86 protein-coding genes, 5 pseudogenes and 1 riboswitch (1 of these 92 running past the window's edge) are annotated in these 85,991 nt (G+C 61.4%); of the genes and pseudogenes, 60 read left to right on the forward strand and 31 right to left on the reverse strand.

What is annotated here, in order from left to right:
- Together HJB91_RS04405 and HJB91_RS04410 are read left to right on the forward strand one after the other, a co-directional pair.
- Positions 1 to 1,412: the 3' portion of a mechanosensitive ion channel family protein gene (locus tag HJB91_RS04405; protein WP_221153511.1), read on the forward strand. Its footprint begins 1,111 nt before the window's first position; the window shows 1,412 of its 2,523 coding nt (coding positions 1,112–2,523); its start codon lies off the left edge, out of view; its stop codon occupies positions 1,410 to 1,412.
- Positions 1,413 to 1,524: 112 nt separating this feature from the next.
- Complete coding sequence (locus tag HJB91_RS04410) at positions 1,525 to 1,791, forward strand: hypothetical protein (RefSeq protein ID WP_210630942.1); 267 nt, start codon at positions 1,525 to 1,527, stop codon at positions 1,789 to 1,791.
- Between the two features lie 27 nt (positions 1,792 to 1,818).
- On the opposite strand, the gene arsC is transcribed toward HJB91_RS04410, so the two are convergent.
- Genes arsC through HJB91_RS04430 form a run of 4 tightly spaced genes read right to left on the reverse strand, consistent with a single transcriptional unit; the run spans position 1,819 to position 3,816 of the window.
- Positions 1,819 to 2,241, reverse strand: a complete 423-nt coding sequence (gene arsC, locus HJB91_RS04415) for an arsenate reductase (glutaredoxin) (protein ID WP_210630943.1) — start codon at positions 2,239 to 2,241, stop codon at positions 1,819 to 1,821.
- A complete protein-coding gene (locus HJB91_RS04420; RefSeq protein ID WP_210630944.1) occupies positions 2,238 to 2,933 on the reverse strand; it encodes an MIP/aquaporin family protein in 696 nt (231 codons plus the stop codon). The genes arsC and HJB91_RS04420 overlap by 4 nt, the downstream gene beginning before the upstream one ends.
- Positions 2,933 to 3,463 carry an arsenate reductase ArsC gene (locus HJB91_RS04425; RefSeq protein ID WP_210630945.1) on the reverse strand — a complete coding sequence of 177 codons (531 nt, stop codon included), beginning with the start codon at positions 3,461 to 3,463 and terminating at the stop codon, positions 2,933 to 2,935. Before HJB91_RS04425 ends, HJB91_RS04420 begins: the two co-directional genes overlap by 1 nt.
- The gene (locus HJB91_RS04430) at positions 3,460 to 3,816 is read right to left on the reverse strand and encodes a helix-turn-helix transcriptional regulator (protein ID WP_210630946.1); all 357 of its coding nucleotides are present in this window, start codon (positions 3,814 to 3,816) and stop codon (positions 3,460 to 3,462) included. The genes HJB91_RS04425 and HJB91_RS04430 overlap by 4 nt, the downstream gene beginning before the upstream one ends.
- Before the next feature lie 351 nt (positions 3,817 to 4,167).
- Between HJB91_RS04430 and HJB91_RS04435 the strand changes: the two genes are divergently transcribed.
- The 3 genes from HJB91_RS04435 (at position 4,168) to HJB91_RS04445 (ending at position 6,740) form a co-directional block, all read left to right on the forward strand.
- Positions 4,168 to 4,404, forward strand: coding sequence for a hypothetical protein (locus HJB91_RS04435; protein WP_210630947.1), 237 nt, complete (start codon positions 4,168 to 4,170; stop codon positions 4,402 to 4,404).
- A complete protein-coding gene (locus tag HJB91_RS04440; RefSeq protein ID WP_210630948.1) occupies positions 4,392 to 5,222 on the forward strand; it encodes a response regulator in 831 nt (276 codons plus the stop codon). Before HJB91_RS04435 ends, HJB91_RS04440 begins: the two co-directional genes overlap by 13 nt.
- Before the next feature lie 186 nt (positions 5,223 to 5,408).
- Positions 5,409 to 6,740, forward strand: a complete 1,332-nt coding sequence (locus tag HJB91_RS04445; RefSeq protein ID WP_221153512.1) for a diguanylate cyclase — start codon at positions 5,409 to 5,411, stop codon at positions 6,738 to 6,740.
- Positions 6,741 to 6,967: 227 nt separating this feature from the next.
- On the opposite strand, the gene HJB91_RS31225 is transcribed toward HJB91_RS04445, so the two are convergent.
- The 4 genes and pseudogenes from HJB91_RS31225 to HJB91_RS04465 form a co-directional block, all read right to left on the reverse strand.
- A complete protein-coding gene (locus HJB91_RS31225) occupies positions 6,968 to 7,987 on the reverse strand; it encodes a GlxA family transcriptional regulator (RefSeq protein ID WP_041678677.1) in 1,020 nt (339 codons plus the stop codon).
- A gap of 281 nt (positions 7,988 to 8,268) precedes the next feature.
- Complete coding sequence (locus HJB91_RS04455; protein ID WP_064803254.1) at positions 8,269 to 8,469, reverse strand: hypothetical protein; 201 nt, start codon at positions 8,467 to 8,469, stop codon at positions 8,269 to 8,271.
- A gap of 446 nt (positions 8,470 to 8,915) precedes the next feature.
- The gene (locus HJB91_RS31110) at positions 8,916 to 9,182 is read right to left on the reverse strand and encodes a hypothetical protein (RefSeq protein WP_311044434.1); all 267 of its coding nucleotides are present in this window, start codon (positions 9,180 to 9,182) and stop codon (positions 8,916 to 8,918) included.
- A 217-nt stretch (positions 9,183 to 9,399) separates the two neighbouring features.
- Positions 9,400 to 10,406 (reverse strand): annotated as a pseudogene (locus HJB91_RS04465) (alpha/beta hydrolase); the annotation flags it as partial.
- A 143-nt stretch (positions 10,407 to 10,549) separates the two neighbouring features.
- On the opposite strand from HJB91_RS04465, the gene HJB91_RS04470 reads away from it, so the two are divergent.
- The 7 genes and pseudogenes from HJB91_RS04470 to HJB91_RS04495 all read left to right on the forward strand — a co-directional run bounded on the left by HJB91_RS04470 (position 10,550) and on the right by HJB91_RS04495 (position 15,337).
- Entirely contained in the window at positions 10,550 to 11,236 is a 687-nt protein-coding gene (locus tag HJB91_RS04470) for a TetR/AcrR family transcriptional regulator (protein ID WP_221153514.1), read from the forward strand.
- Between the two features lie 115 nt (positions 11,237 to 11,351).
- Positions 11,352 to 11,797, forward strand: a pseudogene (locus HJB91_RS30580) (DUF1184 domain-containing protein).
- A 307-nt stretch (positions 11,798 to 12,104) separates the two neighbouring features.
- Positions 12,105 to 13,499, forward strand: a complete 1,395-nt coding sequence (locus HJB91_RS04475; RefSeq protein WP_210630952.1) for a selenium-binding family protein — start codon at positions 12,105 to 12,107, stop codon at positions 13,497 to 13,499.
- Positions 13,500 to 13,535: 36 nt separating this feature from the next.
- Positions 13,536 to 14,162 (forward strand): hypothetical protein, encoded by a 627-nt coding sequence (locus HJB91_RS04480; RefSeq protein WP_210630953.1) that lies wholly within the window; start codon positions 13,536 to 13,538, stop codon positions 14,160 to 14,162.
- Between the two features lie 458 nt (positions 14,163 to 14,620).
- On the forward strand, positions 14,621 to 14,854 hold the full coding sequence (locus tag HJB91_RS04485; RefSeq protein WP_210630954.1) for a DUF2171 domain-containing protein: 234 nt from the start codon (positions 14,621 to 14,623) through the stop codon (positions 14,852 to 14,854).
- 50 nt (positions 14,855 to 14,904) lie between these two features.
- Positions 14,905 to 15,066: a DUF2945 domain-containing protein gene (locus HJB91_RS04490; protein ID WP_405048788.1), complete on the forward strand. Its 162-nt coding sequence runs from the start codon at positions 14,905 to 14,907 to the stop codon at positions 15,064 to 15,066.
- A gap of 85 nt (positions 15,067 to 15,151) precedes the next feature.
- The gene (locus tag HJB91_RS04495) at positions 15,152 to 15,337 is read left to right on the forward strand and encodes a DUF3008 family protein (protein ID WP_210630956.1); all 186 of its coding nucleotides are present in this window, start codon (positions 15,152 to 15,154) and stop codon (positions 15,335 to 15,337) included.
- A gap of 23 nt (positions 15,338 to 15,360) precedes the next feature.
- Here HJB91_RS04495 and HJB91_RS04500 read toward each other — a convergent pair whose 3' ends face one another.
- Complete coding sequence (locus HJB91_RS04500; RefSeq protein WP_221145297.1) at positions 15,361 to 16,080, reverse strand: MgtC/SapB family protein; 720 nt, start codon at positions 16,078 to 16,080, stop codon at positions 15,361 to 15,363.
- A 242-nt stretch (positions 16,081 to 16,322) separates the two neighbouring features.
- On the opposite strand from HJB91_RS04500, the gene greA reads away from it, so the two are divergent.
- The gene (gene greA / locus HJB91_RS04505; RefSeq protein WP_221153515.1) at positions 16,323 to 16,805 is read left to right on the forward strand and encodes a transcription elongation factor GreA; all 483 of its coding nucleotides are present in this window, start codon (positions 16,323 to 16,325) and stop codon (positions 16,803 to 16,805) included.
- Between the two features lie 137 nt (positions 16,806 to 16,942).
- On the opposite strand, the gene HJB91_RS04510 is transcribed toward greA, so the two are convergent.
- Positions 16,943 to 17,836 (reverse strand): LysR family transcriptional regulator ArgP, encoded by an 894-nt coding sequence (locus HJB91_RS04510; protein ID WP_221145292.1) that lies wholly within the window; start codon positions 17,834 to 17,836, stop codon positions 16,943 to 16,945.
- A 100-nt stretch (positions 17,837 to 17,936) separates the two neighbouring features.
- On the opposite strand from HJB91_RS04510, the gene HJB91_RS04515 reads away from it, so the two are divergent.
- Positions 17,937 to 18,545: a LysE/ArgO family amino acid transporter gene (locus tag HJB91_RS04515; protein WP_221153516.1), complete on the forward strand. Its 609-nt coding sequence runs from the start codon at positions 17,937 to 17,939 to the stop codon at positions 18,543 to 18,545.
- A 100-nt stretch (positions 18,546 to 18,645) separates the two neighbouring features.
- Here HJB91_RS04515 and HJB91_RS04520 read toward each other — a convergent pair whose 3' ends face one another.
- Entirely contained in the window at positions 18,646 to 18,858 is a 213-nt protein-coding gene (locus HJB91_RS04520) for a hypothetical protein (protein WP_210630961.1), read from the reverse strand.
- A gap of 114 nt (positions 18,859 to 18,972) precedes the next feature.
- Between HJB91_RS04520 and HJB91_RS04525 the strand changes: the two genes are divergently transcribed.
- Both HJB91_RS04525 and HJB91_RS04530 read left to right on the forward strand, forming a co-directional pair.
- Positions 18,973 to 19,872, forward strand: a complete 900-nt coding sequence (locus HJB91_RS04525; RefSeq protein ID WP_210630962.1) for a LysR family transcriptional regulator — start codon at positions 18,973 to 18,975, stop codon at positions 19,870 to 19,872.
- Between the two features lie 99 nt (positions 19,873 to 19,971).
- Positions 19,972 to 20,127, forward strand: coding sequence for an entericidin A/B family lipoprotein (locus HJB91_RS04530; protein WP_011425752.1), 156 nt, complete (start codon positions 19,972 to 19,974; stop codon positions 20,125 to 20,127).
- A gap of 45 nt (positions 20,128 to 20,172) precedes the next feature.
- Here HJB91_RS04530 and HJB91_RS04535 read toward each other — a convergent pair whose 3' ends face one another.
- Both HJB91_RS04535 and HJB91_RS04540 read right to left on the reverse strand, forming a co-directional pair.
- Positions 20,173 to 20,520, reverse strand: coding sequence for a hypothetical protein (locus tag HJB91_RS04535; protein ID WP_210630963.1), 348 nt, complete (start codon positions 20,518 to 20,520; stop codon positions 20,173 to 20,175).
- Between the two features lie 32 nt (positions 20,521 to 20,552).
- Positions 20,553 to 21,551, reverse strand: a complete 999-nt coding sequence (locus HJB91_RS04540) for a glycine betaine ABC transporter substrate-binding protein (RefSeq protein WP_210630964.1) — start codon at positions 21,549 to 21,551, stop codon at positions 20,553 to 20,555.
- Positions 21,552 to 22,197: 646 nt separating this feature from the next.
- On the opposite strand from HJB91_RS04540, the gene HJB91_RS04545 reads away from it, so the two are divergent.
- Both HJB91_RS04545 and HJB91_RS04550 read left to right on the forward strand, forming a co-directional pair.
- Positions 22,198 to 23,652, forward strand: coding sequence for a cobyric acid synthase (locus HJB91_RS04545; protein ID WP_221153517.1), 1,455 nt, complete (start codon positions 22,198 to 22,200; stop codon positions 23,650 to 23,652).
- A 266-nt stretch (positions 23,653 to 23,918) separates the two neighbouring features.
- Positions 23,919 to 25,097: an adenylate/guanylate cyclase domain-containing protein gene (locus HJB91_RS04550; RefSeq protein WP_405048789.1), complete on the forward strand. Its 1,179-nt coding sequence runs from the start codon at positions 23,919 to 23,921 to the stop codon at positions 25,095 to 25,097.
- 6 nt (positions 25,098 to 25,103) lie between these two features.
- Here HJB91_RS04550 and HJB91_RS04555 read toward each other — a convergent pair whose 3' ends face one another.
- On the reverse strand, positions 25,104 to 26,894 hold the full coding sequence (locus HJB91_RS04555) for a chloride channel protein (RefSeq protein WP_221153518.1): 1,791 nt from the start codon (positions 26,892 to 26,894) through the stop codon (positions 25,104 to 25,106).
- Positions 26,895 to 27,120: 226 nt separating this feature from the next.
- A riboswitch (cobalamin riboswitch) is annotated at positions 27,121 to 27,518 on the forward strand.
- A gap of 331 nt (positions 27,519 to 27,849) precedes the next feature.
- Between HJB91_RS04555 and cobU the strand changes: the two genes are divergently transcribed.
- From cobU to cobO, 4 genes are read left to right on the forward strand one after another with little or no spacing between them, the layout of a single operon-like run.
- Positions 27,850 to 28,371 carry a bifunctional adenosylcobinamide kinase/adenosylcobinamide-phosphate guanylyltransferase gene (gene cobU, locus HJB91_RS04560; protein ID WP_221145282.1) on the forward strand — a complete coding sequence of 174 codons (522 nt, stop codon included), beginning with the start codon at positions 27,850 to 27,852 and terminating at the stop codon, positions 28,369 to 28,371.
- A gap of 6 nt (positions 28,372 to 28,377) precedes the next feature.
- Positions 28,378 to 29,433 (forward strand): cobalamin biosynthesis protein CobW, encoded by a 1,056-nt coding sequence (gene cobW / locus HJB91_RS04565; RefSeq protein WP_221153519.1) that lies wholly within the window; start codon positions 28,378 to 28,380, stop codon positions 29,431 to 29,433.
- Positions 29,434 to 29,436: 3 nt separating this feature from the next.
- Positions 29,437 to 33,597, forward strand: a complete 4,161-nt coding sequence (gene cobN / locus HJB91_RS04570; protein WP_221153520.1) for a cobaltochelatase subunit CobN — start codon at positions 29,437 to 29,439, stop codon at positions 33,595 to 33,597.
- On the forward strand, positions 33,597 to 34,232 hold the full coding sequence (gene cobO, locus HJB91_RS04575; RefSeq protein ID WP_210630970.1) for a cob(I)yrinic acid a,c-diamide adenosyltransferase: 636 nt from the start codon (positions 33,597 to 33,599) through the stop codon (positions 34,230 to 34,232). Before cobN ends, cobO begins: the two co-directional genes overlap by 1 nt.
- Positions 34,233 to 34,237: 5 nt before the next feature.
- Here cobO and HJB91_RS04580 read toward each other — a convergent pair whose 3' ends face one another.
- The 3 genes from HJB91_RS04580 to HJB91_RS04590 all read right to left on the reverse strand — a co-directional run bounded on the left by HJB91_RS04580 (position 34,238) and on the right by HJB91_RS04590 (position 36,282).
- Positions 34,238 to 35,032: a helix-turn-helix domain-containing protein gene (locus tag HJB91_RS04580; protein ID WP_210630971.1), complete on the reverse strand. Its 795-nt coding sequence runs from the start codon at positions 35,030 to 35,032 to the stop codon at positions 34,238 to 34,240.
- On the reverse strand, positions 35,032 to 35,397 hold the full coding sequence (locus tag HJB91_RS04585; protein WP_247241727.1) for a nuclear transport factor 2 family protein: 366 nt from the start codon (positions 35,395 to 35,397) through the stop codon (positions 35,032 to 35,034). Before HJB91_RS04585 ends, HJB91_RS04580 begins: the two co-directional genes overlap by 1 nt.
- Before the next feature lie 99 nt (positions 35,398 to 35,496).
- The gene (locus tag HJB91_RS04590) at positions 35,497 to 36,282 is read right to left on the reverse strand and encodes a TSUP family transporter (protein ID WP_221153522.1); all 786 of its coding nucleotides are present in this window, start codon (positions 36,280 to 36,282) and stop codon (positions 35,497 to 35,499) included.
- Positions 36,283 to 36,381: 99 nt separating this feature from the next.
- Here HJB91_RS04590 and HJB91_RS04595 point away from each other — a divergent pair, with 99 nt between their 5' ends.
- Both HJB91_RS04595 and HJB91_RS04600 read left to right on the forward strand, forming a co-directional pair.
- The gene (locus HJB91_RS04595) at positions 36,382 to 36,801 is read left to right on the forward strand and encodes a cobalamin biosynthesis protein (protein ID WP_210630974.1); all 420 of its coding nucleotides are present in this window, start codon (positions 36,382 to 36,384) and stop codon (positions 36,799 to 36,801) included.
- A 70-nt stretch (positions 36,802 to 36,871) separates the two neighbouring features.
- Complete coding sequence (locus HJB91_RS04600; RefSeq protein ID WP_221153523.1) at positions 36,872 to 37,822, forward strand: nucleoside hydrolase; 951 nt, start codon at positions 36,872 to 36,874, stop codon at positions 37,820 to 37,822.
- Between the two features lie 114 nt (positions 37,823 to 37,936).
- Here the strand turns inward: HJB91_RS04600 and HJB91_RS04605 are convergent, their stop codons facing one another.
- On the reverse strand, positions 37,937 to 38,380 hold the full coding sequence (locus tag HJB91_RS04605; RefSeq protein ID WP_221153524.1) for a DUF805 domain-containing protein: 444 nt from the start codon (positions 38,378 to 38,380) through the stop codon (positions 37,937 to 37,939).
- 286 nt (positions 38,381 to 38,666) lie between these two features.
- Here HJB91_RS04605 and cobA point away from each other — a divergent pair, with 286 nt between their 5' ends.
- The 6 genes from cobA to HJB91_RS04635 all read left to right on the forward strand — a co-directional run bounded on the left by cobA (position 38,667) and on the right by HJB91_RS04635 (position 43,662).
- The gene (gene cobA, locus HJB91_RS04610; RefSeq protein WP_221153525.1) at positions 38,667 to 39,506 is read left to right on the forward strand and encodes a uroporphyrinogen-III C-methyltransferase; all 840 of its coding nucleotides are present in this window, start codon (positions 38,667 to 38,669) and stop codon (positions 39,504 to 39,506) included.
- Positions 39,503 to 40,810, forward strand: coding sequence for a cobyrinate a,c-diamide synthase (locus tag HJB91_RS04615; protein WP_221153526.1), 1,308 nt, complete (start codon positions 39,503 to 39,505; stop codon positions 40,808 to 40,810). The genes cobA and HJB91_RS04615 overlap by 4 nt, the downstream gene beginning before the upstream one ends.
- Positions 40,807 to 41,814 carry a threonine-phosphate decarboxylase CobD gene (gene cobD, locus HJB91_RS04620; protein ID WP_221153527.1) on the forward strand — a complete coding sequence of 336 codons (1,008 nt, stop codon included), beginning with the start codon at positions 40,807 to 40,809 and terminating at the stop codon, positions 41,812 to 41,814. The genes HJB91_RS04615 and cobD overlap by 4 nt, the downstream gene beginning before the upstream one ends.
- Positions 41,811 to 42,791 (forward strand): adenosylcobinamide-phosphate synthase CbiB, encoded by a 981-nt coding sequence (cbiB, locus tag HJB91_RS04625; RefSeq protein WP_221153528.1) that lies wholly within the window; start codon positions 41,811 to 41,813, stop codon positions 42,789 to 42,791. Before cobD ends, cbiB begins: the two co-directional genes overlap by 4 nt.
- Before the next feature lie 92 nt (positions 42,792 to 42,883).
- Complete coding sequence (locus HJB91_RS04630; RefSeq protein ID WP_210630981.1) at positions 42,884 to 43,084, forward strand: hypothetical protein; 201 nt, start codon at positions 42,884 to 42,886, stop codon at positions 43,082 to 43,084.
- Positions 43,085 to 43,233: 149 nt separating this feature from the next.
- Positions 43,234 to 43,662: a L,D-transpeptidase gene (locus HJB91_RS04635; RefSeq protein WP_221153529.1), complete on the forward strand. Its 429-nt coding sequence runs from the start codon at positions 43,234 to 43,236 to the stop codon at positions 43,660 to 43,662.
- Between the two features lie 42 nt (positions 43,663 to 43,704).
- Here the strand turns inward: HJB91_RS04635 and HJB91_RS04640 are convergent, their stop codons facing one another.
- Positions 43,705 to 44,424: a Crp/Fnr family transcriptional regulator gene (locus HJB91_RS04640; RefSeq protein ID WP_221153530.1), complete on the reverse strand. Its 720-nt coding sequence runs from the start codon at positions 44,422 to 44,424 to the stop codon at positions 43,705 to 43,707.
- Positions 44,425 to 44,711: 287 nt separating this feature from the next.
- Between HJB91_RS04640 and HJB91_RS04645 the strand changes: the two genes are divergently transcribed.
- From HJB91_RS04645 to HJB91_RS04675, 7 genes are all read left to right on the forward strand, one after another.
- Positions 44,712 to 44,990, forward strand: coding sequence for an acyl carrier protein (locus HJB91_RS04645; RefSeq protein ID WP_003540486.1), 279 nt, complete (start codon positions 44,712 to 44,714; stop codon positions 44,988 to 44,990).
- A 117-nt stretch (positions 44,991 to 45,107) separates the two neighbouring features.
- Entirely contained in the window at positions 45,108 to 45,590 is a 483-nt protein-coding gene (locus HJB91_RS04650; RefSeq protein ID WP_210630984.1) for a 3-hydroxyacyl-ACP dehydratase FabZ family protein, read from the forward strand.
- Entirely contained in the window at positions 45,587 to 46,792 is a 1,206-nt protein-coding gene (locus HJB91_RS04655) for a beta-ketoacyl-ACP synthase (protein WP_221153531.1), read from the forward strand. The genes HJB91_RS04650 and HJB91_RS04655 overlap by 4 nt, the downstream gene beginning before the upstream one ends.
- A 10-nt stretch (positions 46,793 to 46,802) precedes the next feature.
- A complete protein-coding gene (locus HJB91_RS04660) occupies positions 46,803 to 48,089 on the forward strand; it encodes a beta-ketoacyl-ACP synthase (protein ID WP_221153532.1) in 1,287 nt (428 codons plus the stop codon).
- Between the two features lie 56 nt (positions 48,090 to 48,145).
- Entirely contained in the window at positions 48,146 to 49,174 is a 1,029-nt protein-coding gene (locus HJB91_RS04665; RefSeq protein WP_210630987.1) for a zinc-binding dehydrogenase, read from the forward strand.
- Positions 49,175 to 49,180: 6 nt separating this feature from the next.
- Positions 49,181 to 50,116 (forward strand): lipid A biosynthesis lauroyl acyltransferase, encoded by a 936-nt coding sequence (locus tag HJB91_RS04670; RefSeq protein ID WP_210630988.1) that lies wholly within the window; start codon positions 49,181 to 49,183, stop codon positions 50,114 to 50,116.
- Between the two features lie 180 nt (positions 50,117 to 50,296).
- On the forward strand, positions 50,297 to 50,989 hold the full coding sequence (locus HJB91_RS04675; protein ID WP_221153533.1) for a PAS domain-containing protein: 693 nt from the start codon (positions 50,297 to 50,299) through the stop codon (positions 50,987 to 50,989).
- Between the two features lie 108 nt (positions 50,990 to 51,097).
- On the opposite strand, the gene HJB91_RS04680 is transcribed toward HJB91_RS04675, so the two are convergent.
- The 3 genes from HJB91_RS04680 to HJB91_RS04690 all read right to left on the reverse strand — a co-directional run bounded on the left by HJB91_RS04680 (position 51,098) and on the right by HJB91_RS04690 (position 52,717).
- The gene (locus HJB91_RS04680; protein WP_210630990.1) at positions 51,098 to 51,457 is read right to left on the reverse strand and encodes a VOC family protein; all 360 of its coding nucleotides are present in this window, start codon (positions 51,455 to 51,457) and stop codon (positions 51,098 to 51,100) included.
- A complete protein-coding gene (locus HJB91_RS04685; RefSeq protein WP_221153534.1) occupies positions 51,458 to 51,856 on the reverse strand; it encodes an SRPBCC family protein in 399 nt (132 codons plus the stop codon). It lies immediately after the preceding gene.
- Positions 51,857 to 51,925: 69 nt separating this feature from the next.
- Positions 51,926 to 52,717: a helix-turn-helix domain-containing protein gene (locus tag HJB91_RS04690; protein ID WP_210630992.1), complete on the reverse strand. Its 792-nt coding sequence runs from the start codon at positions 52,715 to 52,717 to the stop codon at positions 51,926 to 51,928.
- A gap of 204 nt (positions 52,718 to 52,921) precedes the next feature.
- Here HJB91_RS04690 and gndA point away from each other — a divergent pair, with 204 nt between their 5' ends.
- The 4 genes and pseudogenes from gndA to HJB91_RS04710 all read left to right on the forward strand — a co-directional run bounded on the left by gndA (position 52,922) and on the right by HJB91_RS04710 (position 56,295).
- Entirely contained in the window at positions 52,922 to 54,373 is a 1,452-nt protein-coding gene (gene gndA, locus HJB91_RS04695; RefSeq protein WP_221153535.1) for an NADP-dependent phosphogluconate dehydrogenase, read from the forward strand.
- 181 nt (positions 54,374 to 54,554) lie between these two features.
- Entirely contained in the window at positions 54,555 to 55,049 is a 495-nt protein-coding gene (locus HJB91_RS04700) for a GNAT family N-acetyltransferase (protein WP_221145263.1), read from the forward strand.
- Between the two features lie 23 nt (positions 55,050 to 55,072).
- Positions 55,073 to 55,579: pseudogene (locus tag HJB91_RS04705) on the forward strand (GNAT family N-acetyltransferase).
- A gap of 98 nt (positions 55,580 to 55,677) precedes the next feature.
- On the forward strand, positions 55,678 to 56,295 hold the full coding sequence (locus HJB91_RS04710) for a trans-aconitate 2-methyltransferase (protein WP_221153536.1): 618 nt from the start codon (positions 55,678 to 55,680) through the stop codon (positions 56,293 to 56,295).
- Positions 56,296 to 56,306: 11 nt separating this feature from the next.
- On the opposite strand, the gene HJB91_RS04715 is transcribed toward HJB91_RS04710, so the two are convergent.
- The 3 genes and pseudogenes from HJB91_RS04715 to HJB91_RS04725 all read right to left on the reverse strand — a co-directional run bounded on the left by HJB91_RS04715 (position 56,307) and on the right by HJB91_RS04725 (position 59,603).
- Positions 56,307 to 57,383, reverse strand: a complete 1,077-nt coding sequence (locus HJB91_RS04715; RefSeq protein WP_210630996.1) for a D-alanine--D-alanine ligase family protein — start codon at positions 57,381 to 57,383, stop codon at positions 56,307 to 56,309.
- A gap of 33 nt (positions 57,384 to 57,416) precedes the next feature.
- A pseudogene (locus HJB91_RS04720) lies at positions 57,417 to 58,023 on the reverse strand (C39 family peptidase).
- A 536-nt stretch (positions 58,024 to 58,559) separates the two neighbouring features.
- Positions 58,560 to 59,603, reverse strand: a complete 1,044-nt coding sequence (locus tag HJB91_RS04725; RefSeq protein WP_210630998.1) for a LacI family transcriptional regulator — start codon at positions 59,601 to 59,603, stop codon at positions 58,560 to 58,562.
- Between the two features lie 454 nt (positions 59,604 to 60,057).
- Between HJB91_RS04725 and HJB91_RS04730 the strand changes: the two genes are divergently transcribed.
- From HJB91_RS04730 to HJB91_RS04785, 12 genes are all read left to right on the forward strand, one after another.
- Positions 60,058 to 61,290, forward strand: a complete 1,233-nt coding sequence (locus HJB91_RS04730) for an ABC transporter substrate-binding protein (protein WP_210630999.1) — start codon at positions 60,058 to 60,060, stop codon at positions 61,288 to 61,290.
- A 149-nt stretch (positions 61,291 to 61,439) separates the two neighbouring features.
- Positions 61,440 to 62,345 (forward strand): carbohydrate ABC transporter permease, encoded by a 906-nt coding sequence (locus HJB91_RS04735; RefSeq protein ID WP_097599962.1) that lies wholly within the window; start codon positions 61,440 to 61,442, stop codon positions 62,343 to 62,345.
- A complete protein-coding gene (locus HJB91_RS04740; RefSeq protein WP_221145257.1) occupies positions 62,338 to 63,282 on the forward strand; it encodes a carbohydrate ABC transporter permease in 945 nt (314 codons plus the stop codon). The genes HJB91_RS04735 and HJB91_RS04740 overlap by 8 nt, the downstream gene beginning before the upstream one ends.
- 4 nt (positions 63,283 to 63,286) lie before the next feature.
- Positions 63,287 to 64,393 carry an ABC transporter ATP-binding protein gene (locus HJB91_RS04745; protein ID WP_221153537.1) on the forward strand — a complete coding sequence of 369 codons (1,107 nt, stop codon included), beginning with the start codon at positions 63,287 to 63,289 and terminating at the stop codon, positions 64,391 to 64,393.
- A 326-nt stretch (positions 64,394 to 64,719) separates the two neighbouring features.
- Positions 64,720 to 67,179, forward strand: coding sequence for a glycosyl hydrolase 2 galactose-binding domain-containing protein (locus tag HJB91_RS04750; RefSeq protein WP_221153538.1), 2,460 nt, complete (start codon positions 64,720 to 64,722; stop codon positions 67,177 to 67,179).
- A gap of 39 nt (positions 67,180 to 67,218) precedes the next feature.
- Positions 67,219 to 67,980, forward strand: a complete 762-nt coding sequence (locus tag HJB91_RS04755; protein WP_210631003.1) for a sugar phosphate isomerase/epimerase — start codon at positions 67,219 to 67,221, stop codon at positions 67,978 to 67,980.
- An 8-nt stretch (positions 67,981 to 67,988) separates the two neighbouring features.
- Positions 67,989 to 69,122, forward strand: a complete 1,134-nt coding sequence (locus HJB91_RS04760) for a Gfo/Idh/MocA family protein (RefSeq protein ID WP_221153539.1) — start codon at positions 67,989 to 67,991, stop codon at positions 69,120 to 69,122.
- Positions 69,123 to 69,417: 295 nt separating this feature from the next.
- The gene (gene mgrA / locus HJB91_RS04765) at positions 69,418 to 70,449 is read left to right on the forward strand and encodes an L-glyceraldehyde 3-phosphate reductase (protein ID WP_221145251.1); all 1,032 of its coding nucleotides are present in this window, start codon (positions 69,418 to 69,420) and stop codon (positions 70,447 to 70,449) included.
- Positions 70,450 to 70,677: 228 nt separating this feature from the next.
- Positions 70,678 to 72,291, forward strand: a complete 1,614-nt coding sequence (locus HJB91_RS04770; protein WP_221153540.1) for a glycoside hydrolase family 43 protein — start codon at positions 70,678 to 70,680, stop codon at positions 72,289 to 72,291.
- Between the two features lie 706 nt (positions 72,292 to 72,997).
- Positions 72,998 to 73,924, forward strand: coding sequence for an ABC transporter ATP-binding protein (locus HJB91_RS04775; RefSeq protein WP_221153541.1), 927 nt, complete (start codon positions 72,998 to 73,000; stop codon positions 73,922 to 73,924).
- Positions 73,921 to 74,682, forward strand: a complete 762-nt coding sequence (locus HJB91_RS04780; protein ID WP_210631008.1) for an ABC transporter permease — start codon at positions 73,921 to 73,923, stop codon at positions 74,680 to 74,682. The genes HJB91_RS04775 and HJB91_RS04780 overlap by 4 nt, the downstream gene beginning before the upstream one ends.
- Before the next feature lie 117 nt (positions 74,683 to 74,799).
- Positions 74,800 to 75,528: an SDR family oxidoreductase gene (locus tag HJB91_RS04785; RefSeq protein WP_221153542.1), complete on the forward strand. Its 729-nt coding sequence runs from the start codon at positions 74,800 to 74,802 to the stop codon at positions 75,526 to 75,528.
- Here the strand turns inward: HJB91_RS04785 and HJB91_RS04790 are convergent.
- Positions 75,491 to 76,414 carry a LysR family transcriptional regulator gene (locus tag HJB91_RS04790; RefSeq protein WP_221153543.1) on the reverse strand — a complete coding sequence of 308 codons (924 nt, stop codon included), beginning with the start codon at positions 76,412 to 76,414 and terminating at the stop codon, positions 75,491 to 75,493. The genes HJB91_RS04785 and HJB91_RS04790 overlap by 38 nt on opposite strands.
- A 63-nt stretch (positions 76,415 to 76,477) precedes the next feature.
- Positions 76,478 to 76,657, reverse strand: a pseudogene (locus HJB91_RS04795) (hypothetical protein); the annotation flags it as partial.
- Between the two features lie 279 nt (positions 76,658 to 76,936).
- Between HJB91_RS04795 and HJB91_RS04800 the strand changes: the two are divergent.
- Positions 76,937 to 78,220 carry an MFS transporter gene (locus HJB91_RS04800; RefSeq protein WP_221153544.1) on the forward strand — a complete coding sequence of 428 codons (1,284 nt, stop codon included), beginning with the start codon at positions 76,937 to 76,939 and terminating at the stop codon, positions 78,218 to 78,220.
- A gap of 14 nt (positions 78,221 to 78,234) precedes the next feature.
- On the opposite strand, the gene HJB91_RS04805 is transcribed toward HJB91_RS04800, so the two are convergent.
- From HJB91_RS04805 to HJB91_RS04815, 3 genes are read right to left on the reverse strand one after another with little or no spacing between them, the layout of a single operon-like run.
- Positions 78,235 to 78,936, reverse strand: coding sequence for a TIGR02281 family clan AA aspartic protease (locus HJB91_RS04805; RefSeq protein WP_221153545.1), 702 nt, complete (start codon positions 78,934 to 78,936; stop codon positions 78,235 to 78,237).
- Entirely contained in the window at positions 78,933 to 79,151 is a 219-nt protein-coding gene (locus tag HJB91_RS04810; RefSeq protein WP_221145240.1) for a DUF1289 domain-containing protein, read from the reverse strand. Before HJB91_RS04810 ends, HJB91_RS04805 begins: the two co-directional genes overlap by 4 nt.
- Before the next feature lie 18 nt (positions 79,152 to 79,169).
- Positions 79,170 to 79,952 (reverse strand): adenosylcobinamide-GDP ribazoletransferase, encoded by a 783-nt coding sequence (locus HJB91_RS04815; RefSeq protein WP_221153546.1) that lies wholly within the window; start codon positions 79,950 to 79,952, stop codon positions 79,170 to 79,172.
- 138 nt (positions 79,953 to 80,090) lie between these two features.
- Between HJB91_RS04815 and cobT the strand changes: the two genes are divergently transcribed.
- Both cobT and HJB91_RS04825 read left to right on the forward strand, forming a co-directional pair.
- A complete protein-coding gene (gene cobT, locus HJB91_RS04820) occupies positions 80,091 to 81,107 on the forward strand; it encodes a nicotinate-nucleotide--dimethylbenzimidazole phosphoribosyltransferase (RefSeq protein ID WP_221153547.1) in 1,017 nt (338 codons plus the stop codon).
- Between the two features lie 114 nt (positions 81,108 to 81,221).
- Entirely contained in the window at positions 81,222 to 81,605 is a 384-nt protein-coding gene (locus tag HJB91_RS04825) for a diacylglycerol kinase (protein WP_221153548.1), read from the forward strand.
- 104 nt (positions 81,606 to 81,709) lie between these two features.
- Here the strand turns inward: HJB91_RS04825 and HJB91_RS04830 are convergent, their stop codons facing one another.
- Complete coding sequence (locus tag HJB91_RS04830) at positions 81,710 to 83,245, reverse strand: HAMP domain-containing sensor histidine kinase (protein WP_221153563.1); 1,536 nt, start codon at positions 83,243 to 83,245, stop codon at positions 81,710 to 81,712.
- 106 nt (positions 83,246 to 83,351) lie between these two features.
- On the opposite strand from HJB91_RS04830, the gene HJB91_RS04835 reads away from it, so the two are divergent.
- The 4 genes from HJB91_RS04835 to HJB91_RS04850 form a co-directional block, all read left to right on the forward strand.
- Positions 83,352 to 83,909, forward strand: coding sequence for a thermonuclease family protein (locus tag HJB91_RS04835; protein ID WP_221153549.1), 558 nt, complete (start codon positions 83,352 to 83,354; stop codon positions 83,907 to 83,909).
- 4 nt (positions 83,910 to 83,913) lie between these two features.
- Entirely contained in the window at positions 83,914 to 84,546 is a 633-nt protein-coding gene (locus tag HJB91_RS04840) for a uracil-DNA glycosylase family protein (protein WP_221153550.1), read from the forward strand.
- Positions 84,547 to 84,615: 69 nt separating this feature from the next.
- Entirely contained in the window at positions 84,616 to 85,104 is a 489-nt protein-coding gene (locus HJB91_RS04845; protein WP_004678404.1) for an Lrp/AsnC family transcriptional regulator, read from the forward strand.
- A 694-nt stretch (positions 85,105 to 85,798) separates the two neighbouring features.
- Positions 85,799 to 85,991 (forward strand): porin (locus HJB91_RS04850; protein WP_221095529.1); only part of this gene is annotated, 193 nt, incomplete at its 3' end.

Genomic DNA, 85,991 nt, shown 5'->3' on the forward strand with positions numbered 1-85,991 from the left:
TGACGGTCGTCAGAAGTCTGATCGCCGCGCTCATCATCGGCATCATCCTGATCGCGGTCTCCTTCGGCAAGCCGATGTTGGCGAGAAGCGGCGATCCCGACGCGCCTGGCAGACATTGGCCGCGCGGCATGGCGATCATCCTGCGCGTCGTCGGTGCCGCTTTGATCGTTACGGCACTTGCCGGCTACGTCGGACTTGCCCGCTTCGTCGCCACGCAGCTCATCATCACCGGCGCAGTCGTCGCAACCATGTATGTCGGCCTGCTCTCCGGCAAGGCGATCTCGCGGCAGGAAAGCTTCGGCGACACCTTCTTCGCGCGCTTCCTGGCGCGGCGCTTCAACCTCGGGCCGGTGGCGATAGACCAGGTCGGCCTGCTCGTCGGCCTTGCCATGTATGCGGTGGCGCTGCTCGTCGGCATTCCGCTGATCCTGCTGCTCTGGGGCTTCCATGTACAGGATCTGCAGCTTATCGCCTTCCGGCTGTTCACTGAGGTCAAGCTCGGCGGCATCAGCATCTCGCTGCTCGGAATCTGCACCGGCGTCCTGCTCTTTGCCGGCGTCTATCTGCTGACGCGCTGGCTGCAGCGCTGGCTCGACGGCAATGTCATGGCGCGAAGCCATGTCGATCTCGGCGTGCGAAATTCGGTCAAGACAGGCATCGGCTATCTCGGCGTCGGCATTGCCGCGATCATCGGCGTTTCCGCCGCCGGCATCGATCTGTCGAGCTTCGCGCTTGTCGCCTCGGCGCTTTCGGTCGGTATCGGTTTCGGCCTGCAGAACATCGTCTCCAACTTCGTCTCCGGCCTGATCCTGCTGGTCGAGCGGCCGTTCAAGGTCGGCGATCACGTCGTCTCCGGCACGGCCGAAGGTATCGTCAAGCGGATCTCGGTGCGGGCCACCGAGATCGAGACTTTCCGCAAGCAGGCGATCATCGTGCCGAATTCGGAACTGATCAACGGCCTCGTCGGCAATTGGACGCATCGCAACAAGATCGGCCGTTCGGAAATCCCGGTCTCCGTCAGCTACGACGCCGATCCGCAGATGGTGATGGATATTCTCTTGGAGTTGACCGCGAAGATTCCGCTCGTCATGCGCAATCCCGAGCCGCATGTCGAATTCCTGCGCTTCGGCCCCTATTCGCTTGATTTCGAGCTTCGCTTCTTCCTCGCCGACATGGGCGACGGCCTGACGGTGCGCAACAATCTCAGGATCGAGATCCTCAAGCGCTTCAAGGCGGAAGGCATAGAAATCCCGCTGCCACAGAGTGACCTTACCATCCATCGGGAGGCTGCCCCCGTCTTTCCCAATGCGGTTAAGGAGCATACTGGCGGCGATGAGAATTCCAAGGATAGACCGGTGGAGGAAGAAGAGCGGCCGGTACGCCAGCTGCGCGGGCGGGCAGCGGAGAGCTGAACAGCTTATTCAGCCATCATTCACAGGTCTATGTGCATGATCCCTTCCATCGGGATCGCTGCCGAGGGCAGCACCGATCTTTCGAGGGGAGGGCGCGTCAGCGCCGCCGCATATGATGGCAAGATTTGCCGCCGTTCTGCTTGTCCCGCTGCTTGCCGCGCCGGCGGTCAATGCGGCATCCATCACCAACACCGATCCAGCCGCCGTGGTGCTCATCATCACCGAGGGCGGCCAGCGCGTCGAAGTCGTGGTCGATGCCGGCGCTTCCGAAAGCCTCTGCTCCTCCGGCTGCTTCATGACGACACCCGACGGCGACCGGATCGGGCTCGATGGCGGCGAGACGATCGACATCATCAAAGGCTCGGCGGTCGTCAAATAGGGTTGCGGACCTGTCAGGCTGGACGGCTCAGATAATGCGCTTGCCCTCCGCATCCAGGACCTTCTCGCCGTCTTCCTTGGTGAAGGCACCCTTGTGCGTCTCCGGCAGGATTTCCAGGACCACCTCGGAAGGCCGCGACAGGCGTGTGCCAAGCGGTGTGATGACGAAGGGCCGGTTGATCAGGATCGGCTCCGCCAGCATGGCGTCGAGAAGCTGATCGTCGGTCAGATCAGGATTGTCGAGGCCGAGTTCGGCATAGAGCGTATCTTTGTCGCGAAGGGCCTGGCGCACGGTGAGGCCGGCATCGGCGATCATTCTTGCCAGTTCCTCACGCGATGGCGGGTTCCTCACATAGTCGATGATATCAGGTTCGATACCGGCGTTGCGGATGATCGCCAGCGTATTGCGCGACGTGCCGCACGCGGGATTGTGGTAGATGGTGACATTCATAGTTTTGCCTCTGACGATAGCGTTGACGAAGCGCCAGGCTGTAACAGCCAGGTGAACAGGAGAAGGGCTGCGACAGCACCGGATATTTCGGCGATCCAGAATCCGGGAAGATCGATTGGGCGGATGCCGGAGAAAGTGTCTGTCAGCGAGCGGGCCAAGGCGACGGCCGGATTGGCGAAGGAGGTCGAGGCGGTGAACCAATAGGCGGCGGTGATGTAGAGGCCGACCAGCCACGGCACCGCCTTCTGCTCGAACCTGATGCCGGCAAGGATGATGGCGACCAGACCGAAGGTCGCGACACCTTCGGAAAACCATTGCGCGTCGCCGGTGCGCACCTTGCTCGACAACTCGACGATCGGCAGGGCGAACATTAGATGAGCGATGACGGTTCCGACAATGCCGCCGACGATCTGCGCGGCGACATATCCAGAGAGATCGCGTTTCGCCAGCGTGCGCGACATGGCAAAGACGAGCGAGACGGCCGGATTGAAATGGGCGCCGGAGATGGGTCCGAGAACGGTGATCAGCACCACCAGCATGGCGCCGGTCGCCAGCGTGTTGCCGAGCAGGGCAAGTCCCGTATCCGCGGTCAGCGATGCCGCCATGATGGCGGATCCAACGACGGTTGCGACCAGCATGGCGGTGCCGAGGGCCTCTGCGACCAGCCGGCGCGGTAGATCGAACGACGCCATCAGCCGGCGCCCGCCGGTTTAGCGGTCGAGCCCTCCATCGCGCCGATCTGGCGCAGATGCTGCTCCAGCGCCAGCTTGTCGATCGACGACAAGGGCAGGCTGAGGAAGGCCATGATCCGGTTCTTGAGGAAGCGGGCGGCCTGCGCGAAGGCACGGCCCTTCTCGACCTCGCTGCCCTCGACGGCGGCCGGATCCTCGACGCCCCAGTGAGCGGTCATCGGATGGCCGATCCAGACAGGGCAGGCTTCACCGTGGGCGGTGTCGCAGACGGTGAAGATGAAATCCATCTCCGGTGCTTCAGGTTTGGCAAATTCGTCCCAGCTCTTCGAGCGAAAGCCGGCCGAGGGATAACCGAGTGCCGCAAGCTCCTTCAGCGCCAGAGGATTGACCTCGCCCCTCGGCTGGCTGCCGGCGGAATAGGCCTTGAATCGGCCCTTGCCCTCGGTCTTCAGAATGGATTCAGCCAAGATCGAGCGGGAAGAATTGGCGGTGCAGAGAAAGAGCACATTGTAAACGCGGTCTGTGGTCACTGCAGTTCCTCCTTGTTTGCAGGTGCGCAGCATGCGGCGACAGTGGCAGCGGGGGCGCAGATCTCTGCATTTGCGCTGCAGCAATCCTCCATTAGGAAGCGGATCAGGCCGCCGAGCGCTTCGTAATTGGCCGTGTAGATGATCGAGCGGGATTCGCGCTGTTGGCCAATAAGGCCGGCTCGTTCCAGCTCCTTCAAATGGAAGGAGATGTTGGACGGGGAAACCTCCGCCTTTACGGCGATGGCGCCTGCCGCCATTCCATCAGGACCCGATACGACAAGCATGCGAATGATGTGGAGGCGCGTTTCCTGTGAAAGCGCGCCAAATGCGGCGAGGGCTTGACGTTGATCCATATTTCAATAATCCTTGAATCATTGAAGCGATGATTAGCGCAAATGAATGCCATCGACAACAGTAGAATTCAGGAGACCGATATCGATCTCGGTATGCTGCTCAGCGTGCTTGCCGGCGCCAGGGACTCTTCCCTGTTTTTTACCATGACGGCCGGCCGGTGAAGCCGGGCTATCATATCACCGAGGTCAAGGCGGGCCAGTTTTCGGCCCTCGAATTGCTGCACAAGATCGAGGCGCGCTCGCTGGGTTTGCCGTCTGTGTCTGATTAATGCCTGCGTATCTAGGCGACAAACGCGGAGAGATCGGATGATCCGGACGTCCGCTACCAGGCGTCAACATGATAGAAGCAGCATGCGCTACGTTCATCCAGGCTGCAATGATCAAGCTCATGACACGAAGGCTGGTCCGCTATCCCGCTTTCTCGATCAGACTCTTAATCATATCCGCAAAGAAATCGCAGGCGCACCATTGCGCCGCGTGTTCATTTCGCAGCGGCAGATGCTGATTAATAATTATTCAAATCAATTGATGTATCGAATTGGCTCGGGGACAGAATTTACATCAAAGGTTTGCTTATGGCGTTTCTAGGTATTTCGGGGATGCAATATTCCGGGGAAATGTTTGCCGGTGCGCGGATTATTGTCGCGGAAGATTCCAACGTATTCACCTCCATGATCAGCAAGCGCCTGAAGGAGCTGTTCGACATCGATGTCGAGATCTGCCGCAGCTTCGAGGATCTGCAGTTTTCCTACGACAAGTCTTCCGACCCGATCACGCTGGCGATCTCGAACATCAACCTGCCCGGCGCCGAAAACGGCGAGGCGCTGGAATATCTGGTCGATCTCTCCATACCGACCATTGTGTTTACCGGCACCTTCCATGAAGGCATGCGCGACAAACTGATCGCCAAGGACATTGTCGACTATATCCTCAAAGACAATATTTTCGCCGTCGACCTTCTGGCGGAGTCGATCTGCCGGTTTCTGACCAATCATCGCCATCACGTGCTGATCGTCGACGACAGCGCGACGGCGCGCGCCCTGCTGTCGAGCCGGCTGAAGCGCTATAATTTCCGAGTGAGCACCGCCGAAAACGGCGCCAAGGCGCTGGAGATCCTGAAGGCCAGTCGCGATATCGGCCTGATGATCACCGACTACAATATGCCCGATATAGACGGCTTTGAACTGACGCGGCGCATCCGGGCTCATATCGGCTCGCACGAATTGCGCATCATCGGTGTTTCCTCGTCCTCGAACCGGCTGCTTTCGGCGCGGTTTCTGAAGGCCGGCGGCAATGATTTCATGCTGCGTCCCTTCATCGACGAGGAGTTCTACTGCCGCGTCAACCAGAATCTCGACACGCTGCTGCAGATTCAGTCCATGCGCAAGGAGCGGGCGGTTGCCTGACGGCCCTTCCAGGATCTGGATCGCGAGGAAGCCGGGGGCGATCGGCGCTGCCGGGCGCTGGATTTTTGCAATTATAGGTAACCAGGATATTTGTCCCCTTCACGCGGATGAGCCTCTCGGTTATCGTCCGCCGCGCCGGGGGAAGGGCCGAGTCGAGCCCATAAGGCGCAAGGGGGAATAGGGGCTGTGGCTTTTCAGGCGGATTTTCAGCGAGATGGCATCGGGCTGCGTTCCGGCGGGCTAAAGATGCTTCTGGTTGAAGATTCTCGAATGTTTTCCGCCGTGCTTTGCCATCGGTTCCAAACGGAACTTGGCCTTGCCGTCAAATCCTGCTCGTCGCTGAAGGCGCTTCGCAGGGAACTTGCCGAAGACGGTCACGGCTACACCATGGCGGTCGTCGATCTGAACCTGCCGGATTCGCCCTATGGCGAGGCGCTCGACTGCACGATCGAGCACGATATTCCAGCAATCGTCTTCACCGCCACGTTCGATCTCAATACGCGCAACAGGATCATGGAGCGCAATGTCATCGATTACGTGCTGAAGGACAATGAGTTCGCGCTCGACAATCTGGTCGCCACCGTCCGCCGTGCGATCTCCAACCGCAAGACGCGGGTGCTCGTCGTCGACGATGTCGTCTCGGTACGCCAGGTTCTCGTCGATCTCCTTAAGGCACAGCAATATCTGGTCGTCGAGGCAAGCTCGGGGCTCGAGGCGCTGGCGGCGCTCGAAGCCTATAGCGATATCGAACTCGTCGTCACCGATCATCACATGCCGGATATGAGCGGCTACGAGCTGACGCGGCGCATCCGCCATCGCTTCGGTTCGGACCGGTTGCGCGTCATCGGCGTCTCCTCCTCCAATGATCGCATGCTGTCCGCGAGTTTCCTCAAAGCCGGCGCCAGCGATTTCGTCTACCGGCCCTTCGTGGCCGAGGAGCTGCAATGCCGCATCGCAAACAATGCGGAAACACTGGCGCAGATGCGCCAGTTGAGGGCCGCTGCGGCCTGCGACTATCTGACCGGCCTCTATAACCGCCGCTATTTCTATGACAATGGCCCGAAGCTGGTGAACGAGTGCTTGCGGTTGAAAGTGCCGAGCTCGGTCGCCATCCTCGATATTGACCACTTCAAGCGGCTGAACGACACATACGGCCACGAGATCGGCGACAAGGTGCTGAAAGCAGTTGCAAACAGGCTGTTCACGATCTTCGACGGCAGCGACAACCTGTTGTCGCGCCTCGGCGGCGAGGAGTTCGCCATCCTCTTTCCGCAGATGGACTCGGCGGCCGCCACCAAGCTCTGCGACGAGATCCGCTCGGATATTTCGCGGCTGAAGGTAACGGCCGACGACGAGGAACTCGGCGTCACCATCTCGATCGGCATCGCCGAAATCGGCGGCTATGAAACCTTCGAGAATTATCTCAACGCCGCCGACCAGTTCCTCTATATGGCCAAGCATCGCGGCCGTAACCAGGTCTATTCCGACGCCAGGATGACGGAAGAGGTGGCGCAGTAGGACTGCTTCCGGTAATTAGCCTCTCGCCACCGTCCGGTTTGCGCCAATGGCAGCCCCTCACCCTAACCCTCTCCCCGGTTAAACGGGGCGAGGGGGCATGCCAAATGCAGCGTTGAGGCTGAGGAAGCCGGTGCGGCGTATCCCCTTCGCCCCGCAAGCGGGGAGAAGGGGCCGGCAGGCGGATGAGGGGCCGACACGGCCCTATCACTCGGCGACCTTCCGATGCCTCAAGCCGCAACAGCCTGTCTTGCCGTCGCCATGGTCATCTTGCGCTCGGCGCGTTCCTGCTGCGGTGAGCGGTGGTAGAGTTCGCGATAACACTTGGAGAAATGCGAGGCCGAGACGAAGCCGCAGGCGACGGCGACCTCGACGACGGGCATCGAGGACTGAACCAGCAGGTGGCGCGCGCGGTCAAGGCGAATTTCCAGATAGTAGCGGGCCGGCGAACGGCCCATCTCCTGGCGGAACAGCCGTTCGATCTGGCGTCGGGAGAGGCCGGCGCCATCGGCGATCTCGATCAGCGACAGCGGCTCGGCGAGATTGCCTTCCATCAGCTCGATGATCGACAGAACCTTGGCGTTCTGCACGCCAAGACGGGCGCGCAGCGGCAGGCGCTGGCGGTCGTGCGGGTTGCGCACGCGGTCGGTCAGGTGCTGCTCGCAGATGCGGTTGACGAGGCTTTCGCCGAAATCCTCGCCAATCAGGTTCAGCATCATGTCGAGCGAGGCGGTGCCGCCGGCGCAGGTATAGAGATTGCCGTCGACCTCGTAGAGGTCGGCATAGACCTCCGCCTGCGGAAAGGCTTCGGAAAAGCCTGGCAGGTTCTCCCAATGGATGGCGCAGCGTTTGCCGTTCAGGAGGCCGGCCTGAGCCAGCACATGCGCGCCCGTACAGAGGCTGCCGACGGCGACGCCGCGATTGTAGCATTCGCGCAGCCAGGCATTGACGGATTTATTGTTGAATTCCTCGATATCGATGCCGGAACAGACGAGCACCATGCCGGGACGGTTTTCGCCGCCCAGATGCCGGCGTTCCTCGGCGAGCGAGGAATTTGCCTCGATGCCGATGCCGCAGGAGGAATAGACCTTCTCTCCGTCGACCGAGGCGAGCCGCCAGGTATAGGCCTGATAGCCGAGCATGCGGTTGGCGATGCGCAAGGTGTCCACCGCTGCCGAAAAGGGCAGCATGGTGAATTGCGGTACCATAAAGAAGACCAGTGAGCGCTTCTTGATCTGCATCCTGTTCATAGCGAAATCCATGCTCGAGGGGCGATGACATATTCGTTGCGCGGAATGCGTCGCGCCGATGTCCTAAAAGCGACAGTGGCATGGAAAAATGCGGCCGGGAAGAGCAAATATGCGACATTGACCGGAATTTGACCGGTCAAATCGCCGATCGGGGCAGAAGACAGGCTACACGCGACTGATATTCGGGGCTGAAAACGGCTGGGAACGGCACAGCGGACAGGAAAAAGGCGGCGTTGCGCGAGGCAGACGCCGCCCTCATCTCAGGAGGAATGTCGCATTCATTACATGGTCCGGTGTTTGCTGTCGTCGGTGCTCGGCCAGCCGATATCCTTGCGGACGTCAAACGGCATGGCTTCGATTTCACGGGCGGTCCGCCAGCGCGTCCAGGCAAGCACGAGCTTGTGGGCGTAATGGCCCAGATCGAAGCGGCCTTCGCCGGAGGTGAGGGTCTTGCCACCACCCCGATAGGTGAGCGTGGTCATTATCCAGTTCCTTTCCTGGGTCAGGGACATGGTCGTCGATGGGAGGTTCGTCCATGTCCACGCTGTTAATATGGGCGTCGGGAACTCATCATTCAAACGAATAGAGCTTATGGATAGCATCAACGATATTGAATGATCTCGGCGCCTCCCGACAATGGACCTCGTGGCCTCTATTGTCGGTACCAAGCACTTTGAACCCTGCGAGCGGAAGTGGGCTCTGGATGCCGCTGGCGTCTCTCCGACAGACGGCAAGCTTTTTTCCCTTTGGAAATGGCAGTTGAGCAAGATCGTGCCGCGAAGGCCAATGCAGCGAGCTGAATTCTGTATGCGAGGGCGGAGTGATCAGTGCCGAGTGTCGAGATGGGGCAGCTCGTCGTCGAAATTCCCGTTGCTGCCGGCATCATAGGTGTTCACGCTTCGACCACCGCCTCGGGAACCGAACACCGTCAACTGCACCATGATGGCTCGTGCGCGTTCGACCGCAGCGTCATTGTCCGCGCCTGCAGCAACAGTCGGTGCTGTTCCAGATCGTTTCTTTCAAACGCTCCTGCACTGGCTTGGCCGCTTTCAGCAGACTGGGTAAAGCAGAAACGATGCTCGAAGAATCTCGCCGCCACGGCGTCCAGTACGGCAGCCTTAGTAGGGAAGACCTTGTACACGCTTGCCGGCGACTTTCCGATCAGTCGGGCAATATCGGTGACGTTCGTTTTCAATGGTCCGTATCGCCGGCACGCTGTGGTGGCGGTTTCGACAATGTGGGATCTCTCTTCTGCGCGTGACTCGATCGATGGATCAGGCGACTTTCCATTTGCGAGTCCTTTGGGCGTACGGCTTCGAATCCTATCGTCTCGAAGTGAAGCCCTGTCCGGCCGGTAAGTTGCCGGACAGGGGATTTCAGACGGATCCTCATCGCAGAATCCCGCTGAAGGCTCAGTACGAGATCTGCCCGTTGACGATCTTTCCATCATCGGAGGAAAGCTCCCGTTTCAGCGCATCGCGTGCCTCCGGACTGATGATGGCCACCGGAGCCGCAACGGCTACGCGCGCTGCCGAGCCGGCGAAGTTGGCCGCTGTCATCCCGATCTCATCGGCAACGCCTGCCTTTCCGCCCTCCAGGCTCTGCCCCGCCAGCCGCCGCCCGAGCATGCGCACGATCTCGGGACTGTCGGCGAAAGCGTTGTGGCCGAGCGGATCGCTGGTTGCGATGCCGCTCGTGTCGATCACGGAAACGCCGAGTTGGTCGAGAAGGGGTGCATAGGGTCTGAGATCGGTGCCGCCGACGCGGTTGACGCCACCCGACAGCCAGCCGGACACCTCCGGCGCCTTGTCGCGCGTCGATGTCAGGATCGCAAAGTGCGGCCTCTTCGGCCCCATTTCCGTGAACTGACGGCGAAACACGTCGATGTCGATGTCCGGGGATGCCAGGATGACATTCCTGACCTTGGACGGTATCGATTTCTCCCGCATGGCAACACCGCGCAGGGCCTCCGCTGCAAGCCAGCCTCCCATGGAGTGGGCCAGGATCGTCACGTCGTCGACGTCGGGACTTCTTGCAGCCTGAAGGATCAGATCCTCCAGGGCGCGGCGAGAATAATTTGCGCTCTCCCTGTCATAAAGGTAGTCGAAGACACGGCCTCTCGAGGGCCACGTGAAGAGGATTGGAGCCGCGTCGGTTCCGGAATCATGGACGATCTGCGCCAAGCGAAAGACCGCGTCGGCATAGGTGTTGTTGAAGCCATGGACGAAAATGAGCACCTGCCGCTTCGAGTTTCGATTCTTTCGGAACCAGTCACGCGCCTGTCGCTCCGATGGGACAGTGGAGACCCCGGTGACAGCGAACTCCTTTTCCGGGTTTTGGGGCAGGCGCGAGGGCCACTGCACCTCTCCGATCTTCCGATTGCGGTCGGGGGTATCGAAACGCAGACGCTGTTAAGCGTTTTCATCTGAATCTCCAATCTGGATGGGTTTCACGGGCGTTGCCCGATGTTGACAATGCCCACTTATTGTAGAGTGGACAATGTCAACATCGGGTCGATCACAAAATGTTGACATGGACAACATTGCAACCTAATGGATGAGTATGAGCAGGAACAACTCGACCGCAGATCAGCGCCCCTACCATCACGGGGATCTCCACAGGGCCATCGTAGATGCGGCCCTCGAAGTTCTAAGCGAATCCCAGAGCACGGAGTTCTCCCTCCGGGAGCTCGCCCGGCGGGCGGGCGTCAGCCATAATGCGCCCTATAAGCACTTCGCCGACAAGCGTGAGCTGCTGGCCGCCGTTTCGGCGGTAGGGTTCGAACTCCTGGCAGAGCGGATGGCCAAAGCCACCAGGGATCTTGGCAGTCCGCGGGAGCGACTGGCTGCCATGGCAGGCGCCTACGTCTGTGGCGGCGTTCATAATCCTGCGCTTTACAGATTGATGTTCGGCGGCTACCTGACGGGCCAGGATAGCGACCGTCCGGCGATAGAGAGGACCGCTGCCTACAGGATGAAAGCCCTGATCGTGGATGCGATGAGCGGCGGCGCCTTGGGGTGCGAGATTCCGCACACCGCCGAAAACGAAAGCAAACTCGACGGTGCCATCCTGGTGTTCTGGTCGCAGTTGCATGGCCTGACGCTCCTGTTGGTGGACCGTCTCGTGGGGCCAGCCGAAGCGCTACGCGAACTGACCGACAGTGTCTTGCAGGCGATGCTGAACGGATTGGCAAATTACATTCCGGCGATACCGCCAGGCGTGTGGGTAGGCCCTCCGCTCGCTGACTAGAGAGAATTCGCCACGCTCCCGACATGCCGACATCTGCCCGGCTTGCAGGATCGGCTGCTATAGCTTGGCATGGTGTCGTTATAGCCGTGCTAGCTTCCTTTAAGAGGACAAACTCTTGAGCGAATACCTATCTGCTCTGATGGGGCTCGCAGGCGTCGCGATCGGCAGCCTGACCTCCTTTGTTACCACTTGGACGACTCAGCGATCACAGGCCAGGGAAAAGCAGCGCGACGCCGAGATGGCCAAGCGCAAAAGGTTTTTTCCGATTTCATCGCTGAAGCCACACGGCTCTATGGTGACGCAATCAGCCACCAGAAGGACGACGTCTCCGATCTCGTCTTCTGTTACGCGTTAGTGGCCCAGATGCGGCTCTTTTCCACGCGCCCGGTTGTAGACGCGGCCGAGTTGGTGATGGAGAGGATTGTCGAGACTTATCTGGCTCCCAACCGCTCCCTCTCTGAGATCAAGGGTATGGCTAGATCAGGCGCATTGAACGTTCTACTCGAATTCGGCGAGGCGTGCCGGGTCGAGCTATCGGCAGATCGCCGCTCTGGTGGATAGTTTCGCCGATGAGATCAGCTTGCGAGCATTTCCTTGCGCGGATTGCTCGCAACAGTTCGAATCCCTGTCGCGCGCTCTCCCCACATACAGCGTATGAGGGAACGTCGTGACTGCGGCACGATCGATCGGTTCGGGCCTGAGCGCGCTCGCTACGATCGTCGTGTATATCCAATTTTGGCGGTAAGGCGCTTCAAGCGTTCAATCGAAGAAATAAGGCCGATAGGCCGTATTTCCGACGCGTTTTTGCCGCATCAACAGAGCCTGCATCAGGATCCACGCATGGGGAATACCAGCAGGGAGAATGGAGATGGCGACGTGGCGACCCGATCCTTCCTTCTATCCATCACCGCGCATGGCGGCCAAGGCTCCAAAGGAAACGCTCGCCTATGTTGCAGCGTTCGACCCAGAGCGAAGGCGACCGGATGCAATCGCCGTCGTCGACGTCGACCCGGCGTCTTCAAGCTATTCGCAGATTGTCGGACAGGTCGAGATGCCAAACCTTGGCGACGAGCTTCACCATTTCGGCTGGAATGCCTGCTCGTCCTGTCTTTGCCCCAATGCGCCGCATCCGCATGTCGAGCGGCGGTATCTGGTGGTGCCGGGCTTGCGGTCCTCGCGTCTGCACATCATCGACACCAAGCCGGATCCGCGCAATCCCAAGATCATTCGCGTGATCGAGCCTTCGGAGATTGCCGAGAAGGCGAACTATTCCCGGTTGCACACGACCCACTGCGGACCCGAGGGAATTTACATCAATGCGCTCGCCGATCGCGACGGCAAGGCGCCAGGCGGCATCTTCCTCTTGGATCACCAGAGTTTCGACGTGCTCGGGCAGTGGGAAATGGATCGTGGGCCGCAGAAGCTTGCCTATGATTTCTGGTGGCATCTCGGTCACGATACGATGATCACCAGCGAATGGGGCACGCCGGATACATTCGAGAACGGGCTGGTTCCCGAGGTGTTGCTCGGCTCGAAATATGGCCGCCGATTGCATTTCTGGGATCTGCACAAGCGCAAGCACCTGCAAGAGATCGATTTCGGCGAGGAGCACCAGCTCGTCTTCGAGCTGCGCCCGGCTCATGATCCGACCAAGGCCTATGGTTTTGTCGGCTGTGTCATCAGCCTCAAGGACCTCTCGGCCTCGATCTGGACATGGTATCGCGATGGAGACCGGTGGGCTGTGAGGAAAGTGATCGAGATTCCGGCGGAGCCGGCGGACCCGGATTTGCTACCTCCCGTACTCAAGGGGTTCAGCGCCGTGGCGCCGCTCGTTACTGACATCGACCTGTCGATGGACGACCGTTTTCTCTACGTCTCGTGTTGGGGCACCGGCGATATGATCCAGTATGACGTTTCCGATCCCTTCGCGCCGAAAGAAACGGGCCGAGTGCGGATCGGCGGGATCGTTTCGCGTACCTCCCATCCGAAGGCTGTAAACGGAGCGCTGAACGGTGGGCCACAGATGGTGGAGATCAGCCGCGACGGCAAGCGGATCTATTTCACCAATTCGCTCTATGGCGCCATCGATCCGCAATTCTACCCTGACGGCATCGACGGATGGATGGTCAAACTCGATGTCGGCGACGGTGGCGGCATCGCCTTCGACGAGAACTTTTTCGTCGACTGGCCGAAGGGCCACCGCCCGCATCAGGTCCGCCTCGAAGGCGGCGACTGCTCGTCCGATTCCTATTGTTATCCATAGGGAGGAGGAGGCGACAGTGCGGTCTTCTCAGGGCGAATGACGACCGTCTGGCCATGGCTTTCGATTGTCGGTCTCGGCGCCTTTCACGGCATTAATCCGGCGATGGGCTGGCTCTTTGCGGTCGCCCTGGGGCTTCACCGCCAGAGCCGCCGGATCGTCTGGTTGTCGCTTGCTCCAATTGCCGTGGGTCATGCCATCTCCGCCGCTCTCACACTGGTGGTGGTCGTCACATTCGGCGCGGTATTAGAGCCGCACCATTTCAGGCTCGTCGCGGCACTGCTCATTCTCAGCGTCGCTGCCTACGGCGTGCTTTACGGGCACCGCCCCCGGGTGAGGGTCGGCATGCGCGCCGGCATGGCAGGCCTTGGCCTCTGGTCCTTCCTGATGGCAACGAGCCACGGGGCGGGCTTGATGCTGGTTCCCGCGGTACTCAGCCTATGCGTGGCGGATCGAGCGGGAGATCTTGCAACCGCGAGTTCGCTGCCGATCGCGCTTGCCGCCGTTGCCGTACATGGCGCGGCAATGCTGGCCGTCGTCGCGGTGGTGGCGATCGCCGTCTTCGAATGGCTCGGCCTTGCGGCACTCCGCTCGGCATGGATCAACTTTGATCGCCTCTGGACCGTGGCGCTGAGCGCGACCGGCATCGTGCTTCTCGTCCAATGAACCTGTGCTGTGACCGCGGTCGTGGGCGGGGACGCGCCCAATCTTGCGCCTTCACGTCGCTGATGTAACCGCGGACATCGGTGGCCGGCTCGGTGTAGGCATCGCCGAGCGTCTATTCCATGTTTGGGACGTAGGATCTTGGCGTCGTCCTCCTGGGGTAAGGCCGAGAAGCAATTGTCGATCGTGTAATGAAGAGTGCCCCAGGTAGCCGCGGGAAAACGGTTAGCGCAGCGCTCAGCCTTGCCCCTCACTCCAATGAGCCAAACTGAGCTGACATGCCGAACCACAGCCAACTGGAATTTTCCCGGCGCGATCTGCTATCTCGCCGGTCGCCGCACTCGTTGTCACGGGGGATGAAGCATTCAACTGCACCTTCGGTATGCGGCGATATGGCTTGGAACCAACTCCGTTCCCCATCGTTGCGACAGGTAACTGCCAGTGACGCAAAGGAGGAAATGATGATTTCCGCAGACCAGATCCGTGAACATATGGAAGTTCTGACGGCTGACGGCACCCACGTCGGGACGGTGGATCATCTTGATGGTCCGACCCGCATCAAGTTGACGAAGTCCGACTCGGAGGACGGCAAACACCATCTGATCCCGATTGACTGGGTCGATCACGTCGATGCCCATGTCCACCTGTCGAAGAACGCCAGAGATGTCCGCAGCCAGTGGGCAACCATCAATTGAGGAGTGGCAGGCTGCGGCTCAGGTCGCAGCTTCCTCTCCAAGGAGCCGCCATGACGCGACAATTGCAGAAGGGCGACAAAGTGAGCTGGGATACCAGCCAGGGAAGCACCGAGGACAGAGTGACCAGTAAACAGACCAGCCAGACGAAGATCAAGTGCCATATGGTGAAGGCGTCGGCGGAAAGCCCGCGATATATCGTTCGAGAGCGATAAATCGGGGAAGTGCGCCGCTCACAAGTCTGAGGAACTCAGGAAACATTGATGTCGGCATGCCTCGTCTGGACGAGAGGAGATTGAAATGCCAGCCAAATCCAAGGCCCAGCAAAAGGCGGCGGGCGCCGCACTTTCAGCCAAACGCGGAGAGACGCCCAAGAAAGAACTCAAGGGTGCTTCGAAGCAGATGGAAAAAAGCATGAGCGAAAAACAGCTCGAGGAATTCGCATCGACCAAGACAAAGGGCAAACCCCAGCATGTTTCCAAATGATCGTGCGACAGCCTGCGAGTTCGTTACGTCGAAGTCGAATGCATGGAAAATCCTGCGACATGATAGGACTCTGAAACAGCATCGAAAATCGCGCGGGCGGAGGCGTCGCGGTTTTTGGACATCCATCGCAGTTCGAACGTGACGCCAGGGCGGCCCTCGCTGGTCTGTCCAAAAGAAACGAACAGCGCAACGCAACCTAGCGGTCCAAGCACCTCCGATAATTCCGGCAAGTCGGCTTCGGAGCTGTGAATGACGAGTGTTGCCTTCTGTTCGCAACGCAGCCACATATCCAGCTGCTTCATTGGCGACAAGACGATGAAGGCGACGGCGGTCGCCACCGTCCCGGTCAGGATCTGGCCACCGCCGAAGCAGAGACCGACGACGGTCATGAACCACATGGTAGCGGCCGTGGTGACGCCGGTCATCGTGTCGCCACGTCTCAGAATCGCGCCGCCGCCGATGAAGCCGACGCCCGTCAGCACGCCGAGGGGAAAGCGCAGGACGTCCATCTGCGTGAAATAACTAAAGGTTTTTCCGTAGGTCGATAGAAGGAGGTTTGCCTGGATCATCGCCAGGCAGGCGGCAAGAGCCACCAGGATAGTAGTCCTGAAGCCCGCCGGGTGACCGCCGCGCTCGCGATCGAGGCCAATCAGTCCGCCCGCGATCACCGTCAGTATGATCCGCAAGGCGATCTCCCACCAGCTTGGCGTCAGCGGCATCGCTTCCGTCAGGAATGAAGGCATGGTCTGATCCTGACTGTGTCGCCGCTCTTTCGCTGCTGGCCGGGCATTCGTTCCTCCTGCGCTACAGTGCATCCGGTTGAGATAAACGCGGTGTCGGCCCGGACGTTCCCGGGGCGCCTCTGGGCCGTAGACGTTTGCAACAGGGCAAGATTGGCGGTTTGTCGGCCATCGGTGTATGGTTCCGGAGTGGGACCATCCACACTAACCATAAGAGCGCGTAGCGTCTAAAATGGAGTCATTGATTGGCTGTTGCCTTCACCAAGGAAGAGAGTTTCGAAACCGCTTCGGAAACCCTGTTGCCGGACCGGGCAATTTCGCTGCATCCGAACCTCGTCACGCAAGCCGGGTTGAAGGCTCTCGAACTGCAGTTTCAACAGGCGCGCACGGCCTATGATGCGACGAGCGCCATCGAAGACGTAAACGAACGGCGGCGCCAAGCTGCCAATCCTTTGCGTGATCTCCGATACTTATCGGCCAGACTTCGCACGGCCCAACTCATGCCTGACCCAACGTCAGCCGACGTGGTTGCCTTCGGCAGTACGGTCACTTTCAGCCGCGACGACGGACGCGTGCAGACATATCGGCTCGTCGGCGAAGACGAAGCAGATCCCAAGGCCGGATCGATTTCCTACGTCTCTCCGGTGGCGCAGCTGCTGATGGGGAGGGCTGTCGGCGATGTGATGGAGACAAGCGGCCAGGAGCTGGAGATCATCGCCATCTCCTAGAGAAGCTCGTCAAAGCGAGCGGATCGGTACTAAGAATTTCGTCGAACCTCGGCAGCCGCACGGCCTACGTGTGATCGCTCCAATCGAAGAGTATCTCTGCCGCGGTGGAGCCTGAAGAAGAGGCATGCCTGACGGAATTAAAGACAGCGCTTCGCCACGGCGACGACTTCGCGCGTCAACTCCGCCAGGCGGTCGGCGGCGAGGCGGTTTATCTGCCAGTAGAGTGGGACGTCCAGCGGCGTGTCGGCAACAAGCTCGACCAGCCGTCCTGATGCGAAATGTTCGCGGGTGAGCTGGGTCGGATTCATTCCCCATCCCATGCCGGAAAGGGTGGCCTCGACGAAGCTTTGCGGCGAGGGCAGCCAATGTGTGGGGTAGTCCAGATCTTGGCCGAAAGTCTGCCTTACCCAGTTGCTTTGAAGCCTGTCCTTCTGGTTGAAGGTCAGGGCCGGAGCGTTGCGGATCGCCTCCGACGTCACGCCGTCCGGGAAGTGGCGGGCGACAAAATCGGGTGTCGCGGTGGCGTTGTAACGGAGAGTTCCAAGCGCGAAACGCCGGCATCCCCGGATCGGCTTCTCCAGGCTGGTGACGGCTGCGATCACCCGTCCTCGCTGCAGCCATTCGGCGGTGTGATCCTGGTCGTCGACGGCGACATTCAACAGATAGGACGAGGTTTTGGAGAAATTCGACATGGCCTCCACGAACCATGTGCCGAGGCTGTCGGCGTTGGTCGCGATCTGAAGCGTGACCCTTTGGCGTGGCTCGTCGGGATCGACAAGAGCCGGCAGCTGCCCGAAAAGCTCGGCCTCGAGCATGCCGACATTCTCGATGTGGCGACAGAGCCATTCACCCTTTTCGGTTGCGGTACAGGGGGTGCCTCTGGCGATCAGGATGACGCCGAGGCGTTCTTCGAGCTGCTTGACCCGCTGCGAGACCGCCGAAGGCGTCACGTTCAACAGGGTCGCCGCCCTTTCGAAGCTGCCGGTCTGGGCGACGGTTGCAACGGCGCGAAGAGCGGGATAGTCGAGCATGGATTAATTTCTCTTAATTGGGATAAGACAGATTAATTAGACTAAGCCAATTTCAGGCGATACCGCAACTTCATCGAAGCTGAGACGTGTTGCTGAAACGATGAATTTTTCGATTTATGTTACAGGCCTGATGATGGGGCTCAGCCTGATCGTGGCGATCGGCGCGCAGAACGCCTTCATCCTTCGCCAGGGCCTGCGCCATGAACATGTCTTCGCCGTCTGCCTCACCTGCGCCTTATCCGACGCGGCACTGATCATGCTCGGCGTCACCAGCCTCCAGCAGATCGTCGGCTTCGTGCCCTGGCTCGATCCGGTCATGCGGTACGGGGGAGCCGCGTTTCTGGCCTGGTACGGAGCCAAGAGCCTCTATTCCGCCTTACGGTCGTCCGCTGTGCTGACAGCGGCGGAAGCCGAAACGACAGGCTTTTGCCGTACGCTTGCGACCTGCCTCGCGCTGACCTGGCTCAATCCGCATGTCTACCTCGACACGGTGGTGCTGCTCGGTACGATATCGACGCGGTATCCGGGGCAGCAGGCTTCGTTTGCCGCAGGCGCCGTGACCGGCTCCTTCCTGTTTTTCTTTGCGCTCGGATATGGCGCAATGTGGCTGCGGCCAATCTTCTCCAGGCCAGCCTCCTGGCGGATGCTCGAGACGCTCGTCGCGGCGACGATGTGGATTATAGCTTTCAAGCTGATAGGTGGGATATGAGCCGATCGCCGTGAGGCCATCGGCCCGGGCCCGTGTTGCCGAGTTCGACGGCAATGTCGTCCGAAGACCTGAGTGTCCTGATCCCATCCAGAGATCGGCATTATGCACGCGATTCCACGATCCTCAGAACCCGCTTCGGTCGAGCGACCGAGTTGAGGGGCGGCAATTCCATTTCACGCTGGCAATCAGCCAGCAGGTGCGACGGAAATCGCTTCAACTCCCGCAGCGCATGTTCGTGGTTCGCATCCCTGCGCCGATGCGACTTGAATGCTGAAAGGGCTTGTAGGATATTCCAGGTGCTTGATTGCGCCATGTCGAGCCTCCTTTGCTGCGCTAGTTGGCGACACGCTGACTATGGGGAGCGATTGACATTCAATCAAACAAAATGATATGCGGTTAAAGATCAGAAAAATTGAAAGATGCGACGATGAGCCTTCCCTTTCGCCGTCCCATTCCTTTGCTTGACAACGATGTGCTGCGTACCTTCGTCGCCATCGCCGAGACGGGCAATTTTTCCACTGCCGCCGAAGCGGTGTTCCGCACGCCGTCAGCAGTGTCGATGCAGATCAAGAAGCTCGAGGAACAGCTCGGCGCGACCCTGTTTTTGCGCGACGCCCGCTCGGTGACGCTGACACGCCACGGCGAGATGCTGCTTTCCTACGCCCGCAACATCCTCGCCCTGTCGAACGAGGCGGTGTCGCGCTTCATCATGCCGGAGCTCACCGGTGTCGTCAGGCTCGGCGCGCCTGAAGATATCGGCGAGCGGCTGCTGCCGAGGATCCTCAAGAGTTTTGCCGAAAGCTATCCCGGCATCATGGTCGACGTGACGATCGACATGAGCGTCGGGCTGAAGAAGCGCATGGAGGAGCAGCGGCTCGACCTGGCGCTGATCAACTGCGCGACGCGGCCGTTTCCGACCGGTGGCGAAGTGGTGTTTCGCGAGCGGCTGGTCTGGGCCGGCGCAAGGTGCGGTTCGGCGCATCGGCGCGATCCCCTGCCGATTTCGATCTGGGAGGACGGCTGCATCTGGCGCCAGGAGGCGCTATCGCAGCTCGAACGCAACAAGCGGCCGTATCGCGTCGCCTATCTCAGCGGCCACACGATGGCGCAACGCGCCGCCGTGCTTTCCGATCTCGCCATCGCGCCGCTGCCGCTCTCCTATGTCAGCGAGGACATGTCGATCCTCGGGCTGCAGGAAGGGCTGCCGGAGCTCGGCTCCTTCGATATCCGGCTGCTGACCGCCTCGCAGATGTCTGGACCGATCGAGACGGTGGCCGACAGCATCCGCAGTGCTTTCGCCGAGAGAGCGAAGGCGGTCGCCGCCTGAGGACGTCTTTCTCCCGCTGAACCTTTTGTTCCTTTGTGCGTTATCGGCGCGGATGGCACGAGTGCCGTTCGGGGTTGATTTCAAACAAGGATATTCGAAATGACGACAACGGCCAAAATTGCCGCAGCCTTCATGGTTCTTCTTGCTCTTTCCTCCTGCGGCAACACGATCCGCGGCATGGGGAAAGATACGGCGAACGCCGTCAACGCCACACAGGACGCCGGTCGCTCGGTCGACAGGGCTGCGAGGAAGTAATCGGCCGGCAGCTTTGCCGGGCTGAACGGGCCATCCGCGGCCGGATCAAGGCACCGGAGGATATGCCTTTTCGAGGCCGCCGGATCGGCTGAGACCGGTCCGGAAGGCTTGGTAGGCGGGATGCTGGCTCGAGCGAGCGGTTTCCATCAGTCGTATCTGCAGGCGATCCGGCGCCTGGGTCCCGAGCCATGATCCAAGGTTTTCAAGCTTCAGCGAGTTCAGGAAATGCGACTTCGCCGCAAGGTCGAGATGGCGCCGCAGGCCGTCGAGCAGGTTGTCGTCCTGGGCGGCATTTTCCATGAGCAAAGCCAGATATGATTTATCGGCTTCCGATAGCGCGGCGAGCTTTTCCGCAACGGTATCGCGGTCGGGAAAGGGAACGTTGCCTGTCATTCGAATCGTCCGATGGTAGGTGCCATCTGCCGTTATAGGCTCGCTTTGACTTTTTCGGCTACATCGGCGGGCACCCATTTCACCCACAAGTTCTCGTAATTGCGCAGGAAATAGATAGCGGCATCCTCATTGCTTTCGCGATTTTCATCCTGCCAGGCGAGCACCTGGTTGATCGTCTCATTGTCCCATTTGCGGGTCTTGAGATAGGTCGTGACAGGTCCGGCGCGGCTGGCGAAAGACCTGGTCATCAGCGTGAAGGCGCGCGAGACCGGATAGGAATTGAGCTCAGGCCTGATGCAGCCGGCAACCGCAGTGCAGCGATCCCATTCGGCCTTGTTGTGACTGACGCCGAAGCTCAGCCGCGTCATGTCGTACTTGCCGAGGATGGCGGTCGGCGCCCAGTAATAACCGAGCCAGCCGATCTTATTGTCGAAAGCCCGGGCGATCGAGGCATCGAGCCGCTGGGGACTGCCGGTCTCGACAAGTTCGAAGCCCTTTTTGTCGGCGGCCAGGGCCTTGAAGAGGTTGGTGGTCGATATCTGGCAGCTCCAGTCGGCGGGACAGTTGTAAACCGCGCCTTTCGACGGATCATCCTCGGCAGGAAAGAGCTCTGGGTGCTTCAGCGCGTCCTCGACCGAGCGAATATCGGGATTGGCGTCGGCAATGAATTTTGGGATAAACCAACCCTCGACCGCGCCATCGGCGAGTATCTCGGCGCCCTGCACCAGCCGGCCGGTATTGACGGCCTGATCGAGCAGAGCCCTGACGGAGTTGATCCAGTATTCCGATGCGATATCGGGGGTGCCTTTCTCATTCATCGAGGCGAAGGTCGGAAGGGTGTCGCCGTCGACGATGGTGACGGAACAGCCGTAGCCGTTTTCCAGGATAAACTTGTCGAAGTTTGCGGCAATGCCGGCCGAGGCCCATTTCATCTCGGCGATCGATACTTTGCCGCATTCGGCGGCTTCGGCCGGCACGATCGCGCTCAAAAGAGCCGCGGCAAAGACGGCCGAAATCAAAAGCGTCTTCATCGTCTTCCCCGAATTCTTCTTAGACAACGTGCTGCCGGGATTCACCTGGGGCGATCCCGCAACAGGCGTTTCCCGTTCACGGGCGCCGTCCCACCGGCTCCGGCAACTCGTCGCAGACCATGTTTAGCAATGGCTTATTTTGTCGAAGCCTACGCGTTCGCTCGGAGAAATCAACCGTCTTCTGCTCGTGGTTGCGGAACTAAATTATTGAATTCGAAGAATATAGTTCGCAGCTAATATTTCCCCAGATCGAAAATTGACGCCGTCTGGGAACGCCGGCGCAGTGGCGGCGGAAATTCCGCCGTGCAGATCAAAAAAAGTCAAAATTAACATTTGCGTAAGCCTTCAATAACTCTCCGGTAAGAATGTGCCGTTATCAGTTGGGATGTAGCGGCAACGACCGCTGCTTCTCCGGTTCAGGTAGTGCGTACCGGAGAAAGCGAGCTTCGCCGTGTAGGGGCGAAGGCGCCTGAGTTTTCGGCAAACCGCGCAGAGCCAAGGCCTGCGCGGTTTTCGCGCTTTCGCGAGAATATCCGAAGTCTTGACCCGGGATCGGCGGCCATTGTAGGCCTCCGGCTAGTGCATCGGCCCGAAAAAATCTGAATCGATTTTCGGAAGCGCGGTGCCCTAGGGAAAGGCGGCCGCCATGGCAAGAGCGATCATGCTGCAGGGAACCGGCTCGGATGTCGGCAAGACGGTGTTGGTGGCGGGTCTCTGTCGGCTGGCGGCCAATGCCGGGCTCACCGTGCGGCCATTCAAGCCGCAGAATATGTCGAACAACGCGGCGGTCGCCGATGACGGCGGCGAGATCGGCCGGGCGCAATGGCTGCAGTCGCTCGCCGCCCGCACGCCGCCTTCGGTGCATATGAACCCGGTGCTGCTCAAACCGCAATCGGAAAGCGGCAGCCAGATCATCGTGCAGGGCAGGGTGTTCGGGCAGGCGAAGGGGCGGGATTATCAGCGGCTGAAGCCGCAACTGCTCGGCGCCGTGCTCGAAAGCTTCGAAAAGGTGTCTGCCGGCGCCGATCTCGTCGTCGTCGAGGGTGCCGGCTCGCCGGCAGAAATCAATCTCAGAGCCGGCGACATCGCCAATATGGGCTTTGCGACGAAAGCGGGCGTGCCCGTCGTGCTCGTCGGCGATATTGATCGCGGCGGCGTCATCGCCTCGCTGGTCGGTACGCAGGCGATCCTCGACGAGGGCGATAGAGCGATGATCGCGGGCTATCTCATCAACAAGTTCCGCGGCGACGTCTCGCTCTTCGACGACGGCATCCGCGCCATCGAATGTTTCACCGGTTGGCCCTGCTTCGGCGTCGTGCCGTGGCTGCAGGCTGCCGCGCGCCTGCCGGCCGAGGATTCGGTCGTCCTCGAACGACTGGCGAGGGGCGGTGCCGGAGCGCTGAAGATTGCCGTGCCGATGCTGCCGCGCATTTCCAATTTCGATGATCTCGATCCGCTGAAGGCGGAGGCGGATGTCGAGTTGGTATTCGTGCGCTCAGGCGAGCGGCTGCCTGCCGATGCGAGCCTCGTCATTCTTCCGGGCTCGAAATCGACGATAGCGGACCTCGCCGATCTCAGAATTAAAGGCTGGGACCGCGATCTTGCGGCGCATGTCCGGCGCGGCGGCCGGGTGATCGGCATCTGCGGCGGCTACCAGATGCTCGGACGCACGGTCCGCGATCCGCTGGCAATCGAGGGCGGAACCTCCGAGGCGCCGGGGCTGGCGCTGCTCGACGTCGAGACCGAGATGGCGTCGGAGAAGACCGTGCGCAACAGCCAGGCCCGCTCGACCGAATATGACGTGCCGCTTGCCGGCTACCAGATCCATCTCGGCGTCACCGGCGGCCCGGATTGTATCAGGCCTTCGGCGATCATCGACGGTGCGCCCGACGGGGCGCTTTCGGCCGACGGCCGGATCATGGGCACCTACCTGCACGGGCTCTTCGGCAGTGACGCCTACCGCACCCGACTGCTGGAAAGCTTTGGGTTATCGGGCGGGCGGACGAATTATCGTCAAGGCGTGGAGCAGGCGCTCGATGAGATCGCCGGGGAATTGCAACGTTGCCTCGACCCACACTGGCTGGCCGGGCTGATTGATTAGCCGCCACCCATCAAGGCCGCGCCTGCGGTTTCGCGTCTCAGGGTGCGGCGCGTTGAAGAAGGTCGCGCAAGGGGCCATTTGAGAGTACCGGATTTCGCTGCCAATCAGAAAGGCCGAGAGAGGCCCGCTCGAAAACACGTTGGCCGGAGGTCGGAGTCTCAGAGGATAGGCGCATCTTCGGTCGTGCTGCATTACTTAATTCGCTCAAGAGTAGAATCGCGATGCGAAGCAGGCTAATAAAAGGTTGTTGATCCTCACGCGGAGGCTTGGAAATTAAAGATCATATCCAGTGGGTTATAGAGCAGGGAATCACCAGCGAGCATATTGGTGATCTCGTCGCCGGCCTGTGTGAACGGCTGATTGCGGACGGGTTTCCGATCTGGCGGGCAAGCATCCGCATGCCGTCCCTGCATCCGATGTATCGCGGCGTCGCGGCCAATTTCATGCGGGGCGGTGAGACTGTTCTCGAGAATGCGGAGCACGGCAGCGAGACCGAGCGCAACTTCGAGAAGACGCCGATATTCTATCTTCTGAACCGCGGTGAGAAGACGGGGCGATGGAACCTGGCGAAAGGCGAGGGTCTCCACTATGGCGAGCTCCACGAATTTGCGCTTGCCGGTGGCACGGACCATGTGGTCAATCTTTTCGAGTTCCCGAAGGAAGTCGCGCTGCGCGGGCTCGGTTTCTCTCTGACGAGCGATTCTCCGGGCGGATTTTCAGATGATCAGCTGGCGATCATCGATGAACTGTTCCCAGCGCTGGGGCTTGCCGCTTACCGTGTCGCGGTTTCCAAGACCGCGACCGATATCCTCGCCGTCTATACCGGCGCCAGGACGAGCGCGCGCATCCTTGCCGGTGAAACCCGCAGGGGAATGGGCGGCTCCATCGATGCTGCCATCCTGCTTGCCGACCTCCGCAACTTCACGGCGCTGACCGAGGCCTATCAGCCGGGGGAGATCGTCGGCTTTCTCAACGAGCACTTCGAACTGATCGACCGGCACGTCGAGGAAAATTCCGGCGAGATCCTCAAGTTCATGGGCGATAGCGTGTTGGCAATCTTTCCGACGGACGCCGAGGATCCGCAAAGGGCTTGCAAGGCCGCATTGGCTTCGGCGCAGAACCTGCTGAGGGCAAACGAGGAGCTCAATCGCGAACGGACGCTGGATGGTGGCCCCGATATCGGTATTGATGTCGTCTTGCATCTCGGCGAGGTTTTTTACGGAAATGTCGGCGCCCAGGGCCGGCTGGACTTCACCGTGATCGGCAGGGCCGTCAACGAGGCGTCGCGGCTTGAAAAGCTGTGCGGAACGCTTGAGCAGCCCCTGCTGTTGTCAGAAAGCTTCGCAGCGACCTGCGCCGTGCCCTGCGACTATCTCGGCGCTTTCGATCTGCGCGGCGTTTCGAAGAGAGCCGACGTTTACAGGCTTGCCCGCGCCGCTTCTTAGGCTCGCTCAAATCTCGCCCGACACCTCGCGGCGGCGCCGGTCGAGTTCTTCGCTGTAGCGGCGCAGCGTGTGGCTTTCGCTGAGCTGTCCCACCACCTTGCGCTCGATCAGATTGTTGACGACGGCGAGCGCTTCGCTTTCGCTCCTGTCGAAGATCGCCGCCGCCTGCTTTGCATTCATCTGCGGCTGCAGGAAATCATTGCGGTAGCGGACGAAATCGGCAAGCCTCTGGCTCTCGTCCTGGGCGTCGGTCGGATTGGCGTAGATCTCGGGCACGAGCACGAGGCCAGCATATTTTTCGTTCTCCTCTGTGAGAATGACGCGTTGGGTTGAGCCGATCGGGAAGGCCTTCTTGAAGTCTTCCAGCGAGATATCGGCCTTTGCCGTCTTCACGTCGGCGCGCATCAGCTTGTTCACCGTCAGATTGCGGATCCAGCCAACGTCGTGGGCGCTGCGGATGCTTTCGCCGCGCAGGTGGAAGCGCCATGTGGCGAAGGAGTAGCCGAAGGTCGAGCGCACGACGAGCGAGGAGGTGATGACGGCGGCAAGAACCAGTGCCGTGATCGGGAAATCGCCAGTGATTTCGAGCGCCAGAAAGGTCATCGTCAATGGCCCGCCAATGACGGCGACCGCCAGGGAACTCATCCCGACCACGGCATAAATGACCGGCGTCAATGTCGCATCGGCGAAATAGGGGCCGCAATAAGCAAAGAGCTTGCCGAGCAGGGCGCCCATGAACAGCGAGGCGAAGAACAGCCCGCCTCTGAAACCGGAGCCGATCGAGATCGCCGAGGCAAGGGATTTCAGGAGGAAGAGACCGATCAGCGCCGGGATTGCCACGTCGCGGGAGAGGTTCAGATGCAGCGCGCCGTGGCCAGCCGAGAGCACCTGCGGCGAAATCATCGCCAGAAGCCCGACGATAATGCCGCCGAGCGCCGGGCGAAAGGGCGGGGCAATCGAGCTTTTGCGCGCCACCTCCTCGACGAAGGCCACGCCCTGCATGAGGAGAATGCCAACGCCGGCGCAGAAGACGCCGAGCAGCAGCGCCGGGATATAATCGGCCGGCACGACCGAGCCGAAGCTGCCGATATCGATGGTGAAATCGCCCTCGGCAAGCAACCTTGCGATGAGGGTTGAAACGAGGGCGGAGACGACGACCGGGGTCAACGACACGATGGTGTAGGTGCCGATGATCAGCTCGAAGGCGTAGAAGGCGCCCGTCAGCGGCGCGTTGAAAGCGGCGGCGATGGCGCCGGCCGCGCCGCAACCGACGAGTATGCGCAGGTCCGAGCGGCGCAGCTGCAGCTTGAGGCCGAATTTGGAGGCAATGCCGGCGGCGAGCTGGGTATAGCCGGCCTCCAGACCGACGGAGGCGCCGAAGCCGTTGGAGATCAGGTTCTGTACGGCAACGATGATGCTGTCGGTCAACGAGAGGCGGCCGCCATGCAGCGCATTCGCCTCGATCGGGTCGACCATCGGTTTCTTGCGCCGTTTGGCGAGGACCAGAAGCAGCAGGCCGAGCAGGGTACCGCCGATGACCGGGGCGGTAAGCAGCAGCATCTTGTCCTCGATGACCGACGCGCTCAACCTTTCGCTGTCGGCGATGCCGAAAACTAGCTGGTGCAACTCGTTGGAGACATAGCTCATGCCGGTCACGGCAAGACCCGAGGCGATGCCGACGATGGCGCCTGCCAGCGACAAGCCAACTTCGCTGCGGCGCGTCAGGGCGCGCAGCCGGCCCGGATCGAAGAAAACACGCAGCGTGCGCAGGCGGCGCCGATCCAATTTCATAAGCATGGCTAGACAACTAGGCGATGAGAGGCCGGGTCAAGGGCGGAGGTGCAGTCGCCTTGCAACGCAATTGCGGCGAAAAGCCGACGGTCGGGTCAAATATTTATGACGTAAGCCGCTGATAATAGACGATATTTCCGGTAGGGTCAGTGGTGTTGGCCGATCTTTTGCGCAGTCTGGAGCTGGAGCGGTTTCGAAGGTCGGTTGACTTCACCCCCCGGCTTGCCTAACCATCCCAGGGATAACGGATGGTTCCGGATCGGCATTTCGCCTTCCGGATGAAAAGGGAATGTGACGGGGCGGACCCACATCGGGCGCATTCATCACAGCCGACCGCGCGACTGTAGAGCGGTCAGGGTCTTCCATCCGGCATCGAACCCTTTCGGCCGGCGGGCTGCAATCGTGCAGGCGGGCGGGATGGGCGGCATGCCGGAAAAGCCACTGGAAATGCATGGTGATCAACCGGGGTCGGACGCCTCTATCTCTACGAATCGTCCACCTTTTCACCGAGGCAGCCGGGAAGGCGAGGCAGATCCGCTGGCACGATCAGGGGCGACCGGACTTCCGGTTCGCCCCGATCGCCGCCGATAACCGCGAGCCAGGAGACCTGCCTTCCGTGCCGGGCGAAAAGCCCAACCCTGGGCAAGAGACCCGCTGCCAGCACGGAGGTTGTTTTGGCTGAACGATTGAATTCAGCGCCGCCTCTGGTGGTGCGCTTGGAAGTTGACTTGCAGATGCCGCCGCCGTCCGGCACGGGGCCGCTGGGAAGGAGTTTCCTTTCCTCCCTCATTCCTGTGCTTGTCACAGGAATCCAGCGGGCCCAAGTCCTTGGGCACAGGAGAATCCCTTCACGGCAGCATAGAATTATTCACGGCGCCGACGCGCCGTGGCTGGATTCCTATGACAAGCACAGGAATGAGGTGGGGCGGGGTACCGCATCCGGTCATAGGACTGTCTGGGCATGACGGCTGCCCCCTCCCACACCCTCATCCTCGGCGGCGCCCGTTCCGGCAAATCCCGTTTTGCCGAAAATCTCGTTATGGCAAGCGGCGACGAGCGCCACTACCTCGCCACCGGCCGTGCCTGGGACGAGGAGATGCAGACGCGTATTGCCCAGCACAAGGCCGATCGCGGCCCTTCCTGGACGACGCATGAGGAGCCGCTCGATCTTCTCGGCGTGCTTGCCGCGATCGACGGCGAGGGGCGCATTGTGCTTGTCGATTGCCTGACTCTCTGGGTGACCAACCTGATGATGGCGGAGCGCGAGATGGCTGTGGAATTTGCCGCGCTCGCTGATTTCCTGCCTGGCGCCAAGGCGCGGCTGGTCTTCGTTTCCAACGAGGTTGGCCTCGGCATCGTGCCTGACAATCGGATGGCGCGCGATTTTCGCGATCATGCCGGACGGCTGCACCAAATAATCGCGGCGCAGGCCGACGAAGTCTATTTCATCGCGGCCGGTCTGCCGCTGAAAATGAAGGGTTGAAGTTCCATGATCCAGCAGAAAATCCCCGCAACCGTCATCACCGGCTTCCTTGGCGCCGGCAAGACGACGATGATCCGCAACCTGCTCACCAATGCCGGCGGCAAAAAGATTGCGCTTATCATCAACGAATTCGGCGATCTCGGTGTCGATGGCGAGGTGCTGAAGGGCTGCGGCGCGGAGAATTGCAGCGAGGACGACATTATCGAGCTCACCAATGGCTGCATCTGCTGCACCGTCGCCGACGATTTCATTCCAACGATGACGAAGCTCCTGGAGCGCGAACAGCGGCCTGACCATATCGTCATCGAAACCTCCGGCCTCGCCCTGCCGCAGCCGCTGGTCTCCGCCTTCAACTGGCCTGATATCCGCACCCAGGTGACCGTCGACGGCGTCATTACGGTTGTCGACAGTGCGGCCGTTGCCGCCGGCCGTTTCGCCGATGACCATGCTGCTGTCGAGGCGGCGCGCGTCGAGGACGACTCGCTCGATCACGAGAGCCCGATCGAGGAGCTGTTCGAAGACCAGCTCACATGCGCCGATCTCATCGTCCTCAACAAGACCGACCTGATCGATGGGGATGGCCTGGGCCGCGTGAAGAACGAAGTCGCCTCCCGCATCGCCCGCAAGCCGGTCATGATCGAGGCCAGGAATGGCGAGGTGCCGGCAGGCGTGTTGCTCGGCCTCGGCATCGGCGCGGAAGACGATATCGCCAACCGCAAATCCCATCACGAGCTGGAGCACGAGGATGGGGCGCCACACGACCACGACGAGTTCGACAGCTTCGTTGTCGAACTCGGCGCTGTTTCCGATCCGACAGGCTTTGTCGAGAAGCTGAAGGGCATCATCGCCGAGCATGATGTGCTGCGCCTCAAGGGCTTCATCGACGTCTCGGGCAAGCCCATGCGCCTGCAACTGCAGGCCGTCGGCAGCCGCATCGACCAGTATTTCGACCGCGCCTGGGCAGCGGGCGAGGCGCGCCGCACGCGCCTCGTCGTCATCGGCTTGCACGAAATGAACCAGGGCGCGGTGCGCAAGGCGATTGAAGCGCTCGTTCAAGGATAATCGATGCATCTGCTTCTGGCCCAGCAGGGAACGATCAGCGACGGCGAAGAGGCAATCGACCTCGGCCAGTCGCCGGGCGATATGCTGTTCCTTTCGGCTGCCGACACCGAACTTGCCGCGGTCGCTACCGCCTATCGCGGCTGCGAGGGAATGCCGCATTCGCTGAGGCTCGCGAATCTGATGAGCCTCAAGCATCCGATGTCAGTCGATACCTATGTCGAGCGAACGGCCCGGCACGCCAAGCTGATCGTCGTGCGTGCGCTCGGCGGCGCCAGCTATTTCCATTATGCGCTGGAGGCGCTGCACGCCGTTGCCGCCCGCAACGGCGCACTGATTGCAGTATTGCCTGGCGATGCCAAGCCAGATGCGGGGCTGGTTCCTTTCTCCAATGTTGACCTCGACGATCTCAACGCGCTCTGGGTCTATCTGATCGAGGGCGGCGACGCCAATACGCGGAGCTTCCTTGCTTATGCCTCGGCGATGCTATCGGGCGCGGAGAAGCCGGCGCTGGCAGTGCCTTTGATGAAGGCGGGGATCTGGTGGCCGGGGCGAGGGGCGATCGGGGTCGAAGAGTGGCGGCGGGTCGTCGGTTCGCATGTCGCGCCAACGTCGTCCGTCAAGCGTGGGGCCCCCCCCTTTGTCTCGCCGGACATCTCCCCCACAAGGGGGGAGATCAGCAAGTCGCTCGGACTTCCAACAAAAAAAATGCGTGAGAATGCCGCACTTTCGGCTGAAGAGATGGAGCGAAGCCTCGCATCCCCGATCTCCCCCCTTGTGGGGGAGATGTCCGGCAGGACAGAGGGGGGTACACCAAGCTCGACAGAAGAGGTGGAATTCGAACCCACGTCCCCCATCGTCGCCATCAGCTTCTACCGTGCCCTCGTCCAGAGCGGCGAGACCGGGCCGGTCGAGGCGCTGGTCGAGGCCCTGGCCGCACTTGGCCTGCGGCCGCTGCCGGTCTTTGCCTACAGCCTAAAGGATCCCGTTTCGACAGGCATTCTCGAGAGCGTGTTTTCGGCGTTGAAACCGGATGTCGTCATCAACACAACGGGCTTTGCGGTCTCCGCGCCGGGCGCGGACCGGCAACCGACTGTGCTGGAGACGGATGGCGCAGTCGTACTGCAGGCAATCCTGTCGGCTTCGTCGCGGGAGGCCTGGGTGACCTCGTCGCAGGGTCTGTCGGCGCGCGACCTCGGCATGAATGTGGCGCTGCCCGAAGTCGACGGGCGGGTATTGGCGCGGGCGGTGTCCTTCAAGACGGCGGCGCGTTACGACGCGGCTGTCGAGGCGAACATCGTGGCAAGCCTGCCCGACGCCGGCCGGCTCCGCTATACGGCGGAGCTCGCCGCCAGTTGGGTGCGGCTGCGCCGGACGCCCGCCAATAGGAGGCGCATCGCCCTCATCATGGCGAATTATCCGAACCGCGACGGCCGACTCGGCAACGGCGTCGGACTCGACACGCCGGCCGGCAGCATCGAGGTGCTTCGGGCGATGGCGGGTACGGGTTACCCGGTCGCCGATGTTCCGGCCGATGGCGACGCGCTGATCTGGCATCTTATGGAGGGGCCGACCAATTCCCGGCATGACGGCCGGGTCATCCGCGAGGCTCTTTCGCTCAGTCGCTACAAAAACTTCCTGGAATCTCTTCCCAAAAAGATTCAGGATGAGGTGAGGGCGCGCTGGGGCGAGCCAGAGAACGACCCCCATTTTCGCGACGGCGTCTTCGCCCTGCCTTTCGCCCGCTTCGGCGGCGTCCTGGTCGGCATCCAGCCGGCGCGCGGCTACAATATCGATCCGAAGGAGAGCTATCATTCGCCGGATCTCGTGCCGCCGCATGGCTATATTGCCTTCTATGCTTTCCTGCGGCGCGAATTTGGCGCCGACGCCGTCATCCACATGGGAAAGCATGGCAATCTCGAATGGCTGCCGGGCAAGGCGCTGGCGCTGTCTGAGACATGTTACCCGGAAGCGATCCTCGGGCCGCTGCCGCACCTTTATCCCTTTATCGTCAACGATCCCGGCGAGGGCACGCAGGCGAAGCGCCGCACCGCCGCCGTCATCATCGACCACCTGACGCCGCCGTTGACGCGGGCCGAAAGCTATGGACCGCTCAAGGATCTGGAGGCGCTGGTCGATGAATATTACGAAGCTTCGGGTGGCGATCCCCGCCGCATCCGGCTGCTCAGCCGCCAGATCCTCGATCTCGTCGCCGATATCGGGCTGGATCGGGATGCGGGGATTGCGAAAGGCGAGAGCGAAAGTGAGGCGCTGAAGAAGCTTGATGCCTATCTCTGCGATCTGAAGGAGATGCAGATCCGTGACGGGCTGCATGTGTTCGGCGTGTCGCCGGAGGGGCGGCTGCTGACGGACTTGACCGTGGCGTTGGCGCGGGTCCCGCGCGGGCTGGGAGAGGGCTGTGATGCGAGTTTGCAGCGAGCGATTGCTGCGGATGCTAGGTTGAGTTTCCCCCTTCTCCCCAGCGCGGAGAGGATGTCCGCCAGGACAGATGAGGGGGCGAGCGACGGCAGGAGCGGGCGGCTGAGCGCAAGCGAGGCCGAGTCTGCGGCCGCCTCATCTGACCCTTCGGCCCCCCTTCTCCCCGCCGGGGAGAAGGTGAGCCGCGCGCTTCAGCGTCCTTTTGACCCACTCGACTGCGACATGGCGACTCTTTGGACGGGCCCGCGTCCGGCTATTCTCGCAGATGTCCTCGACGCCCCCTGGCGCAGCAACGGCGACACCGTCGAGCGCATCGAACTGCTCGCCGCCAAGCTCGTTTCCGGTGACATGGGGTGCCCAACCCTCTGGTCCCAAACCAGAACGGTGCTCGACGAGATCGAATCCCGGCTCAAGCCTTCCATTCTCGCCTGCGGCCCGGCGGAGATCTCCGGCCTTCTGCGCGGCCTCGACGGCCGGTTCGTCGCCCCAGGCCCCTCCGGCGCGCCGACGCGCGGGCGGCCGGATGTGCTGCCGACGGGGCGGAATTTTTACTCCGTCGACAGCCGCGCCGTGCCAACGCCGGCCGCCTACGAGCTCGGCAGAAAATCCGCGGAACTGCTGGTGCGCCGCTATGTTCAGGATCATGGCGAGTGGCCGGTCTCCTTCGGGCTGACGGCCTGGGGCACGTCGAACATGCGCACGGGTGGTGACGATATCGCCCAAGCTTTGGCGCTGATCGGTGTCAAGCCGCTCTGGGACATGAGTTCGCGCCGCGTCACCGGCTATGAGATCATATCGCAAACAGTGCTCGGGCGGCCGCGCGTTGATGTGACGCTCCGGATTTCCGGCTTCTTCCGCGACGCCTTTCCCGAGCAGATCGCCCTGTTCGACATGGCGATCCGCGCCGTCGGGGCACTGGATGAGGATGCTGCCGACAACCCGATTGCCGGGCGCATGCGCGGCGAGGCGGCTCGGCTGGCCGCTGCCGGGCTCGATGAGAAGGCGGCGGTGAAGCGGGCGGGTTACCGCGTCTTCGGCTCTAAACCCGGCGCCTACGGCGCGGGACTGCAGGCACTGATCGATGAAAAGGGCTGGGAGCGGCGTGCCGATCTTGCCGAAGCCTATCTCGTCTGGGGAAGTTATGCCTATGGCGCCGGCGAGGAGGGCAGGGCCGAACGCGGCCTGTTCGAGGAGAGGCTGCGCTCGGTGCAGGCCGTCATTCAGAACCAGGACAATCGCGAGCATGACCTGCTCGATAGTGATGACTATTACCAGTTCGAGGGCGGCATGGCGGCTGCGGCCGAGCAGCTCGCCGGTACACGTCCAGCGATCTATCATAACGATCATTCCAGGCCCGAACGACCTTTGATCCGCTCGCTCGAGGAGGAAATCGGCCGCGTCGTGCGCGGGCGCGTGGTCAATCCGAAATGGATATCGGGCGTCATGCGCCATGGTTACAAGGGAGCCGCCGAGATCGCCGCCACCGTCGATTATCTCTTCGCCTTCGCTGCGACGACGGGCGCGGTCGGCGCGCATCATTTCGAGGCGGTCTATCAGGCCTTCGTCGCCGATCCGGACCTGCGCGGTTTCATGATCGAGAAAAACCCGGCGGCATTCGACGAGATGAAGGAGCGGCTGCGCGAGGCAATCGATCGCGGGCTCTGGACGCCGCGCAGCAATTCGGCCCGGTTCGACCTGGCTGCTACGAAACTGAATGAGGTGCACTGATGAGTGACGAGATCCCAGAAAACGAATCGACCAAGGACGATGCCCGCCACGCCGAGAGGATGGCGAAGAAGAAGGCTGCGCGCGACAAGATCATGGCGACCAAGACGGACGGCAAGGGCCTGATCATCGTCCATACCGGCAAGGGCAAGGGTAAGTCGTCAGCCGCCTTCGGGATGATCTTCCGCCACATCGCCCACAGCAAGCCGTCAGCCGTCGTGCAGTTCATCAAGGGAGCGATGTGGACCGGCGAGCGCGACCTGATCGAGAAGCATTTTTCCGATCTCTGCCAGTTCCACACGATGGGCGAGGGCTTCACCTGGGAAACGCAGGACCGGGCCCGCGACATCGCCGCCGCCTCGGCGGCCTGGGAAAAGGCCAAGGAACTGATCCGCGATGAGCGCAATTCCATGGTGCTGCTCGACGAGATCAACATCGCGCTGCGCTACGACTATCTCGACATCAACGAGGTCGTCGCCTTCCTGAAGAGCGAGAAGCCCCCTATGACCCATGTCGTGCTGACGGGGCGCAACGCCAAGGAAGAACTGATCGAGATCGCCGATCTGGTCACCGAGATGGAACTCGTCAAACATCCGTTCCGGTCGGGCATCAAGGGCCAGCCCGGCGTGGAGTTCTGAGCCACTCAGTTGAGTGCCAGGCTGCGCAGGATGGCAGCCGTTTCCTCATCCGCCGGAAAGAAGGATTCGACCGCGAGCTCCGACAGGGTGATATCGACAGGCGTGCCGAAGACCGTCGTTGTCGAGATCAGCGACAGCAAGCCCGCTTTGTTCGCAAGCCGGAGGGGAACGGCGATACCGGCATAGTCGGCGTGGTTTTCGCCGGGCCGGTCCGACGCCGGATAGGACCGGAGCTCCTTCAACAGCTTTTCCAGAACAGGATCACCTGAGGCCGATATCTGCTGACGCAGCCTGTCGAGGAGGTGGCCGCGCCACTCACCGTGATTGACGATATGCGGCGCCAACCCCTGCGGATGCAGGCTGAGGCGCAGCACGTTGACGGGCGGCGCGAGCAGCGACTGATCGGCAACGCCTGACAGCAAGGGAGCGATCGCAGCGTTGGCGGCGACCAGGGTCCAGTGGCGGTCGACCGCCAGTGCCGGGAAGGGCTCGTGCCCTTTCAGCACCATGTCGACGGCGCGTCGCGCCGCCTCAAGGGCAGGATCATCAAGCTTGCGTTCGGCAAAGATTGGGGCGAAACCCGCCGCCAGCAGCAGCGGGTTGCGGTCGCGCAGGGGCACGCCGAGGCGTTCGGCAAGATGCAGCAGCATCTCGCGGCTCGGTGTCGCGCGCCCGCTCTCGATGAAGCTCAGATGCCGCTGCGAGATCTCCGCCTCCAGCGCCAGGTCGAGTTGGCTCATGCGGCGGCGCTGGCGCCACTCGCGCAGGTGATCTCCGAGGGAGCGGGCGGCCGGCGTCATCAGGTGGCTGCCGGCAGTTGGTCGATGAAGCCGCGCACGGATTTCAGCTTGCCGCCGTCGAGTTCGGCGAAATCCGTGCCCTTGATCAGCGCTTCGCCGTTTTCGGGCCCGAGCCTCCAGGAAAAGCGCAGGTTGTCGCCATAGCCGTCGGCCGCGCCGATCAGTTCGAAGCGGAAGCCGGGGAAACGGCTTTGCACGGCCTCGACCAGCGCATTGATCTGCTCGTGACCTTCGCCGCGCATCAGCGGATCGACATAGGTGGCCGCTTCCGCCCAGCTCTCGGCGATGAGAGCGCGGCGGCGAGCGCCATCCGTCTCGTTCCAGACGGCGAGGTAGCGCTCGGCTTTGGTCTTTGCGTCGTTCATCAGGTCATCTCCTTTTGATCGCCCGTCAGTTCCAGGCAGCACGATCATGCGGGAAGGTGGCGCACCCTATCAATTACGCCTGAGGTAATGGGCGCTGGCTCAGATGCCAAGCCAGACACGCAGCGGATTTGCCGGATCGGCGAGCAGCTTCACCGCAAGGGCGACGCAGACGATGACGAGCAGCGGCTTGATGAGCTTTGCGCCGATGCGCATGGCGAGCCGTGAGCCCAATTGTGCGCCGAGGAACTGGCAGACGCCCATCAACAGGCCGATCTTCCAGAGGATTGCGCCGAAGCTTGCGAAGACGATCAGCGCACCGAGGTTCGAGCCGAAATTCAGAAGTTTGGTGTGCGCGGTGGCCTTAAGCACGCCGAAGCCGGCGAGGGTGACGAAGGCGAGCATGAAGAAGGAGCCGGTGCCGGGGCCGAAGACGCCGTCGTAGAAGCCGATGGCCGGCACCAGCGTCAGGCCGAAGGCGAAGGGCGTGATGAGACGGTGTTTGTCGAGGTCGTTGAGATTCGGTTTGACAGCAAAGAAGATCGCGATTGCCAGCAGCAGCACAGGCATGATCGCTTGAAGCACCTGTCCTGGTACGATCGTCGCAAGAGCGGCGCCGAGTGCCCCGCCCATGACGGACATCAGCGCCATCGGCAGCTGTTCGGAAAGCTCCACATGGCCCTTGCGGGCGTAGGCGAGCGTCGCGGAAGCGGCGCCGAAGATCGATTGCACCTTGTTGGTTCCGAGCGTCTGCAGCGGCGGGATGCCGGCGATCAGCATGGCAGGAACCGTAATCAGACCGCCGCCGCCGGCAATGGCATCGACGAAACCGGCGAAGAAGGCGGCCGCGCAGAGCAGCAGAAGCAGATCAAGGGCGATGTCAGGCAAGATGCTATTCCAGAAGGATCTTTCACGGGTCTTGTTGCATTTCCCCCTCCAAGCTGCAATGGCTGCAAGGACACAGCAGGGGTACATTCGGCTGCCTCCATGAGCGACATTTCTTTCGATGCGACAAGGCGCCATGTGCTCGGGCTCGGCTGCGAGCGCGGGACGCCGGTCGCCGAGGTGCAGGCGCTGGCCGTTGCGGCCCTGGCGGCGGCCGGTATCGGTGCGGAGGAACTCGCCGCTATTGCTTCTATCGACAGCCGCCGTAAGGAGGCGGCTATCCTCGCGGTCGCCAGGCATTTTGGCGTGCCGGCCGTATTCTTCGACGCGCCGCGGCTGGAGCGGGAAACGCCGCGGCTCAAAAATCCGTCGGCCGTCGTCTTTGCTCGGGTCGGCTGCCATGGGGTGGCGGAATCGGCAGCGCTTGCGGCGACCGGTGATAATGCCGAACTGATGCTTGGCAAAATCAAATCGGCGCATGCAACGGCGGCAGTTGCCCGTGGCGGGTTGCAGAAAGCCTGATGGTCGCTATGGTGGCGGCAATTCGCGGCGCCACCCGGCAGCCTCGCGATTCACATCTAGAGGAAAAATCATGCACAAGGTCATTTATGACACTGACCCGGGCGTTGACGACGCCATGGCGCTTCTCTTCCTGCATCGGCATCCCGAAATCGACCTGATCGGCATCACCACCGTGTTCGGCAATGCCTCGGTCGAGACGACGACGCGCAATGCGCTCTTCCTCAAGCGTGAATGGAATATTCCTGCACCCGTCGCCAAAGGCGCCAGCGTCACCATCGATGCCTCGCGCGCGGAGCGGGAGTGGCCTTCCATGGTGCATGGCGACAACGGCCTCGGCGATATCGAGGTGCCAGCGTCGATCGACCTGCCGCTCGATCCGCGCCCGGCGCACCGCTTCATTATCGACACCGTGCGTGCCCATCCCGGCGAGGTGCGCCTGGTCGCGGTCGGGCGAATGACCAATCTGGCGCGGGCGTTGAAGGAAGACCCGGAGATTGCGACCCTGGTCAAGGACGTCGTCATCATGGGTGGCAATTTCTATGTGCCCGGCAATGTCTCGCCGGTCGCCGAGGCCAATATTCATGGCGATCCCGAGGCCGCCGACATCGTCATGACCGCGCCCTGGAAGGTCGCAGTCATCGGCCTTGACGTCACCTCGATCACCACCATGAGCCGCAGTTATCTCGGCAGGATGGCGGCCGAGGGAGATGGTGCCGTGAAACTGCTCGACGCACTCTCGCAATCCTACATCGACTTCTACAAGCATGCGGTCGAGGACGGCATGATGGTGCATGACAGCTGCGCCGCAGTCTACGTCGTGGCGCCGGAGCTGTTCTCGTCCATCTCAGGTGCGGTGCGCGTCGTCTGCGGCGGCATTGCCGACGGCCAGACGATCGTCAAGCCGGACAATCGCCGGTTCCCGCCCGGCGATTGGGATGATCGGCCGAGCCAGATCGTCACCACAGGGATCGAGTCGGAAAAGGTCCTGACGCTGATCCGCGATACGCTGCTTCGCGGCTGAGTGTCTTCAACGCCGATTGGAATGTATTTCACCACAGCAGGCGTCGCCTGGCGTCATCCTCGGCACAGGCCACAGCGATACGCCCGGATCTCCGCAACCTCTCGCGGCGGGCCATTATCCGCCGAGCAAACCTAAGCGGGCGCCGGCGGAGCCGGGCACTTCGCCAAACCTGTTGGGGTCCTTCGAGCCAGGAGTTAGGATGATTGCAGGATGGACCGCCAGCAGAAAGATGCTCATGAGAATTACTGCGGTCAGGGAGCCAACTGCTTCGTAATAGCCGTAGAGCAGGTGAAGCATGAAGACTGAAGCGGTCCACCAGCCGCTCTGATCGAAATCATGCAGTCGCATCACCATTAGGCAAAGGCAGGTGATGAGCGCCAGCGCATAGGTTAGGGCGATTAACTCCTTAACCCTTGAAATCGCTTCCCGAGTTCCGACCAGCGTCAGTAAGTGAGTGAGAGCGAATACCACGGCCGCGGCGACAGCAATGACTGCCACGTTGAACAGGAAATAGCGAAGACGACCAAGCCTGCCCCGTAACGAGAATATTCTGAGCATTGTCCCCTTACTCGCGCTCATAGTTAGACGGTTGCATTGAAGCAGCGTCAAACGGCAATTGAAAAACTATCGTAGTTCTTTTTTGGCGAGGAAGAAAGCGGAGTTGACCGACTCCATGCGCGGCCGGTCGCGAGGGTAATATCATAGTGTATTCATATTGCTGCATCGCTTTCCTGCGATATCGAATCCGCTCGTTTGCAAAGTGAGTCATTGTCATCTCAGCAACTTCAAGTGAGGTGGCGCAGGCGGCGTTGACCTTGGCTCTCGCTGGGCCTAGATCAACAAAATGTGGAATAGTTTATTCTCCCATTTGCCGGCGTTGGAGCCGGGCAGCGTCTGGCTCGTCGGGGCCGGTCCGGGTGATCCGGGCCTGCTGACGCTCTTGGCCGCCAGGGGGCTCGCCGAGGCTGATGTGATCGTCCACGACGCGTTGGTCAATGAGGACTGCCTGAGGCTCGCGCACCCCGGCGCCGAACTCGAATATGCCGGCAAACGCGGCGGCAAACCCTCGGCCAAGCAGCGGGATATTTCGTTGCGCCTGGTGGAACTGGCGCGCGCCGGCAAGCGGGTGCTGCGGCTGAAGGGGGGCGATCCCTTCGTCTTCGGGCGCGGCGGCGAGGAGGCGCTGACGCTGGTCGAGCACAATATTCCGTTCCGCATCGTGCCGGGCATCACTGCCGGTATCGGCGGGCTTGCCTATGCCGGCATTCCGGTGACGCATCGCGAGATCAATCATGCGGTGACGTTTCTGACCGGCCATGATTCCTCCGGCATCGTGCCGGACAGGATCGACTGGGAAGCGATCGGCAAGGGTTCGCCGGTGATCGTCATGTACATGGCGATGAAGCACATCGCCCAGATCAGCGCCAAACTCATTGCTTCGGGCCGCTCGCCATCCGAGCCCGTGGCTTTCGTCTGCAATGCGGCGACCGGCGCGCAGCAGGTGCTGGAGACGACGCTCGGGCAAGCGACCGAGGCTGTTACCGCCTCCCGGCTCGAGCCGCCGGCGGTGGTCGTCATCGGCGAGGTGGTGCGGCTCCGAGCCTCGCTCGATTGGCTCGGCGCTCTCGCCGGACGACGGCTGCAGCCGGATCCGTTCCGCCAGTCCGGCCAGGTGCTGGCATGAGCGGCCTCCTGATCGCAGCTCCTTCTTCCGGCGTCGGCAAGACGACGGTGACGCTCGGCCTGCTCAGAGCCTTGCGTCGGCGCGGCATCGCGATCGCGCCCGGCAAGGCCGGCCCCGACTATATCGATCCCGCCTTCCATGCGGCGGCAAGCGGCACGCCCTGCCTGAACTTCGACCCCTGGGCGATGCGGCCGGAGCTGATCTCGGCCAATGCGACGCTGCACCGCTCCGGCGACCGCATTCTCGTCGTTGAGGCGATGATGGGGCTGTTCGACGGAGCGGCCGACGGGAAGGGGACGGCAGCGGATCTGGCCGCCCAGCTCGGCCTTTCCGTGGTGCTGGTCATCGACGCTTCGCGCATGTCGCAATCGGTCGCGCCGCTGGTGGCGGGTTTTGCCGGCTTCCGCGCGGATGTTCGCGTTGCCGGCGTCATCCTCAACAAGGTCGGCAGCGAACGCCACGAGGCGATGCTGCGTCAGGCGCTCGAGGCGATTCGGATGCCGGTGATCGCCGTGATCGGCGCCGACAAGGCGCTTGTCCTGCCGAATCGCCATCTCGGCCTTGTTCAGGCCGGTGAGCATGCAAGCCTCGAAGGTTTCATCGAGCATGCGGCGGATGCCGTCTCCGAGGAATGCAATTTCGAGTTTCTGCTGCGCATCGCCAGGCAGGGCCTCAACCGGCCGTCGGCTGCCAATATCGATCGCCTGCCGCCACTCGGCAGTCGCATTGCGGTGGCCCGTGATATCGCTTTCGCCTTTTCCTATGAGCATATGCTGCTTGGCTGGCGGCGGCGGGGGGGTGCGATTTCCTTCTTCTCGCCGCTCGCCGACGAGGCGCCCGCTGCCGATGCTGATGCGATCTATCTGCCTGGCGGTTATCCCGAACTGCATGCCGGAACGCTCTCCCAGGCGTCGAATTTTCGCGCAGGCCTTCTCGATGCGGCGGCGCGCGGCATCCGGATCTATGGCGAGTGCGGCGGCTACATGGTGCTCGGCGACGGGCTGATCGACGCAGAGGGCATCCGTCACGAGATGCTCGGTCTGCTGCCCGTTGTCACCAGCTATGCCGCGCGAAAACGCCATCTCGGTTATCGCCGCGTCATGCCGCTCGACGGCGCGATCTTTCAACGAGCGATGACGGCGCATGAATTCCACTATTCCACCCTCATCTCCGAAGGCGAGGGCGAACGGCTGTTTCAGGTCCGAGATGCGCTCGGAACCGATCTTGGCCCGGCGGGGCTCCGGCGCGGGCAGGTGGCGGGTTCCTACATGCATCTGATCGATCTTGCCGGGATTGCCGCGTGAGCGCGCCGATCGTCCATGGTGGCGGAGTCACTGCCGCTGCTGCCGCCTTTGGCGGCAGGCCGGAGGACTGGCTCGACCTTTCCACCGGGATCAATCCGTGCCCGGCTGCCCTGCCGGAAATCCCTGCAAGGGCTTGGCACCGCCTGCCGGACAGCCATCTGGCCGAAGAGGCAAGGTGGGCGGCGCGCGATTACTATGGGAGCGGCGAGATCCTGCCGCTGCCGGTGCCCGGCACGCAATCGGTGATCCAACTTCTGCCGCGGTTGCTGACAAAGGATGAGGGCGCCAGGGTCGCCGTCGTGGCGCCGACCTATGGCGAGTATGCGCGCGCTTTTAATTCAGCCGGTTTTGCCGTCGATACCGTCGGTCATGTCGCTGCGATCGGAGTTGAGCATCGGCTTGCGGTCGTTGTCAATCCGAACAATCCCGATGGGCTGACATGGCCCGTGGAAACGCTGATTGGCCTGCATGACAGGATGAAGGCGGTCAATGGACTTCTGGTTGTCGATGAAGCCTTCGGCGACGCCGATCCGGCACTCAGTCTCGCCGGCCACGCGCAGCGGCTCTCAAATCTGGTGATCTTCCGCTCCTTCGGCAAGTTTTTCGGGCTCGCCGGCCTTCGGCTCGGCTTTGCGATTGCGCGTGATGATATTCTCCAGCGTTTCGAGGGATGGCTCGGACCCTGGGCCGTGTCCGGGCCGGCGCTTTCGATAGCAGGCTCGCTGCTGCGTTCGGACGTTTCCCCCATCCGCCAGCTCATCGATGAACGCGGCGTCGGGCTTCATGCGGTGCTGACCGGGCTCGGGCTGCAGATCGCAGGGGGAACGGCGTTGTTTTCCCTTGTCGACGATGCCAGAGCGAGCGACATTTACACGCATCTCTGCCGGCATCATATTCTCGTCCGCAAGTTCGACTATGCGCCCGGATGGCTGCGTTTCGGGCTGACGCCTGATCCGGCGGCGGACCGGAGGCTTGGCGAAGTCCTTCAGAGATTTGAGCGATGACGATCGACCTAAACCTTCTCGTGCTGCTTCTGGCGCTGCTGCTCGACCGGATCGTCGGCGATCCGCAATGGCTCTGGTCGCGCGTGCCGCATCCCGTTGCGATTTTCGGAGCGGTGATCTCCTATGCCGACCAGCAGCTCAATCCTTCAAGCCTCACGGGCCATCAACGGCGGATGAACGGCGTCGCCGCCATCGTAGCGCTGCTGTTGCTGGCCCTGGCGGCAGGCTTCGTGTTCAACCGGTTTTTCGCGCTGTTCGGCCTCGCCGGCATCCTGTTGGAGACCGGATTGGTGGCGATCTTCCTGGCGCAGAAGAGCCTTGCCGACCATGTCGCCGCCGTTGCCGTCGCCCTGCGTGAGGAGGGGCTTGTCGGTGGACGGGCGGCCGTTGCCCGCATTGTCGGGCGCGATCCCGAGACGCTGGATGAGCCGGCCGTCTGCCGCGCGGCGATCGAAAGCCTTGCCGAGAACTTCTCCGATGGCGTCGTCGCGCCGGCGATTTGGTATGCCATTTTCGGCCTGCCAGGGCTTTTCGCCTACAAGATGCTGAACACGGCCGATTCGATGATCGGCCATAGATCGGAAAAATACATCGATTTCGGCTGGGCGGCCGCTCGGCTCGACGATGTCGCCAACTGGCCGGCCGCGCGCCTCTCCATCCTGCTGATTGCTGCAGGCGCCTGGATCCGGCGCGGCACCAGCGCCTGCCGCGAGGCGATCCGGGTAGCGATGCGCGACGGCGGCTTGCACCGTTCGCCGAATTCCGGCCGTCCGGAAGCGGCAATGGCGGGTGCGCTGAATGTCCAGCTTGCCGGACCGCGCATCTACGGCGGCGTGCTCGTTACCGAACCGATGATCAACAATCCCGGGCGCGATGTCGCGACATCCGGCGACATCGAGGACGGTGTCTCCGTTTATCAGGCGAGTTGCATGGTGCTTGCCGGCATCACGTTCGGATTGTTTTTGTGCTTCCTGTGAGGGGCTTGCGCCATAGCTCACCCCCCGGTGGACAGTCACGCCGCAAACGTTTATGCGAAACGCCTCAAATCCATCAGACCGGAAGCAGAGCGATGACAGTTCAGGTTGAACTACCGTGCCCGAAGTGCAAAAGCACCAAAATGAAATTCGAGCGTCCCGAGATCCGGGAGACGGACATCATAAGCTGCGCGGCCTGCGGCCATAATCTCGGCACCATGGCCTCCATCCGTGAAAGGATGAACAAGGCCTATCAGCAACTCAAGCAGAGGCCGGCGGGGCGCAAGCTTCAGTGAGGGGAGCGGCCGTCCTGCGGCGCTTAAACCGGTCATTGCCCTGTTAGAATTGTGATTACCATTCGGGTTAAAGCTATGTAATCAAGTATCGTCGTAGTCTCTCTGTCGTGAGGGCGCAATCAAATGCGCGGGCGCGAAGAGGGATTATCATGAAGACGATTTTTGCCGCCGCGGCGGCAAGCTTATTACTGCAGTTTTCTCCGGCTGCGGCTGAGGCAGCAGCGCTGGTTGCCAATATCAGCATCGGCAAGCAGACGATGACCGTCACCGAGAACGGCTTCGTCAAATATCGCTGGAAGGTTTCCACCGCGCGCAATGGTTATGTCACGCCCACCGGCTCCTGGAGCGCCAAATGGCTGTCGCGCGATCATCGCTCGCGCAAGTACGACAATGCGCCGATGCCTTACGCCGTATTTTTCAACGGCGGTTACGCCGTTCACGCCACCTTCGATCTGAAGCGTCTCGGCACACCGGCCTCGCATGGCTGCGTTCGCCTGCATCCTGACAATGCGGCCGAGTTCTTCTCATTGACGCGGCAGGCGGGTCTTGCCAATACCCGCGTCGTCATCACGCGCTGATCCCGGATCAGCGCCTGACTCCGAATGCGACGTCTGATCCTGTTACGCGCTGATTCTTTCCAGTTCATCCAGATCGGGAACGACGATATGTCTGGAGTTCTCGATCAGGATAACACCCCGCTTGCGCAGCCTGGTCATCTGCCGGCTGACGGTTTCGATCGTCAGCCCGAGAAAATCGGCGATCTCGGCGCGCGATAACGGCAGATCGAAGGCGGTGCTGATCGCGGTTTGCGGCTCGGCATGGGTCGCGATGAGGTTGAGCAGGCTTGCAACCTTCTCTTCCGCCGTGCGGCGGCCGAGCGTCAGCATCCATTCGCGCGCGGCGTCGAGCTCGTTGAGCGCCTGATCGTGCAGCCTGCGCTGCAGCTCCGGCGTCTCCGCGATCATGCGGTCGAGCAGGTTGCGCGGGAAGACACAAATTTCGGCGTCGGTTGCCGCCTCCGCCGACAGTGTGCTTTCGCGCATGAAGGGTCTGCCGACGAAATCGGGAGCGAACTGCAGGCCGACGATTTGCTGGCGTCCGTCCGGCATCATCTTGCAGAGCTTCACCACGCCGCGCATGATGTTCGAATAAAACGAACTTTCCGATCCTTGCGCAATGATCTCCGAGCCGGCCTCGATCTTGCGGCGCAGGGAGTGGCGGTTGAGCTCCTTCAACTGAGCGTTCGACAGGGCGCCGCAGACGACGCCGTGCCGCGCCTGACAGGAACGACATGCGACGGGCGTGCGTGTCTCGAAAATCTCGCTGCTGGCAACGTCCATCGTCGGGATCCTTCAAAAAGCCGGACACGTGGAACGCAATCGCAATTCCTTCCAGCGCGGCTTGATGATTATCAAATGCCAGCGCGCATAATTTGATTCAGATCAAAGACCGGTGCGGATGTTGGACAGCCGCATCCTGTTTTCGGCGCCTGCACTCACCGGTGTTCCATTGCTGTTTAGGCAACACCTTAGTGTCAATTTGCCGTAACGCCCGGACGAAAGCATTGGCTTTTGAAAAGGATTTGCCTATGAGGGGGTTTAAATCGTCATTTCATGAGGTACAGCGCGTGACCGCTACATTCGATAAAGTTGCCGACATTATTGCAGAAACCAGCGAGATCGATCGCGCCACGATCACGCCGGAGAGCCATACGATCGACGACCTCGGTATCGACAGCCTCGATTTCCTCGACATCGTCTTTGCGATCGACAAGGAATTCGGCATCAAGATTCCGCTCGAAAAGTGGACGCAGGAGGTCAATGAAGGCAAGGTTTCTACGGAAGAATATTTCGTGCTGAAGAACCTCTGCGCCAAAATCGACGAGCTCAAAGCGGCCAAGGCCTGAGCGACACACCAGTCTTTTTTGTACGCCCTGCCGCCCTGAGTATGGCGGCCGGGCGGTTTCGTTCCTAATTAGGCGTCACCAGCGGGCGGATTTGGCCTGCCGGGCCGGAGGATCCGAATGCTGCTGGAATATTTCCAGATGATTGACCGCGTCGAAGCGGTGGACCTGAAGAAGGGGACGCTTGCGGCGCGTTCCGTCGTACCGGCCAAGAGCCCCGTCTTCGAGGGCCATTTTCCCGGTATGCCGCTCGTTCCCGGCGTGCTCCTGATCGAGACCATGGCGCAGGCTTCCGGCATGCTGGTGCTTGCCGTGACCGACTTTGCCGCCATGCCCTTCCTGATGTCGGTCGACGGTGCCAAGATGCGCACCTTCGTCGAGCCGGAAGCCGTGCTCGATATCGAGGCGGTGCTGGAGCATGACGGGTCGGGTTTCGCGGTCACCAAGGCCAAGATCACCAGCGGCGGCAAGAAGGTCTGCGATGCGCAGCTGAAACTGCGCACCATGCCCTTCAGCGAAGTTCCGCTCGGCGATATCGTTAAAAAACGCGCCGGCGAGGTCGGGCTTCTCAAAGCGATCGCAGCGCAGGGAGTGGTTGGATGAGCAAGGCTGCAAACGACGTCGTCATTTCAGGCGTCGGCATCGTTACCTGTCAGGGCGTCGGCAAGGAGGCGCATATCGCGCTGCTTTCGGCGGAGAGCGCGCCGAAGGCGATCGTCGAGACAGAGAAATTCAAACCCTATCCGGTGCATCCGCTGCCTGAGATCGACTGGTCGCAGCAGATCCCCAAGCGCGGCGACCAGCGCCAGATGGAGAACTGGCAGCGCATCGGCGTCTTCGCCGCGGGTCTTGCGCTCGACGATGCCGGCTTCAAGGACAATATTGAGGCCTGCGGCACGATGGACATGATCGTGGCGGCCGGCGGCGGCGAGCGCGACATCAACGTCGACACGCTGATCGTCGACGAGGGCTTGAAGCGCAACGACCGCGAACTGCTGCTCAATGAGAAGCTGACGACGGAACTCAGGCCGACGCTATTCCTGGCGCAGCTTTCCAATCTGCTTGCCGGCAATATTTCCATCGTTCACAAGGTCACCGGCTCCTCGCGGACCTTCATGGGCGAAGAAGCGTCGGGCGTTTCCGCCGTCGAGACGGCGTTCTGGCGCATTCACTCCGGCGAATCCACCCATGCGCTGGTTGGCGGCGCCTTTGCTGCCGAGCGCCCGGATATGATCCTGCTTACCGAAGCGATCGGCGCGCACACGCGCGGCGAATGGGCGCCACTCTGGTCGCGCTCCGGCCTCGAGGGCGGCGGCATGATCACCGGTTCCGCCGGCGCCTTCCTGGTGCTGGAATCGCGCAAGCATGCGCAAGAACGCGGCGCGCATATTTATGCGACGATCAGCGCCGTTGAGGGCGATCGCGGCAATCGCGCTGCCGGCAATTTCGAAGTGCGGATGGAACGGCTGCTGAAGCCTGCCGCCGAGCTGCCGGCAGAGAGCATGGCGATCTTCTCCGGTTCGACCGGCATGCACGAGATCGCCGCCCGCGAAAAGGCGGTGCTGGAACATCAGCTTCCGGGTGCGGCGATCCGCGGCTTCGGCGGCGTTTCCGGTCACACGATCGAGGCGCAATTCCCGCTGGGGCTGGCGCTCGCAGCCCTGGCCATCGATGCCAACGCAAAGGTTCCACCCTTCGACGCTGCCCATGAAGCGCCGATGAAGGCGGGCACCAAGGCGGCCGTCGTAACGACGGTCGGACACCAGCGCGGCGAGGGCGTCGCCGTTCTTTCCGCAGAGGCGTGAGGAGAGAGATATGACAGCTTCCGCTTACAGGGATCACCTCGGTCGGCCGATCGTCGCAGTGACCGGCATGGGCATCATCACTTCGCTCGGCCAGGGGCTGAAGGACAATTGGGCAGCTCTTTCCTCCGGCACCTCGGGCATCCATGCGATCAATCGCTTTCCCACAGAGGGTCTCTCGACACGGATTGCCGGCACTGTCGATTTCATAGACATTCCGGTGCCGAATGCCGTCGAGCGTTCCTATGCCTTTGCGCGCGAGACGACCATCGAGGCACTAGCCGATGCCGGTCTGTCAGGCGATTTCAACGGCCCGCTGTTCCTTGCCGCGCCGCCGATCGAACCCGAATGGAGCGCCCGTTTCGAACTTGCAGACCGCTCGCCGGCCGCCGATCATCCGGGCGATGCCTATGAGCGCTTCCTGACGGCGCTGCGCCAGCGCCCGGACCCGGCCTTCCACGAGGCGGCCTTGTTCGGCGCGATTTCCGAGCGCCTTGCCGACCGGTTCGGCACGCGCGGCCTTCCCGTGACCTTGTCGACGGCCTGCGCCTCCGGTGTCACTGCGATTCAGCTCGGCATCGAGGCGATCCGCCAGGGCCGTACCGATCGCGCACTGACGGTTGCGACCGACGGGTCGCTCAGCGCCGAGGCGCTGATCCGCTTTTCGCTTCTGTCGGCTCTTTCGACGCAAAACGATCCGCCGACCAAGGCCTCCAAGCCGTTCAGCAAGGATCGCGACGGCTTCGTCATCGCCGAGGGTGCGGCGACGCTGGTGCTGGAATCGCTGGAAGCGGCGGTCGCCCGCGGCGCCAAGGTGCTCGGCATCATGAAGGGCGCCGGCGACAAGGCCGACAGCTTCCACCGCACCCGGTCTTCGCCCGACGGCGGTCCGGCGATCGCGACGATCCGCGCGGCCCTTGCCGACGCAGGCATCGACGAGAGCGGCATCGGCTACATCAATGCGCACGGCACCTCGACACCCGAGAACGACAAGATGGAATATGGCGCCATGTCGGCCGTCTTTGGCGAACGGCTCGTCGCCATTCCGGTGTCGTCGAACAAATCGATGATCGGCCATACGCTGACGGCGGCGGGCGCGGTCGAGGCGGTGTTCTCGCTGCAGACGATGCTGACGGGCACGCTGCCGCCAACGATCAACTACGCCAATCCCGACCCGTCGATCGTGCTCGATGTCGTGCCGAACAGGAAGCGGGAGGGCCAGGTTTCGGCCGTGCTTTCAAACTCCTTCGGCTTCGGCGGGCAGAATGCCAGCCTTGTCATGGCGCTCGAACCGGCTTAAGCGGTTCCCGACAATTTCAAGACGAGACGAACGCCTCCGAGGCGAGGGATTTTGCCATGCGCGCTTTGCAACTGATCGACGACCGCAAGCTTGAGATCACCGACCTGCCGGAACCGGAGGCACCTGCCGCCGGCGAGGTGACGCTGCGCGTCAAGGCGGTGGCGCTGAACCATATCGACGTCTGGGGCTGGCGCGGCATGGCTTTCGCCAAGCGCAAGATGCCGCTCGTCATCGGCGCGGAAGCCTCCGGCGTCATCGAAGCGATCGGTCCCGGGGTCGCCAATGTGCTGCCGGGCCAGCTGGTTTCGATCTATGGCGCGCGCACCTGCGGCCTCTGCCGGCCCTGCCGCGAAGGCCGAGACAATCTCTGCGAGCATGTTTCCGGCGTGCATGGTTTCCATCTCGATGGTTTCGCGCAGGAGAAGGTGAACCTGCCGGCGCGTCTGCTCGTTCCCGCACCTCCCGGTGTGGATGCGATCGGCGCCGCACTCGCTCCCGTCACCTTCGGCACGGTCGAGCACATGCTGTTCGACAACGCCAAGCTCGAGCCCGGCGAAACGATCCTCGTCCATGCCGGCGGCTCCGGCATCGGCACGGCGGCAATTCAACTGGCCAAGAAGATCGGCTGTACCGTGATTACCACGGTCGGTTCCGATGACAAGATCGACAAGGCCAAAGCTCTCGGCGCCGATCACGTCATCAACTACCGCACCGACCGCTTCGAAGGCGTGGTGCGCAAGCTCACCAAGAAGAAGGGTGTGGACGTCGTCTTCGAACACGTCGGCAAAGACACCTGGGCGGGTTCGATGCTCTGCATGAAGCGCGGCGGGCGTCTCGTCACCTGCGGCTCGACCTCCGGCGTTTCCACAGAGATGAACCTGATGATGCTGTTCCAGCAGCAGCTGAAGCTCTTCGGCTCGTTCGGCTGCCGCATGGAGAACATGGCCGATGCAATGCAGAAGATGGGCCGCGGGCTCGTCCATCCGGTCATCGACACCGAAGTCGGCTTCGACGATATCGACCGGGCGCTGGAGCGGATGGAAAGCCGCCAGATCTTCGGCAAGATCATTCTGAAGATGGACTGACCTCACGTGAAGCTGTTCATTACCCGGGTCGTTCTGGCGCTCAGAAATTTCCAGCAATGGCTGGTGGCGCAGGCGATGTTCGGCTTCCTGAACGTGCTGAAGCTGTTTCCGGCCGATGGCGCGATTCGGTTCGCCGACCGGATGATGCGCCGCCTCGGCCGGCGGACCCGCCGCCATAAGCTGATGCTCGTCAATCTGCGCAACGCTTTCCCTGAGAAGAGCGAGGCCGAGATCGAAGAGATCGCGCTCGGCAGCTGGGGAAATATGGGTCGGCTCGCGGCCGAATACGTCTTTCTCGACCAGCTCTTCGACTACGACCCCGAACGGCCGGAGCCGGGCAGAGTGGAGGTGTCGGGCATCCCCATTTTCCTCGACCTGCGTGACAATCCGCGCCCCTTCATCGTCTTTACCGGCCATACTGCCAATTTCGAGCTGCTGCCGGTGGCGGGCGCGGCCTTCGGGCTCACAGTCACCGTGCTTTTCCGGCCGCCGAACAATCCCTATGTCGCAAAGAAGGTATTCGACTTCCGCAGCGCCCGCATGGGCAAGCTGGTGCCTTCGCATGCCGGCTCCTCCTTCGCGCTCGCACGCCAGTTGGAGGCGGGCCAGGGGGTGGGCGTGCTCGTCGACCAGAAATTCGGCAAGGGGCTGAAGGGCACCTTCTTCGGGCTAGACGTGAAGACCAATCCGCTGCTGCCGAAGCTGGTGCGCCAGTTCGATTGCGAGGTCTATCCGGCACGCTGCATCCGCCTGCCAGGTAATCGCTATCGGCTGGAAATCGAGCCGCGGCTGGAGATGCCGCGCGACGCTAAAGGTTATCTCGACCTGCCGGCGGCCGCCCAGCTACTCAACGACAAGGTGGAGAGCTGGGTGCGGGAATATCCGGAACAATGGCTCTGGTATCACGACCGCTGGCAGATCAAGAAGACGCTCGCGCCTTGAAAATCAAACCCTGATTTATCAGCGGTGAAAAGCGGCAGGTGCTCTCGGATTGAAACCGAGTAAACTTCATGTTAGCCGTCACCACCAAGGCGCGAATAACAGCCACCTTAGGGCGCATTTGGGAAAGTGCTGCCACACAATTTGGACACGCCACTTGGGACAATGGGAGTGGGAGGCGTCTTGCTGGAGCTTTTTCGAGCCTTTTCCTTGCGCTGCGCGCAAATAGAGGAAGCCATACGTCTGGGCGATGATCAACGCGTCATGTTGCTCGACCGTCACGTCGAGCCGCTGGTCGAGGCTATCCTGGCCTGCCGGGCGGCCAATCTGCTCGAGGTCTATATGCAGCTACAGTTCGTCAGCCATCTTGTCGCTCGGGACGCGGACGACAGCGCCAGCGTCAGAGAACATGCGGCGGTGCTTTCCCATCTGCTCGACTGCTATTTCGGCACGTATGCGCCGGACTGGCGGGTGCCTTCGCCGCAGGATGTGCGCATCGAGCCGCCGGCAGCCTATGTGCCCGACACCGACAACGGCCAATTCCTCAACGCGGCGATCCTCGAAAGCCTGCCGGGCCGTGTCGCGGTGCTGACCAGGGACTACCGCTACCTCTATTCCAACGCGGCCAACAGCGTCCATCTCGACAGGAAGCCAATGGAACTGATCGGGCGTCACCTTTCCGAATTCATCGGCGAGGAGCGCTTCGCCGAATGCGCCAAGCACAGGCTGGACGCGTGTTTTGCCGGCGAGGAGATCGACTACACCTATGAGCGCCAGGCTGGCGGCGGCGCATCGCGGCAGATACGCTGTCGCATGTCGCCGCTGCGCGACGCGGGCGCGACGGTGATCGGCGCTCTGATCGTGATGGATCGGTAGTTTAGAGCAATTCTGTTTTTCTTCGAATCACGGAATTGTTCTATCGCTTGGTTTTCACGCAATTCCGGACGCAAAACCGCTGCACACTGTTGCTGGAATTGCTCTAACTTACGCCGTCGCCCAGACGGCGAGCTCGTAGCCGTCGCGGTCGAGGAAATGAAAGCGGCGGCCGCCGGGGAAATCGGTGATCGGCCGGCAGATCGTGCCGCCGGCGCGTTCGACCGAGGTCAGCACCTCTTCCAGATCCCTGGCGTAGACAACGACCAGCGGGCCGCCCGGCCGAACGGGGCCGAAATCGGTGAAGCCGCCCTTCAGCCGGCCATCATCAAATTCGCAGTAATTCGGGCCGTAATCGGTGAAGCGCCAGCCGAAGGCCGAGCCGTAAAAGGCTTTGGCGGCGGCGATGTCGGAGACGTTGAATTCGACATAATCGATGCGGCGATCGTTGTGTTCGGAGTTTTGAGCCATCTATCTCTCCATCAGGGCTTTCAGCATGACGAGATCCTTCTCGATATGCGCGGCATCGGCGGCAAATTGCGCGTCTGTCATGCCGGGCAGGCGCAGCAGCGTGAACATGACCTCGCAGCCATCGCCGTTCGGGACGATGCGCAGGGCATTATAAACCCTGAGTCCGGATTCGATCGTCACCGTATGGTCGATCACGCCGAATTCATTGGCGGGAACCAAGCTCACCTTGATGACGCCGAGGGGACCGTGGGCGATCCAGTCGGCGCCGTCGGGCTCGAAGCCGGTGGCAAGCCCGGAGGCCCAGAGCGGCATGTTTTCCGGCTTGCCGACGAAGTCGTAGACATCCCGCCAGTCGCGCTCGATCGACTGGTGGATGATTTTTGCAGGCATTGTCGCCATGGTGCAGGTCCTTGTATTTTGGTTTCCCTAAAATAATAAGGCCGGCTGGCGGTGTCTTGAACAAAACGGTCAGCCCGACCTTTTCCGCCCGCCGAGTTGGTCGAGGATGATCGCGGGGGTCAGCGTCGAGAGTTCTTGGACCTCGCGGGTCATATGGGCCTGGTCGGCAAAGCCTGCTTCCAGCGCGAGGCCGGCTAGTGGCGTCGCACCCGCCCTGCGGCAGAGGTCGAGGAAACGTTGGAACCGGCGGATGCGTTCCAGAGTCTTGGCGCCATAGCCGAAATGATGGTGGCAGCGGCGGCGCAGCTGCCTTTCGCTTATGCCGAGCCGGTCCGGCAGGCCGGAGACCGGGCGGTTGCTGTCGGCGGCGGCGAAGATCATGGCGGCGTCGCGGGCGGGCTCCTCCTCGTCGCGCGTGGCCTCTTCAAGCAGACGGCCGAACAGCGTCGCGGCGGCCTCGGGTTCCGGGCAATCTTGCAGCCGCGCCTCGAAGTCGCTTGTGTCCTTCCGGCCGATGTCGGTAAGCGGCACCGAGAGGCCGACCAGCGCCGAGAGCGGCGTCTTCAGCCAGGATGCTGCGGCGCCCGGAGCAAAGCGCGCGCCGATAACGGTCGCGTCTGGCCTTATGACAGGGAAGGCTGCCGTCCTGTCGGGCCCGGCGACCTCAAGCCTTCCGTTAATCCAGAGGAGATCACAATAACCATCCGGCACGATCGCCACCCTCGCCGGCGGTCCATCGTTCAGCGTATGCGACCAGAGGCGGCTGAAATGGCGCCACAAGGCGGGCGGCGGCGCATATTCGCGGTAGCGGCCGGCGCGGGCCGCAAGCAGCGCCATGTCTTTTCGTCTTTTCGAAACCAAACGCTATCTCCCGAGGTCCGCATGATAACATGAGATAGGGCGGCACGGGCGATCGCGAAAATTTGCGGCTTCCGGATCGGCCGCAGATGAGAGGTTGTCGGACAAGTCAGGCGATCAAAGCCGCATTTCGTTGGCTTTTGCGAACCGATTAGACCCTCGCGAGACTTGCCGTTTGAGCGAGACAGTGCCACAACACCGGTCCAAATGACACATCGGAGGTTTGTCGTGGAAAAGGCAGAAATCGGACTGATCGGCCTTGCGGTCATGGGTTCCAACCTGGCGCTCAACATCGCGGAGAAAGGCAATAAAATCGCGGTCTTCAACCGCACGCCCGAGAAAACCGATGAATTCTATGAAAGCGCCGGCGATCTGAAGAAGCAGATCGTTCCCTGCAAGACCATCGAAGAGTTCGTCGATGCGATCCGGCCGCCGCGTCCGATCATCATCATGATCAAGGCCGGCGACGCCGTCGATCAGCAGATGGAGGCGCTGCGCCCGCATCTCACTAAGGGCGACATCATGATCGATGCCGGCAACGCCAATTTCCGCGACACCGTCGCCCGCTTCGACCGCCTCAAGGATACGGAGCTGACCTTCATCGGCATGGGGGTTTCCGGCGGCGAAGAAGGTGCGCGCCACGGCCCGTCGATCATGGTCGGCGGCACGGAAGAATCCTGGAAGCGTGTCGAGAAGGTGCTGACGTCGATTGCCGCCCGTTACAATGACGAGCCCTGCGTCGCCTGGCTCGGCAATGACGGCGCCGGCCATTTCGTCAAGACCATCCATAACGGCATCGAATATGCCGACATGCAGATGATCGCCGAAATCTACGGCATCCTGCGCGACGGTCTCGGCAAGAGCGCCTCCGAAATCTCCGGCATCTTCGGCGAATGGAACAAGGGCCGGCTGAACTCCTACCTGATCGAGATCTCCGAGAAGGTGCTTGCGGCGACCGATCCGGTTTCCGGCGGGCCGATGGTCGACATGATCCTCGACAAGGCAGGCCAGAAGGGCACCGGCAAGTGGTCGGCGATCGAGGCGCAGAACATGGGCATTCCGGCAACGGCGATCGAAGCCGCGGTCGCCGCTCGTAGCCTCTCCTCAATGAAGTCGCAGCGCGAAGCCGCCGAAAAGATCTTCGGCACGCAGGCCGTCTCCTTCCCGATCGCCTACGGCCCCGAGCTCAACAAGGATCTGGAACTGGCGCTGTTTGCCGCCAAGATCGGCGCCTATGCGCAGGGATTCGCCGTGATGGCGGAAGCTTCCAAGGAGTTCAACTGGTCGCTGCCGATGCCTGTTATCGCAAAGATCTGGCGCGCCGGATGCATCATCCGCTCACAGTTCCTCGACGAGATCACCAAGGCTTTTACCGATGCGCCCGATGCGGCGAACCTCATCGTCACGCCGGCCTTCTCGTCCATGGTCAAGGAATCGATCCCAGCGCTTCGCCGCGTCGTGACCGCCGCTCTCGCCGCCGGCCTTCCGGTGCCGGCGCTGACCTCCGCGCTCACCTATTTCGACGCCTACCGCCAGGGCCGGGGCACCGCCAACCTCATCCAAGCCCAGCGCGACTTCTTCGGCGCCCACGGCTTCGACCGCCTGGACGGCAAGGATTTCCACCACGGTCCCTGGGGCAGCGGTGCGGCGACCTTCTGAGGTTTGCGTAGAAGCAATCAGGAAGCCCGACCATCGTGCCGGGCTTTTTCGTTAGGTGCATGGCGCGCTGCGCCGGCCGACGTGGCGCCGTAGCGCAGCTCCCGGTGGGGTAGTATGACTTGCTGATTTTCGACTTTCCCTTCATAGCATCTGCGGAACATTGCTCCTGAGGATTGTAGGGATGCTAATCCGATATGAGACGCCCGCAGATATCGATGCGATCCACGATTTGACGTCGATCGCCTTTGCGGCCATGCCCTACAGCGAAGGTATTGAGGCGGAGATCATCCAGAGGCTTCGCGCGAGCGGCGATCTCACGATCTCGCTGGTCCTCGAGGAAAAAGGCGAGATCCTGGGGCATGTCGCGTTTTCGCCGGTGGCGATCAACGGTGCGCATCGCGGCTGGTTCGGACTGGGTCCGATATCAGTCAAGCCGGGGAGACAGCGGCAAGGCATCGGCAAGGCGCTGATTGCAAAGGGGCTCGCTTTGCTGGAGGAGATGGGCGCCAGCGGATGCGCGCTGATCGGCAATCCCGATGTCTATCGCGGCGCTGGTTTCAGCAGCGACGGGAAACTCAGCTATCATGATCTCGACAAGCGGCTCGTCCAGCGCATTGTCCTTCGCGGGCCGGCGCCGAGCGGCACGCTCCGGTTCGCTCCGGCGTTCGAAAACTAGATCTTCAGCAGAAAGGCAATGACATGTCCGGAATGGGCGCGATCACCCTCCGAACCGCACGCCTTAGGCTCCATATGCCTGAGATCGATGACTTCGCCGCCTATGCGCGGCTGATGGCTTCGCCGCGGTCCACCGGAATGGGCGGCCCTTCGACGCGCGCGCGGCATGGGGGATGTTCTGCACGACGTGGCTCTGTGGCGGCTTTTCGGGCACGGAGCGCTGATGATCGATCTCGTTGAAACCGGCGAATGTATCGGCCAGGTGGGGATCAACCACGGGCCACTCTTTCCGGAAAAGGAACCTGGATGGTTCGTTTATGGAGGGCATGAAGGCAGGGGCTATGCGACCGAGGCAGCCTTTGCGTTGCGCGGCTGGGCTTTTGAGACACCCAAGCTGCCGTCGCTTGTGAGCTATATCGCTCCCGGCAATGCGGCATCCGTGGCCGTTGCCGAGCGGCTGGGGCGCGTCTCAATCCCATAGCGCCCCGGAACGAGCCCAGCGATCTTGTTTACCGCCACATTCCTTCCTGAAGCGCGCATATGGTTGCGCGTGTGGGGCGGTTGGGGACGACGTCTCAATCCCTATATGTTGATGGATCAGGATCGGACGCTGCCAAAATGGATGTAGGATGACGAACGGCACACGTGAGCACTGGGACGAAGTCTATCGCACGAAGGCAGCCGACAGCGTCAGTTGGTATCAGCCGACGCCGGAACCTTCCCTCAAGGCGATTGATGCACTGCAGCTGCCGGCTACGGCTTCGCTGATCGATGTCGGCGGCGGCGCGTCGAGCCTCGTCGATCGTCTCATCGAACGCGGGTGGTCAGACCTTACCGTTCTCGATATCGCCGCACCGGCACTCGACGTCGCGAAGGTGCGGCTGGGCGACGACGCCATGCGGGTCACCTGGTTGGTGGCCGATGTCACCGTATGGAGATCCGGGCGCTACTACGACGTATGGCACGACCGCGCCGTCTTTCACTTTCTCACCGCGCCGGAGCAGCGGCTTGCCTATCGCCATGCGCTCGAAGCCGGCACGGCGCCGGGCAGCGTCGTGATCTTCGCGACTTTCGCGCCGGACGGGCCGGAACGGTGCAGCGGCTTGCCGGTCCAGCGTTACGACGCGGCCGCGCTGGAGGCGGAGTTCTCGACGGCCTTCACGCTGGAGCGCGACTGGCGCGAAGAGCACACGACCCCCGGCGGCGGCCGGCAGTCTTTCCAGTGGTGTATCTTTAGGCGGCGCTGAACGCTCTGCCTTCAGGCCGCGCGGCTGGCGCGCGCCATGCCGTGCGCCACGAGACGGTCGATGATCTCGGCATAGCTGACGCCGCTTGCCGCCATAGCCTTGGAATACATGCTGATATCGGTGAAGCCGGGAATGGTGTTGAGCTCATTGATAACGAAGCGCATGTCCGATGTCAGGAAGAAATCGACGCGCGCCATGCCGTCACAGCCGACGGCCCGGAAAGCCCTTGCGGCCGTGTCGCGCATGGCGGCCTCGATCTCCGCCGGCAGGTCGGCCGGGACTTTCAAGGCAGCGCCGTTCTCATCGATATATTTGGCGTTGTAATTGTAGAAGCCGTGGCTTTCCGCCGGCACGATCTCGCCCGGGCGGGAGACGAAGAGCTTGCCGTCGCTATCTTCCAGCACGCTGAATTCGATCTCGCGGCCGGCGACGAATTCCTCGGCAAGCAGGACGCTGTCATGACGGAAGGCCTGCTCGAGCGCTGCGGCGAATTCCTGGCTGGCATGGACCTTGGCGACGCCGACCGACGATCCCTGTCGTGCCGGTTTGATGAAGAGCGGCAGGCCGAGTTCGGCTTCGAGTGCGGAGAGTGAAGGGGCCGCACCCTCGTGGATCGTCACGGCGCGCGCCACCGGCAGGCCCGAGGCCCGCAGCAGACGCTTGGCGATATCCTTGTCGAGGGCTGCGGCTGAACCGAGGATGCCGCAGCCGGCGAGCGGCACGCGCGCCACTTCAGCTGCGCCCTGCACCGATCCGTCCTCACCATGAGGGCCGTGCAGCACGGGAAACAGGATGTCGATCCTTGGCAATTCATGCGGCGCGCCATGGGCTGACATGGCCAGCATGCGCCCGCGACCGCCCGGCACGAGGCAGATTTCCGTGCCTGACGAGGGTGTCGCCAGCCGGCCGTCCTCGAAGCTGCTCAGCAGCCATTGTCCCTCGCGGGTGACGAAGACGGGAAGGGCATCGTATTTCTCGGATTCCAGGGCAGCCATCACGTTGGTCGCCGAGAGGATGGAAACCTCGTGCTCGGCCGAACGGCCGCCGAAGAGCACGGCGATGCGCAGCCTGTTGGGGGAAGGGGTCATGAAAGCCTCCGAAGCGATGGGATGTCGGAAAGATCAGGCCTCGACCGATATGCCGCGATTGGCAAAGAAACGATCGAAGACGGCAAGTGGCAGCGTGACATCGGCTTGGATTGCCGCGTCATGGCCGGACGGATTGTGGAAATGGATCGTCTCCTGCGAGGCTGATGTCACCAGCACGAGATGACCGCCCTTTGCCGGCGGCTCGCGCTCCGGCCAGCGGATGGCCGAATGCACCGAGGAACCGGCGTTTCGACAGAAGTTCCGGGATGGCTGAAGTTTCGACGTTGGTCATTGCCTCGGCGCTGAGACCGAAACGCTCGGCGGCGAAACGGACGAACGGGGCGTAGATCAACCCCTTGATCGAGGCATCGATCTCGTTGACGACATAACCGCCATATCTAGTGCAGGCGCGGGCAAGCTCGAGAGTAGGATGGATCTCGCCGCGCGCGGCCAGGATCATCTTCAGGCAGGCCATGCCGCAGACATTCACCGCCCAGCGCGCATATTCTTCGATGGTCGCGGCTCCCGACTGGCGCCAGAGCGGATCCCTGAGCAGCGCCTGCGAACCCTCGGCAAGCACCGGCAGCGTCATGCCGGGCGTTTCCCATTGGCTGAAATAAGGCACGCTGCTCTGCTGCATCCTGTCGACATCTCCGCGGTACGTTTCGTGAGATGGCGGCCAATCTTGGCTTTTTTCGAGCCGATGCCCACTTGCGAATCCGAGGGTAGGGCTCGTTTTTCTTCGGGCCACTAAAATAAGGATGGGATGATAGCATATCCTCAATGGTGACGTGGAACAGCCGGTTCCGTCCGGCTATTGCGCGGGCACCCAAGAAAGCCTCATCCTGAGAGCCTGTGAATCTATGATTTTGCGATTTTTAGCTAGTTAAATCAATGACCTAATTCTCGCAAAACGGACGAAAATCCAAAAGATTCACAGACTCTGAGGCGCCCCGTAGGGGCCTCGAAGGACGGGGCGGGTGCTCGGCATGGCGGGAACATTGATAGAAGGAGGAGCGCTGCGGTGTGCCCTTCGAGGCTTCGGCATTCGGCCTGCGCGCCTTCGGGATGAGGGATGTTGGGGAATGCCGCGCTTAGGGATAGGGCGGGCGCTACATCATGTATGTTTTCGATGTTGGCATTGTTTCGCTAGTTGTCGTCCCGCTCGCCACTGCCCTATCTGTCACCCTCCGGCCAGATCGGCTGGCTGATGCTCTGGAGCAGTTCGGGTTCGACGCCGTCGATCCGGGCGATGACGGCCTTGGCCATTTCGCGCCCGGCCTGGCGCACGTCTTCCTGGACGGTGATGATTTCGGGACGGATCCAGTTGAGGATCGGCACCGACTGCTTGGAGACCATGTCGAGATCGCGGCCGAGCGCCTTGCCGGCGGCCTCGATGCCGGCATTGACGGCGATCGCGGCGCTGCCGGCCGAGCAGACGATCCCGTCAGGCGCGTTGGCCGAGCGCATCATCACTTCGATGATGTCGCGGATATCGGCGAGCGGCGCGTCGGTATTGACGCGCAGCGGCACTTCTTCGGCGCCGTAATCGTGCAGGCCGGTCTGGAAGCCGATGCGGATATGGGTGTAATAGGTGAGCTTGCTTGGCGGCTGCAGCAGGGCGATGCGGCGCCGACCTCGTTTGACGAGGCGTTCCACCGCCTGATGGGCGAAGGCCTCGTTGTCGAAATCGTGGAAGGGGTGGATGAGACCTGCATCGGTGCGCCCATGCGTGGCAAAGGGCATGCCGCGTTCGGACAAGAGCCGCACGCGCGGGTCGTCCGGCTCGATACGCGAGATGATGACGCCGTCGGCCGAGCCAGTCTCGAGGATATAGCGCACTGGCAGCATCGGATCCTTGCTGTGGGAATGCGGTGTCACGACGATATGATAAGGCGTGCCGGACAGCACTTCGGATATGCCGAAGACCATCTGGCTGGAGAAGCCCATGATCTCTTCATCGATGCTGAGGACGAGGGCGATAACGTTTGTCTTGCCGGTGCGCAGGCGCACACCCGCCCGGTTCGGCTGGTAGCCGAGCTGGCGGGCGACCATGCGCACCCGCTCCTTGGTTTCGGCACCGATATCCGGCGCGTCCTTCAGCGCACGCGATACCGTCGTCACGCCGAGGCCCGTCATGAAGGCGATCGTCTTCAACGTCGGGCGCTCGCGCGTCACCGCCGTCGATGTCGCCTGTCCGAAATTTCCCTTGTTTTCCATCCCTGTAGGCCGCCTTGCGCGAATTGGTCTCGCTTATAGAGGCTTTTTCAGGCGCCGTAAGCCCGCCGCCTGCCAAAATCGCGCCTCCCTGAAGAACTCAATCTGTAACGATACAGTAGAAATGTCGAGCAGTTTTTCTTGTGTGCGTCGCAATATCATTCGCATAGGTTGAATCGGTTATTCCGACGAGATTTTTCTGCAGGTGCGAAAAAGGTAATGCGGAGTTCGAAACTGCAATTTGAAAAATTATCGTTAAATTTCACCGTAATAATCTGAGGAAGCGCCTGCGGAAAAGTCTGCCCGACTGCCGATTCACCGGGTGTGGGGCGGTCTTCCGAAACAGTCAGAAGTGGTAATCCTGATCTTTAAAGAAAAATTTACGGGCGGGCAGTTGCGTGGGGAAATCGATTGATCTAAGTTTTTCCGGCAACGTTTCAGTGAGGGAGGAGAACTCATGAAAATTCGTATGATGGCGGCCATGCTTGCCGCTTCCGCTGCGCTTCCGATCAGCGCCAGCGCCACCGATCTCGAAGTCACCCATTGGTGGACGTCTGGCGGTGAGTCCGCTGCTGTCGCCGAGTTGGCAAAGGCATTCGACGCCACCGGCAACCACTGGGTCGACGGCGCTATCGCCGGTTCCGGCGGCACGGCGCGCCCGATCATGATCAGCCGCATCACCGGCGGCGACCCGATGGGCGCCACCCAGTTCAACCACGGCCGCCAGGCCGAGGAACTGGTTCAGGCTGGCCTGATGCGCGACCTGACCGATGTCGCGACCGCAGAGCACTGGAAGGATATTATTCGTCCGTCGAGCCTGCTCGATTCCTGCACGATCGACGGCAAGATCTACTGCGCTCCGGTCAACATCCACTCCTGGCAGTGGCTGTGGCTTTCGAACGCCGCATTCAAGAAGGCCGGTGTCGAGGTTCCGAAGAACTGGGACGAATTCGTCGCTGCCGCTCCGGCTCTCGAAAAGGCCGGTATCATTCCGCTCGCTGTCGGCGGTCAGCCATGGCAGGCGACAGGCGCCTTCGACGTGCTGATGGTCGCGGTCGCCGGCAAGGACGTGTTCAACAAGGTCTTCAAGGACAAGGATGCAGAGGTCGCCGCCGGACCCGAGATAGCCAAGGTCTTCAAGGCTGCCGACGACGCCCGCCGCATGTCCAAGGGCAGTAACGTCCAGGATTGGAACCAGGCGACCAACCTCGTCATCACGGGCAAGGCCGGCGGTCAGATCATGGGTGACTGGGCGCAGGGCGAATTCGCGCTCGCCGGTCAGAAGGCCGGCACCGACTATACCTGCCTGCCGGGTCTCGGCGTCAACGAAATCATCTCGACGGGTGGTGACGCCTTCTATTTCCCGCTGTTGAAGGATGAGGAAAAGTCCAAGGCACAGGCCGTGCTCGCCAAAACCCTGCTCGACCCCAAGACCCAGGTTGCCTTCAACCTGAAGAAGGGCTCGCTGCCGGTTCGCGGCGACGTCGATCTTGCCGCCGCCAACGACTGCATGAAGAAGGGCCTCGACATCCTGGCGAAGGGTAACGTGATTCAGGGCACCGACCAGCTGCTTTCGGCCGACAGCCAGAAGCAGAAGGAAGATCTCTTCTCCGAATTCTTCGCCAACCCGTCGATGACGCCGGAAGACGCTCAGAAGCGTTTCGCCGAGATCATCGCTTCGGCTGACTGATCGGCAGGTTCGCTGCCCGTGCGATCCGGCTCCCCGGAGCCGGATCCTCCCGCAAGTTTCGATGGTCTTGCCGGCCATTCCGGCGGATCCCGCGGGCGGGGGTGAGAGCGGCCGCTACCGGCCGCAGCTGCGATTTGAGGAGAGGTTTCATGACGGGTCAAGCGCAAGCAGGCCGGCCAAACAAGTTACTGCGCAATCTGAACGCCAAGATTGCGTCCATTCCGATGATCCTGACAGCGCTGGTGATCTTTGTCGGCGGCACGTTCTGGACGGTCTTTTATTCCTTCACCAATTCCAAGCTCCTCCCGCGGTTGAGCTTCGTCGGCTTTGACCAGTATCACCGTCTCTGGGCGGCACCCCGCTGGGTTACTGCAATCGAAAATCTGGCGCTCTACGGCGTCCTCTCGCTGATCTTCAGCCTGGTCATCGGATTTGTGCTCGCCGCGCTCATGGATCAGAAGATCCGTTTCGAAAACACTTTTCGCACCATTTTTCTCTACCCCTTCGCGCTGTCCTTCATCGTGACCGGTCTCGTCTGGCAGTGGGTTCTGAACCCGGACTTCGGCGTCCAGTCGGTGGTGCGATCGCTCGGCTGGACAAGCTTCACCTTCAATCCGCTCTATACGCCCGAAATCGTCATCTACGGGATTCTGATTGCGGCGCTTTGGCAGGGAACGGGCCTCGTCATGTGTCTAATGCTTGCCGGCCTGCGCGGCATAGACGAGGATATCTGGAAAGCGGCCCGCGTCGACGGCATCCCGATGTGGAAGACCTACCTGCTCGTCGTCATTCCGATGATGCGGCCCGTATTCATCACGACGATCGTCATCATCGCCTCCGGCATCGTCAAAGTCTACGACCTCGTGGTGGCGCAGACTTCGGGCGGTCCCGGCATCTCATCGGAAGTGCCAGCCAAATATGTCTACGATTACATGTTCCAGGCGCAGAATCTGGGTCAGGGCTTCGCCGCATCGACGATGATGCTGGTCACGGTCGCGATCATCATCGTTCCGTGGGCCTATCTGGAGTTCGGAGGAGGGCGCAAGCGTGGCTGATATCGAAACTCTCAACACCACGGCTGCCGGCCTCGACGCCGTCTCACAGAGGCTCGGCGACGGTCCGAGCGGTCCGAAGCCGCGCCCGACGCTGTCAGCGCGCAACATCATGCTCTATGGAACGCTGACAGTTGCAGCGCTCTATTATCTGCTGCCGCTCTATGTGATGGTCGTGACGTCACTGAAGGGTATGCCTGAAATTCGTCTCGGCAACATCTTCTCGCCGCCGATGGAGATCACCTTCGAACCCTGGGTCAAGGCCTGGGCGGAGGCCTGCACGGGCTTGAACTGCGATGGCCTGTCGCGCGGTTTCTGGAATTCGGTGCGCATCACCGTGCCGTCGGTGATCATCTCGATCGCGATCGCCTCGGTGAACGGCTATGCGCTGGCAAACTGGCGGTTCAAAGGTTCCGAGCTATTCTTCTCGATCCTCATCATCGGGGCCTTCATTCCCTATCAGGTGATGATCTATCCGATCGTCATCATCCTGCGTGAAATCGGCATCTACGGCACGCTGACCGGTCTCGTCATCGTGCATTCAATCTTCGGCATGCCGATCCTGACACTGCTCTTCCGCAACTACTTCGTGTCGCTGCCGGAGGAACTGTTCAAGGCGGCGCGTGTCGACGGGGCGGGCTTCTGGCAGATCTTCCTCAAGATCATGATGCCGATGTCGCTGCCGATCTTCGTCGTCGCCATGATCTTGCAGGTCACAGGCATCTGGAATGACTTCCTGTTCGGCGTGGTCTTCACCCGGCCGGATACCTATCCGATGACCGTGCAGCTCAACAACATCGTCAATTCCGTCCAGGGCGTGAAGGAATACAATGTCAACATGGCAGCGACGATCCTCACGGGCCTGGTGCCGCTGATCGTCTATTTCGTCTCCGGACGGCTTTTCGTTCGCGGCATTGCCGCAGGCGCAGTGAAGGGGTGATCACATGAACATGAATTCAACTGTCTCCAATTCGAGCGTCTCGATCAGGGATCTGTCGCTGAATTTCGGCGCCGTCAGTGTGCTGAAGGATCTGAACCTCGACATCAACGATGGCGAATTCCTGGTGCTGCTCGGATCGTCCGGCTGCGGCAAGTCGACCTTGCTCAATTGCATCGCCGGCCTGCTCGACGCTTCGGAAGGGCAGATCTTCATCAAGGGCAAGAACGTCACCTGGGAAGAGCCGAAGGACCGCGGCATCGGCATGGTCTTCCAGTCTTACGCGCTCTATCCGCAGATGACGGTCGAGAAGAACCTCTCCTTCGGCCTTCGCGTCGCCAAGGTGCCGCAGGCCGAGATCGACAAGCGCGTCGCGCGCGCGGCCGAGATCCTGCAGATCCAGCCGCTTTTGAAGCGCAAGCCGGCCGAACTATCCGGCGGCCAGCGCCAGCGCGTGGCAATCGGCCGGGCGCTGGTGCGCGATGTCGACGTCTTCCTGTTCGACGAGCCGCTGTCCAACCTCGACGCCAAGCTGCGTTCGGAACTACGCGTCGAAATCAAGCGCCTGCACCAGTCGCTGCAGAATACGATGATCTATGTGACGCACGACCAGATCGAGGCGCTGACGCTGGCTGATCGCATCGCCATCATGAAGAGCGGCATCATCCAGCAGCTCGACGATCCGACGACGATCTACAACCGGCCGCGCAATCTCTTCGTCGCCGGCTTCATCGGTTCGCCGTCGATGAATTTCCTGCGCGGCGAACTGGTCAAAACAGGTGACGGCATCGGCTTTACCGCTAACGGCGTCAATTTCTCGCTCGCCGCCTACGACGCCAACGAGACGCTGCAGCCTGGCCGCAAGGTGGTGCTCGGCGTCCGCCCCGAACACATCAAGGTCAATGCGAATGCCGGCGGCGAAGAACATGACGCTACCGTCGATATCGAGGAACCGATGGGGGCGGACAATCTTCTGTGGCTGAAACATGCCGGTCATACGATGTCGGTCCGCGTCAACGGCGCACGCCGCTTTGATGTCGGGGCCAAGGTAAAGCTGAGCTTCGACATGGCGCTGGCTTCGGTGTTCGATGCCGAGAGTGAGCTGCGTCTTTAGGGAGATTTTCGCGGGCGGGGTCGGAGATGGTGCCGTCTGCTTTCTGTTTGGCTGCAAGGCTATTTGTATGAGTTCGACCAGTGCTCCATGCTCCCTCATTGCTGTGGCCTTCCGGCTTCGCCCAAGGGATGTCACAGGCTCTCTTTCGAGTGAAGTGTCTCCCGCGCCCAAAGACTTGGGCGCACTGGATTCCTGTGACATCCCTCGGGTCAAGCCCGAGGACAGGAATGAGGGAGGAGAGGTGAAGCGCCCCTTGCGAACGACAAGGCGGCAGGGCAGCGGCGCACGCGCCGCTTCTTCTAGAATCGTAAATCGGAAATGATATCGTGACGCAACAATCGACCCTCTCCAGCATCGACCTTTGCGGTTCGTGGCAGCTCACATCTGTTGATGGCGGGATCAAGAGCGCAATCACCTTGCCCGGCGACGTGCACACGGCGCTGCATAGGGCAGGGCTGATCCCCGATCCCTATTTCGGCCGGAACGAGGAGAAGGTGCAGTGGGTTGCCCAGCGTGAATGGACGGTAGAGCGCAGCTTCACGCTGCAGGAGGTCGAGGGCGACTGGTATCTCGATATCGACTATCTCGACACGGTCGCCAGCGTCTATGTCAATGGCTTTCTGGTGCTCGAAGCCGACAACAGCTTCCGCCGCTACCGGCCTGATGTTTCCAGCATGCTGAAAGCGGGCGACAACTCGATCCGCATCGTCTTTGCCTCTAATCCCGGCGTCGGTGCCGAACGGCAGAAAAAGCAGCCCTTCTACATTCCCTACAGCACCGGCAATTCGCCGATCCCCGACGGCAACATGCTGCGCAAGCCGCAATGCCATTTCGGTTGGGACTGGAACATCGCCATCGCGCCGCTTGGGCTCTACGGCACGATCGCGCTGAAAAAGATCGAGACGGCGCGCATCGAACATGTCGTCACCCGCCAGATCCACAATAATGACGGCTCGGTCGACCTCATGGTGACGGCGAGCCTGTTTGCCAAGCATGCTGGCATCGCCCAGGTCTATTTCGATCTTGACGGCGAGCGCATCCGTCTCGATGTCGGTGTCAAGGGCGAGACGGATGTCCACCACCTCTTCCATATCGACAATCCGCGTCTCTGGTGGCCCTCCGGTAATGGCGAACAGGCGCTCTATACGCTCTCCGTCGAATTGTCCGACGAGGTGGTGACGAAGCAGCTCGGCCTTCGCACCATCGAACTGATCACCACGCCGGATGCGGCGGGCAGCCGTTTCGCTTTCAAGGTCAACGGCCGCGAGGTCTTCTGCCGGGGCGCCAACTGGATTCCGGCCGATGCGCTGTTCTCGCTGTCTTCGCCCGAAAAGACCGAGGACCTACTGCAATCGGCCAAAGCGGCCAACATGAACATGATCCGCGTCTGGGGCGGTGGTTTCTACGAGCAGGACTATTTCTACGATCTCTGCGACCGGCTGGGCCTCATGGTCTGGCAGGACTTCATGTTCGCCTGCAACCTCTATCCCTCGACCGAAGACTTCCTTGGCAATGTGGCGATCGAGGTGGATTACCAGGTGCGCCGGCTCTCTTCGCATCCTTCGATCGCGCTCTGGTGCGGCGATAACGAACTGGTGGGCGCGCTGACATGGTTCGAGGAATCGCGGAAGGACCGCGACCGCTACCTCGTCTCCTACGACCGCCTCAACCGGACGATCGAACAGGCGGTGAAGAAGGCGCTGCCGGGGGCGCTCTGGTGGCCGTCGAGCCCGGCATCAGGCTATCTCGATTTCGGCGATGCCTGGCATGCCGACGGCTCCGGCGACATGCATTACTGGTCGGTCTGGCACGAGAACAAATCGTTCGACAATTACCGTACGGTGCGGCCGCGCTTCTGCTCGGAATTCGGCTTCCAGTCCTATACCTCGCTGCCCGTCATCAGAACCTATGCCGAGGAGAAGGACATGAACGTCGCTTCCCCCGTCATGGAGCTGCATCAGAAGAATGCCGGGGGCAACGAGCGCATCGCCGGCACGATGTTCCGCTATTTCCGCTTCCCCAAGGATTTCCCGAACTTCGTCTATCTCAGCCAGATTCAACAGGGATTGGCGATCAAGACCGCGGTGGAATATTGGCGGTCGCTGAAGCCCCATTGCATGGGCACGATCTACTGGCAGCTTAACGATACCTGGCCTGTCGCCTCATGGTCGAGCCTCGACTATGGCGGGCGCTGGAAGGCGATGCATTACCTGGTGAAACGCTTCTTCCAGCCGGTGGCGGTCGCGGCCATTCCCGCCGACGACGGCAAGACGATCCGCTTCTCGCTGGTCAATGACACGCTCAACGATGTCAGCGTCGATCTTTCGATCTCGCTTCTGACGATGAAGGGCGAGCGGAAGCACCTGAAAGACGTGCAAGCCCTGTGTTCGCCGGACGCGGCGGTGACGGCTGCGACCATCGACGTGTCCGAGATTGACCCGGGAACGCTGCTTGCCTGGCATTTCACCGCGTCGAACGGCATGGGCGGCGGGGGGCACCATGTCAACGGCACCTATAAGGCGCTGGAGCTGGAACCCTCGGGCCTGACCGTTACCCACGAATATGTCGAGAAGAGCGGCGCGATCGACATCAACGTCACCGCCAGGGGACTTGCACTCTTCGTGATGATCGAGAGCGAGACGGACGGCAAATATTCCGACAACGCCTTCGACCTTGCAGCAGGCGAGAGCCGCCGTATCACCTTCACCCCGGCACATCAGCTCGAACGTGGCAAGCTGCCGGAATTCCGCTTCTACGACCTGCATTCCTGCCAATCGGCGGATTGATCCTTCCAAGAAATGGGCACGAGGCCCAAGGAGAATAAGATGACGAAACTCAGCTACCAGCTCTACAGTGCGCGCAACTTCCAGCCCTATTCTGTGATTTTCGAAAAGCTCGGCAAATCAGGCTATGCGGAGGTCGAGGGGTTCGGCGGCATCTATGCCGATCTCGACGATGCGGGACTGAAGAGCCTTCGCGCCGATCTCGACAAGAACGGCCTGGTGATGGCGAGCGGACACTTCAGTCCCGACTTTCTGGAGAAGGAAGTCCAGAAGTCGCTCAACATCGCTAGGATACTCGGCATGGATTCGATCTATGCCCCGCATCTGGCGGCCGACCAGCGCCCCTCGGACGGAGCCGGTTGGCTCGCCTTCGGCAAGCGTCTACAGGAAATGAGCAAGCCCTATAAGGATGCCGGCTACGAGTTCGGCTGGCACAATCATGATTTCGAATTCGTCAAGCTGGCTGACGGCTCGCTGCCGATCGAGCGCATCTTCGAAGGCGCGCCCGACATTTCCTGGGAAGCCGATATTGCCTGGGTTATCCGGGGCGGCGCCGATCCCTTTGCCTGGATCGACACGCTCGGCTCGCGCATTACCGCAGTCCACGTCAAGGACATCGCGCCGGCCGGTGAAGCGACGGATGAAGACGGCTGGGCCGATGTCGGCCACGGCAAGGTCGAATGGGCCAAGCTGATTGCCACACTGCGCGGCACCAAGGCGAAGCACTTCGTCGTCGAACATGACAATCCGAAAGACATCGACCGCAACATCAGCCGTTCGATTGCATCCTTCCAGACTTATTGAGGCAAATCATGACCAGGGAACTTGGCGTTGGCATCATCGGATGCGGCAACATCTCCACCACCTACTTCTCGCTGGCACCGCTCTTCAAGGGGCTGAAGGTGCTGGCCTGCGCCGATATCAACGTGCAGGCCGCCGAGGCCCGCGCCAAGGAATATGGCGTCAAGGCACAGACGATCGACGAGGTTCTCGCCAATGACGAGATCGACGTCGTCGTCAACTTGACGATCCCGGATGCGCATTTTCCGGTGTCGAAGGCGATCCTCGAAGCCGGCAAACACGTCTATTCGGAAAAGCCGCTGGTGCTTTCGCTGGAGCAGGGCGAAGAGCTTCGCCGCATCGCCAAGGCGAAGAACCTTGCCGTCGGCTGCGCGCCGGACACTTTCCTCGGCGGCGCCCATCAGCTCGCCCGCAAGTTCATCGACGATGGCGGCATCGGCCGGGTGACCTCGGGAGCCTGCTATGTCATGAGCCCCGGTATGGAGATGTGGCATCCGAACCCGGATTTCTTCTTCCTGCCGGGCGGCGGCCCGATCCTGGATCTCGGTCCTTATTACATCGCCAATCTGATCAACCTGATCGGCCCAGTGAAGCGCGTCGGCGCCATGACCTCGATGGCATCGGCGACCCGGACGATTACCAGCCAGCCGCGCCACGGCGAAATCATCCCGGTCAAGACGCCGACGACGATCCAGGCGCTGCTCGAATTCGTCAGCGGCGCCACGGTGACGCTGTCGGCAAGCTGGGATGTGTGGTCGCATCGCCATGCGAATATGGAACTCTACGGCACCGACGGCTCTCTCTACGTGCCGGACCCGAACTTCTTCGGCGGCACCGTAGAGGCCAGCGGTCGCGACAAGGACATCAAGCCGCTCGAGCCCTGGGAGCACCCCTTCGGCAAGATCAACCAGGAAAGTCCGAGCGGCTCGCGGGCCAATTACCGCACGGCTGGCCTTGCCGATATGGCAATGTCGCTGATCGAAGGCCGCGACGCGCGCTGCTCGCTTGACCGCACTCTGCACGGCGTCGACGTCATGACCTCGATCCTGAAATCAGGCGAGGAGGATCGTTTTATCGAGCTGACGACGACTTGCACCCAGCCAGCGGCGCTTGGCATCGAAGAGGCGCAGGCGCTGTTGAGGTAGCGGAGAAAGCGCGCCTGCGCTTGCCGTATTGGCGCGCTTGCTCCATTTGTTTCATCATGTCGGCCTCACGATCCGGTTTTTGCCGATGGTTGCCCCTCACCCTAGCCCTTTCCGCCTAAACGGGTGAGGGACGCGCCATGTGAGAGGTGGTGGGGAAGGACAGGCTGTGGCATTTCCCTTCTCTCCGCTCGCGGGGAGAAGGTGCCGGCAGGCAGACAGGGGGTAGGCGTCGGCGTTTTCGTGAGCCGAAGACGTTGCATGATGAGGACGCTGTTATTCGATTAAGGAGACTTCCATGAGCTGGCAACCGGCAGCAGACCGATATTCAAAAATGAAATATAACCGCACGGGCCGCTCCGGCCTGAAGCTTCCGGCCGTCTCCCTCGGCCTCTGGCACAATTTCGGCGGTGATACGCCGCATGACCGGAAGATCGACATGTGCCGCACGGCCTTCGACCTCGGCATCACCCATTTCGATCTCGCCAACAATTACGGCCCGCCTCCCGGCAGCGCAGAGGCCGCCTTCGGCGAGATCCTGCGCACCGAATTCTCCGGGCTTCGCGACGAGCTGATCATCTCCTCGAAGGCCGGCTACGATATGTGGCCTGGTCCCTATGGCGAATGGGGCAGCCGCAAGTACCTGGTCGCCTCCTGCGACCAGAGCCTGAAGCGCATGGGCCTCGACTATGTCGACATCTTCTATTCGCATCGCTTCGACCCGGAAACGCCGCTGGAAGAGACCTGCGGCGCGCTCGACCATATCGTCCGCTCCGGCCGGGCGCTCTATGTCGGGATCTCCTCCTATAATTCGCAGCGCACCCGCGAAGCAACCGCCATCCTCAAGGACCTCGGCACGCCCTGCCTGATCCATCAGCCGAGTTATTCAATGCTCAACCGCTGGGTCGAGGATGACAGGCTGCTCGATACGCTCGATGACATCGGCATGGGTTCGATCGTGTTCTCGCCGCTCGCCCAGGGCATGCTGACGACGAAGTATCTCGGCGGTATTCCGGCCGACAGCCGGGCAGCTCAGAACCATTTCCTGAAGCGCGATTTCATCCGCCCCTCGATCATCGACAATATCAGCAGGCTCAACGAGATTGCCGAAAGGCGTGGCCAGACGCTGGCGCAGATGGCGATAGCCTGGGTGCTGCGCGGCGGACGCGTGACCTCGGCGCTGATCGGCGCCAGCCGCTCGTCGCAGATCGTCGATTGCGTCAAAGCGCTGGATAATATCGAGTTCTCGGCCGAGGAGCTGAAGGAGATCGATGTCTATGCCAAGGAGGCCGATATCAACCTCTGGGCGAAGTCGGCGGAGCGGGAATGAAGGCAGGGAGCACATTTGTTGCTCCCTCATTCCTGTGCTCGTCACAGGAATCCAGACACCGCGCGTCTGCGCGGTGAGAAGGGTCTTTCCGGCCCAAGGACTTAGGCCGGCCGGATTTCTGTGACATCCCTTGGGCAAAGCCCTAAGGGCACAGAGATGAGGGTGGGGAGGCGAGCTGAACCGCACCTTCTGACGTACGTACCGCAATAATCTAGGAGGAGGCCGTCCATGATCCGCAATCCCATCCTGCCCGGGTTCAATCCCGATCCGTCGATCTGCCGCGTCGGCGACGATTATTACATCGCCACCTCCACCTTCGAATGGTATCCGGGTGTGCAGATCCATCATTCGCGGGACCTGGTGAACTGGACGCTGGTGCGCCGGCCGCTGGAGCGTGCCTCGCAGCTCGACATGCGCGGCAATCCCGATAGTTGCGGCATCTGGGCGCCGTGTCTTTCCTATGCCGACGGGCAGTTCTGGCTTGTTTATACTGACGTCAAGCGCTTCGACGGCAATTTCAAGGATGCACATAATTACATCGTGACGTCGCCTTCGATCGAGGGCGAATGGTCCGAGCCGGTCTATGTGAATTCCTCCGGCTTCGATCCCTCGCTTTTCCACGACGATGACGGCCGCAAATGGTTCGTCAACATGCAGTGGAACCACCGAACCCAGAGCTTCGGCGGCTCGCCGAAATCGCCGGCTTTCGACGGCATCCTGCTGCAGGAATGGGATCCGGCGACCAAGGTGCTGAAGGGGCCGATCAAAAACATCTTCGCCGGCAGCCCGCTCGGCCTCGTGGAAGGGCCGCATCTCTTCAAGAAGAACGGCTGGTATTATCTGACGACCGCCGAGGGCGGCACCGGCTATGACCACGCCGTCACCATGGCGCGTTCGCGCCGCATCGAGGGGCCCTATGAGATGCATCCGAACATGCATCTCATCACCTCGAAGGATCATCCGGGCGCGGTGCTGCAGCGAGCAGGGCACGGCCAATATGTCGAGACGCCAGACGGCGAAGCCTATCACACCCATCTCTGCGGCCGGCCGCTGCCGCCGAAACGGCGCTGCACGCTGGGGCGCGAAACGTCCCTGCAGAAATGCGTCTGGCGCGACGATGATTGGCTCTATCTGGAAAACGGCACCTGCGTGCCCGATGTCGATGTGCAGGGTCTCTTCGGCGCAGTGCCGGTGGAGAAGCCGATGCGCAGCGAGTACAGTTTCGATGGGGACAAGCTGCCGGCCGATTTCCAGTGGCTGCGCACGCCCGAACCCCAGCGCATCTTCAATCTGACGGACCGTCCCGGCCATCTCAGGCTGATCGGTCGCGAAAGCATAGGCTCCTGGTTCGAGCAGTCGCTGGTCGCGCGCCGGCAGGAACATCATAGTTTCCGCGCCGAGACCGTGATCGAATTTTCGCCCGACACCTATCAGCAGGTGGCGGGGCTGACGCATTACTACAATCGCCACAAGTTCCACGCGATTGCCGTGACGCTGCACGAAACGCTCGGCCGCTGCGTGACCATCCTCTCCTGCAACGGCGACTACCCGAACGGCCGCCTCAGCTTTCCCGCCGAAAGCGGAGTAACGATCCCGGCCGAGGGCCGTGTCCAGCTTGCGATGGAAATCCGCGAAAATGACCTGCAATTCTTCTGGCAGACGGAAGGCAAGGGCGCATGGCAACGGATCGGCCCTCTCCTGGACGCCGGCGTGATTTCCGACGAGGGCGGTCGCGGTGAGCACGGCTCCTTTACCGGTGCTTTTGCCGGCGTCTTCGCCTTCGATACGTCGGGGCGTGGGAAGACGGCGGATTTTGATTGGTTCAATTATGATGAGTTGTGAGGGGGAGCATCCACTGCTTCCCACCCGCCCTCGTCCTTAGAGGCCTCGGCCTTTGGCCGACGCACCTCACGATGAGGGCCGATCGTTGTGCCGTCTCGCTGCGGGCCCAGATCGGAATGCTCACTTGGGCCAATCCGTTTGCCCAGCTCGCTGCTATGTCTTGCGACATGGCCGCGACCTCTCTCCGACCTGATCCTGGTGCCCCGCAGGGCCTCGAAGGACGAGGTCGGCCACCTGCTGCAACGACACATCAAAAAGAAAGCCGGCGCAGAGGCCGGCTGAGACGAACGCGGCTGCACAGGGATACTGGCCGGTTCCAAACGCTTGGTGACTGAACAATAACTTTCATTACCTGCCGAGGCAGCGGAAAAGGGCGCAACGAGAACGCCGGTAAGACGGCTCCGCAAAGGAATGGGCGGCGGGGCGGATGCCGGTGCTTGCCTCGGCTCTCTTATCGGGCATGAATATCACCGGATGATGACATCCGGAGCAGACCTCTGCCTTTCTTTCAGGGAGAATTGGCGGCGTGCGATGGCTATCGGAAGCCGACTATTCCAGGCTTGTCACCAATGGGTGATCGGCTTGACGAAAGTGACGGTGTTGGCGAGGCGTGAATGCAGTGTTCATGTTCCCGAAGGATGTCAAAGCGTCACAGAGGGACTATATAGCGGGCCGAAATACTTTCGAGCATCCGCAAGAGTCCTGCATGACCCCCATTATTTCCGTTCAGAACCTGACCAAGACTTATGCCAACGGGTTCGAGGCCCTGAAGGGCATCAACCTCGATGTCGAGAAGGGCGAGATCCTGGCTCTGCTCGGGCCGAACGGCGCCGGCAAGACGACCCTGATCTCAATCATCTGCGGCATCGCCAATCCGAGCGGCGGCCGCGTGCTGGTGGCCGGCCAGGACGTCGTAAAGGATTTCCGCGCGACCCGCTCGATGATCGGACTGGTGCCGCAGGAACTGACGACCGATCAGTTCGAGACAGTGTTCAACACAGTGAGCTTTTCTCGCGGGTTGCATGGCAAGAAGGCCAATCCAGCGCATATCGAGAAGGTGCTGCGGGCGCTTTCGCTTTGGGACAAGAAGGACAATATGCTGCGTCAGCTCTCCGGCGGCATGAAACGACGGGTGCTGATCGCCAAGGCGCTTTCGCATGAGCCGGATATTCTTTTCCTCGACGAGCCGACTGCCGGCGTCGACGTGACGCTGCGCAAGGACATGTGGCACGTCGTCGAAGAACTCCGGACTTCGGGCGTCACCATCATCCTGACGACCCATTATATCGAAGAGGCCGAGGAAATCGCCGACCGCGTCGGCGTCATCAACGGCGGCGAGTTGCTGCTCGTCGAGGAAAAGGCGGCGTTGATGGCCAAGCTCGGCCGCAAGCAGCTCATTCTCGATCTGGCGGAACCGCTGAGCCGGCTGCCGGACTGCTTTGCCGGCAATGGCCTCACTCTCGAAGCGGACGGAAGCCGCCTGACTTATGATTTCGACGCCGATAACGAGCAGGAAAGCATCGCGACGCTGCTGACCCGGCTCGGCGAGAACAATATCCATTTCAAGGATCTCTCGACGCGGCAGAGTTCGCTCGAAGATATCTTCGTGGCGCTGGTGGGAGCGAGCAAATGAACTTCGAAGCGGTCAAATCGATCTATTTCTTCGAGATGGCGCGCACGCGCCGCACGCTGCTGCAGAGCGTCATCTCGCCTGTCATCTCGACCTCGCTTTATTTCATCGTCTTCGGGGCGGCAGTCGGTTCGCGCATCCAGGAAGTGGAGGGCGTATCCTATGGTGCTTTCATCACGCCGGGCCTCATCATGCTGACGCTGCTCGGCCAGTGCATCAGCAACGGCTCCTTCGGCATCTACTTCCCGAAATTCACCGGCACGATCTATGAGGTGCTGTCGGCGCCCGTGGCGATGACGGAGATCCTGCTCGGTTATGTCGGGGCGGCGGCGACCAAGGGCGTCATCATCGGCGTCATCATTCTCTTGACCGCCAATCTCTTCGTCGACGTCAGGATCCAACATCCCTTCATGATGATCCTGTTCTTCCTGCTGACCGCGGTCACTTTCAGCCTGTTCGGCTTCATGATCGGCATCTGGGCCGGCAATTTCGAGCAGCTGAACCTCATTCCCATGCTCGTGGTGCCGCCGCTGACCTTCCTCGGCGGCAGCTTCTATTCCGTCAGCATGCTGCCGCCTTTCTGGCAGGCGGTCAGCCACTTCAACCCGGTGCTTTACCTCGTCAGCGGCTTCCGCTGGAGCTTTTACGGCATCGCTGATGTCAACCCGGCGATCAGCTTGGCGATGATCACCGTGTTCCTGGCAATCTGCCTGGCAACGCTCGGCTGGATCTTCAAGACCGGATACCGACTGCGCAACTGACCGCTTGAACGTCGATGATCGGAGAAGCCGATTGTGCTATCGGCTTCTTCCGTTTTTCTTTCGCGTCCGGCGAAGGCATCTGCTGTCTCATCCCAATGGAGAGGCGAGACAGCTGTTATGAACATCGAAGGTCAGAAGGTGATAATTGTCGGCGGCAGTTCCGGCATGGGGCTTGCGCTTGCCCGGCGTCTGCTCGATGAGGGGACGTCGGTGACGATTGCCGGGCGCGGTCAGGAGAAACTTGCGGCAGCTTGCCGTCATCTCGGCGACCACCCGAAACTCGGAACGCATATCGTCGACCTGGGCCAGGAGGAGGAGGTCGCGGCGCTGTTTCGGGAGAGCGGACCGGTCGATCATATCGTCAGCACGGCGGCGGAAATCGAAGGAGCCTATCAGCTGCTGTCGTCGCTCGAGCTGACGGCCGCGCAAAAGGTGGTCCAGAGCAAGTTCTACGGGCCGCTGCTGCTGGCGAAATATGGCGCCTCCCGACTGCCGTCCTCAGGTTCGATCACCTACACCTCAGGTATTGCCGCCTATCGGCCGCTCGCGCGCGGATCGGTGGTCGCGGCCGTCAACGCGGCACTCGAAGGCCTGGTCAGGGCGCTTGCCGTCGAACTGGCGCCGATCCGCGTCAATGCGGTCTCGCCCGGCTGGGTGGACACGCCGATCTGGAGCTTCGTTGCCGGTGACGCCAAGCAGGCGCGGCTGGATGCGATGGCGCAGCGCCTGCCGGCTGGGCGGGTTGGGCAGCCCGAAGATATCGCCGATGCGATCCGCTTCCTGATCGGCAATAGCTTCACCACGGGAACTACCCTGCATGTCGAAGGCGGGCATCGGCTGGTCTGATCGGCGAAAGATGTTCGCTGGCCGATTGCAGAAGGAAAGAGATCTGCGGCGGCTGGACGCGCCGGCGTCGCCACATCATCACCAGCGAGGCTGCCAGCGGTCGGCCGGGCCATGACAGTTCGACGACATCGCCGCGCGCAATGGACGGCCCCACCGCAAGGCTCGGGACTAGGCCGTGGCCGGCGCCTGATGCCACGAGCCGGATGATCGTTGCGATGCTGTCGGCTTCTGCGACAATGGCCGGCGCACCTAAACCCGCTTCGGCAAAGGCGGTATCGAGCAGGTGGCGATAGATGCAGCCGGCCGCGGTTGCGATGAACGGGGCGCTGCGTAGGGCTGCGAGGTTTTCCGGCGGCGGGGTTTGCGATCTGCCGGCGGCAATCAGCACCAGCGGCTCGCTGGCGATGCGGCGTGTCACGAAGCGCTCGTCCTGCTGGCCGCGATCGAAGGTGAAGACGATATCAACAGAGCCGTGCTGTAATTTCGCATGCAACTCGCCACTGCCGCCGACCTTGAGCTTGAGACCGAGATCGGGATTTTGCCGGCGGACGAGGGAGAGCCAGGGCGCCAGCCTTTCAGCGGCAATGGTTTCGAGCGTGCCCAGGGTGACAGAGGATTCGGAAATGTCGGCGGCAACGCGGACGGCGGTCTGCGCCTCGTCGTTCAGTGCCAGGATCTCTTCCGCATAGGCCTTCAGTGCCATGCCTGCCGGTGTGGGAGCGACGCCCTGCCGGGAGCGGAGGAAGAGTTCAACGCCCATCTCCTCTTCGAGCGCCTGGATCTGATCACTGAGGCTCGACTGAGCGAGATTGACCTCTGCGGCGGCGCGCGTGAGGTTTCCGTGCCGCATCACGGCAAGGAAAGTCTTCAGTTGTCGTGGGGTCATGTCGGGCTCCGGCATTTGCGCGAAGGCAGGATATCAATAAAGATGATCCAGCCGCAATTGCTGTCAGGCACTGCTGACGAGCAGGGCGCCCGACAGGATGAAAACGGTGCCGGCTGCGAACCGCGCCATGTTGAGCTCGGAGGCTTCGCCGAGAAAGACTGCGCCGATCGCCAGCGTCACCAGCACGCAGCTCCAGATCGGGGCGAGTTTTGAGACTGGGACGCCATAAGCAAAGAGCGTGAAAAGCCCGCATCGCGCCGGCGCGGGCTCTTCGGCTTGCATTTTCAACGAGCATTGAAACCGCACGTTGACGATGTTGAAATTTCTGTCTAGCAGTAACGGCCATGAAGATCGCGATGGTTCTTCCGGTGGTGATAGGGCGCATGGGCAGGATGGTGTAACCATCCGGCGATCAGCCCCATGCGCGGTAAATCAAGCTCCTGACGGGGCTTTTTTTATGCCCTGAATTTGCGCTGCGCCTCGTCAGATTCCCACAATCTCCCTCACACCATGGACAAGACCATGTCACGCGACAATTCTGCGCAGACTTCCGGTAGCCGCCTCACCGAAGAAGCGGCTGCGATTTCGACCGCGACGCCCCGACGTGCGATCCTTCTCCTGCTGACGGCGCTCTCGGTATTGCCGATCAATATATGTCTGCCGGCGCTGCCAGATATCGCCGCCACGTTCCAGGCCGACTTCGCGCTCGTCAATCTTTCGGTCGCGGGCTATGCGATCATCAATGCCTTGACGGAAATTGTCGCCGGCACGATGTCCGATCGCTATGGGCGCCGGCCGGTCGCGCTGATCGCCGTTTCCATTTTCATCGTCGCGTCGATCGGCTGCGCGCTGGCGCCCGATATCGCCATCTTCCTGTTGTTTCGTGTGATGCAGGCGTCGATCGCCGCCTGCTTCTGCGTTGCTCTCGTCGCCATCAAGGAGACGGCTGGCGAGCGCGGGGCCGCCAACAGGATCGGCTACGCCGCCATGGGATGGGCTATTGCGCCGATGCTCGGCCCGAGTGTCGGCGGCATTCTGGACGAAGCGTTCGGATGGCGGGCGATCTTCGTCGCTCTTGCGCTGATAGGCGCAGCCGTCCTCGCCATATCCATGCGCGAACTGAAAGAAACAGCCGGGCTCGCGTCGAGACCGAAAGGCAATTACCTTGCGTCCTACCGGCAGCTTCTCGGTTCGGCGCGGTTTTGGGCCTATACGCTGTGCATGGCCTGCTCCACCGGCACTCTCTATATCTTTCTTGGAGGCGCATCCCTGGCCGTCAGTTCCTCGCTCGGCGGATCGAGCGCGAAACTGGGCTTCCTCATGGGAATGGTTCCGGCGGGATTCATTCTGGGCAGTTATCTCGCTGGCCGATTGACGAGGAAATCGCTCAGCACCACGCTCGTCATTGCGCGTTTATCGACGTGCATGGGGCTGCTGCTGGGGCTGGTCCTGTCGATCTCGGGCATCACGCATGTCCTGGGATTTTTCGGACCCTGTATGTTCATCGGCATCGGCAATGGCTTGACCTTTCCGGCCGCCAATCTTGGCGTGATGTCGGTTCGCGGCCATTTCGCCGGCACCGCTGCGGGCCTTGCCGCAGCCATGTCGATCGCCGGCGCCGCCCTGATCGCTTCGATCGCCGGGCTGTTTCTCCGGGAGGCAGGCGCAGTGTCGACACTGTTCGCGTTGTTGCTGACATCGGCGTCACTTGCCTTATCGGCAGCGTTTTTTACAGCTTTTGTCGACCGGCGACTTGCGGTCGGTATTCCCAATGGAGAGCCGGCCGAGAGCGGATCGGGGGCATGACTTGTTCTGCCGGATCAATCCCGCATGCGCAATTCGTCCGTCTGCATCTGCAAGGAGCCCAGCGTTTCCAGGAAGCTCATGCCGAGCAGGCTCTGGTCAAGCCGGCCGTCCTCGGCGACGCTGGCTGCGACATTGTTGCGGACGATCGGACCGATCGCCACTTGGTCGAGCGTGACGGGGGCGGCGCGGCTGCGACCGTTGGCGGTCATGACGGTCATGGAATAGGTGAGGCGGGAGAGGTCGATACCGATTCTTGCGGCATCTTCATGCGAGAGCGCCACCATGCTGGCGCCGGTATCGACGAGCATTTCGACGGTCTGGCCATTCACACCGACATCGGCTTCGAAATGGCCGTTCAGCAGCTTGTGCAGGATGACTTCCTGGCCGCCTTGGCTCGTCGTGACGAACACGGCACGGCCGGGAATGAGGCCGGCAAGCAGCCGGTTGCCGACGCCGAGCGCTTCCTGGCGATAGAGGTAGACGGTTGCGAGCGCCAGGATGATGACGAACCAGATCATCAACTGGCGCATGGTTTCACCGACATTTTGTCGGCTACCCCAAATGCCGGCCGACAGCATCAGCGCGATCGGCAGGAGATAGATGAAGCGGCCGAATTCATCGCTCTGCAGGCCGAGGATGCGGCCGCTGTCATTGTTGACGATCAGCACGGCGAGGCCAATGACGATGACGAGGAGCAAGAGGATGAAACGGATCATAAAGGCCGCTCCGGCCCGCCGGCGACGTTTGATCCCGCCCGGTTCAAAGCCGGGACGGTGCCTGAAAGCCTTGCCACCAGCTGCGCCATGATCCCCCGTCGTTCGGCATCGGTATAGTTCATCCAGCCACCGATTTCCTGAAGAGTGCGGCCGCAGCCGGCGCAGAAACCGGTGGCTGAAACCATGGAGCAGACGTGAATGCAGGGTGTTTGCATGGCTGATATATCGGAGTTTCAAAGAGCTGCGGCAAGGGCGCAAAGGATGGCTATTTCGCAAATCTGCTGTGTCGCGCCCAGCGTATCGCCGGTGTGGCCGGCAAGCCTGCGGCGGATGATGGCGGTGAAGGCGAATCCTGCGAAACCGGTGGCGAGCAAGCTGGCGACGAGCGGTCGCAGGCCGAATGCCGGCCAGATCAGAAGTGCCGCAAGCAGACCGGCCGAGACGAGCGCAAAATGCATCGCCGCCTCATTCGGCTGGCCGGTCGAGGCGGCCACGCCATCGGCCTTTGCCGGCGGCAGCCGTTGCCAATGCCAGGCGATAGCGCCACGGCTGAGCGCTGCGACGGCGGCAACGGCAAGCGCTGCAGCGAGTGGCGAGGACTGGCGGACAACGGCGGCGAGTGCGGCCGCACGGAGCGCGAAGGAAAGAATCAGCGCTATCGCGCCATAGGTGCCGATCCGGCTGTCCTTCATGATGATGAGGCTCTGTTCGCGGCTCCTGCCGCCGCCGATACCGTCGGCCGTATCGGCCAAGCCGTCTTCGTGCAGCGCGCCGGTGGCAAGAGCCTGGACGGAAAGCGCGAGCAGCGCCGCCATCAGCGGGTCGGCGCGCGAGCCTGAAAGAAGCAAGAGGGCGAGCGCCGGGAAGAAGCCAATGATCAGGCCCGCGAGGGGAAAGGCGCGCACCAGGCGGCCGAGGCTGCCGTCATAGCCTTTGAACAGGGCTGGCGGCATCGGAAGGCGGCTCAGAAAGGCGACGGCGCGGGCGGTATCGACCGCATAATCCTTGATCTTCATTCTGTTTCGTTCTGCCGGAGGGGCTGCGGCGCTTTTGATGTTGTTCGCTTCGTCCGCCGGCTTTAAGAGAGAGCCACCGCAAAGAAGCTGATTTGCGTCAAAAAAACAAGAATAGCCGATTCATAGGAATACGCACCGATGAGCGTTTCAGGCCTGCCCTTCGACGATTTCCGTACCCTGCTCCGGGACCTGCCTGGGCCGGATGCCCGCGCACTGGTGACCGCACGCGAACGCGACGCGCAGCTGACCAAGCCGCCGGGCGCGCTCGGACGGCTCGAGGAGATTGCCTTCTGGCTTGCCGCCTGGACAGGTCGTCAACCTGCCGTCAACCGGCCGCTGGTGGCGATCTTCGCCGGCAATCACGGCGTCACCAGACAGGGCATCACACCCTTTCCGCCCGCGGTGACGCAGCAGATGGTCGAGAATTTTGCCGCAGGGGGAGCTGCGATCAACCAGATCTGCGTGGCCTATGATCTCGGGCTGAAAGTTTTCGATCTCGCGCTCGATTACCCCACGGGCGACATCACCGAGGAGGCGGCGCTTTCCGAGCGCGACTGCGCCGCGACCATGGCCTTCGGCATGGAGGCGATCGCCGGCGGCACCGACCTGCTCTGCATCGGCGAGATGGGAATCGGCAACACGACGATTGCGGCGGCGATCAACTATGCGCTCTACGGCGGGTCGGCGCGCGACTGGGTCGGACCCGGCACCGGTTCGGAAGGCGAGATGCTGGTGCGCAAGATCGCGGCGGTGGAAAAGGCGGTGGAACTGCATAGCGAACATCTCGACGATCCCCTGGAGATCATGCGCCGGCTTGGCGGCCGCGAGATCGCGGCGATGGCCGGTGCCATCCTTGCCGCCCGGATGGAGCGCATCCCGGTGCTGATCGACGGTTATGTCGCGACTGCCGCGGCGGCGATTCTGAGAGCCGCCAACCCCTCCGCGCTCGATCATTGCCTGATCGGCCATGTCTCCAGCGAGCCCGGCCACCTGCGCGCAATCGAGATGCTCGGCAAGACGCCGCTTCTGGCGCTCGGCATGCGGCTTGGCGAAGGCACTGGTGCGGCGCTTGCCGCCGGCATCGTCAAGGCCGCCGCTGCCTGCCATTCCGGCATGGCGACGTTTGCCCAGGCAGGCGTGAGCAACAAGCATTAAGCGCGTCGCGATCTTTCAGATTCGCTTGGCCCGCGCTTTAAATCCTTGTTTTACGCATCTCGTTATCGCAAAACCGCTGCACACTTCTGCGCGACATGCTCTGGGGGATCAATCTTGACAAAGCCCGCGGTGACGAAGCAGATCGGATTTCGACATTTCATCGCCGCGGCCAGCTATTCCTGGGCAGGTTTCCTGCGCGTGCTGAAAGAGGCGGCCTTCCGCCAGGAGCTCGGTTTCTTCCTCGTTTCGCTGGCGGCACTGGTGCTGGTGGGCGCCACTTTCGGTGAGATCGTCGTCGCGGTGCTGCTGTTCCTCGGGCTGTTTTCGATGGAGGCGATGAATACCGCCGTCGAAGAAGTGATCGACCGGATTTCACCGGAGATTTCGATCGTCGGCAAACATGCCAAGGATCTCGGTTCCTTTGCGGTGACCTGCATGATCGCCGCCTGCTGCCTCTATCTCGGATTCGTTCTCGGCAAGCACCTGTTTTTCAGTTGAACTAAAGCGCGTCGCGTGAAACTTGATTCATGCGACGCGCTTTAGCTCCTTGTTTTATGCATGTCGTTATCCCGGAACCGCCGAAAACTTCCGGACTACATGCATTAGGCAAAACTCTTGCGCTTGCGCGTGACAGCCTGAGCCTCTTCGACGGCCGGCAGGCTCTGGAGCACGCGCTTGGCGGGCAGGATGGCGATGACCTCGGTGCCTTCACGCAGCCTCGATTTCAGCAGGAACTGTCCGTCATGCTTGGCAAGGATCGCCTGAACGATCGGCAGGCCGAGGCCGGTGCCTTGTTCGGCGCTCTTGATGGCGATCGAGCCCTGGCCGAAGGCCGAGAGGACGACGGGAATCTCTTCTTCGGGAATGCCGGGGCCGTTGTCCTTGATCGAGATGTATTGTCCGCCGCCGGCCGTCCAGCCTACCTTGACGTGGATTTCGCCGCCCTGCGGCGTGAATTTGACGGCATTGGAGAGTAGGTTGAGCACCACCTGGCGCATCGACTTCTCGTCGGCCCAGATAGCCGGCAACTGCCGCTCGAATTGATCCGAAATGGCAATATTCTTGGCGCGGGCGCGCAGCTGGACCATGCCGATGCAATCCTCGGTGATATCGAGCAACGAGATCGCTTCCTCGCTCAGTTCGTATTTGCCGGCCTCAATGCGCGACAGGTCGAGGATTTCGTTGATGAGATCGAGCAGATGCTGGCCGGAGCGATGGATATCACCGGCATATTCCTTGTAGGTCGGATTGGCGAGTGGTCCCATGACTTCGGCCGACATCACCTCGGAGAAGCCGAGGATGGCATTGAGCGGAGTCCTGAGCTCGTGCGACATGGAGGCAAGGAAGCGGGACTTGGCGAGGTTTGCCTCTTCGGCGCGGCGGCGCGCCTCATCTGACATTGATTTCGCCACTTCCAGTTCGGCGATCAGGTCGTCCTTCTCCGACTGGTAGGAGAGGATCCTAAGGTTCGATTTGAAGAGCCGGTCACTGATATAGTTGAAGAAGACGAGGGTGGTGGTGAAAAGCCCGGTCAGACTGATTTCGAGGAGGTCGCGCGACAGGCCGCTCTTGGCGCCAAGCGCCAGGACCACTGGCGCGAAAGCGACCAGTACGGCCGGCGTCAGCATGAAGTTCGACATCGCCGTGACGGAAAGCGCAATCAGCAAAGTTGCGCCCTTATAGAGAATGAAGCTCGACGGCTCGCAGGCGTCGCAGCCCTGCAGCGCGAAGACGGCCCAGCAGCAGCCGACCAGGAATTGGCCGGCGAGCAGCAGGCGGCGCCATTTGCGGGCGCTCTCGGAGGTGATCTCCTGTCGGCGCGCGCGCCGGGCGAGCAGGATGTTGCCGGTGTGACAGCTGAGCGTCAGCAGCGCCCAGAAGAGCAATTGGGTATCTTCAGTGAAATAGACGCCAAGGGCGGTGATGATGACGACGAAGAGCGGCATGATCGTCGCGCCCTGCAGCATCGACGCTATATACATCTTGAGTACGTCACGGTCGAAGGCGGAATTGGACGCATGACCGGACTGCAGGCGTTCGCGCGTTTGCCGCACGGCCTTGGAAACGGCCTTGTTGCGGTGGCTGCGCGACCTGTCGACGATAATCTTGTCGGTCGATGTGCTTACGCCGGTACTCATGTGCACGTTGAAACTTCACCCCTGGGTGGATAAGAGCTTAACCGGCAATTCTTAAGAAGATGTTTGCCATCTTTGCCAAGGATTTGTTTTTTAAGGAGGCGAAAGCGTGACACGTGGCCTGCGCCTGATTCGTGACGGCGTGACCGCTATTGCCTTGCTGGTGCTCCTGGCGCTGATTGCTGCCAAGATCAACGACAGAGCAACAATCAAGCGTGCAGGCGCCTTTCATGCTGCCGATGGCGACAGTCTGACATTGGGCGGAGAGCGCTTCCGCCTCGAAGGCATTGACGCGCCCGAGCTTAGCCAGAGCTGCGAACGGGCGGGAAAGGCCTGGGCTTGCGGGCGCGTGGCGCGGGACGCGCTGCAGGAGATGGTGCTGGCATCGGGAACGCTTTGCCAGGGCGACCGGCGCGACCGCTACGACAGGCTGCTTGTCGTCTGTCGGAATGCGACGGGCGGCGACATCAATGCCGGCATGGTGCGCCGAGGCATGGCTGTTTCCTATGGTGGTTACGGCAAGGAAGAGATCGAGGCGAAACGGGCGAAAGCGGGGCTGTGGGCCGGGACTTTCGAGCGGCCGCGCGATGTGCGTGATCGTGCCCGCCACGAATCCGGTTACGGCGACGCGCTGCGCTTCATCGGGCGGATCGTCGGATGGGAGTAAAGCGATGACCGACGAAGCCGAGCTGGAAACTCTGCGGCGGGAAATTGCGGCCTGTCGCATCTGTCGCGATACCCCGGCGAAAGGTCCTGAGCACCGGCTGCCGCACGAACCCAGACCGGTGGCGGTGATCTCTTCGAGCGCGCGCATCCTGATCGCCGGGCAGGCGCCCGGCCTTCGGGTGCATGAGAGCGGTCTGCCGTTCGACGATGCATCGGGCGACCGGTTGCGATCATGGCTCGGCGTTGACAGAGCAAGCTTTTACGACCGCGCCCGGTTCGCCATTGTGCCGATGGGCTTCTGCTTTCCCGGCTACGACGACAAAGGCGCGGACCTGCCTCCACGCCGTGAATGCGCTCCGGTCTGGCGGCAAAGGGTGATTGCGGCAATGCCGCAGATCGAGCTGGTGCTGGTCATCGGCCAGTATGCGCAGTCCTGGCATATGGCTGACGACAGGCGAGGCAATATGAGCGAGACGGTGCGAGCGTGGCGCGACAGTCTGCTGTCTGGCCGGTCGCCGGCGGTGCTGCCGTTGCCGCATCCGAGCTGGCGCAACAGCGGCTGGCTGAAACGCAATTTCTGGTTCGAGCAAGAATTGCTTCCTGTCCTGCGGGAGCGAGTGAAAACGCTGCTTTCCTGAAAAAAAATTCTTTTCGTTGTGCGGAATCGGGTTATACAAAGAAAATAATTCGAAAGGACTGACGTGCGCATGGACCGCCTCGACCGAAAAATACTGCGTCTGCTGCAAGAAGATTCGACCCTTGCCGTTGCCGACCTCGCCAAGAAGGTGGGGCTTTCGACGACGCCATGCTGGCGGCGCATTCAGAAAATGGAGGAAGATGGTGTCATCAAGCGTCGGGTCGCCATTCTCGATCCGGAGAAGGTCAATACCAAGGTCACGGTTTTCGTATCGATTCGCACCGCCACGCATTCGATCGAGTGGCTGCGCCGCTTTTCCGAGGTGGTTGCCGAATTTCCCGAGGTGGTCGAATTCTACAGAATGAGCGGTGACGTCGACTATCTCCTGCGAGTCGTCGTGCCCGATATCGCCGCCTACGACGCCTTCTATAAGCGGATGATCGCCAAGATCGAGATTCGCGACGTCTCCTCTGCCTTTGCGATGGAGCAGATCAAGTATTCGACGCAGCTGCCGCTCGACTACATGATTCTTGAGAACGCCAAATCCAACGAGGATTGAAATCGCCGATAGGTTGCGACGAGCCGCTGGCCGGCAGTCGCATATGCCGTGTGGTACTCGCCCCGGATCCGGGTCTTTGACGCGATTCGCTCGCACACGGGAATGCGGCGCTCGGAAGCGGCTTTCGGAAGAATGTGGCCCTCACTGCAAAAAAAAGCCGGAAAAACCGCGAAAAAACGCTCCAGTTTCACCAAAGTGGTGGAGAAACATATAGCCTGGTAACGATTGCAAGGCTATGATGTGTGGCATCAATAAGCGCCATGTCATCATTTTGACTCATTGGTATCGAAATCAGGACACCATGTTCTACACCGCTACCTTGTATAGGTTGAACAGTCGGCGGTAGAGTTTATGTGCTTCACCATTGTGTTCGGCGGGGGTCGAACGGTGGAGAATTTGACATTGGCGCATAGCGTTTGCGGCTTGCGAGGGAGGTTCCCTCGCGGGGCCGCTTTGTGCGTTTTTTTTCGCGTAATTTTTTGAAATTGTTGTATAAAAATCACGTCCGTAGCGAAAGTTGCTCGCGCCGACCCACCGCGCATGTATCTCGAATTGCTTGATTGAGGCTTCTATGTGATGACGGTTTGGCGGTTCGATCGATCCGCACGCCGAGATGGCTGTTCAAACTGGGCCGGCTTCGAATTGACTACCCGATGAGACGTCAGCCCCGATCGACAAAGGAATGGATTGGTAAATGAACATCAGAATGGTTTTGCTCGCATCAGCAGCAGCATTTGCTGCATCGACGCCGGTTCTTGCAGCTGACGCTATTGTTGCTGCCGAGCCGGAACCGGTTGAATATGTTCGCGTCTGCGACGCTTACGGCACCGGCTACTTCTACATCCCCGGCACCGAAACTTGCCTCAAGATCGAAGGCTACATCCGTT

Origin of the sequence: Rhizobium sp. NLR10b, assembly GCF_019685435.1 — a bacterium.
Lineage (GTDB): Bacteria > Pseudomonadota > Alphaproteobacteria > Rhizobiales > Rhizobiaceae > Rhizobium.

What these genes read in the sequence shown, in the direction of transcription:
- HJB91_RS04410 (WP_210630942.1), top strand. Translation starts at nt 1,525, where the DNA reads ATGATGGCAAGATTTGCCGCCGTTCTGCTTGTCCCGCTGCTTGCCGCG.
- arsC (WP_210630943.1), bottom strand. Translation starts at nt 2,241, where the DNA reads ATGAATGTCACCATCTACCACAATCCCGCGTGCGGCACGTCGCGCAAT.
- HJB91_RS04420 (WP_210630944.1), bottom strand. Translation starts at nt 2,933, where the DNA reads ATGGCGTCGTTCGATCTACCGCGCCGGCTGGTCGCAGAGGCCCTCGGC.
- HJB91_RS04430 (WP_210630946.1), bottom strand. Translation starts at nt 3,816, where the DNA reads ATGGATCAACGTCAAGCCCTCGCCGCATTTGGCGCGCTTTCACAGGAA.
- HJB91_RS04435 (WP_210630947.1), top strand. Translation starts at nt 4,168, where the DNA reads ATGCGCTACGTTCATCCAGGCTGCAATGATCAAGCTCATGACACGAAG.
- HJB91_RS04440 (WP_210630948.1), top strand. Translation starts at nt 4,392, where the DNA reads ATGGCGTTTCTAGGTATTTCGGGGATGCAATATTCCGGGGAAATGTTT.
- HJB91_RS31225 (WP_041678677.1), bottom strand. Translation starts at nt 7,987, where the DNA reads ATGAACAGGATGCAGATCAAGAAGCGCTCACTGGTCTTCTTTATGGTA.
- HJB91_RS04455 (WP_064803254.1), bottom strand. Translation starts at nt 8,469, where the DNA reads ATGACCACGCTCACCTATCGGGGTGGTGGCAAGACCCTCACCTCCGGC.
- HJB91_RS04470 (WP_221153514.1), top strand. Translation starts at nt 10,550, where the DNA reads ATGAGCAGGAACAACTCGACCGCAGATCAGCGCCCCTACCATCACGGG.
- HJB91_RS04475 (WP_210630952.1), top strand. Translation starts at nt 12,105, where the DNA reads ATGGCGACGTGGCGACCCGATCCTTCCTTCTATCCATCACCGCGCATG.
- HJB91_RS04480 (WP_210630953.1), top strand. Translation starts at nt 13,536, where the DNA reads ATGACGACCGTCTGGCCATGGCTTTCGATTGTCGGTCTCGGCGCCTTT.
- HJB91_RS04485 (WP_210630954.1), top strand. Translation starts at nt 14,621, where the DNA reads ATGATTTCCGCAGACCAGATCCGTGAACATATGGAAGTTCTGACGGCT.
- HJB91_RS04490 (WP_405048788.1), top strand. Translation starts at nt 14,905, where the DNA reads ATGACGCGACAATTGCAGAAGGGCGACAAAGTGAGCTGGGATACCAGC.
- HJB91_RS04495 (WP_210630956.1), top strand. Translation starts at nt 15,152, where the DNA reads ATGCCAGCCAAATCCAAGGCCCAGCAAAAGGCGGCGGGCGCCGCACTT.
- HJB91_RS04500 (WP_221145297.1), bottom strand. Translation starts at nt 16,080, where the DNA reads ATGCCTTCATTCCTGACGGAAGCGATGCCGCTGACGCCAAGCTGGTGG.
- HJB91_RS04510 (WP_221145292.1), bottom strand. Translation starts at nt 17,836, where the DNA reads ATGCTCGACTATCCCGCTCTTCGCGCCGTTGCAACCGTCGCCCAGACC.
- HJB91_RS04515 (WP_221153516.1), top strand. Translation starts at nt 17,937, where the DNA reads ATGAATTTTTCGATTTATGTTACAGGCCTGATGATGGGGCTCAGCCTG.
- HJB91_RS04520 (WP_210630961.1), bottom strand. Translation starts at nt 18,858, where the DNA reads ATGGCGCAATCAAGCACCTGGAATATCCTACAAGCCCTTTCAGCATTC.
- HJB91_RS04525 (WP_210630962.1), top strand. Translation starts at nt 18,973, where the DNA reads ATGAGCCTTCCCTTTCGCCGTCCCATTCCTTTGCTTGACAACGATGTG.
- HJB91_RS04530 (WP_011425752.1), top strand. Translation starts at nt 19,972, where the DNA reads ATGACGACAACGGCCAAAATTGCCGCAGCCTTCATGGTTCTTCTTGCT.
- HJB91_RS04535 (WP_210630963.1), bottom strand. Translation starts at nt 20,520, where the DNA reads ATGACAGGCAACGTTCCCTTTCCCGACCGCGATACCGTTGCGGAAAAG.
- HJB91_RS04540 (WP_210630964.1), bottom strand. Translation starts at nt 21,551, where the DNA reads ATGAAGACGCTTTTGATTTCGGCCGTCTTTGCCGCGGCTCTTTTGAGC.
- HJB91_RS04545 (WP_221153517.1), top strand. Translation starts at nt 22,198, where the DNA reads ATGGCAAGAGCGATCATGCTGCAGGGAACCGGCTCGGATGTCGGCAAG.
- HJB91_RS04555 (WP_221153518.1), bottom strand. Translation starts at nt 26,894, where the DNA reads ATGCTTATGAAATTGGATCGGCGCCGCCTGCGCACGCTGCGTGTTTTC.
- cobU (WP_221145282.1), top strand. Translation starts at nt 27,850, where the DNA reads ATGACGGCTGCCCCCTCCCACACCCTCATCCTCGGCGGCGCCCGTTCC.
- cobW (WP_221153519.1), top strand. Translation starts at nt 28,378, where the DNA reads ATGATCCAGCAGAAAATCCCCGCAACCGTCATCACCGGCTTCCTTGGC.
- cobN (WP_221153520.1), top strand. Translation starts at nt 29,437, where the DNA reads ATGCATCTGCTTCTGGCCCAGCAGGGAACGATCAGCGACGGCGAAGAG.
- cobO (WP_210630970.1), top strand. Translation starts at nt 33,597, where the DNA reads ATGAGTGACGAGATCCCAGAAAACGAATCGACCAAGGACGATGCCCGC.
- HJB91_RS04580 (WP_210630971.1), bottom strand. Translation starts at nt 35,032, where the DNA reads ATGACGCCGGCCGCCCGCTCCCTCGGAGATCACCTGCGCGAGTGGCGC.
- HJB91_RS04585 (WP_247241727.1), bottom strand. Translation starts at nt 35,397, where the DNA reads ATGAACGACGCAAAGACCAAAGCCGAGCGCTACCTCGCCGTCTGGAAC.
- HJB91_RS04595 (WP_210630974.1), top strand. Translation starts at nt 36,382, where the DNA reads ATGAGCGACATTTCTTTCGATGCGACAAGGCGCCATGTGCTCGGGCTC.
- HJB91_RS04600 (WP_221153523.1), top strand. Translation starts at nt 36,872, where the DNA reads ATGCACAAGGTCATTTATGACACTGACCCGGGCGTTGACGACGCCATG.
- HJB91_RS04605 (WP_221153524.1), bottom strand. Translation starts at nt 38,380, where the DNA reads ATGCTCAGAATATTCTCGTTACGGGGCAGGCTTGGTCGTCTTCGCTAT.
- cobA (WP_221153525.1), top strand. Translation starts at nt 38,667, where the DNA reads ATGTGGAATAGTTTATTCTCCCATTTGCCGGCGTTGGAGCCGGGCAGC.
- HJB91_RS04615 (WP_221153526.1), top strand. Translation starts at nt 39,503, where the DNA reads ATGAGCGGCCTCCTGATCGCAGCTCCTTCTTCCGGCGTCGGCAAGACG.
- cbiB (WP_221153528.1), top strand. Translation starts at nt 41,811, where the DNA reads ATGACGATCGACCTAAACCTTCTCGTGCTGCTTCTGGCGCTGCTGCTC.
- HJB91_RS04630 (WP_210630981.1), top strand. Translation starts at nt 42,884, where the DNA reads ATGACAGTTCAGGTTGAACTACCGTGCCCGAAGTGCAAAAGCACCAAA.
- HJB91_RS04635 (WP_221153529.1), top strand. Translation starts at nt 43,234, where the DNA reads ATGAAGACGATTTTTGCCGCCGCGGCGGCAAGCTTATTACTGCAGTTT.
- HJB91_RS04640 (WP_221153530.1), bottom strand. Translation starts at nt 44,424, where the DNA reads ATGGACGTTGCCAGCAGCGAGATTTTCGAGACACGCACGCCCGTCGCA.
- HJB91_RS04650 (WP_210630984.1), top strand. Translation starts at nt 45,108, where the DNA reads ATGCTGCTGGAATATTTCCAGATGATTGACCGCGTCGAAGCGGTGGAC.
- HJB91_RS04655 (WP_221153531.1), top strand. Translation starts at nt 45,587, where the DNA reads ATGAGCAAGGCTGCAAACGACGTCGTCATTTCAGGCGTCGGCATCGTT.
- HJB91_RS04660 (WP_221153532.1), top strand. Translation starts at nt 46,803, where the DNA reads ATGACAGCTTCCGCTTACAGGGATCACCTCGGTCGGCCGATCGTCGCA.
- HJB91_RS04665 (WP_210630987.1), top strand. Translation starts at nt 48,146, where the DNA reads ATGCGCGCTTTGCAACTGATCGACGACCGCAAGCTTGAGATCACCGAC.
- HJB91_RS04680 (WP_210630990.1), bottom strand. Translation starts at nt 51,457, where the DNA reads ATGGCTCAAAACTCCGAACACAACGATCGCCGCATCGATTATGTCGAA.
- HJB91_RS04685 (WP_221153534.1), bottom strand. Translation starts at nt 51,856, where the DNA reads ATGGCGACAATGCCTGCAAAAATCATCCACCAGTCGATCGAGCGCGAC.
- gndA (WP_221153535.1), top strand. Translation starts at nt 52,922, where the DNA reads ATGACACATCGGAGGTTTGTCGTGGAAAAGGCAGAAATCGGACTGATC.
- HJB91_RS04700 (WP_221145263.1), top strand. Translation starts at nt 54,555, where the DNA reads ATGCTAATCCGATATGAGACGCCCGCAGATATCGATGCGATCCACGAT.
- HJB91_RS04710 (WP_221153536.1), top strand. Translation starts at nt 55,678, where the DNA reads ATGACGAACGGCACACGTGAGCACTGGGACGAAGTCTATCGCACGAAG.
- HJB91_RS04715 (WP_210630996.1), bottom strand. Translation starts at nt 57,383, where the DNA reads ATGACCCCTTCCCCCAACAGGCTGCGCATCGCCGTGCTCTTCGGCGGC.
- HJB91_RS04725 (WP_210630998.1), bottom strand. Translation starts at nt 59,603, where the DNA reads ATGGAAAACAAGGGAAATTTCGGACAGGCGACATCGACGGCGGTGACG.
- HJB91_RS04730 (WP_210630999.1), top strand. Translation starts at nt 60,058, where the DNA reads ATGAAAATTCGTATGATGGCGGCCATGCTTGCCGCTTCCGCTGCGCTT.
- HJB91_RS04735 (WP_097599962.1), top strand. Translation starts at nt 61,440, where the DNA reads ATGACGGGTCAAGCGCAAGCAGGCCGGCCAAACAAGTTACTGCGCAAT.
- HJB91_RS04745 (WP_221153537.1), top strand. Translation starts at nt 63,287, where the DNA reads ATGAACATGAATTCAACTGTCTCCAATTCGAGCGTCTCGATCAGGGAT.
- HJB91_RS04755 (WP_210631003.1), top strand. Translation starts at nt 67,219, where the DNA reads ATGACGAAACTCAGCTACCAGCTCTACAGTGCGCGCAACTTCCAGCCC.
- HJB91_RS04760 (WP_221153539.1), top strand. Translation starts at nt 67,989, where the DNA reads ATGACCAGGGAACTTGGCGTTGGCATCATCGGATGCGGCAACATCTCC.
- mgrA (WP_221145251.1), top strand. Translation starts at nt 69,418, where the DNA reads ATGAGCTGGCAACCGGCAGCAGACCGATATTCAAAAATGAAATATAAC.
- HJB91_RS04770 (WP_221153540.1), top strand. Translation starts at nt 70,678, where the DNA reads ATGATCCGCAATCCCATCCTGCCCGGGTTCAATCCCGATCCGTCGATC.
- HJB91_RS04775 (WP_221153541.1), top strand. Translation starts at nt 72,998, where the DNA reads ATGACCCCCATTATTTCCGTTCAGAACCTGACCAAGACTTATGCCAAC.
- HJB91_RS04780 (WP_210631008.1), top strand. Translation starts at nt 73,921, where the DNA reads ATGAACTTCGAAGCGGTCAAATCGATCTATTTCTTCGAGATGGCGCGC.
- HJB91_RS04785 (WP_221153542.1), top strand. Translation starts at nt 74,800, where the DNA reads ATGAACATCGAAGGTCAGAAGGTGATAATTGTCGGCGGCAGTTCCGGC.
- HJB91_RS04790 (WP_221153543.1), bottom strand. Translation starts at nt 76,414, where the DNA reads ATGACCCCACGACAACTGAAGACTTTCCTTGCCGTGATGCGGCACGGA.
- HJB91_RS04800 (WP_221153544.1), top strand. Translation starts at nt 76,937, where the DNA reads ATGTCACGCGACAATTCTGCGCAGACTTCCGGTAGCCGCCTCACCGAA.
- HJB91_RS04805 (WP_221153545.1), bottom strand. Translation starts at nt 78,936, where the DNA reads ATGATCCGTTTCATCCTCTTGCTCCTCGTCATCGTCATTGGCCTCGCC.
- HJB91_RS04810 (WP_221145240.1), bottom strand. Translation starts at nt 79,151, where the DNA reads ATGCAAACACCCTGCATTCACGTCTGCTCCATGGTTTCAGCCACCGGT.
- HJB91_RS04815 (WP_221153546.1), bottom strand. Translation starts at nt 79,952, where the DNA reads ATGAAGATCAAGGATTATGCGGTCGATACCGCCCGCGCCGTCGCCTTT.
- cobT (WP_221153547.1), top strand. Translation starts at nt 80,091, where the DNA reads ATGAGCGTTTCAGGCCTGCCCTTCGACGATTTCCGTACCCTGCTCCGG.
- HJB91_RS04830 (WP_221153563.1), bottom strand. Translation starts at nt 83,245, where the DNA reads ATGAGTACCGGCGTAAGCACATCGACCGACAAGATTATCGTCGACAGG.
- HJB91_RS04840 (WP_221153550.1), top strand. Translation starts at nt 83,914, where the DNA reads ATGACCGACGAAGCCGAGCTGGAAACTCTGCGGCGGGAAATTGCGGCC.
- HJB91_RS04845 (WP_004678404.1), top strand. Translation starts at nt 84,616, where the DNA reads ATGGACCGCCTCGACCGAAAAATACTGCGTCTGCTGCAAGAAGATTCG.